Source organism: Geopseudomonas aromaticivorans (assembly GCF_019097855.1).
Classification (GTDB): domain Bacteria; phylum Pseudomonadota; class Gammaproteobacteria; order Pseudomonadales; family Pseudomonadaceae; genus Geopseudomonas; species Geopseudomonas aromaticivorans.
Genome location: NZ_JAHRGL010000002.1, coordinates 115,343 through 206,818, shown reverse-complemented (window position 1 = coordinate 206,818; position 91,476 = coordinate 115,343). Strand labels below are relative to the sequence as shown.

Here is a 91,476-nt window from a genome sequence, read left to right as displayed (position 1 = left end):
GGCGGGTCTGTTTGCGTTTGCCGGCGTACTCCGCATCGGCGAAGGACAGTTGCTTCATGCAAGGGGGGCTCCAGAGGGACTGGCGGCTATTTCACCAGATCGGGAAGTGTTTTTCAGACCTTCCCTAAAGGAGCTCCAATGATCAGGGATTTCGCCATTACCGCCGCGCTGGCCAGCTGCCTGCTTCTTACCGGCTGCGCCGGTGGCGGTGCCACGGTACAGACGAGCAGCGCCACCTATGGCCAACAGTTGATCGACCTCAAGGCGGCGCTCGACAAAGGCATCATCAGCCAGGGTGAATACGACGATGCCCGCAAAGCCATTCTCGACAAGATGGAAGACTGATCGGACCGTATCAGTGGAACTCCAAACGGCTTGCAATTATGCGAGCCGTTTTTATTCCCTGTTGAATTGTCTATTGAATTGGTCAGGGATAGCTATTCAGGAGTCCCGGCCTGTTGGCGCTGTTGCCATCATCCCGAAATGGATGAACCAGAGATATCCGGATCCGGAATCTCATGCCCAGTTCTCCGCCGTCAGCGCGCGACTCGGCCACCATCCATGAACTCTCAGGCGAGGGTAAACCGTGACTATCGAGAAGACTCGCTACCGGCACCTGGTGCCAGGCACATCCACCCCGCAAGGCCAGACACGCATGGCCGTCATGCTGCGGGCAGGCTTGATGCTGAGCGCCAGCATCCTGGCAGCCAATCCCGCGTGGGCAGAATCGAATGCGGCGCCCTCCAGCCAAGCAGCCACGGCACCCGCGCAGGTCGAAACGGAAGCGCAGCAGTTCGCGCGGGCACGCCTGATGGAAATGGCTGGCCTGCTGGGCAAGACCGAGAAATTCAGCGTTTCACTGCAAATCGCTTATGACGTGGTTCAGGAGAACGGCCAGAAGATCGAGTTCGGGGAAATCCGTGAGCTTGCGGTCCAGCGGCCTGATCGCCTTCGCGTGCTGGAAACCACCAGCAATGGTGGTCGTGACCTGATGCTGTTCGACGGCAAGCTGATCACCACCCTCAATAGCGAAGCGAATGTGTATGCCCAGGCGCCCCAGCCCGGGAATATCGATGCCTCGGTCATCCATTTCGTGCGTGATTTGCAAATGCGCCTGCCCCTCGCTCCGCTGCTGATGGAGAAATCCGCTGACGAGCTTCAGCGCCGCGTGCAAAGCATCGACTACGTCGAGCACACCAACATTCTCGGCAAGCCAGCCCATCACATCGCCGCGCGCACCGCGAGCGTGGACTTCCAGGTGTGGATTGCGGACGGCAAGCAGCCGTTGCCACTGCGCATCGTACTGAATTACCCCGCGGCTGAAGGTCAGCCACAGTTCCGGGCTGACTTTTCCAATTGGAATCTTGCGCCGCGCTTCGACAAGAGCACCTTCAAATTCACCCCACCGGCCGCGGCGAAGCAGATCGTTTTCGCCGCTCAGCTGCCCCCTGCATCTGGCACCCCACTACCGGAGAAGAGCGCGATTGAAGGAGTCAAGCCATGACGGTGAGAAGACAGACAGCCCTTGTTTCTATGGCAGCCCTGGCGGCGCTGCTCTCGGGAGTATGGACGGCGCCTGATGTGGAGGCACGAGAGCCACGGTTTTCCGGTGGGGCCTCACGCGGAGCCGGCGTATCGACTGCCAACAGGTCATTCTCACGGCAGGGCGCCGCTTCAGCGGGCAGCTTGTCCGCTGGCCGGCGACAGACCGCAGCGGCACCCGCCAGCCGCCCCCAGGCGAGCGGCAGCGCCGCCAGCAACCAGGCTGCGCGGCGGGAGTCTGCCGGGAGCACGTCCTCGGCCAACCAGGAAGCGCGGCAGAGCGCGGCGAGCGCCAACCAGGATGCCCGCCAGAGTTCCGCGGCTGCCAACCAGGAGGCACGCCAGAGCACCAGTTCCACCAACCAGGCGCAACGTCAGAGCGCAGCGAACCAGAACGTGGAGACGCGCCAGGAAAACTACTACTACAACGACCACCATGATGATGACGATGACTGGGACAGTGGCTCGGCAGCTGTGGGCTTCGTCGCCGGTGCCGTGGTGGGATCGGTCGTGACTTCCGCTGCCAGCCAGAGCGCGCCTGCGCCATCGTCCACCACGGTGGTCTACGCCCCGCCGCCCCCGACAGCCACCCTGCCCTGTGCACCTGAAGTCCTGAACGTCAAGGGCGTCACCTATTACCGTTGCGGGCAAGCCTATTACATCCAGGCCTATGGATCTTCCGGGCCGATCTACACGCCGGTGCAGCCACCGGCGATGTGACACAGAACCGGCGCCAAAGACGCCGGTTTCTTTTTTGCCCGGTTGGTCCGTGAGGAAGGTCGGGTTCGCATCTGACGACCAAGGCTATAGCCCGACTTTTCCCCGTCGCCAGCGCCATCAACAAATCAAGATGCTTCCCAGGCACCCAACGAGAAATCGGGCAAGCCTGTGTGGCGAATTATTCCGGATGTATTGCCATGAAGATGAAACCCAGCCGCCTGACTACCCTGATGAGCATTGCTCTTGCCCTTGGAGGATGTAGTGGCCCAGGATATTTTGAGCCTCAACAGCCAGGGGGAAACACCAGCGTCGTTTATCTGTACCGTCCTAAAGCCAGCAATCCTGGCATGCAGCCATTGCGCCATTCCTACCCGGATATTCAAATCGATGGATTCAGTGTCGGGCAGCTGAAGTTCAATACCCACTTTCCGATCACCCTCCAGCCCGGCAAGCATGAAATCCGCGTGACCGGCTTGACAGAGAACTCCAAATGGGAGCCGAGGGATATCAAGCAGAACTTCACCGTTGGCGCAGGGGAAGTGCGGTATCTCAAGCTGAATGTGCAGTACAACCTCAGCGAAATGAACCTGGGACAGCCAGCACCGAGCTACCTTGTAAACCTTGTGCCGATGCGCAGCGAAGATGCCATCTATGAGATTCGCAACACGACCCGGGCGGAGTGAGCGCTGCAGTTGATCAGGCAGGTATGCTTGGTGCGCGAGCAACAATCCGCCTTTGCGACGCCGCTCGACTTTTACTCGCCAGCCAGGGCCAACCAGCATGGAACGGGGCTGGCTGGCGATTGCCGGAAGCTTGAAACAGCATCCGGCGCTACTCCTCCTCGACGAGGGCCTCCAGCCGTCCGGAGTTCACGGCCTCCACCAGGGCGGCATGATCCTGCTCGGTCTGGTCCGCGTAAGCGAGAGCAAAGTCTCCCATCGCCTCGTCGAAGTTGTCGCCCTTGCCCAGATAACCGCTGATGGTGGCGGCATCGCCCGACTTGGCATGGGCGCGGGCCAGGGCCCAGCCACACAGCCCGGCATAGCGCTGAAGGTCCACCGAGCTGAACCCCTCGGCAGGCGGCGTGAACTTCATGTCGCGCAACTGGCGCACGAAGAAGTCGTAACCGCGCCGGCTGCGCGCCCAGCCGAGGAAGATGTCACTGGAAGACTGCATCAGCCGCTGGCCCATCACGACCCGCTGCCCCTGATAGTCATACTGGCTTTTCCCTGCATAGGGTTCGAGCACCGAACGACGGGCTTCCTTGAACTGCAGGATCAGGGGATGGTTTTCCTCCGAGAAGAACAGCCCGATGAGGCAGCGGGTGCCGACGCTGCCGATCCCCACCACCTTCACGGCGAAGTCTTCCAGACGATAGCGATCCAGCAGGGTGCGACGCTCATCGGAGAGCGAACTACGGTAGTGCTCCAATCCCTCGCGCAGCAGCCCCTCTGCGTCCGGGTCAGCAGGGTGGTAGAGGAACGGCGGCTGGTCGACCAGGCGATGGCGGCCGGCTACCTGCGCCACGATCTTGGGAAAGAGGCTTTCGATGACCCGCGTGCGCGCCTTTTCGGCGGACCGCTCGCGCAGTTTCCGGGCCTTCTCGTCGGGCGCCAGGTCGATCAGGGTGTCCACATCCAGCCGCGAGTACCAGACCTCAAGCGGGTTCATCTTGGAGTATTCGCGCAGGTTTTCCCGATAGGCGCGCACACAGGTCACTGCGGCGTCTCGCGACTCGCCATCGGAGAATCGGGCATCGCGGCCGGCGACCGCGAAACTGGCCGCCAGCCGCTTGATGTCCCACTCCCAGGGGGCCGGCAGGGTTTCGTCGAAGTCGTTGAGGTCGAAGACCAGGTTGCGCTCCGGGGTGGCGAACAGGCCGAAATTCAGCAGGTGGCAGTCGCCGCAGGCCTGCACGCGGATCCCCGTGCTCGGGGCACTGGCGAGGTCGTGCGCCATCAGCGCCGCCGAGCCACGCAGGAAGGCGAAGGGACTGCGCAGCATGCGACCGTAGCGGATCGGCACCAGCTCGGGCACCCGGTCCTCGTTCGACTTCTCGAGGATGGCGATGGGGTCGCGCCCCCGGGACGAGGGCTGCCAGGCGCCGTGACTGCTGCGCGGTACGCTCTCACGCAGCAGCCGCCCCGCCGCGATACGCTCTTCCCGGGAGCGGAATACCGGGGTTGCCGGTACCGCCGGGCTGGTGGTTCTTTTCCTGGTATTCATCCTTGCCCCCTGCATGTCGTTGCTACTGCGCGGCAACCGTCTTCAGATGCGGTCGTTCACCCGCCGACTCTAGAACGGCCGTCCCAGATAGAAGTAGAAGCTGCTGTTGCCGTCCTCCGCGCGGCCGTAGCCGAGGTACATGGGCCCGATCGGGCTGTCCGTGGCGAGGAACACGCTGGCGGACCTCAGCCAGTCCTCGGAGTTGCCCGGCACCAGCGGATCGCCGATCCGGCTGGCTTCCAGCGAGAAGCCGCTGTAGGCCCCCTCGAAGATACTGCTACGCAGGATGCGGTGGTAGTACATCGCCCGACCGAACTGCAGGCTCTCGCCCGCCAGCTGGCCGGTGGCGTAGCCCGATCCGGTCAGGAAGCCGCCCCACTGGAACTGGTCATAGCGCGGCAGGGGGTTGCTGCCGGCCTTGTCGCCAGCCTTCACGGCGAAGTTGAAGGTGTTGTTGCCGAACGAGAACACGGCGTTGGCGTCGGCATCCCACTTGGTGTACTCGTCGTCCGCACCGAGGCTGCTGTTGGAGTTGAAGGTATTCATGCTGGCGCGCCAGCCCGAGCGCGGAAAGTGCACGCTGTCGAGCTGGTCGAGGATCAGCCGGCTGGTGAACGCCCCCTGCGTGATGCTGTCTCCCCCAGGCGAAAGAATTTCCGGCCCGGTGTCCAGTTCAGGGGTGAGCTTGCCGCCCAGCACGCCCAGGCGCAGCTCGCCGTAGCGGTTGAAGTGGCTGCCGATGTCGATGCCCGCGAGCATGGACGTCATCTCGTAACTGGCGACGCGATCGTCATCGCGGTACAGGTCGGCGGTGCGCCGTTCAATTGCGGCGCGCGGCGCGACGAAGAAGGGGCCATCGGCGCTGAGTGGCTGGTAGAACTCGGTATACACACCGCTGGTGTGGCCGAGCTGCGCATCGGTCCGCCACTCGGCGCCCAGTTCATTGAGCCAGGTCTTGCGATAGCTGCCGAGCAGGTTGAAGAAGGCATCGCCACTGAAGTCGCTGGACAGACCGAGGCCGAAGCGCAGGTAGTCCGGCCCCCAGGACTTCTCCGCGGCGTCCACCGCCAGGATGCGTTTGCCCGGCTCCTCGATGAAGCGGTAGTTGACGTGCTCGAAGTCGCCGATGCCGTAGATGCGGCGCATGTCGCGGTCGAGGGTCTCCTGCTCGATCGGCTGGCCTGCCTTGGTATCCATCGCCGCCTGCGCGGTCTCGGGGTTGACCCGCTTGAGGTTGACGAAGCGGATCTCGTCGACCGGCCGCAGGTCGGCGACCACGGTGGCCTGCTGGCGCTGGCGCAGCGCCGCGTATTCGCCGGCCGGCAGGGACAACTGGGCGAGACGGTCGGCCACCTTGCGCGCAGCCGCTTCGCCCAGCGGAGCGATCTGTTGCAGGTTGTCGAAGTCGCCCGTGGAAAAGTCGCCCAGCTCCGGAGTGATCAGAATGTCGGTCGGCTGCAGCGCGGCCAGCGAGGCCTGCACGTTCTGCTCGGTGAGGATGCTGAGCATCTGTCCGGTCACACCGAAGATGCCGCTGAGCTGCTCGCGGGTGAGCAGCGGGGTGCCGACGTTGACGGCAATGATGATATCGGCGCCCATCTCCTCGCGGGCGGTCTGCACCGGCAGGTTGCTAGTGAGCATGCCGTCGACCAGCATCATGCCGTCGAACTCGGCCGGCGCCACCGCGCCGGGTACCGACATGCTGGCGCGCATGACGTTGGCCAGCTCGCCCTGCTTGAACACCACGGCCTTGCCGGTCACCAGGTCGGTGGCCACGGCGCGATAGGGAATCGGCAGGCTGTCAAACTGGTAGTGGCCCTTGGCCTTGGACAGCTGGCGCAACACGGTTTCCAGCTGCACGCCGGTCACCACGCCCTTGCCGACCTTCACCGTGCCATCGCTGAGGCCGACCTCGGGGGTGAACAGGATGCCGTAGTCATCCTGCTTGCGGCGCATGGCCATTTCCTGGCGCGGCGGGTTCTCCTTGAACAGCAGCTCGGTCGAGATGGTCTTGAGGATCTTGTCCATCTCCGGCGTGCTGGTGCCGGTTGCATAGGAAGCGCCAACCAGCGCCCCCATGCTGGTGCCGGCAATGCAGTCGATCGGTACGCGGTACTCCTCGAGCACCTTGATCACGCCGACATGCGCCGCGCCGCGAGCGCCGCCGCCGGAGAGGACCAGGCAGATCCTGGGGCGCTTTGGGTTGTCCGCCGCTGGGGAGGGATCGCTTGGCTTTGCCGGTTGGGCCATCGCCGGCAGGGTGGCCATGGCCAGGCACAGAGCGGCAAGGCTGATTCGATCACGCAGTTGCATCCGCATTACTCCCTATTGATGCGCGAGTCCTGAATTGAGGTACTGCTTACAGAGCGGCTTCGCTGCCGTCGATTACGCCCGCAGGCTGCTCGCGGATACGCTTGGAAAAATCCGCGGCCGCGTCGGCGGCCTGGGCGCGGGCGTTGACATGGACGCGCCGTTGCAATTCGGCAAACGGCAGCCCCTGGCTGTCCAGCCGCCCCTGTTCATACAAGTATTCCGGAACGTAGCCGCTGGCGAGGATCTTCCAGTCCAACGGGAGGTGGCCCGGATTGACCCGGGTATTCATCCAGATGCTGGTGGTGCAGTTGGATGTCAGGGTGTTGTAGAACTCGGGCCGCTCACGCAGCGAGTTGATGCGCTTCATGTACTCGAGGAACAGGCGCCGGCCGTTCTCGATGTCGCCCTGCATCCGATACAGATAGACGTCTTCCGGCGGGTCGCGACGGTAGTTGGTGCGCAAGCGGATCAGGTCGCGCTCGTCGGCCACCACGTAGTAGAGCTCGTACTCGCGGAAGAAGCCCTTGAGGGTGGAGTAGCCCTCGCCCTCCTCCTTGCGCGTCTCGATGGAGACGGCCAGGTGGTCCCCCCCGCCAAAGTCGAAGCTGAGGAATACATGGGCAATGGCCGGCCCCATCCAGTAGACGGCGCCCAGGTCCACTCCTTGCAGTTTTCGTAGGTCATAACGCTTGTCGTACCAGGCCGGCGTGTAGTCGGTTTCGCTGCGGTACGCGAAGTTGCGGATGTTGTGCACCGTGATGATGTCGCCTTCGATGGTGGCATGGGGCAAGGCCGCCACGTCGGCCTGCCAGACGCGGTCGTTGGAAGGCTCGATACCACTCCACCAGACGCCCAGCACTACCAGCACAGCGAGATAGCTGCCGAAGGCGCGCCAGCGCCAGCGCCGCGAGGCCAGGGCGATCAGGGTCGCCAGTGAGGCGAAGATAAAGACCGTTGCCAAGGCGTTGCGCAGCGTTTCGTCATGCGGCCCCCTCAGCACGATGGCGAGCGCGCCCCAGCCGGCCGCCATGCTGACCAGCAAACCAAGGAGCGCCAGGCCAACGACGGCTGCGATGCTGAGCGGGGCTTTATTCATGAGGGCTCGCCGTAACGGTAGGCACATCTTGAGCCTGAGCGCAGGACGAAAGGCGCGGGCCAGAAGACAGGGTTATAGGGTGAATTACAACGCGGCAGCGTATCGTCAATTAGACAGCGCCACTCTAGCAGGGGAACTTTATATCACTTCCAGCGACGAAGTCGTGGCGCAAAATGTCAAGTCCACCTTCATAAGGCCAGCATCCAGCAGTTACCATTCATTAATTGAATTTTATGAATCTGCATCGGATGAGTCCGATCACCGCTAAATGCCTGAAAAACCAAATCAATCAGGTATTTACTCTGAAATACTCATTCGATACCGCCTTGCAACCCGCCTCGCAACAGCTCAGGGAGTGAACTGCATGACCATCCGTACAAGAACCGATTTAAAACTTGTTGCCCTGCTCGGCGCAGCCTTTACCGCAGGCTGCACCTTCAATAATGCCGGGCAAGAGCCGGCGAGCCCGCAGGGGCATGCGAGCGTGATTTATGAGCAGGGCGTACCGGGGCGAATAGAAAACACCCATCTGAGCTTCGACGCCAAGGTTGTTCAGGTCGATCGGGCGAACCGCAAGGTGGTGCTGGCTGACGATCAGGGCAATCAACGAACCATCACCATCAGCCCGACGGCCACCTATTTCGACAAGGTCAAGCCCGGTGACAAGGTCAACGTCATCATCGAGGAAGAACTGATCATATCCGTACTTGACCAGACCACGGATCCAGCCGATCTGGATGACAGCGTGATGGTACAGACCAGCCAGGATGATGAAGGTGATTCGCAGACCGTGGCGGCCACCAAGGTTGCCGAAGTGAATGCGGTGGTCAAGGCCATCGACGTCAAGAAGCGCACCGCCACCCTGCAGTTCACCGATGGTTCAACCAGGACGGTTCCGGTTCGCGAAGACATCAAGCTCAATGAGTCCTATCTCGGCAAGCAAGTCATGTTTCACATCACCGAAGCAGTCGCTGTATCTCTGACCCCGCGTTAACGCTCCCGGCTCTTGATCGAAAGTCCTGCCCTGTTCCATGCAGGACAGGCAGGCCGGTGGCGGAATGCACCATTTTGCCTAGCATGAAGTTACTGGTCGCCAGCATCGCCAGGCCAGATGTCTCGAAAGGAGTTCGCACATGCCCTTCCCTCGCAAATGGCCGTTACCGATCGCCACCGCCTGCTTCGCCCTAGGTCTGCATGCCCCGGCCATGGCTGGCGGCCTGATGCTCTATGAAGTCGGCACCGATAACGTCGGCCTCGCCAACGCGGGTGCTGCGGCACGCGCCCAGGACCCCGGCACCATGCTCAGCAACGTCGCCGGCCTGAGCTACCTGGCAGGTACCCAGGTCACCCTCGGCGCGCAGTTCCTGTATGGCGATCTCGAATTCTCGCCGGACGCCAACACCAACGTTCCCGGTGACGACAGCGGCAACGTCATTGGCTGGCTTCCCGGCGGCAGCCTATTCGTCAGCCGTCAGCTGGATGAGCACTGGACGGTCGGCTTCGCCTCCTATGGCGACTTCGGCCTCAGCATCGACTACGACGATGAGTGGTCCGGGCGCTACTACATGCAGAACGGCACGCTGATGGGCATGACCTTCATGCCATCCGTGGCCTATCGCTTCAACGACAACTGGTCGGTGGGCGTCGGGCTGCGGGTGATGTATGCCCTGCTCGACAACGAGCTGGCGGTGGACAACAACCCGGCCGGCAGTCTCAGCGCCCCCGATGGCGAGATGACCTATAAGGATGACGACCTTGGCTACGGCTCCAGCCTGGGGCTGATCTACCAGCCGCGCGAAGGCACCCGCATCGGCCTGAGCTATACCAGCGCGATCGACCTCGAGTTCGAGGACCACTTCGATCCGGAGGGATTGAGACCAGGCGTGGCCGACACGCTGGCATCGCGTGGCATTCTCGGCGCCGCCACCAAGATCAGCATGGAAGTGCCGCAGACCCTGACCCTCAGCCTGTACCACCAGCTCGACCCGGCATGGGCCATTCTGGCCAGCGCCGGCTGGCAGGACTGGTCGAGCTTCGGCGAAGTCGGTATCGAGCTGGACAGTGGCGATCCCGTCGATACCACGCTCGATGCCAATTATGACGACACCTGGCATCTGTCGCTGGGCGCCCAATACCGCGCATCCCCGCAACTGCTGTGGAACATGGGGGTTGGCTATGACAGTTCCCCCGTCAGCGACAGCGATCGCACGCTGAGCATGCCCATCGGGGAAACCTGGCGCCTGGGCACCGGGGTCACCTATGCGCTGGATCGCAACAGTGAGCTCAACCTGAGCTACGCGCTGGCCTGGATGGGCGACATGGAGGTCAGCCAGTCCAAGCATCTGCCTCTGGACGACCCCAAGACGGTTTCCGGCACGTTCGAGAACTCGGTGATCCACGCCATCAGCGGCAGCATGACCTGGCGCTTCTAAACATTCGAGAATGGAGTCGCTCCCATGAAGGGATTCAATCTACTGCTTTGCAGCACACTGACCTCGTTGCTGCTGATCAGCGGCTGCACCACCAAGACCACCAGCGCCGATCGGTATTCGGGGTTCCTGGGCAGCTACGAGGGGCTCACCAAAACCACTACGCCAAGCGGCAATAGCGTGATGCGCTGGGTAGACCCCGACTTCAAGGTCAGTAACTACGACAACCTGATCTACTACCCTGTCGGCTTCCTCCCTCAGCCGACCCCCAGCGAGCGCGTCAGCCAGCAGACCCTGCAGGGGGTGCTCGACTACACCAATGCCCGGATCAGCTCCTCGATGGGCCAACGCCTGCGTCTGGTCGGCAAGCCCGCTGCGCGGACCCTGGCATTTCGCGGGGCGATAACCGCGGTGGGTGCCAGCACGCAGGGCCTCAAGCCCTACGAGGCCATTCCGTTCGCCCTGGTCGCGGCGGGCGCCATGACCGCCGCCGGCCAGCGCGACCAGAACACGGAGCTGTACTTCGAGGCCGAACTGATCGACACCGCCACCGACAAGCCCGTCCTGCGCGTGGCACGCAAGGGCTTCGGCAAGACGCTGGAGAACGACAAGCAGGCCATCACCGTCAGCGACCTGAAGAGCGTCATCGACGACATGACCCAGGATGTCCTGCGCTTCCCCTGAGCAAACATGTGATCCATTGTCCACCGTGCTTTGCCGGTAGCGGCAAGGCACTCAAGCCAGCCCATGTGATGCCTCGAAGCCATCACATGGGCTGGCTTTTTTTCCTGCAGCATCGGCACACTCTCCAGACCGGAAAAAACTCCGCCACCGGAAAGGCAGACGTAGAAAAATGAATTCCGACAAGAACGATAAACCTTATGCAGTGCTACCGGCCGGGCACGTTCGGGCGATCCAATTCCAGCCAGTTCCCCAGCTCATTCGCAAGCTGGGAGGGAGCCCGGAGTCGGTCTTCCGCGATGTGAATATGGCCGAGGCAGTGATACAAAATCCGGAAACCGTGCTGCCACTGACCCTGGCGGGTGAGTTGCTGGTGCGCTCGGCCAAGGAGACTGGCTGCGAGCACTTCGGCCTCCTGCTCGGCAGCCTCAACGGGCTGGACCAGTTGGGCCCCATAGCGAAAATGATGGCCCAGCAGCCCACGATTGGCAGCGCGCTTGATCAGCTCATCCAAATCCACCACATGACCAACCGCGCGGGATTACCCTTTGTTCGCCAGGATGGCGATCACGCTTATTTTGGCTTCGCCGCCATGGAAAGCAATTTCCCCGGCTTTCAACACTTTCACGAAGGCGTAATGGCTATTGCCTTCAATATCATGCGAAAGATATCGCATGTCGAATGGACGCCTGATGCCGTATATTTTTCTCATCGCCCGCCAAAGGACCCACAAGCACATTCACGATTCTTTGGCGCACCCTGCCACTTCAACTCGCCAAGAGCCGAATTTCAATTTCCGCTAGCCACGCTCTCGGCACCCAACGCCTCCATGTGCGCCGACTCGATATGTGTCAGTGATATCGCACAAGTAACCATGAGCGAACTCGATTGGCTAGAGAAGGCTCGGCGATTCGCCCACAGCCTGGTTGCCAGCGGAAACTGCGGTCAGAACCATATTGCTGCCGCGCTGGGCATCAGCGTGCGAACCATGAATCGCCGACTGGAACAGGCCGGAGTGTCCTATTTCGAGATTCTTGACAATGCTCGTTACTCGGTAAGCCGCAAGCTGATCAGGGAAACGGACATGACACTCAAGGAGATAGCCAAGGCGCTGTCCTATACCGACGCCAGCTCATTCACTCGGGCGTTCCGGCGCTGGTCGGGCGTGTCGCCGGAGCAGTGGCGGAAGACCAGATGCGCATGACTGCCAGCCGAGTCTGCACCGTTCAGTGCAGGAAATCCTGGTAGTTGACCATCAAATTCCACCATGAACTCGAGCTAGCCTGATACAAGGAAGCACCATGCGCCCAATACTCATTTCTGCAGCACTGCTCGTCATGACCTCCCCGGCCTTCGCTCAGGAAAGACTGGAAGCCATTGCCCCCTACCCGAAGGCCGACGCCGGCTTCACCCGCCAGGTGATTTACTTGCCTAAGCAGGCCGATGATGATCGCTTCAAGATTGAAATACTGGCCGGCAAGGTCCTCCTTGTCGACTGCAACTCCCAGCGACTGATCGGCAGCCTCGAGGAAAAGACACTCGAGGGATGGGGCTATTTCTATTATCGAATAGAGAAAGTCACCGGTCCGATCTCGACACTGATGGCCTGCCCGGATGCCAAGCGCACAGAAGCATTCGTGCCGGTGACCGGCGACGGCTTCCTCCTGCGTTACAACAGCAAGCTGCCCATCGTCGTGTATGCCCCCGAGGACGTCGAGATCCGCTACAGGATCTGGTCAGCGGCCGAAGCCGCTCAGCAGGCAATAACCGAGTAACGTCCGACTTGGCCACGCACGAAAGCTCCATGCCCGTGTTTGACGGCAATCAAATAAATCCTGGCCTCGCGAAAAGCAACCAAAGTTAGCGCATGCGCGTAACAAATTCTGGCGCAAGATATCAACGCGAGTTTCTTCGCATCATATTGCTGCGCATAGAATCTCTTATGGCCAACTGCGTACCTGATAGTCAGCTGCTAAAAATCTTCTCACTAGGAATTTGGCAGAGGAAACTGAAAAATACCTTGTTACGGCGAGTCCCGTCCGGTAGCCGACAACGCTACCGACGCGGGTCGCGCCGTGAACCGTCGAGTGGAAGCGGAAGTGGAAGCTCAGGTCTAGCAGTAACCCTTCTGGCCGAGTGTGAAAATCCGGCTTCGGCTGGATTTTCACAGGCCACTAATGGGCCAGCCAGAACAGAGCCAGAACATAAAGCGCCGAAATCGCCAGCTGCACCAGGGTGATCGGCACGCCGTAGCGTGAGAACCGCGCGAAGGTTACCTTCTCGCCCTGTCCGGCACAGATGCCGACCGTGACGATGTTGGCCGACGCGCCGATCAGCGTGGCGTTGCCGCCCAGCGTGGCACCGAACATCAGGGCGATGAACACCGGCAGGCTGGCGGCCGGCCAGTCGGTGAAGCCCGCGCCCAGGGCGATTTCCGGCACCACCTCGGCGGCCACCAGATAGCCCTTGGTCATCACCAGCGCGGCGGCGACCACCGGGATATTGGCGAGCAGGCTCGACAACACCCCGATACCGGCCAAGAGGGCAAGCGCCACCAAGGTGAAATCGGCGCCGAACCACGCGTAGAGCTTGAGTGACAGCCCCTGCAACAGTCCCGTCTCGGTGAACGCCTGCACCAGACAGAAGATCGCGCCGAGAAATAGCAGCGTCTTCCAGTCGATATCGCGCAGGACCGCCTCCACCGGCTCGACATGCACCGTATAGACCACGAGCAGCGCCAGGCTGGCGGCGATGATCGCCACCGCCGGCGGCACGATGTTGACCGGCAGCTGTTCGCCGAACAGGAACAGCAGCACCATCAGCAGCAGCACGGCCAGCGCCAGCAGCGCGAAGCCCGGCCGCTCCAGGGGCTTGGCCGGCTCCGGCGGCGGCAGCGCCACCCTCACCCGCCACACCTGCGGCATCAACCAGGGCAGCAGCGGGATGATCACCAGCACGGCGAGCAGGCCGGCGAGGCTGACCGTCTGCAGGTACTGGACGAAGCCCATGCCGATCGAGCTGCCGACCAGGAAGGTCGCCGGATCGCCGACCAGGGTGAGCATGCCGGCGGCGTTGCTGACAATCGCCGTCACCACCAGGGGACCGACGATATCCACCCCGAGCGCGCGGGCGACGCGGATGATCACCGGGGCGAGCAGGATCACCGTGGTGGCATTGGGCAGGAAGGCGCACACCGGGGCGACCAGCAGCACCAGCAGAATCAGGAAGCGCCGGCCGCTGCCGCGCGTGGCACGCAGGTAGATGCCCCCCACCCGCTCGAAGATGCCTGTGCTGCCCAGCACGCGCGCCACCACCATGCCGCCGAACAGCAGGGACAGCGGTCCGCCGGCCATGCGCATGGCCGCCACCAGGCCGTCGTCGGTGAGGATGCCGGCCACCAGCAGCACGCCGACGCCCAGCAGCGTGGCGACTGCCATGTCGATCACATCGAAGGCGATGGCCAGGATCACCGCGGAGAAGACGGCCAGGGTCAGGTAGATCTGCAGATCGGTCATGAGGCATCCCTTCCGTCAGTCGATCGGCGGGGCGTACATCAGCCCGCCGTCCTTCCACAGCCGATTCAGGCCCCGCTCGATGCGCAGCGGGCTGCCGGTACCGAGATTGCGCTCGTACAGCTCACCGTAGTTGCCCACCGCGCGCACCGCGCGGACCACCCAGTCGTCCCGGGCACCCAGGGCACGCGCCAGCCGGGTGTCCTGTCCACTAAGCAGGCGCCCGGTCGCGCCGCCCAGCTCGCCCACCCGAGCCTCGACATTGGCCTGGGTCATGCCGTGCTCTTCGGCCAGCACCAGGGCGAACAGCACCCAGCGCACAAGACTGCCCCACTGCACATCCTCGCCCAGCACCACCGGGGCGAGCGGTTCGCGGGAAATGCGCTCGGGCAGGATGACGAACGCCTCGGGGCCAGCCGGGGCGCGCAGACGCATGGCGGCGAGTTGCGCTGCGTCGGCGGTCCAGGCCTGGCAGCGACCAGCATAGAAGGCCTCGGCGACAGCCAGCGAGGAGTCGATCACCAGCGGCTCCCAGGCCAGGTCGTGCAGGCGGGCATGGTCGGCCAGGTTGTCGACGTGGGTGGTGCCCTTGGCCACGCACACCTTGCCCGCGCGCAGCTCCGCCAGCCGGGTGATGCCGCTGGACCGCGGCACCATGAAGGCCTGGCCGTCGTAGAACAGCACCGCCGGGAACTGCACCTGCAGCAAGGCCTCGCGGGTCAGCGTCCAGGTGGTGTTGCGCGCCAGCAGGTCGATCTGCTTCGCCTGCAGCGCCGGGAAGCGCGTAGAGGCCCTGAGCGGCTTGAAGGCCACCTTCTCCGGGTCGCCGAACAGCGCTGCCGCCACCGCGCGACAGAAGTCGGCGTCGAGGCCCTGCCAGCGCCCGTTGGCATCCTGTTCGGAAAAGCCCGGGATGCCCTCGCTCACCCCGCAGCGCAATTCGCCGCGCGCCTTGACGCTGTCGAGCACCTGTCCCGCCTGTGCGGAAGCCGCCAGCCATATGGCCAGCAGCAGGAGCAAGGCCGGCAGATCCCCCCGTCGCATGGATTCAGTCCTCGGGCTAGTCATCGGCCGGCGACCAGCCGCCGCCCAGCGCCCGGTACAGGCTGACCGCCGCGCTCAGCTGCTGCTGGCGGGTCTGCGACTCCAGCAGTTCGGCCTGGAACAGGCTGCGCTCCGAATCCAGCACCTCCAGGTAGCTGACCAGGCCGCCGTCGTAGCGCGCCCGCGACAGGCGCGCCGCGGTGCGCGCCGCGGCGAGCTGGCGCTGGCGGGCGACGTGCTCGTCGCGCGCGGTGCGCAGGCCGGAAAGCGAGTCGTCGACGTCGCGCAGGCCGTTGAGCACCGCCTGCTCGTAGCCCAGCCGCGCCTGCTCGGCGCTCTGGCGCTGGGCTTCCTCGACGGCCTTGAGCTGCCCGGCGTTGAAGATCGGCGCGAACAGGTTGCCGAGCACGTTCCAGCTCTCGCTGTCGCCCTCGACCAGATCGCTGAGGTCGCGGCTGGCGTAGCCGAAGCTGGCGGTCAGCGACAGCGACGGCAGACGCTGGGCGCGGGCCACGCCGATGCGCGCGGTCTCGGCGGCCATCTGCTGCTCGGCGGCGCGGATGTCCGGGCGGCGCTCCAGCAGGTTCAGCGGCAGGCCAGCCGGCACCTCGACCGGCAGGCTCTGCTGCGCCAGTTCGCTACCGCGTTCGATGTCCCGCGGCCGCGAGCCGAGCAGCACGCTGAGGGCGTTTTCGGTCTGGCGCACCGCGCGGTCGAAGCTCGCCACCGAGGCCTGCGCATCGGCGGCCTCGATCTCGGCCTGGTTGACGTCCAGCTCCGGCACCGTGCCCTTCTCGAAACGCGCGCGGATGATCGCCAGGGCGTCCTCGCGCGACTTCAGGGTGCGCTCGGAGATGCGCAGGCGGTCGTCGAGGTCGAGCAGCTGGAAGTAGGTGGTGGCCACCGCGGCGACCAGCGAGATGGTCACGCTGCGCGCGCTCTCCTCGCTGCTCAGCAGGTCGGCACGCGCCGCCTCGGTCGCGCGGCGCAGCTTGCCCCACAGGTCGACCTCGAAGAAGGCGGCGCCGTTGAAGAAGTAGCTGCTCTCGGTCTCGGCCCCCGGCAGGATGTTGCGGCTTTGCGAGGAGCGCCCGGCACCGGCCTCGGCATTGAGGACCGGATACTGGTTGGCCCGCTCGATGCGCAGCAGCGCCGCCGCCTCCTCGATGCGCGAGACCGCCACGCCAAGGTCGCGGTTATTGTCCAGCGCCTCGCGGATCAGCGCATCGAGCCTCTCGTCGGCGAACACATCCCACCAGTCGAGATTGGCGAACGAGGCATCGGTGGCGGCCGGCTCCTTCCAGGCGACAGGCATGTCGAGCGGCGGACGCTGGTAGTCGGGGCCGACCATGCAGCCGCCGACCAGCAGCAAGCCGGACAACAGCAAGGCCGTCACCAGCGGTCGCCTGGAGAATCCCTTCATGGCTTGGCCTCCTCGCTGCTGGCCGCTGCAGCCGCTTTTTTCTTCTTGCCACTCAGATACTTCTCAACGACCACGAACAGCCCCGGCACCAGCACCACCCCCACCACGGTGGCGGTCAGCATGCCGGCGAACGAGGTCATCCCCATGATCTTGCGCGCCTCGGCACCGGCACCGCTGGCGAGGATCAGCGGGATCACGCCGAGGATGAAGGCGAACGAGGTCATCAGGATCGGCCGGAAGCGCAGCCGCGCCGCCGCCAGCGCCGCCTCCACCGGCCCCTTGCCCTTCTCGATCTCGGTGCGGGCGAACTCGACGATCAGGATGGCGTTCTTCGCCGCCAGGCCGATGAGCATCACCAGGCCGATCTGGGCGAACACGTTGTTCTCGTAGCTGGCACTGAAGTGCCGCGCCACCCACAGACCGAACATGGCCCCGCAGATGGCGATGGGTGTGCCGAACAGTACGCCGAACGGCAGCGACCAGCTCTCGTACTGGGCGGCGAGAATCAGGAACACGAACACCAGTGCCATGACGAACACCATGCTGCCGGAGCCTTCGGCGGCCTTCTCCTGGTAGGACATGGCGTTCCAGGCGTAGGACATGTCGCTGGGCAGCACCTGCGCCGCCACCTCCTCCAACGCCTTGAGCGCCTGCGCCGAGCTGTAACCCGGCGCCGGGCGGCCGGTAACCTCGGCGGCGCGGAACATGTTGAAGCGATAGGTGAACTCGGGGCCGTTGGTGGACTCGTCGGTGAGCAGCGTGTTCATCGGCACCATCGCACCGGCGCTGTTGCGCACGTAGAACAGCGAGGCGTCGGCGAGGTCCTTGCGGTAGTCGGTCTCCGCCTGCACGTAGACCTTGTACAGCCGGCCGAAGCGGTTGAAGTCGTTGACATAAGCGCCGCCGAGGAAGGAGCCCAGGGTCTGGTTGACGTCCGCCGGGGCGACGCCGAGCTTCATGGTCTTCTGGGTATCCACGTCCAGGTAGATCTGCGGCACCGTGGCCCGGTAGGTGGTGTACAGCCCGGCGATCTCCGGACGCTTGGCGGCGGCCTGGATGAACGCCTGGGTCTGCTCGGCCAGGTAGTCGGGGCTGTTGCCGACACGGTCCTGCAGCATGATCGAGAAGCCCGAACCGGTGCCGAGGCCGGGAATGGCCGGCGGGCCGAAGGCGATGGCGATGCCCTCGTTGATCGCCGCCAGTTTGCCGGTGAGGCGATGCGCCACGTTGGTCGCCTTGTCCTCCGCCGCGGGGCGCTCCGCCCAGTCCTTGAGCTGGATGAAGAAGAACGCGTTGTTGGTGGAGGAGGCGCCGGAGAGGAAGCTGTAGCCGGTCACCGTGGTGTAGGACTCGATGGCCGGATCGGCGGCGAGGATCGCCTCGACCTTGGCCGCGGCGGCGTGGGTGCGCTCCAGCGAGGCGGCGTCGGGCAGCTGCAGGTTGGCCATCAGATAGGCCTGGTCCTCCTCCGGCACGAAGCCACCGGGGACGGTGCGAAACAGCAGCACCAGCGCCACCACCAGCACGCCGAGCACGCCCAGCGCGCGCAGCGGCCGGTGGGTGAAGCGGCTGGTGAGTCCGATATACCTGTCGGTCACCTTCTCCAGGAGGCGGTTGAAGCGGGCGAAGAAGCCCGACAGCAGCCCCTTCTTGCCGTGCTCGTGGGGTTGCAGCAGCATGCTGGACAACGCCGGGCTCAGGGTCAGCGCGACTATCGCCGACAGACTCACCGAAATGGCGATGGTGATCGCGAACTGCTGGTAGAGGCGGCCGGTAATGCCCGACATGGCGGCCACCGGCACGAACACTGCGGTGAGCGACAGCGCCGTGGCAATCACCGGGCCGCTGACCTCCTTCATGGTCGCGACGGTAGCCTCGCGACGCGGCATGCCCCGCTCCATCTTCTCCGACACCCCCTCCACCACCACGATGGCGTCGTCCACCACGATGCCGATGGCCAGCACCAGGCCGAGCAGCGAGAAGGTGTTGATCGAGAAGCCGAGCAGCGGAAATACCGCGAAGGTGCCGATCAGCGCCACCGGTACCGCCAGGGTGGGGATCAGGGTGGCGCGGAAGTTCTGCAGGAAAATGAACACCACCACGGTCACGATGGCGGTGGCTTCGAACAGCGTATGGACGATCTCCTCGATGCCGGCGGAAACCGGCTTGGTGGTATCCAGCGAGATCACGTACTCGACGTCCTGTGGGAAGCGCTCCTTCATCCGCTCCATCCCGGCACGGATGTTCTCCGCCACCTCCAGGCCGTTGGCATCGGGCAACTGGTAGACCGCCAGCACTGCCGCTGGCTTGGAGCCGAAGGCGCCGATCTGGTTGTAGGTTTCGGCACCCAGCTCGATACGCGCCACGTCGCGCAGCAGCACCTGCGAGCCGTCGGGATTGGAGCGCACCACCACCTGGCCGAACTGCTCCGGGGTTTCCAGACGGCCGCGGGTCTGCACCGCGTAGGCGAACTCGGTACCCGGCGCGGCCGGCGGGCCGCCGAGCTTGCCGGCCGGGGTCAGCACGTTCTGCTGCTGCACGGCGCTGACGATGTCCGGCACGGTGAGTCCCAGGCGGCTGAGCTGGTCCGGCTTGATCCAGATGCGCATGGCGTAGTCGGCGCCACCGAAGATGGTCACCTGGCCGACGCCCTGGATGCGGGCGATCTCGTCGAGCACGTTGATCGACATGTAGTTGGTGAGAAAGTCGGCGTCGAAGCTGCCGTTCGGCGAGCGCAGGGTCACCAGCATCAGCGGGAAGGCCAGCGCCTTCTTGACCTTCACCCCCTTGCGCTTGACATCCTCGGGGAGTTGCGCGGAACCCTCGGACACGCGGTTCTGCACCAGCACGTTGGAGATGTCGAGATCGGAGCCGACCTCGAAGGCCACCGACAGGGTCATCTGCCCGTTACCGGCGTTGGTCGACTTCATGTACAGCATGTTCTCGACGCCGTTGACCTTCTGCTCCAGCGGCGTGGCCACCGACTGCTCGACGTTCACCGCGTTGGCGCCGTCGTAGGTGGCCTCGACCTTGATCTCCGGCGGGGTGATGTCGGGGTACTGGGCGATAGGCAGACTGCCCATCGCCACCAGGCCGACGATGACGATGATGATCGCGATCACCATCGCGAAGATGGGGCGACGGACGAAGAAATCACCCATTCTTGCCACCCTCGGCCACTGGCGGCAGCTCGCTGGCGTTGGCCTCGCGTGGCTTGACGGTCATGCCCGGGCGCAGGCGCAACAGCCCGGCCACCGCGACCCGCTCCCCCGCCTGCAGTCCGGACTGGATCACCCAGTCGCTGCCGAGCCTTTGCCCCACCTGCACCTGGCGCACCTCCACCGTGTCGTCCGGCTTGATGACGAACACCCGGTGCACCGACTGCAATTCGCTGACCGCCCGTTGCGGCAGCAGGAGCGCGCCCTTGATCTCGTCGGCATCGAAGCGTATGCGCGCGAACATCCCCGGACGCAGCAGGCCCTGCGGATTGGGGAACTCGGCCTCGATGGTCAGCGCGCCAGTGGTGGGATCGATGTTGCGATCAACCTTGGTCGGCACCCCGCGCTGCTCGTAGAGGCTGCCGTCGGCGAGGATCAGCGACAACGGGCGCTGGTTCGCGGTCGCGATGCTGCCATCGGCCGTTCGCCCCCCCTGCTGCTGGTCGGCCAGCCGCCGTGCTGCTTCGAGGTAGCCGCGCTCGGTGATGGACACCCGTACCGCGATGGGATCGATGCGCGAGATCACGTTCAGCAACCCGCCATTGGTGCGCTGGCTGACGAAATCGCCCACCTCGGCCTCGGACAGCCCGATCAGGCCGCGCTCGGGGGCGTGGATGCGGGTGTAGCCCAGCTCGATCTGCGCCAGCTTGACCTGGGCGCTGGCCGCGTCCACGTAGCTCTTCGCCGCCGCGTAGTTGGCCACCGCGGCATCCAGGTCCAGCTTGCTGACCGCGTTCATCTCCGCCAGCGGGCGGATGCGGTCCAGATCCGAGCGGGTCTTGACTAGGCTGGTATGCGCCTGCGCCAGCATCGCCTGGGCCTGGGCGAGCTTGGCCTGGAGCGGCTGCGGGTCGATGGTGTAGAGCAGCGCGCCCTTGTCGACGAAGGTGCCCTCCTTGAAATGCATGCCGTCGAGGAAACCGTCGACCCGCGCACGGATGGTCACGTCGGTGGAGCCGATGGTCTCGCCGATCAGATCGAGCGGAATGCGCACATCTCGCGCGGCGACGGTGACGAATGGCACTTCCAGAACGGCGGCCGCCGGCGGCGCCTTGCTGTCGCAGCCACCGAGCAATACCTGCATGAGCACGAACGCCATGCCAAGAAACAGGCGCTGGTTGTTGTTCTTTGTCACGAGACTTCCCCCTTCAACGCTCGGTGCGGCCACGACTTTCTCGCACGACTCACACAGCCGGCCTGCATCCCGAGCCAATGGCACTTGCCGATGCGCGGTGAATGTTGCTTGCAGTTCTTGTGACTCAGGCAGGCTTTATCCTTGCTTTTAAAAGGTAGCCCACTGCCACCAGGCGAGACGACTTTTGGCGGGGGTTCTTTCCGCCGCTGCGACCGGGACGTCCAAGCCGCACGAGGACCAGGGGATGGCTGCACACGAGCAGGGCAACGCCGTCCGACCAACTTCAGTGGCAGCCTGTCGTTTTCTTCCCATACTCGCTATGAATGCCACTACAGACTGACCAGGAAGGACTGCCATGGCGACGAGAGAGCAGGACGGCAACAACCCCCCACGGCAGCAGGTGCTCGATCCGGTATCGCGCATGTCGGAAATTCTGTTTGGCCTGCTCATGGTGCTGACCTTCACCGGCACCTTCAGCGTAGCCAACGCCGGGGAAAGCTCGGTGCGCGAGCTGCTGATCGCCAGCCTGGGCTGCAACCTGGCCTGGGGCCTGGTGGATGGCTGCATGCTGCTGCTGAACCGCCTTGCCGAGCGTGGCCATACCTGGCGCATGTTGCAGCACCTGAAGAACATCCCGCCCGGCTCCGCACAAGCCTTCGACGTGCTGGCCGATGCCCTGCCGATCCTGGTCACCAAGGTGATGAAAGCCGAAGATGTGCACACGCTGCACCGGCGCGTGCTGGAGCAGCCAATAGAGCGGACCCGCCTGAGTCTCGGCATGAGCGACCTGCTGGCGGCAGTCTCGGTGTTCCTGCTGGTTTTTTTCTCCACCCTGCCGGTGGTGCTGCCGTTCGTGCTGCTCAGTGAGCCGATGCATGCCCTGCGCGCCTCCAATGCGATTGCCCTGGGCATGCTGTTTCTCATCGGCATGGGCTACGGCCGCTTTGCCGGCGCCCGTCGCCCCTGGCTCACCGCGTTGGTGTTCACCGTGCTGGGCATTGCCCTGGTGGCCGCGACCATCGCTCTTGGCGGCTAGCTGCGCTCAAGCCGGCGGCCGAGCCAGGAACACGCGAGTTGCCCCAGGGGCACTCTCAACAGCTCTTGTCTCGGTCGTCGTGCCCCTGTGCCGGCGCTACTCGAACTTCTCGATATCGCGCACGATGCCGTCGACCACGCCCTTGAGGGTATTCAGGGTGACCTGCTCCTTGGTGTTTTCCAGCTCCTTGCCATAGCCCTTGCGGACCACCTGCAACACCGGCTTGCCGGTGCTGGCGTCGAGCAGTTCGGCCTCGACGAACAGCTCGGTGGTGCGGTCGCGTGCGCCGCTGGCGGTGGTGGTGGCCGCCGCAACCAGGGCGATGGGGATTATCTCGTAGGGCTTGAGGCCTTCGGCCTTGGTATCCACGCCGGTAATCGCGGCACGCAGGATCAGGGTTTGCGGGCCTGGCAGGGAGCCCTTCGGTGTGTTGCTCGGCTCATGCACCTGGAAGCGCTTGCCGAATGCGGCCTTGACCTGCTCGGAGGTGTACGCCTGCAGGTCGGCCAAGGCCGGCGCGCCGATCTGCTCGGACGGACTCGGCGCGGGATAGAAGCCGATCGACTGCACCATCACGTGCTTGTAGCTGTCCAGCTTGACGCCGGGCGCCATCCAGCGCATGACCGGTTGACCGCTGGGGGACTTGGCTGGCTGCAAGCGCGAGTAGTCGGGGAGGAAACCGGAATACTGCTCCGGCTTGGTGACTTGCGACGCGCAGCCACCGAGCAGCAGTGCGGAAAACAGTAGCCCGGTGACGGCGATGCTGGAACGCTTCATGGTATTGCTCCTGTGTCGTGTCGTTCAGTAACGCCAGAGTCATGGCGCCGCCAATGACGTGGATGGCGGCATTTGACCCGTGGGCAAGTCGCCTCTGGCGCCATTAACCCCACCGGTGTCCGGACTTCCTGGGCACAACGGTTGTTTCCCCCTATGGCAAGGCATAGACATGAAACAGCAGCTTTGCCATATCGCCGGGCGCGCCGAAGTACTCCGCGTATTGCCTTTCGTATTCCGGCGAGCGGTACAGGTCGCTGAGCACGGTATCCACCAGCAGGCGGAAGTCCTCGTCGCCACGTTCGAAGGCCATGGACACCGGGGCAATTTCAAAGATGCGATCCAGCACCATCATCTGCGCGGCGGCCTGATGCTCCTTCAGGTCGCTCTCCAGCAGCATGCGTTCGGCGAAGAACGCAGCGGCCTTGCCTTCGGCCACCATCTGCATGCCCTGCTTGTGGTCGTCGACCGTGACCAGGGTGGCGATCACCCCGAGCCTGCGCAGCTTGTCGCGCAACCACTCTTCGGTGACACCGCCCTTGAGCGCCGCGAAAGTGTGGCTGGCCAGCCCCTGGTTGATGGTGGCCCGCCAGGTCGGGCCGGCATGCACCGCTTCACCATTGAGCGCCTTCACCAGCGACGGCGGGGCATCCTTGCGCACCACCACTGAGAGACCGGCGGTGTACACCGGCAGCGAGTAGCTCACCCACTTGCGCCGTTCCAGGGTTTCCGGCGTCGGGGTGCAGAAGATGTCGATCTTCGCCGAGGTGATGGCGTCGATGGCCTGGTCGGCGCTGAGCGCCTGGTAGCGCACCTGCATGTCGCTCAGACCCAGCCCGGTTTTCACCCTGTCGGCGATCTTCAGACACAGGTCGATGGCGTAGCCGCTGACCTTGCCGCCCTCCTCGCCGCTGAACGGCTCAAGGCCGGGCACATAGCCCAGGGTGATCGCATTGTTGCTGCGCACGCGCTCGAGGGTGTCGGCACCGGCCAGCATCGGCAGCAGCGCGAACAGGCCGGCGAGCAGCAGACTGACGGGTTTGTGTGGCTTCATGTTCATATCCTGGTCCCTACATTCAGATTTCTTGGCAATCCGGGAGACAACGCCTAGGCCCTGGCGGCCGCGACGGCGGGTCGCTGATCGACAAAGTTCTTGGCAATGAAGCCGTAGAGCAGGTAACCGATCGCCAGCACGATGGTGGCGCCGAACACCGCGTCCTTGCCGGAGGCGTAGATGGCGTAGTACGAGTAGGCCATCGCGATCAACAGCGCCACCACGTTGCGGCTGTAGATCGCGGCACTGACGTTGGCCTTGTGCATGATCACCAGCAGGCCGGTGAGCGCGGTCACGTAGGGAATCAGGTTGGTCACCGCCGCCAGGCTGACTAGCTTGCCGAACTGCTCGCTGGCGTTGGGCGAGATGGTCGACACCGCCAGCAGGGTCTGCAGCACGCCGCAGACGATCATGCCGATGATCGGCGCATTCGCCGCGGTCACCTTGGAGAACAGTTTGGGGAACAGGCCCTGGTCGGCGGTCATCTTGGCGGTCTGCGCCAGGGTGAACTGCCAGCCCAGCAGCGAGCCGACGCAGGCCATCACCGCCAGCGCCATGATGATGTTGCCGACCAGGGGGTTGAACATCTGCGCATAGACGTAGGCGAACGGCGCCGAGGAGTTGGCCAGCTCGGCGTTGGGGATGATGCCCTGGATCACCGTAGTCGACAGCACGTACACCACCGCGGCGCCGAGGGTGCCGAACAAGCAGGCCAGCGGCACGTTGCGCTTGGGATTCTCCACCGCATCAGAGCTCTGCGCTGCCGACTCCATGCCGAGGAAGGCCCACAGAGTCAGCGGGATACTCTGGGTGATGGCATCGTTGACGGCGATGTTGTTGGGGTTCCAGGCGGCGCTGAACACCTGCGGATCGAACCAGAACCAGCCGATCACGCTGAGGCCGGCCACCGGGATGATCACGCCCCACACGGTGACCGTGCCGATCTTGCCGGTGATGCTCGGGCCGCCGAAGTTGGCCAGCGTGGTGATCCACAGCAGGCCGACGGTGCCGATGAACAGCGGAATGGCGCCACTGCCCAGCCAGGGGAAGAACGAGGTGAGGTAGCCCACCGCAGAAATGCCGATGGCCACGTTGCCGATCGCCAGCGACAGGAAGTAGAGGAACGAGCAGAGGAAAAACTCCGACTTGCCGTGCGCCTCTTCGCTGTAGGCCGACATGCCGCCCGACTTGTTGCAGTAGATGCCGCACTGGGCGAAACAGTAGGCGATGGCCATCGAGCCGATCGCGGTGATGATCCACGACAGCAACGACACGGCGCCCAGTTGCGCCATGTTCGATGGCAGCATGATGATGCCCGAGCCCATCATGTTGACCGCCACCAAGGTGGTGAGGCCGAAGAGGCTCATCTTCTTGCTTGACTCAGCCATACAAGACTCCTTGCGCTGCTCGCAGCGTTGGCCCTGCACCCGGCGACCTGCAGCACGCCGCCGGGCGGGGCTGATCAGGTGTTACTGCTTGACCACATAGACCCTGTAGGTGAGACGACCCTGGGCATCGCGTTCGACCTCGATGCCGTGGTTGTCATGTCCGAAGCCGGGGAAACGGCCGTCGAACAACTCCATCGCCAGCAGGTAGTCGATGATCGCGCGCTTGTCGGCGCCGGCCTTTTCGCCCGGCATCATCAGCGGGATGCCCGGCGGATAGGGCACGATCTGCACGGCGACGGTACGGTCCTGCATGTCGCGTACCGCGATCTGCTCGATCTCGCCCTTCACCAGCCTGGCGTAGGTCTCACGCGGCGAGGCCACTGGATCGGGCAGCAGGCTGAAGGCCGCATCCATGTTGTGCAGCAGCTGCGAAGCCAGCATCTCCTGGTGCATCGCCTCGGCCAGGTCGCGCAGCCCCATGCCGGCGTAGCGCTCGGCATGGCTGGCCACCAGCTCGGGCATCACCTGCCCGAGCGACGTGTTGGCGTCGTAGTGGTTCTTGAATTCCATCAGGCCGGCGACCAGCGAACCCCACTTGCCACGGGTCACGCCGACGCTGAACAGCAGCAGGATCGAGTACGGCTCGGTCTTCTCCACCACGATGCCGCGACTGGAGAGGAAGGAGGACACCAGCGGCGCCGGAATGCCGCTGCCCTGCATCTCCCCTTCCAGAGTCTGCCCGGGCGTCAGCACCGTTACCTTGATCGGGTCGAGCATGCAGTAGTCGGCGCCCAGGTCGCCGAAGCCGTGCCAGGTGGCGCCGGGCTTGAGCACCCAGGCATCGCCGTGATGGAGGCGTTGCGGGTCGATGTCGCCGAACGGCACGCCGTCCACCACATCGGGCTGCCAGACGCCGAACCACCAGTCCGTGGCATCGCGCATGCGCATCTCGTTGCCGAGGCGGACCATGGCCTGGCGGAAGGCGATGGCCTCGCCGATCGATTCCTCGGTGAGGTACTCGCCGGCATCGTCCATCATCTTCGCCGAAACATCGATGGAGGCGATGATGCTGTACTGCGGCGAAGTCGAGGTGTGCATCATGAAGGCTTCGTTGAACAACGCCGGCTTGACCGGCACCTTGCCGGAGCGGATGTGGATCATCGAGGCTTGCGACAGCGCGGCGAGCAGCTTGTGGGTCGAGTGGGTGACGGTCACCGTGGCGTCGTCGGCATGTCGCTCGCCGCGGTGCATGCCGTAGCGCCCCTCGTACAGCGCATTGAAGCGCGCGTAGGCGTACCAGGCTTCGTCGTAGTGGATGCGATCCACCGTCTTGCTCAGCTCGCGGGTGGTGGTCTGCACGTTGTAGCAGAGGCCGTCGTAGGTCGAATTGGTCAGCACCGCCAGCACCGGACGGGCCTGCTTGTCGCGCGCCAGCGGGCTCTCGGCGAGCTTCTTCGCCACCGCTTCGGGGGTCAGCTCGCTTTGCGGCACCGGGCCGATCAGCCCGCGCGCGTTGCGCCGCGGGCGCAGGTACAGCGGCACTGCGCCGGACATGTTCAGCGCGTAGTTCAGCGACTTGTGGCAGTTGCGGTCGACCAGCACGGCGTCGCCGTCGGTCACTGCCGAGTGCAGGACCATCTGGTTGCTGGCCGAACTGCCGCCGACCGAGAAGAAGGTGTAGTCGGCGCCGAACACCCGCGCCGCGTAGCTTTCCGCCGCGGCCACCGGGCCGGAGTGGTCGTTCAGCGAGCCCAGTTCGCCGACCGACACGCTGAGGTCGGAGCGCAGCATCTGCTCGCCGTAGAAGTCGAGGAAACTGCGCCCCACAGCAGTCTTCATGAACGCGGTGCCACCGGTGTGGCCGGGGGTGTGCCAGGAGTATTCGCAGGTGTCGGCGAAGTTGACCAGGGCGCCGAAGAACGGCGGCAGGATGGTGTCGAGGTAACGGCTGGCAGCCGCCGCAATGCGCCCGGCGATGAATTCGGGGCTGTCTTCCGGCAGCCAGATGAAGCCGTCGATGTTCTCGACGAACTCCAGCGGCACCCGGCTCTGATGCGCCTGGCTCATGCCCAGCATGATCGGCAGCTGGGGTGCGCCGGCGGATCAGCCGGATAACCTGCATCGCCTTGTCGAGATCCTGCTCGCACAGGCCCCAGCCGAGAATCACGCAGGAGTAGGCAGGACCGGCGCGGAAGGCGATTTCCGCATCATCCAGTGAAGCGGTCAGCTCCACGTCCAGCTCATGGTCATGCAGGGCACGCACGACATCCTGGGCGCTGTGGGTGACGATGCTGCCCTCCTGGCCCAGGGTGCTGGCCACGATCAGCACCGGGTAGCGCTGCGCGAGAGAGGGAGGCAACGGCGTTGGCGAGTGACTCATTGAGGAACTCCTCTGTGAAGACTGACCGCAGCTGTCGCCAAGGACATACGCGCGGCAGGGACAGCACGTGTTTTTCTTCAGGCACCCGAAGTGGCAGTCGCCATTCTTGTGCTCGGTGGCAGCAGGTATTCGAGGCAACCTCGCGCCCGTCCATTTGCACAAACGCAGCACACCCCCAGAGATGGCGGCAGTCGAACGACTGCCGCAGAGATGGCAAGCGACATCCCAATGCTCCGTTTTTACGCCCGTGTATTGCAGGGTAGTTGTGAACGGCCAATCGACAACCGGACCGCAGCCAATAAATCGCCACCCGCCATGATCAAAATCAGGCCATGGAGATTTCCGCCACAGAACCACCACACAAGACGCAACCGCTTAGGCATCACCCGGACATCCGCGCTGTCATCGCGAACAACAACTTCGGACCCTGTTGCCACCCTCCTCCGCCCGAGGAGTAACTATGCTGGGCTTACCGATTTCGCATCGTTGCAGCGACCTGCAAGGAGATAAGCGATGCTGCACACGCCCCCTGTCGAGAAGACGCCGCTAGCCAGCCAACCGCTCATAGGCCAGGTGACTCCTACGATCGGTCACCGGCTGTTCTGGCACTGGGTCAGGGATCGACCAGCCGTTGGCGGGTCTGACCGCCGGCAGCAGACCTGACGCTCCCAGGCCTGCCCCATGTCGCCCTCGCTTCGCCCAGGCCGCCTGCTCCTGCTCGGCGCACTCGGCCTGAGCGGTTGCGTGCGCCTGGGGCCGGACTTCTCGCCGCCCGGCGAGGCCTGGGTCGAGCAGTGGCACAGCCCGGCCATCGAGCAGGCCAGCCAGCAGCGGGCCGGCCCCGATATCCGCGAATGGTGGCGGGTGTTCGACGATCCGCTGCTGGACCGGCTGATCGCCGAAGCCGATGCCCACAACGCCAGCCTGAAGATCGCCGGCCTGCGGGTGATGGAAGCGCGCGCCCAGCTGGGCATCGCCCAGAGCGGCCGCTACCCGCAGCTGCAGCAGGCCACGGCCGACAGCGTCTACCTCGACCGCAACCAGTCCGGTGGGCGCAGCCCGCAGGACAGTCACTTCTGGCAGCACAGCCTGGGCTTCGACGTCGGCTGGGAGCTGGATTTCTGGGGCCGCTTCAGCCGCGCCATCGAGTCGGCCGATGCCGCCTACTTCGCCGCCGAGGCCAACTACGAGGACGTGCTGGTGCTGCTGCGCGCCCAGGTGGCGGAAACCTACTTCGCCCTGCGCACCACCGAGGCGCGGCTGCGCGTCGCCCGCCGCAACGCCGAGCAGCAGAAGCGCAGCTACGAGATCACCGAGCGGCTGTTCAGCAGCGGCGAGAGCGACGAGCTCGACCTGCAACAGGCCAAGACCCAGTACCTGGGCACCCTGAGCAGCCTCCCCGAATTCGAGGACCAGGTGGCGCGCACCCGCAACGCCCTGGCCGTGCTGGTCGGCCGGCCGCCCGGCCCGCTGACGGAGCTGGCCGAGCGGGAAGGGCTGATCCCGCTGATCGACCGCGCCGTGCTGCAGGATGTGCCGGCCGACTTGCTGCGCCGCCGCCCGGACATCCGCGCCGCCGAACTCAACGTCGCCGCCCAGTCGGCGCTGATCGGCGTGGCCGAGGCCGATCTCTACCCCTCGCTGAGCCTGCTCGGCAGCATCGTCTGGTCCACCAGTTCGCTGGACGGCGCACCCGATACCCTCGATCTGGTCGGCGGCCCCAGCCTGCGCTGGAACCTGTTCGACTACGGTCGCACCCGCAACAACGTGCGCGTACAGGACGCCCGCCTGCAGCAGCTGATCGAGGTCTACCGCGACAGCGTGCGCCAGGCGGCGCGCGAGGCCGACGATGCCGCCCGCGGCCTGAGCAAGGCGCTGGAGCGCGAGCGCATCCTCGGCGAGGCGGCGATCTCCGCCGAGCGCTCGCTGACCCTGGCCAGCGCCCAGTACCGCGAAGGCTACGCCGACTTCCAGCGCGTGCTGGATGCCCAGCGGGCGCTGCTGGTGCAACAGGACAACTACCTGGTGACGCGCAACAGTGCGGTGAGCAACCTGATCGCCCTGTACAAGGCCCTCGGCGGCGGCTGGCACAGCGCCCGGCCGCGGGTCGATCCGGCCAGCCGCGCGCAGATGCAGCGACGCACCGACTGGGGCGAGCTGCTCGACGCCCCTACGCCCGGCGCCGCGCCGGCGCCCACCGAGGAAAGCCAAGATGAGTGACGCAGCCCAGCCCGCTCCCGCGGTTCCTGCCCCCCCTGCGGAAAAGCCGCCGGCCGACCCGGTCAACACGGGGGTGAAGTGGGTGGTCGGGCTGATCGCCCTGAGCCTGCTGTGGTACCTGCTGGCCGACCGCTTCACCCCCTACACCCAGCAGGCACGGGTGCAGGCCTTCGTCGTGCCGGTGGCTGCCGAAGTGGCCGGCCGGGTGACCCGGGTGCTGGTGCGCGACAACCAGATGGTCGAGGCAGGCGCAGTCCTGTTCGAGGTGGACCCCGAGCAGTACCAGATCGCCGTCGAGCGGGCCCGCGCCGACCTCGAGTCGACCCGCCGGCAGATCGCCGCCAGTACCGCCGGCATCGAGTCGGCGCAGGCCTCCCTGCGCGCCGCCGAAGCCAACGAGCTCAAGTCGCAGCAGGACCGCGATCGTCTCGAGCGGCTGTACCGCGAGGACCCGGGCACCATTTCCCTGCGCCGCCTCGAGGTGTCGCGGGCGACCCATGTGCAGTCCATCAGTCAGGTCGCCGCGGCCCGCGCCGAAGTGCAGCGGGCACGCGAACAGCAAGGCGGCAGCGACGAGCAGAACGCCCTGTTGCGCAGCGCCGCCACCGCATTGTCAAAAGCCGAACTGGATCTGGCCAATACCAAAGTGCGCGCACTCTCGGCCGGGCTGATCACCGATCTGCGCACCGACGTTGGCCATTTCGCCGTGGCAGGCAATCCGGTGATGACCCTGATCACCATCCAGGACGTGTGGATCAATGCGGAAATGACCGAGAACAACCTGGGCCGAATCGAGCCCGACACGCCGGTGGCCATCGTGCTGGACGTCCTGCCCGGCGAGGTGTTCGCAGGACGGGTGCGCAGCGTCGGCTACGGCGTCAGCGTCGGCCAGAGCACCGCTCCCGGCACCCTGCCCAACGTGGAGAACAGCCGCGACTGGCTGCGCCCGGCGCAGCGCTTCCCGGTGATCGTCGAGTTCGCCGCGGGCGAGGCGGCCAGGTTGGCCAAGCTGCGCGGCATCCGCGTGGGTGGCCAGGCCGATGTCATGGCGTTCCCCACCGAGGGCAATCCGCTCAACCCACTCGGTCGCCTGTTCCTGTTCCTGATGAGCTGGCTGTCCTATGCCTACTGAGCACGTCCATGGCTAACCGGCGTGAACCCCGCGCCCAGCGCGCGCTGCGCCTGGCCAGCGGCACCGCGCTGGGCCTGGCGGTCAGCTTCGGCCTGGGGCTGCCGTTGCCCTTCATTGCCCCGCTGTTCGCCCTGTTCCTGCTCGCCAAGCTCGACCGCCCGCTGTCGCCCAAGGCGGGGCTGGGCCTGACCCTGGTGGTGCTGCTGACCACCGGCAGCGGCCTGCTGCTGATCCCGCTGCTGCGCTACGCCGCATTGAGCGGCGTATTGCTGGTGGGCCTGTGCCTGTTCCTGGCCTTCCGCCACGGCCTGACGGGGGGCAACGGCCTGGTCACCACCTTCCTGGTGATCGGCCTGACCATGATTTCGGCCGCCGGCACCGCCGACTTCGCCCTGGCGCTGATGGTCATCAACGCCCTGGTGCAGAACCTGCTGCTCGCCGTGCTGATGCTGCCCGTCAGCCACTGGCTGTTTCCCGAACCGGCTGGCGCGCAGGCGTTGCCCGCCGAGCTGGCCCTGCCCGCGGCGGAAGCCAGCTGGGTGGCACTGCGCGCCGCTCTGGTGGTGCTGCCGGCCTGGCTGCTGGCGCTGATCGATCCGGCCACCTACATGGCGATCATCCTCAAGTCGGTCGGCCTCGGCCAGCAGAGCTGTACCGCCACGGTGCGCACTGCCGCGCGCGAGCTGATCGGCTCGACCCTGCTCGGTGGCCTGCTGGCCGTGCTGTTCTGGTGGGCCCTCGGCCTGTTCGTGCACCTGTGGATGTTCTTCCTGTGGATGCTGCTGTTCGGCCTGCTGGTGGCGCGCAAGCTCTACGGCTTCAGCCCGAGCCGGCAAAGCCCGGGCTTCTGGCTGAACAGCCTGGTGACCATGATCATCCTGCTCGGCCTGTCGGTGGAGGACAGCGCCAACGGCAAGGATGTCTACAGCGCCTTCGCCTTGCGCATGGGGCTGTTCATCGCCATCAGCCTGTATGCCTGGCTGATGGTCTACCTGCTCGACCACTACCGCCAACGTCGCCACCTGCGGCAACCCGGCTGCTAAGGAGATTCCCCCATGCTGCTCAACCTGCTGGTCGGCCTTCCGGTGATGCTGCTCTGCCTGGTCATGGAGGCGTTCATCGTGGCCCAGTGCCTGCGTTACTACGTGCGCTACGACACCCGTGCCGGCGAGACCGTGGAGCCACGCAAGGGATTCCTCTGGGACTTCCTGGTGCTGGGCCTGGTGATGCTGCTGATGATGCTCGGCTACTTCGTGCAGATCGGCATGTGGGCCGGCCTGTTCATGCTGCTCGGCGAGTTCGAGGAGTTCGCCACGTCGGCGTACTACTCGGGGGTGACCTTCGCCACCCTGGGCTATGGCGACATCGTGCTGTCCACCCGCTGGCGCCTGCTCGGTGCACTGGAGGCCGGCAACGGCGTGCTGATGCTGGGGATCTCCACCGGGGTGATGACCGCTGCGGTGAAGGAAGTCATCAAGCACAACATGGCGAGGCCGCAACGCGGAATGAACGGTTAAACTCTGCAGCCTGTCCTGACCGTGGAGGCGGCATGAAGCTCTATCTGTACGACCACTGCCCGTTCTGCGTGCGCGCCGAGATGGTCGCCCACTACAAGCAGGTGCCGGTGGAGCAGGTCTACCTGCTCAACGACGACGAGGCGAGCTGCTTCGCGCTGATCGGTGCCAAGCAGGTGCCGATCCTGCAGTTCGACGATGGCCGCGCCATGGGCGAGAGCCTGGACATCGCCCGCAAGCTGGACGAACTGGGCAACCCGGCACAGGTGATCCGCCCGCACGGCGACTACCTGCCGATCCAGGAGCACATCAACCAGGTGCGCCTGGCGAACTGGTGCCTGCTGTTCCCCCGCGACATCGCCCTCGGCCTGCCGGAGTTCGCCACCCAGTCCGCCCGCGATTACTTCCAGGCCAAGAAGGAGCAGATCATCCAGCGCCCCTTCGCCCAGGCCCTGGCTGAAACTGCCGAGCACCGGGCCGTGGTCGAAGAGATGCTGGCCAGCCTGCCGCCACTCCCGCTGCCCAGCGCCCACGGCGACACCCTGGGCTGGGACGACGTGCTGCTCTACCCGGGGCTGCGCAACCTGAGCATGGTCAAGGGCCTGGCCTTCCCGCCGGCGGTGCGCGCCTATGTCGAGGAAGTGGCGCGCATCACCGCCACGCAAACCTACTTCGAGCGGGCAGTCTGAATATCGCCATGCATACTCTCGAACAACTGCGCCGCGGCGAACTGGCCGGTATTCGACGCCTGGATCTGTCCGCCGGGCTGACGGAATTCCCCGACGAGATCTTCGCTCTCGCCGACAGCCTGGAGGTGCTCAACCTCTCCGGCAACCAGCTGAGCCAGCTGCCGGCCGAGCTGCCGCGCCTGCACAAGCTGCGCGTGCTGTTCTGCTCGGACAATCCGTTCACCACGGTGCCGGAAGTGCTCGGCGACTGCGCGAAGCTGGAGATGGTCGGCTTCAAGTCCTGCCAGTTGCAGCAGGTGCCAGCCGCGGCCCTGCCCTCGCGGCTGCGCTGGCTGATCCTGACCGACAACCGGCTGGAGAGCCTGCCCGCCGAGCTGGGCGCCTGCACCCGCCTGCAGAAGATGGCGCTGGCCGGCAACCGCCTGCGCGCCCTGCCGGCCAGCCTGGCGGACTGCCAGAACCTGGAGCTGCTGCGCATCGCCGCCAACCGCCTCGACACCCTACCCGGCTGGCTGACGGAACTGCCGCGCCTGGCCTGGCTGGCCTTTGCCGGCAACCCGTTCAGCGACACCCGCGAGGCGCAGGTGCTGGCCGAGCATCCGCTGCCGCCCATTGCGCGCAGAAGCATCGCCCTGCAGGAAGTGCTGGGCCAGGGCGCCTCCGGGATCATCCACCGCGCCGAGTGGCATCTTGACGGCCAGCCGGCCCAGGCCATGGCGGCCAAGCTGTTCAAAGGCAGCGTGACCAGCGACGGCCTGCCGCACAGCGAAATGGCCGCCTGCATCGCTGCTGGCGAGCATGTCAACCTGATCCGCGTGGCCGGGCCGCTCGCCGCGCAGGCAGATGCGCCGCCGGGGCTGTTGCTGGAGCTGATCGACCCGACCTTCCAGCCCTTGGCCGGGCCGCCGTCGCTGGCCAGTTGCACCCGCGACTGCTATTCGAGCGAACGACGCTTCGGCGTCGACGAGGCACAGCGCATCGCCCGCGGCGTAGCGTCGGCGGTGGCGCACCTGCACCAGCGCGGCATCCTGCATGGCGACCTGTATGCCCACAACCTGCTGGTCAATGCGGCGGGCGACTGCCTGCTCGGCGACTTCGGCGCCGCCTCGTTCTTCGACCCCGGCAGTGCCCGCGGCCAAGTCCTGCAGCGCATCGAGGCGCGCGCCTTCGGCTATCTGCTGGAGGAGCTGCTGCAACGCTGCCCGGCGGACGAACAGGTCGGGCGACAGCAGCGTCTGCGCCAGCTGCAGGAGCAGTGCGTGGCCGAATCTGTCGAGCAGCGCCCGGACTTCGCCAGCCTCGACGCCTGCCTTGCGGCTATCTGACGGCGGCAACCTGGCGAGAGCCCCCTACACTGATGAAGTCTGCAAACGTCGAGGTGCCCGCCATGAATCCCCTCTCGCAAGCCCACTGCGAAGCCTGCCGCGCCGGCGCGCCGCAGGTCTCCGACGCCGAACTGGCCGAGCTGATCCGACAGATTCCGGACTGGAACATCGAGGTGCGCGATGGGGTGATGCAGCTGGAAAAGCTGTTCGGATTCCCCGACTTCCAGCACGCCCTGGCCTTCACCAATGCCGTCGGCGCCATCGCCGAAGCACAGGGCCATCACCCGGCGCTACTCACCGAGTGGGGCAAGGTCACGGTGACCTGGTGGACGCACAAGATCGGCGGGCTGCACCGCAACGACTTCATCATGGCGGCGCGCACCGATCAGCTGGCGAAGACGGCGTAGCAAGCGTCCGGGCTGGCCCTGGCGAGCCGCGCGGCCGCTCTCAGCGGGCTGTGCGAGGGCTCGGGGCTGCGCCGAACGCGCATTTGAGCCGGTAGCACAGGCCGATCACCAGCAGCCACACCGGGATCGCGTACACCGACAGGCGAATGCCCTCGAGCTGCCACATCACGCCGAGGATCAGCAGCAGGAAGGCCAGGCACAGGTAGTTGCCGAACGGATGCCACAGCGCCTTGAACTCCGGCTGCACGCCCTCGCTCTGCTTGGCGGCGCGAAACTTCAGGTGGATCAGGCTGATCATCGCCCAGTTGATCACCAGCGCCGCCACCACCAGCGACATCAGCAGCTCCAGCGCGCCCTTGGGCAGGGTGTAGTTGATCAGCACGCACAGCAGGGTCACCAGCGCCGAGGCGCCGATGGCGATCACCGGCACGCCGCGCTGGTCGATCCTGAGGAACGCGCGCGGCGCATTGCCCTGCTCGGCCAGGCCGTAGAGCATGCGGCTGTTGCAATAGACGCCGCTGTTGTACACCGACAGCGCCGCGGTCAGCACCACGAAGTTGAGGATGTTGGCCGCCACCTCACTGCCGAGCAGCGAGAAGATCTGCACGAACGGGCTGCTGCTGTAGGGGTCGCCGGAGGCGTTGAGGGCGGCCAGCAGCGCATCCCAGGGGTACAGGCAGAGCAGCACGCCCAGGGCGCCGACGTAGAAGATCAGGATGCGGTAGACCACCTGGTTGATCGCCTTGGGGATCACCTTCTTGGGCTCGGCCGCTTCGGCCGCGGTGATGCCGACCAGCTCCAGGCCGCCGAACGAGAACATGATGAACGCCAGCGCCATCACCAGCCCGCCGACGCCGTGGGGGAAGAAGCCACCGTGGCGCCACAGGTTGCTGACCTGCGCCTGCTCGCCGCCGGTGCCGCTCAGCAGCAGCCACAGGCCGAGCACGATCATGCCGACCACCGCCACCACCTTGATGATCGCGAACCAGAACTCGGCCTCGCCGAAGAACTTCACGTTGGTCAGGTTGATCGCGTTGATCAGCACGAAGAACGCCGCCGCCGTGGCCCAGGTCGGCACGTCCGGCCACCAGAACTGGATGTACTTGCCCACCGCGGTCAGCTCGGCCATACCCACCAGGATGTACAGCGCCCAGTAATTCCAGCCGGAGAGAAAGCCGGCGAAGCCGCCCCAGTACTTGTGCGCGAAGTGGCTGAACGAGCCGGCCACCGGTTCCTCGACGATCATCTCGCCGAGCTGGCGCATGATCAGAAAGGCAATCCAGCCGGCAATGGCATAGCCGAGGACCATCGACGGCCCGGCGCTCTGCAGCACCCCGGCCGAGCCGAGGAACAGGCCGGTGCCGATGGCGCCACCGAGGGCGATCAGCTGGATGTGGCGGTTCTTCAGGCTGCGCTGGAGTTCGCCCGGGTGTCGGGGTTCGTGGGTCATCGATCACCTGTCGGCATGCTCTTTGCTGCCGTATCGTACAGTCGCCACGCGCATGACACGGCGAGGTAAACCACGGCCGGTCCCTTGGTCCAGCCCTATAGCAGGCATTGTACACCGGCATCCTGGGGCGGCCTGCAGCTCCGGTTTTCCGGGTTAGAATGCCCGCGCCACTGCCCGAGACTCCCTGCCAATGCCCGAGCGCCTGCGCCAGATCCTGATCCTCGGCCTGCCCATCATCGGCGGCATGCTCAGCCAGAGCCTGATCAATCTGCTGGACGCGGCCATGGTCGGCCATCTGGGCGAAACCGCACTGGCCGGTGTGGGCATCGGCAGTTACGCGAACTTCATGGCCATCGCCCTGGTCATGGGTCTCGGCTCCGGGGTACAGGCGCTGGTGGCGCGGCGCCGCGGCGAAGGACGCCCGGCGGAAACCGGCGCGCCCTTGCATGCAGGGCTGCTGATGGCCGTGCTGGTCGGTCTGCCGCTGGGGCTGGGCTGCTGGCTGGCGGCGCCGTGGATCATCGGCCTGCTCAGCAGCGATCCAGCCGTTGCCGCCATCGGCCACGACTATTTCCAGTGGCGGGTGCTGGCGGTGGCCGCGGTGGGGATGAATTTCGCCTTTCGCGGCTACTGGAACGGCAGCCACCGCTCCGGTTTGTACATGCGCCTCCTGCTGGGCATTCACCTGTTCAATGCCGCACTCAGCTACTGCCTGATCCACGGCCTGCTCGGCCTGCCAGCCATGGGGGCGCAAGGCGCGGGACTGGGCACCTGCATCGCCCAGTACGCCGGCTCGCTGATCTTCGCCAGCCAGACCTGGCGGGTGGCACCGGATGCCGGCTTCCGCTGGCGGCGCCCGCCGCCGCTCGAAATCCACCGCTTGGCGCGCCTGTCACTGCCCAACTCGCTGCAGCAACTGTTCTTCGCCACCGGCATCACCCTGCTGTTCTGGATCATCGCCCAGGTCGGCACCGCCGAGCTGGCGGTGGCGCATGTGCTGGTGAATCTGGCGCTGCTGCTGATCCTGCCGGCGGTCGGCCTGGGCATGGCCGCCACCACCCTGGTCAGCCACAGCCTCGGCGCCGGCGATGTCGACGCCGCCCACCGCTGGGGCTGGGACGTGGTGCGGGTCGCCATCGGCGGTCTGGCCCTGCTGGGGATGCCCTTCTGGCTGTTTCCCGAGGCGATTCTCGGCCTGTTCGTCAACGCCGCGCAGTTGATCGAACTGGGCATCTGGCCGCTGCGCCTGACCGGGCTGGGCATGGTGCTGGATGCCGGCGCGCTGGTGCTGGCCCAGGCCCTGCTCGGCGCCGGCGCCAGCCGCACGGTGATGCTGGTGACCCTCGGCAACCAGTGGCTGGTGGTGCTGCCGCTGACCTATCTGCTCGGCCCCGTGCTGGGCTATGGCCTGCTGGCGATCTGGAGCCTGTACATCCTGCAGCGCGGCCTGGCCTCGGCGATATTCGCCCTCATGTGGCAACGCCGCGCCTGGGCACGCATCGAAATCTAGCCGGCCGCGGCTTGCGCAATGCCGGTCTGCGGACAAAGCTTGCAGCATCCCCTCAGCGGAGCCGGCCATGAGCGAGCAGCAGCCTCAGCGCAACGACGACCAGGACAAGCCCCCTCTCACCCTCAGGCAAATGCTGCAGAGCGTGCTGGCCGCGGCCTTCGGCGTGCAGAGCGGTAAAAACCGGGCGCGCGACTTCTCCCGTGGCAAGCCCAGCCATTTCATCCTGCTCGGCCTGCTGTTCACCGGGATCTTCGTCCTGCTGCTGTACAGCGTGGTCCGCCTGGTGCTGCAACTGAGCGGCGCGAAGTAGCCACCGGACAGTCAGGCTGTGGGTAGGCGCAGCGCTTGCCCCCCGCCAGTCATTGCTGACTCACCCACAGGATGACCGTCGCCACCCCGATCATGATCAGGCTCAGGGCAGCCCAGGCATCCGCCCGACTGTCCGCAATGCTGGCTGCTTGCGTCTTGACCTGCTGGTTCATCGCGAATCTCCGCTGCTGTGCCTATCTGCAGTCAAGCCCAGCCCCCGGGCAAACTCAAGGCGACCCGGTATGGTTCGCGCATCTGCTTTTTTGCGGATGCTTCGACCCTGCGCAAAGCGCCAAGAGTTTGTTATATAGTTCACATAACTGAATTTTTTGGCGTCGCAACATGCGCTTCTCTCCCATGTTCAGAGTCGATCTGCGCCGCCTGATCCTGCTGCTGAGCATCACCGCCGCCCTGCTCACCCTGATCAACAGCTTCTACGTCAGCTATCAGGTGCAGCGCGACTTGCTGATCCAGCAGACCTTGGAAGCCAACCGCGTGTATGCGGCCAAACTGGCGGAAAGCACCGAGGGCCTGCTCGCCTCCGCGCGCCAGCAACTGGCCTATAGCGCAGCGCGGCTGCCCGCCCTCCTCGAGCAGCCGCAACAGCTGGCCGCGGAAACGGAACGCCTCAAGCAGCAAACCGACACCTTCAACTCCGCCTACATCGTGCGTGACGACCTCACGCTGCTGGCCATTTCCCCGGCGATGCTGCTTCCTGCCGGGAGCCTGCTCAACTCCGCGGGGGCCAGGGAGTCCCTGGAAAAGCGCCAGCCACTGGTTAGCGCACCGTTCATTTCCACCGCAGGCAAGCTGGTCGTGATGATCTCGCAGCCGATCATCGCCGCCGACGGGCGTTACCTCGGCTATGTCGGCGGCAGCATCTATCTGCGCGAAAAGAGCATCCTCAACAGCCTGCTCGGCGAGCACTTCTACCGCGACGGCTCCTATATCTATGTCGTCGACCGGCGCGGACAACTGCTCTATCACCGGGATGCCGAGCGGGTGGGCGAGCCCATCCACAACAACCCTGCCGTCGCAGCCGTCATCGCCGGCCAGGCGGGCAGCCAGCGGATCGTCAACTCGCGCGACACCGACATGCTCGCCGGCTATGCCCCCGTCGCCAGCACCGGCTGGGGCATCATCGCCCAGCGCCCGACGGCCAACACCCTGGCGGAGCTGGATGGCCTGATGCTGGACATCCTGCGCAATGCGCTGCCGTTCTCGTTGCTCTCCCTGCTGGGTATCTGGTGGCTGGCCCGCCTGATCGCCCTGCCGCTATGGCAACTGGCCAGCAGCGCGCGGCAGATGGACTCGCAGGACGCCTGCGGAGAAATCCGCCGGGTGGGCGCCTGGTACTTCGAGGCGGCCGAACTCAAGCGCGCGCTGATCGCCGGCCTGGCACAGTTCGACCAGAAGATCGGCAAGCTCAACCTCGACACCCTCACCGACCCCCTCACCGGCCTCTACAACCGCCGCGGCCTGCAGCTGACCCTGGAGCAGTGGCAAGCCCGCGCCCAACCCTTTGCAGCCGTTGCCCTCGATATAGACCACTTCAAGCAAGTCAACGACAACCATGGTCACGCGGTCGGCGACCTGCAGCTCCAGCATCTGGCCCGCCTGATGCGCGAAGGCTCGCGCGGCGGTGACGTGCTCTGCCGCGTCGGCGGCGAGGAGTTCCTCATCCTGCTTCCGGATGTCGACCTCGCGGTCGCAACCCAGGTGGCCGAGCGCCTGCGCCTGCGCATGGAAAACTGCACGGCACTGCCCTGCGGACGTGTCACCCTGTCGATCGGCGTTGCCCACTGGCCGGACAGCGCCACCGCCATCGAACGCGTGCTGGAAATGGCCGATCAGGCGCTGTATGCCGCCAAGCGCAGCGGCCGCAACCGCGTCGTGGTCGCCCAGACCGAGCGCCAGCCAAGCGAAGCGTCGCTCAGCTGAACCACCGCCGCCGCCGGGCAGGGGTGCAGCGCTGCATTGAATTATCTATTTTAGTTATGTACATATAGTTATTCTTCACTTTCTTGCATATATGTGAGCTGCTATCGTTCCCGACACTCCACCGGAGTGCGCAGCCGTGCGCGCCGCAGATGCACCATGCGGACCGGCCACCAGCCGCCGGGGTTCGCTGACAGCCTGAGAGCAGAGAATTACATGTACGTATACGACGAGTACGATCAACGGATCATCGAGGAGCGCGTCGCGCAGTTCCGCGACCAGACCCGCCGCTTCCTCGCCGGCGAACTGGCCGAAGAGGAATTCCGCCCACTGCGCCTGCAGAACGGCCTCTACGTCCAGCGCCACGCGCCCATGCTGCGCGTCTGCGTGCCCTACGGCCTGCTGTCCGCGCCGCAGCTGCGCATGCTGGCCAAGCTGGCCCGCGACTACGACAAGAACTACGCGCACATCAGCACCCGCCAGAACGTCCAGTACAACTGGCCGAAGCTGGAGGACGTGCCGGACATGCTCGCCGAGCTGGCCAGCGTGCAGATGCACGCCATCCAGACCAGCGGCAACTGCATCCGCAACGTCACCACCGACCAGTTCGCCGGCGTCGCCGCCGACGAGGTGATCGACCCGCGTCCGTGGTGCGAGATCATCCGCCAGTGGGCCACCTTCCACCCGGAATTCGCCCACCTGCCGCGCAAGTTCAAGATCGCGGTGAACGGCTCGGCCGCCGACCGCGCCGCCATCGAAGTGCACGACATCGGCCTGGAGCCGGTGCGCAACGCTGCCGGCGAACTGGGCTTTCGCGTGCTGGTCGGCGGCGGCCTCGGCCGGACCCCGATCGTCGGCAGCTTCATCAACGAATTCCTGCCTTGGCAGCACCTGATCACCTACCTGGAAGCCATCCTGCGCGTGTACAACCGTTACGGTCGCCGTGACAACAAGTACAAGGCGCGGATCAAGATCCTGGTCAAGGCACTGACCCCGGAAGTGTTCGCCGAGCGCGTGGCCGCCGAGTGGGCCCACCTCAAGGACGGCCCGAGCACCCTGACCGACGCCGAGCTGCAGCGTGTCGCCCAGCACTTCGTCGATCCGGCCTACCAGGCCCTGCAGGACCAGAGCGCCGCCCTCGCCGCGCTGGACGCCGAGCATCCGGGCTTCGCCCGCTGGCGCTCGCGCAACGTGGTCGCCCACAAGAAGGCGGGCTACGCAGCGGTGACCCTGTCGCTCAAGCCGACCGGCATCGCCCCCGGCGACGTCACCGATAAGCAGTTCGACGCCATCGCCGACCTGGCCGAGCGCTACAGCTTCGGCGAGGCGCGCACCAGCCACGAGCAGAACATCATCCTCGCCGACGTCGAGCAGTCCAAGCTGTTCGCCCTGTGGAACGAGCTGCGCGAGCTGGGCCTGGCCACGCCGAACATCGGCCTGCTGACCGACATCATCTGCTGCCCGGGCGGCGACTTCTGCTCGCTGGCCAACGCCAAGTCGATCCCGATCGCCGAAGCCATCCAGCGCCGCTTCGACGACCTCGACTACGTGTTCGACCTTGGCGAGATCGACCTGAACATTTCCGGCTGCATGAACGCCTGTGGTCACCACCACATCGGCAACATCGGCATCCTCGGCGTCGACAAGAAGGGCGCGGAGTTCTACCAGGTGTCGCTGGGCGGCGAAGCCGGCCGCAACGCCAGCCTCGGCCAGATCCTCGGCCCGTCCTTCGCCCAGGATGACATGGCCGACGTGATCGCCAAGGTCATCGAGGTTTATGTGGAGAAGCGCAATGAAGAAGAGCGTTTCATCGATACCTTCCGCCGTATCGGCATCGATTCCTTCAAGGAGCGCGTCTATGCAAAGAATCATTAAGAACGGCGAGGTCATCGACGAGCGCTGGCACCTGCTGCCGGTCGACGCCAGCCTCGACGGCATTTCCAACAGCGACGACCTGATCGTGCCGCTGGCTCTGTGGCTACAATCCAGCCACGCCCTCAAGGTGCGCGACGGCGGTCTGGGCGTGTGGCTGCAGAGCCACGAGCAGATCGAGGACATCGTCGACGACCTCAAGCACTTCCAGGTCATCGCCCTCGACTTCCCCGCGTTCACCGACGGCCGTCACTTCTCCAGCGCCCGCCTGCTGCGCGAGCGCTACGGCTACCAGGGCGAGATCCGCGCCATCGGCGACGTGCTGCGCGACCAGCTGTTCTTCATGCAGCGCTGCGGTTTCGACGCCTTCGCGGTGCGTCCGGACCGCGACCCGTACGACGCGCTCAAGGGCCTGTCGGACTTCTCGGTGACCTACCAGACCGGGGTCGACCAGCCGCTGCCGCTGTTCCGCCGCCGCTGAGGTCGGATCGCTGTCAGCCAAAAGCCCCGCAAATGCGGGGCTTTTGGCTGTGTGCAGCTGGTGAATGGGCGGTAGGGTGCGCCATGCGCACCAAGCAGTCGGCAAATGGTGCGTCAGTCGATGCGCACCAGCATGCGCCCCACCATCCGCCCGGCGAGAATCTGGCTGATCGCCTCGGGCAGCTCCTCCAGGGTGATCTCCCGCGCCAGCTGCTCCAGGGTCTCGAGCTTCCACGGCCCGGCCAGCTTCTCCCACATGGCCGCCTTGACCGCACGCGGCAGCTCCACCGAGTCGACGCCGAGCAGGTTGACGCCACGCAGGATGAACGGCAGCACCGAGGCCGTGGCCATGTCCGCCCCGGCAGTCAGACCGCAGCAGGCTACGCTGGCGCCGTACTGCAGCGACTTGACCACGTTGAACAGCAGATCGCCGCCCACCGAATCCACCGCCCCGGCCCACTGCATCTTCAGCAGCGGCTTCTCGGTACCTTCGCGCAGTACCGCGCGGTCGATGATCTGCTGCGCCCCCAGGCGATGGAGGAACTCGACCTGCTGCAGCTTGCCGGTGGAGGCCGCCACCGTATAGCCAAGGTGGGTCAACAGCAGTACCGCGACGCTGCCCACCCCGCCGCAGGCGCCGGTGACCAGCACCGAGCCGGCGGTGGCATCGAGCCCCACGTGCATCAGCTTTTCCACACACAGGCCGGCGGTGAGTCCGGCGGTGCCGAGCAGCATGGCCTCGCGTGGCGTCATGCCGGCCGGGCAGCGCACCACCCAGGCGGCCGGCACGCGGATGTACTGGGCAAAGCCACCTGGGCTATTCACTCCCAGATCGTAGCCGGTGACGATCACCTGATCGCCCGGCTGGAACTCGCCGGTCGCACACTCCACCACCTCGCCGGCAGCGTCGATGCCGGGGGTATGCGGATACGCACGGGTCACCCCGCGGTTGCCGGTGGCGGACAGCGCGTCCTTGTAGTTGAGCGAGGAGTAGCGCACACGAATGAGCACCTCGCCCGCTGGCAGCTCGGCAAGCTCACGCTCGACGACCGCCTGGTCGAATAGCCCTGGTCTGCTTTCGGTGACTAGCAGGGCCTTGAAACGGCTCATGCTGTGCTCCTCTCGTTGATGATCGTCATTGCCAGAAGCGCGGCTGGGACAGGCGGCTCCACCAGCGCAGCAGGACGCCGTCGAGCACCTGGGCAGTGGCCAGGCCGACGCGTTCCTGCAGACTCTTCTTCTCGTGGTAGCGCAGCTGGAACAGCTCGGCGTGCTGGGCACGCTCGGACAGGTACTCGTCGCTGGTCTTCAGCTCGTCGACCAGCTGCTTGCCCAGTGCGGCCTGGCCGAGCCAGACCTCGCCGGTGGCCACCTCGTCGATGGCCAGCTGCGGGCGATAGCGGGCGACGAAGTTCTTGAACAGCTCGTGGGTGATGTCCAGGTCTTCCTGGAACTTCTCCCGGCCCTTGTCGGTATTCTCGCCGAACACGGTCAGGGTGCGCTTGTACTCGCCGGCGGTGAGCACCTCGAAGTCGATGGCGTGCTTCTTCAGCAGGCGGTGGAAGTTGGGCAACTGCGCCACCACGCCGATGGAGCCGAGGATGGCGAAGGGTGCGGCGAGGATCTTCTCGCCGATGCAGGCCATCATGTAGCCGCCGCTGGCCGCCACCTTGTCCACGCACACGGTCAGCGGCACGCCGGCCTGGCGGATGCGCGCCAGCTGCGAGGAGGCCAGGCCGTAGCTGTGGACCATGCCGCCGCCGCTTTCCAGGCGCACCACCACCTCGTCCTGCGGGGTGGCCAGGCTGAGCAGCGCGGTGACCTCGTGGCGCAGATGCTCGCCGGCCGACGCCTTGATGTCGCCGTCGAAGTCCACCACGTAGACCCGCGGCTTGGCGCTGCCAGCCTTCTTCTCGGCCTTTTCGGCCTTGGTTTCTTCCTTGCGCAGCGCCTTCAGCTGCTCCTTGTCCAGCACGCTGTCCTGCAGGCGCTCGCGCAGTTGCTTGTAGAAATCGTTGAGCTTGTGCACGTCGAGCTGCCCGCCGGTGCGACGCTCGCGGGTGCGCAGCGCGGCAATGCAGGCCAGAACGACGAGGATGGCAGCCAGGATGGTCACTGTCCTGGCCAGAAAACCGGCGTAATCGGTAAAAAACTCCACGGTGACTCCTTGTTTGCAAGGTCGCTGCATCGCAATCCGCGACCGCTCAAGCATACCGGCGCGGACCGATGGCGACCACCCGCCAGCACGGCCGCCCTGCTCACCATGACGGGGTCGAATGTGCGCATGCTCCGCCGTTGACAGCATTTGGGCTACCCCATACCCTCGCCTGCAGCCAGTCGCCTGCCAGCGGCACGACTATCGCCGAGAGAAGGACCAGATAATGAGCACCGTCGCCAAAGTCATCGAAACCATGCAGGCCCGCTTCAATCCCGGCGCCGCTACCGGACTGGACCTTGTGTTCCAGTTCAAGATCGAGGACGCGGAAAACTACTACCTGAGCATCAAGAACGGTGCCTGCACCCTCACCCCTGGCGATGCCCCGTCGCCCAGCGTCAGCCTGATCATGGACAGCGCCACCCTCAAGGGTGTCCTGAAAGGTGAGATCAGCGGTATGGAAGCCTTCATGAGCGGTCGGCTGCGTACCGAAGGCGACATGATGCTGGCCCTGAAGCTGGGCGAACTCTTCCCCTCCTGATTCACGCCAGCCCCAGCAAAGCCGGAGCCCCTGCTCCGGCTTTTTCATTTCCGCCGCACAGTTTCCCCCGCCACCGACTCCGAGCAACGCCAGCATGGTCCATGCTGGGGAGCGGATGATGGCCAACATCTCATATAAGATTTTATTCTATGCATAGAACAAAAAATCGCAGTAGGCTGTGCCCACACCATACCCCCATGGGTATCTGAACTGCCGCGGAGGACCGTCCCATGAACGCCCATGTCGAAGCCTTCTTCGATCCCGCCACCTTCACCTACAGCTACGTGGTGAGCGACCCGGAGAGCCGCCAGTGCGCGCTGATCGACCCGGTGCTGGACTACGATCCCGCCGCCGGGCGTACCTCGCACCACAACGCCGACAAGTTGATTGCCTACGTGCGCGAGCACGGCCTGACCGTGCAGTGGATCCTGGAAACCCACGTGCATGCCGACCACATGAGCGCCGGCCACTACCTCAAGGAGCAGCTCGGCGGCCAGCTGGGCATCGGCGACCAGATCCCGGTGATCCAGCAGACCTTCGGCAAGCTGTTCCACGTCGAACCCGGCTTCGCCACCGATGGCCGCCAGTTCGACCACCAGTTCCACGACGGCGAGACCTTCCGGGTTGGCGGCGTCGAGTCCCGCGCCATCCACACCCCCGGCCACACGCCGGCGTGCATGACCTATCTGATCGGCGATGCCGCCTTCGTCGGCGACACCCTGTTCATGCCCGACTACGGCACCGCCCGCTGTGACTTCCCCGGCGGTGACGCCCGCACCCTGTACCACTCGATCCACGCCAAGCTGTTCAGCCTGCCGGACGACACCCGGGTGTTCATGTGCCACGACTACAAGGCGCCGGGCCGCGAGGAATACCTCTACGAAACGACCATCGGCGCCGAGCGCGAACACAACGTGCACATCCACCAGGGCATCGACGAAGAAGCCTTCGTGGCCATGCGTACCGCCCGCGACGCCACCCTCGGCATGCCGACGCTGATCCTGCCCTCGGTGCAGATCAACATGCGCGCCGGCGAGCTGCCGCCGGCCGAGGACAACGGCACCCGCTACCTGAAGATCCCGCTCGACCTGCTCTGATTCGACCCAGGCAACCCTGAGGAGAACAACAAGATGCAACCGATCAAGCGTCTCACCCCGTTCATTGCCGTGGCTGGCCAGCTGGAACCCGCGGACATGGGCACCCTGGCTGCCAGCGGCTTTCGCTGCGTGATCAACAACCGCCCGGAAAACGAAGGCGAAGGCCAGCCGAGCAGCGCCGAGATGCGCACCGCTGCCGAAGCCTCCGGCCTCGAGTACCACGACCTGCCGGTGATTTCCGGCCAGATCACCGACCAGGACGTCACGACCTTTCGCGAGTTGCTCGACCAGGTCAAGGGCCCGGTGCTGGCCTTCTGCCGCACCGGCACCCGCTCCACCACCCTGTGGGCGCTGGCCGAGGCCCATCACCTCGATCCCGAGGCGCTGCTGGCGACGGCCAAGGAGGCCGGCTACGACCTTGCCGCCCTGCAGCCGCGCCTCGAGCAACGCTGGCAGACCCTGCCCAACCAGCCCCAGCCGGCGGCCGCCTACGCGCATACCCCGCGCTACGACGTGCTGGTGATCGGTGGCGGCGCCGCCGGCTGCGCGGTCACCGCCAGCCTGCTCAAGCGCGACCCGGGCCTGCGCATCGCCATCGTCGAGCCGCGCGAGCAGCACTACTACCAGCCGGGCTGGACCCTGGTCGGCGCCGGGGTGTTCGACCGCGCGCGCACCGAGCGCGCCATGGCCCGCTGCATCCCGAGCAAGGCGCAGTGGATCCGCGCCGCCGCCAGCGCCTTCGAGCCGGAGCAGCAGCAGGTGGTGCTGGAAGACGGCAGCCGCCTGGGCTATCGCACCCTGATCGTCTGCCCCGGGCTGACCCTCAACTGGGATGCCATCGAGGGCGCTCGGGAAACCCTCGGCAAGCACGGCGTGACCAGCAACTACGTGTTCGAGCTGGCGCCCTACACCTGGAATCAGGTGCAGGGCCTGCGCGGCGGGCGGGCGCTGTTCACCCAGCCGCCGATGCCGATCAAGTGCGCCGGCGCGCCGCAGAAGGCCATGTACCTGTCCTGCGACCACTGGCTGAAACAGGGCGTGCTGTCCAACATCCAGGTGGACTTCTGCTCGGCCGGCGCGGTGCTGTTCGGCGTCGCCGACTTCGTGCCGCCGCTGATGAAGTACGTCGAGCGCTACGGCGCCCACCTCAACTTCAACGAGACGCTGATCAAGGTCGACGGCGAGGCGCACAAGGCCTGGTTCAAGGTCACCGGCGCCGACGGCGCGACCAGCACGGTGGAACGCGAGTTCGACTTCCTGCACATGGTGCCGCCGCAACGCGCCCCGGACTTCATCCGCCACAGCCCGCTGGCCAATGCCGACGGCTGGGTCGAGGCCGACCACGAAACCCTGCGTCACCCACGTTACGGCAACATCTTCAGCCTCGGCGACGTGTGCGCCGCGCCCAACGCCAAGACCGCCGCGGCGGTGCGCAAGCAGGCGCCGGTGGTGGCCGAGAACGTGCTCAGCGTGCTCGCCGGCCGCGGTCCGCGGGCGATCTACGACGGCTACGGCTCCTGCCCGCTGACCGTCGAGCGCGGCAAGGTGATCCTCGCCGAGTTCGGCTATGGCGGCAAACTGCTGCCCACCTTCCCCCTCGATCCGCGGGTGCCGCGCCGCCTGGCCTGGGAGCTGAAGACCAAGTGGATGCCGGGCATCTACTTCGACCTGATGCTCAAGGGCCACGAATGGATGGCCGAACCCAAGCACCTGGACTTCGAACCGCGCCCGGCGGAATCGCCGGCCGCCTGTGACTTCACCCAGGAGAAGAAGTGATGAGAGAGCGGCTCGCCCGCTACCTGCCGTGTCTGGAATGGGCGCGGCACTACGACCGCGAGGCCGCCGGCAAGGACGGCCTGGCGGCGGTGATCGTGACCCTGATGCTGATCCCGCAGAGCCTGGCCTACGCCATGCTCGCCGGCCTGCCGCCGGTCACCGGCCTGTACGCCAGCATCCTGCCGCTGCTGGCCTACACCCTGTTCGGCACCAGTCGCGCCCTAGCGGTCGGCCCGGTGGCGGTGGTCTCGCTGATGACCGCCGCCGCGCTCGGCCCGCTGTTCCCCACCGGCAGCGCCGCCTACGCTGGCGCCGCCCTGCTGCTGGCGCTGCTCTCCGGCCTGCTGCTGCTGCTGATGGCGGTGCTGCGCCTGGGCTTTCTTGCCAGCTTCCTCAGCCACCCGGTGATCTCCGGCTTCATCAGCGCCTCGGGCATCCTCATCGCCCTCGGCCAGCTCAAGCACATCCTCGGCATCCAGGTCACCGGCGAGCACGCCTTCGAGCTGCTCCACGGCCTGCTCACCGGCCTGCCCGCCACCCACCTGCCAACCCTGGCCATCGGGGGCTCCAGCCTGGTGTTCCTGTTCCTGGTGCGCAACAAGCTGAGTGGTTGGCTGCAGGCCATCGGCTTCACCCCGCGCCTGGCCGGCAACCTGGCCAAGGCCGGCCCGGTGGTCGCCCTGCTGCTGTCCATCCTGGCCGTCAGTCTGCTTGGCCTGGCCGACGCCGGCGTGCGCGTGGTCGGCAGCGTGCCCACCGGCCTGCCGGCACTCAGTCTGCCGCCCCTGGACCTGGTGCTGGCCGGCAAGCTGCTGCCCGCCGCCCTGCTGATCAGCCTGGTCGGCTTCGTCGAGTCGGTGTCGGTGGCACAGACCCTGGCCGCCAAGCGCCGCCAGCGCATCGATCCCAACCAGGAGCTGGTCGCCCTGTCGGGCGCCAACATCGCCGCGGCCCTCAGCGGCGGTTTCCCGGTCACCGGCGGCTTCGCCCGCTCGGTGGTCAACTACGATGCCGGCGCACAGACGCCGCTGGCCGGGGCGCTGACCGCCGCGGGCATCGCCATCACCGTGCTGTTCTTCGCCCCACTGTTCCACAACCTGCCGCAGGCGGTGCTCGCCGCCACCATCATCGTCGCCGTGCTCAGCCTGGTCGACCTCGGCGCCTTGAAGCGCACCTGGCGTTACTCCCGGCAGGATGCCGCGGCCATGGCCGCCACCATGCTCGGCGTGCTGCTGGTCGGCGTCGAGGCCGGCATCCTGCTCGGCGTCGGCCTGTCGCTGCTGCTGTTCCTCTGGCGCACCAGCCAGCCGCACATCGCGGTGGTCGGCCAGCTGCCGGGCAGCGAGCACTTTCGCAACGTCGCGCGCTTCGCCGTGGTGGAAAGCCCGCGGGTGCTGTCGGTGCGCGTCGACGAGAGCCTGTACTTCCCCAACGCCCGCTACCTGGAAGACCGCATCGCCGAACTGGTCGGCCAGCACCCGCAGGTCGAGCATCTGGTGCTGATGTGTTCCGGCGTCAACCTGATCGACGCCAGCGCCCTGGAAAGCCTCGAGGCGATCAGCGAGCGCCTGCACGCGGCCGGCATCCAGCTGCATCTTTCCGAGGTGAAGGGGCCGGTGATGGATCGGCTCAAGCACTCCGACTTACTCAAGCACTTCGGCGGCCGGGTGTTCATCAGCCAGTTCGAGGCCCTGGCCGAGCTCGACCCGCAGACTACCCAGCGCGCCATCGGCGAGCGCCACCACGAGTACAGCACCTCTACCCTCAGTCAATCCGCACGCAAGGAAATCGACAGTGAAAAGCGCCCATGATCTGGTGGCCGAAGCCAAGGCCCGCATCCACGAAATCGACCTCGATGCCGCCGACGCCGCGATCCGCGCCGCCGACGTGCTGCTCGACGTACGCGAAGCCGACGAGTTCCACGCCGGCCATATTCCCGGCGCCGTGAACATCCCGCGCGGCCTGCTCGAGTTCAAGCTCAGCGCCAGCCCGGAGCTGTCGTTGCGCGACCTCAACATTGTGCTGTACTGCAAGACAAGCGGTCGCGCCGCCCTCGCCGCCTGTGCGCTGCAGGAGATGGGTTACCTGCAGGTGCAGTCGATTGCCGGCGGCTTCGACGCCTGGCAAGCCGCCGGCAAAACGGTGTTCACACCGAGCCTGCCGGTCTTCGAGTAACCCGTCGCGCACGCCACGGCCTGCAGACCCGCGAAGAGGCAGCACAGCATGCACAGGAACGTTGGCAGCATCGACAGGATCGGCCGCATCCTGATTGGCCTCGGCCTGCTCGCCTGGGCCATCTCCGGCGGCCCGCTCTGGGCCTGGATCGGCATCCTGCCGCTGGCCACCGGCCTGCTCGGCTGGTGCCCGGCCTACAGCCTGCTCGGCATCCGCACCTGCCCGCTGAAGCACAAGTAGGTTCGCCTGCCCCGCCTCGCAGCCAAGCCCCGAGTGACGCGGTCATGCGGCGGCGTCCCGAGGGGGGCGGCACGGTTGCGTCCCGCCAGGATGGTCTATGGTTGCATTGGCAAACCGGCGACAGATCCCAGGGAGTTTTCAGCAAATGAACGAGCAACTGGTGGAACTGATTACCTTGATCAGCTCGGGCAGCATGGGTGACGAAGATATCCGGCGCATTGCCGACGAGGCCAGCCGTGCCTATGCCGATCCGCAGGCCTTCCTCGCGGCCCATCCGGAGGTCGACTACGACGACAGCCTGCCCATCCCGCTGGGCGAGTGGGTGCTGGTCGGCAGCCTGCCCGACACCGTGCTGTTCCAGGCCAAGCAGGCCGACGAGCTGTTCCAGCAGGTGGTCGACTCATTTGGTCCGCAGAGTCCCCTCACCCTCAAGGCCGCCGACCTAGCCAGGGACGACCTGCTGACCGCCCTGCAGCGCATCCAGGTGCAACTGAGCAGCCTGTATCCACAGACGGAGGGTTACGAGCTGGTCGACTTCAGCGAGCCGCTGGACCAGGAGCTGCAGGTGGTGCTGATCTATACCCGCGATCTGCCCCGGCTGCTGGAGCTGTCGACGACGCTCGGCATCTACGCGGCACCGGCCTACGAGTGTCGACTGGAGGCCCTCGGTGACGGCGAGGATGGCTGAGCCGGCGGCCCGCCAGAATGTCCGCGTGCAGGCCAGCTTGCCGACACCGTAGCGCCTGACACCCCCTAGGCCAGAAGCAGCCCAACGGGAGATTCGCGCCAGCGTGCGCAAGACCACCCGCCCCCGTCGAGCGCAGGCGGGCGGGAAGCACGCGGCAATCAATACCCGTAGTCAGTCGCCATGGTCCGCTCGCGGAACTCGCCGTAGTGCACCGCATCGCTGAACAGCAGGCCACCGCTCCCCTCGGTGGGCAGTTCATCGGCCGGGCAGAAGCCATCGTTGCAGGCCGAATCCACCACCCAGCATCCCCGAATGAAGGTCACCTCAAAGCCGTCCAGCTGCAACGCGGTTTCGACGCGCGCCAGGGCATCGCGCAGATCGTTGGCACCGACATAGACATTCACCTCGGCACCCATGAACTCCCTGGCCGGCGACGGCCCGACCTCGGCACCAACACAGAACAGATGGTTCTTCATTTGGACTCTCCTGCAGGTTCTCTTGGATGACTTCGCCTGTCACCAGCCTGTGGTGGCGACGCCGCGGCTGGGAAGAACACCTGAGAAAGCATGGCACAGGCCCTGACAACCGGCGCCACTTCCGCACGCTGCTGCGCCCGCCCGGCCTGCGAGCCGTCCGCGTCCACAGGCACGACCTTTGGCCGATAACTTCGCTGGCCAGATATGGTAAAACTCAGCGGTCCGTGCCTTCCGGCAGCGCTTCCGGTCCATCCGCGCACGCAGGAAAGATCATCTGCGCGCCGTCCTGTCGACCGCCCCGGAAGGTACGTCGGACAAGATTTCTCACCAGGAGAGTTACGACATGGCGACCAAGAAAAGCAAGACACCTGCCATCGATATCGGCATCGACGCCGGCGACCGCGAGAAAATTGTCAAGGGCCTGTCCGTCCTGCTGGCCGACAGCTACACGCTGTATCTGATGACCCACAACTTCCACTGGAACGTGACCGGCCCGCAGTTCAACGCGCTGCACCAGATGTTCATGACTCAATACACCGAGCAGTGGACTGCCCTGGACCTGATCGCCGAGCGCATTCGCGCCCTCGGCCACCCAGCGCCGGGCACCTACAAGGAGTTCGTCAAGCTGGCCACCATCGCGGAAGTGGAAGGCGTCCCCAAGGCGAACGACATGATTCGCCACCTGGTCAGCGCCCAGGAAGCGACGGCACGCACCGCACGCAAGCTGTTCCCGGTGGCCGATGCAGCCAACGACCAGCCGACCGCCGACCTGCTCACCCAGCGTCTGGAAGTGCATGAAAAGACCGCCTGGATGCTGCGCAGCCTGCTGGAAGAGTAACCCTCGCTTGCGCAGCAGAGCGTTGCTGACGCTCGCGCTGCGCCCTGCCGGCACCGCCGGCTGGCCCTGAGCCCCCTGCGGTTGCTGTCCCTGGGCAAGCGTCCGCTGGGGCCGCGGGGTACAGGCCGACCGGATCGCGCATGCCCTGGCGATCAGTGCACGCCCGGTCTCGGCAGGCGCACCCGCGCGCACAGCCCGCCCAGCTCGGCGCTGTCCTCCAGGACCAGCGAGCCGCCGCAGGCCTGGGCGATGTCGCGGACGATGGCCAGGCCGAGGCCGTGGCCAGCCACCTGCTCGTCGAGACGGTTGCCGCGCGCGACCGCCGACTCCCGTTGCACCGGCTCGATACCGGGGCCGTCATCCTCCACGCACAACCAGTAGCCCTCGCCGTCCTCGCCGACGCTGACCTTGACCGTGCTGTCGGCCCACTTGCAGGCGTTGTCCAGCAGGTTGCCGAGCGCCTCCAGCAGGTCCTCGCGGTCCCACGGCAGGCGCAGGGCGGCCGGCGCCTGCCAGCCGATGTCGACATGCGGGTGGATCTGCTCGAGGGTGGCGCACAACGCCGGCAGCTCGACGGAGCAGTCGAAGTGCGCGCCGGGCAGCGCTTCGCCGGCCAGCCGCGCGCGGCCCAGCTCGCGGGCCAGGCGCTGCTCGATCTGCGCCAGCTGCTCGGCGAGGGTGGCGCGCAGGGCCGGATGGCCGCGCAGTTCCTCGCGGTTGGCCACGCTGACCAGCACGGCCAGCGGCGTCTTCAGCGCATGGCCGAGGTTGCCGAGGGCATGCCGCGAGCGCTTGAGAGTGTCTTCGGTGTGCTTGAGCAGGTGGTTGATCTGCCCGACCAGCGGCTCCAGCTCGCTCGGCACCCGACTGTCCAGCTCGCCGAGGCGGCCGGCCTGCAGCTCGGCGATCTGCCGGCGCACCCGCTCCAGCGGCGCCAGCGCGCGGCGCACAGTCAGCCATTGCAGCAGCAGCACCAGCAGCAGGCCGCCAGCGCCGAGGCCCAGCCCCAGCCAGCGGATGCGCGCCAGACTGGTCAGCACCGGGGTGTAGTCCTGCGCGACGCTGATGCTGAGCCGCTGGCCGAAGCGCCGGTAGTCGCCGCGATAGAGCAGCAGTTGCTGGCCGGCGACGCCCGCCACCAGCTCCGGCGCCAGGCCCTTGCGGGCGGGGCGCGGCAGCTCGCTGTCCCACAGCGAGCGCGAGCGCCAGACTTCGTCGGCGAAGTCGATGCGAAAATAGCGCCCGGAAAAGGCCCGCTGGTAGGCCGGATGCAGACGCCGCTCGTCCAGCTCCACGCCCTGCTCGCCGCGCGCCAGGGCGGTGAGCAGGGTTTCCGCCTCATCCTGCAGATTGCTTTCGTGGTAGCGGCGCAGACCGTTGTCGAACAGCCACAGGCTGCTCTGCAGCAGCACCAGCCCGACCAGCAGCAGGGTCGCGGCCAGACCGAGGCCGAGACGGCTCTGGATCGACCTCACCCGCCCTGCTCCGCGTCGCCGGCGTAACGGTAGCCCTGACCGCGGCGGGTTTCGATCACCTCGCGGCCAAGCTTGCGGCGCAGGTGGTTGACGTGCACCTCGATGACGTTCGACTCGCGCTCGCTCTCGCCGTCGTAGAGGTGGTCGTTGAGCTGGGTTTTCGAGAGGATCTGCCCGGGATGCAGCATGAAATAGCGCAACAGGCGGAATTCGCCGGCGGTAAGCATGATTTCCTCGTCGCCGCGGCGCACGCACTGGCGCGCCTCGTCCAGCACCAGGCCAGCGGCCTTGAGTTCGCTCTGGTTGGCCAGCCCATGGGCGCGACGCAGCAGCGCCTGGATGCGCAAGGCCAGCTCCTCGGGGTGGAAGGGCTTGCTCAGGTAGTCGTCGGCGCCGGCCTTGAGGCCGTCGATACGCTCGGCCCAGCTACCGCGCGCGGTGAGGATCAGCACCGGGGTGGCCAGGGCGTCGCCGCGCCACCGGCGCAACACGTCCAGCCCCGGCATGCCGGGCAGGCCGAGGTCGAGGACGATCAGGTCGTAGGGCTCGGTGGCGCCCTGCACCAGGGCGTCGCGACCATCGGCCAGCCAGTCGACGGCGTAGCCCTGGCGGCTCAGGTCGGCGAGCAGTTCGTCGGCGAGGGCGACGTTGTCTTCCACCAGCAACAAGCGCATCAGTCGTCTTCCTCGTCCTTCAGCAGGCGGCCGCTGACCGCGTCCAGATCCACCTCGCGTACTTCGCCAGCGGCGGTCAGCAGCTCGATCTCGTACACGTAGACATTGTCCTCCTGCTCCAGCTCGGCCTCCAACATTCGCGCGCCGGGGTAGCGGTCGAACACCGGTTGCAGCAGTTGCTGCAGCGGCTGGATCACGCCCTCCTGGCGCAGGCGCAGGGCCTCGTCCTGATCGAGATCGCGGGCCTGGGCCGAGGCGATCATGAACAGTGCCATGACGGCGATGAAGGGCGTGAGTTTGGGCATCAGTCGTCCTGGTGATCCTTGAGGATCTGCGCGTTGCTGGCATCCAGCTCTACATCCCACTGTACGCCCTGGGCATCCAGCAGATCGACCTGATAGATGTAGCGGCCGAACTCCTCGTCCAGCTCGGTCTCGCCGAGCGTTGCGCCCGGATGCTTGGCGATGGCGGCGGCATTGAGCTTGTCGAACGACAGGATGGTGCCGGCGTCACGCAGTTTCAGCGCCTCGTCGGGGCCAAGGTCGCGGGCCTGGGCCACACCGGCGGTGGCGGCGATCAGGGCGGTGGCAAGCAGGGCAGTCAGTTTTTTCATCTTCATTCTCCTGGGGAGCGAGTGGCTTTGTATGGATTCACCTTACCCAAGGCAACTTAATCGAAACTGAATCGACCGCATTCAGGATCGCTGCGGCGGATCATAGCCGGCCGGCCAACAGGCTCCTGTCGCCGCGGTGACCCAGGCCTTTTCCTCGCGAGGGGCTTGTTGAGCCTGCGGCGGGAACTTACAGCCAGCCCATGCGCTTGAAGTTGGCATACAGCCCGCAGCAACCGAGGCCGATGACGCCGAGGATACCGAAGTAGCCGTACTGCCAGGTCAGCTCCGGCATGTGCTCGAAATTCATCCCGTAGATGCCGGCGACCGCGGTGGGAAAGGCCAGGATCGCGGCCCAGGCGGCGAACTTGCGCTGCACCACGCTCTGTCGCGACGACTCCAACAGCAGGCCGATTTCGATGGCGTGGTCGGCCATCTCACGCTGGCCGGTGAGGTCTTCCTGCAGGCGGCTGACGTGGATCGCGATGTCGCGAAAATACGGGCGCATGGGCTTGTCGATGAACGGGAATTCCAGCTGCTGCAGCTCGCGGCAGATCTCCGCCATGGGCGCGATCTGCCGGCGCAGACGCAGCAGGTCGCGGCGCAGGCTGGAAATGCGCTCGACGTCGACCGGACCCAGCGGGCGGCTGTGGACGGTCTGGTCGATCTCCTCCAGTTCGCCGAACATGCCGTCCAGCAGCGGCCGGTAGTTCTCGATGACGAAGCTGAGCAAGGCGTAGAGCACGAAATCCTCGCCATTAGCCAGCAGCACCGGACGCGCCTCGCAACGCTGGCGCACGCTGGAGTAAGGCGCCGAGTCGCCGTAGCGGGCACTGATCACGTATCCCTTGCCGGCGAACAACTGGGTTTCAACGAACTCCAGGCGGCCGTCGACCCGAATCGGCGAGTACACCACCATGAACAGCGCATCGCCGAAGGTTTCCAGCTTCGGCCGGGTGTGCCGGGCGATGGCGTCTTCCATGGCCAGTTCATGCAGGTTGAATTGCTGCTGCAGGCAGCTCAGCTGGCTGCTGTCGGGGTCGCGCAGGCCGATCCAGACCACATGCCCGGGCTTGGCGGCCCAATGGCGACCTTCCTCGAGGCTGATATCGGCAACTTTACGGCCCTGGTGATAGACCGCGGCGGCAACGACCTGACCCATGGATGCTCCTCGCGTGGGGATGAATGACGCAGCTTATAACAGCCCTTCCCGCGCAGCGTCCCTTGCTGTGCGCAAAGACGCCAGCACCGGCGGCCATCTCCTGCCACGCTCGGCTTGAATAGGGAGAAACTACCCAGGGCTGCTTTCTACCCGATTCCGCCCATTGTTCTTGGCCAGATAAAGCGCGCCATCGGCCCGCCCAACGAGGACATTTACCGTGTCGCCGGGTTGATAGGCTGACACCCCCAAACTTGCCGTCACTCGGCCGGCCTCCGGAAACTCGTATTGCTCGATGGCATGCCGCAATTTCTGGGCGAGGTGCGTCGCGCCGGCCAAATCGCCATCCGGACAGATGATCATGAACTCTTCGCCGCCCCAACGACCCAGTACATCGGCTTTCCGTATGCACTGCGACAGCAGGTTGACCACTGCAACCAGAACCCGATCTCCTCCCTGATGCCCGAAGGTGTCGTTTACCCTCTTGAAATAATCCAGATCCAAGATAATCACCGCGAACTCTTTGCCGCTGCGCACGGCCTCACTCAGGGAGTCAGCCAGGACCTGATCCAGTCGCACACGGTTGAACACCCCCGTGAGGTGATCGGTCACCGATACCCTGGCAAGTTGCTGGTTCTGTTTTTCCAGCTGCCCTTGCGCATGGTGCAGCTGCGCCAGCGCATACTGGGTGCGCTTGCGCGAGGCATGGATGGTCAAGCTCCAGGCCAGGGTCAAGGCGAGCAGGACGGCAGCCCCCAAGCCGATCCGCCAGACGAGGGAGTAGTCGATGCCAATCTCCGAGCGCACGGACATCCACTGATTCATCACCCCGCGTTGCGCAGCATCGGGCACGGCATCGATGGACTTTTGCATCACCGCATGCAGCAGCACATCGTCACGTTTGGCAGCCAGTGCAACATTCAGGTCGTAGGGCGCTTTTCCCACAATCTTCACATTGCCCACCATGGCTTTCTGAATGGCTGAAGCAACGGCCAGCGAGGTGTCGATGTATCCAAATACCTCGCCTGAACGCAACAGCTCGATGCCCTCGTCGGCACTGTCCACCAGACGCATGTCGAGGTGTGGGTACAAGAGACGGAGCCGCATCAGCAGGGCCTCATCGCGTATCACTGCAAAGCTCTGGTCCTCCACCTCCTTCAGGCTCGACACGAACAACTGGCCGCTCCGCGCAGCCAGCACATAGGGCAAAGACAGCAACGGCTTGGTCCAGGTCAGTTGGTCGGCGCTCTCGGTCTGCCCTTGCGGCAACACCGCCAGGTCACACTGCCCCGCCCCCAGCAACTGCTTGGCCTGGTGTTCGTTGGCGGCGCCACGGAAAACCAGTGGCAGCTTGAGATTCCCGTTCAACAACCCAAGGAGATCGATCAGTACGCCCTCGTGTACACCAGCCGGGCTCATCGAGGTCAGTGGCGACCAGTTGGGCAATACGCAGACCGATAGCGCACTCTTGCTGCGCACGAAATCCTGCTCGTCTGGCGTCAGCTGCCAGGCTGTTTGCGCAGGATCCACCTCCAGGCCCAGCGACTTGCCAAACCATTTCAGGTAGAGCCTGTTGCGCTCCTCCATAGACAGGCCGATCAAGGCCTTGTTGATCAGCGCCCGCAATATCGGCAGGTCATGTTGCACGCCAAAATGGCAGTTATAGAAGTTCTCGTACTCTTGACCAAAAACCCGGTACACCATCTCCAGGTCCGTGTACCCCTGGGTCGTGATGATGTGCTGCAGCACCAACTCGGCTTCCATGGTCGCATCCGCCTTGCCTCGGGCCACGGCATCGACGGCCTCCTGCATGTTTGCCACCACCAGATGCTGGAAATCCACATCGCGATTGCGCAGCACATTCAGATAGTCGTAGCCACGCGGCATGGCCACTATCTTGCCCTGCAGGTCATTGGCGCTGTGGATCGACTGGTCCCCACTGCGCTTGAGAATGACCTCTCGCGCCCGGAGATACGGATTGCTGAAGAGCAGATATTGGGAGTCGGTTTCCGTAAGCTGCACGGAGGTCAGTACATCGATACGGCCAGCCTGGATATCGCGGATGCTATCGTTCCATTCGTCATGGCTGACAAACTCCACCTTGAACCCCATTTTCGTCAGCAGGAGTTCGATCAACTCCACGCTGTAGCCTTGGGGTTTGCCATTTTCATAGAAGTCAAAGGGCGCGTAGTGTTTGTCATTGGCCACCCGGATGGTCGGATGGCTGCTGACAAAGGCCTGCTCTTCATCGGTCAGCTCTAACGCCTGCCCCCAGGCCAGACCGAATACCGAAAGCAGTCCCAATAAAAGTATCGCGTGGCATTGCCATAATCGCTTCATCCGACTGCTCTTCAGATCCTGTACGAACACCTGCAACTACATTTCATCATCATGGCTGGCTCGATCACGGCATGGCAATACGCCATGCGCTTGGCAAGGACCGATTTCTTGCGCGCGGATTGACCCTGCTTGCGTGGAAAACCCGACCGTCTGCTCCCTGAGGTTGTCTGGCCAGCGCACCAAGACTGTACACACATACAGACAAACCTTGCCCGCACGTCCATTTCTCCCCATCCTGTGCAGCATCACCCCTCCGGATCACGGCAAGCATGCGCCTCTTCCTCTGCGAAAAACCCTCCCAGGCCAAGGACATCGCCAAGGTGCTCGGCGCCAGCCGGCGCGGCGACTGCTGCTGGCTGGGCACCGACGTGACGGTGACCTGGTGCATCGGCCACCTGCTGGAAACCGCGCCGCCGGACGCCTACGACGCCCGCTACAAGCGCTGGGACCTCAAGGATCTGCCCATCGTCCCCGCGCAGTGGAAGATGCTGGTCAAGCCGAAGACCGCCAGCCAGTTCAAGGCGGTCAAGCGCCTGCTCGGCGAGTGCCGCGAGCTGGTGATCGCCACCGACGCCGACCGCGAGGGCGAGATGATCGCCCGCGAGCTGGTGGAGCATTGCCGCTATCGCGGGCCGATCCGCCGGCTGTGGCTGTCGGCGCTGGACGATGCGTCGATTCGCAAGGCACTGGCGGCGCTCAAGCCGGGCGCCGAGACCTTCAATCTCTACCACGCCGCGCTGGGCCGCTCGCGCGCCGACTGGCTGATCGGCATGAACATGAGCCGGCTGTTCACCCTGCTCGGCCGCCAGTCCGGCTATCAGGGCGTGCTGCCGGTGGGTCGTGTGCAGACGCCGACCCTGCGCCTGGTGGTGGACCGCGACCGCAGCATCGCCGACTTCGTGCCGGTGCCGTTCTGGGCCATCGACGTGCAGCTGCTAGCCGACGGCACGGCCTTCAGCGCCCAGTGGCGCGCCCCGGAGGACGCCTGCGACGAGCAGGGCCGCTGCCTGAAGCCGGAGCTGGCGCGTGACGCCGCCGAGGCCATGCGCCGTGCCGCCAGCGCGCGGCTGGTCAAGCTGCAGACCGAGCGCATGCGCGAGGCGGCGCCGCTGCCGTTCGATCTCGGTACCCTGCAGGAAGTCTGCTCGAAGAAGCTCGGCCTCGGCGCCCAGGAAACCCTCGACATCGCCCAGGCGCTGTACGAAACGCACAAGGTCATCACCTACCCGCGCAGCGACTGCGGCTACCTGCCGCTCAGCCAGCACGGCGAGGCGTCAGGAATCCTCGCCGCACTGGCCAAGGCCGATCCGGCGCTGGCCGCATTGATGCCGCACCTCGACGCCCAGCGCCGCTCGCGGGCCTGGAGCGACGCCAAGGTCAGTGCCCACCACGGCATCATCCCCACCGTCGCCGCCAAGGAGCTCGACCGTCTGGTCGGCAAGCAGCGCGCCGTCTACACCCTGATCCGCGCCCGCTACCTGGCGCAGTTCCTGCCCAACCACGAGTACGACCGCACCCAGGCCGACTTCGCCTGCGCCGGCCAGGCGCTGCGCGCGGTGGGCAAGGTGATCGTCGAGCCCGGCTGGCGCCGTGCGCTGCCGGAAGCACTGACGCCGACCAGGGGCCGCGAGGCGCCCGAGCCGCAGGCGCTGCCGGCATTGCGCGAGGGCGAGGACTGTGCAGTGCACGAGGTGACCCTCAAGGACCTGCAGACCCAGCCGCCCAAACCGTTCACCGAGGGCGACCTGATCAAGGCGATGAAGAACGTCGCCAAGCTGGTCGACGATCCGCGCCTCAAGCAGAAGCTCAAGGACACCACCGGCATCGGCACCGAGGCGACCCGCGCCGGGATCATCCAGGGTCTGCTTGATCGCGGCTATCTCACCAAGCAGGGCAAGGCGCTGGCCGCCACCCCCGCGGCGTTCAGCCTAATCGACGCCGTGCCCAGGCCGATCGCCGATCCCGGTACCACGGCGATCTGGGAGCAGGCGCTGGATATGGTGCAGAGCGGCGAGATGCCGCTGGAGGAGTTCGTCGCCAAGCAGTCGGCGTGGATGAGCAAACTGGTCGAGCGCTGCGCCGGCCTGCGCCTGACCATCAGCGGCGCCCCGGCCGGTGCGACGGGGGGCAAACCGGCCTGGAAGGGCAAGCCGCGCAAGAACGCTCCGCGCAAGGCCGGCGGCAAGACGGCGAGGCGAACTGCCACCTCAAGGTCGGAGCGGACCTAGAAAAAATCCACCCCGTTGCTCCCGCAAAGGTGCACACCCAGGGGCTTCGGAGCTGCGGTTCCCCAGCGGCCTGAGCGGTTGCAGACGGCACCGGCCAATTGCGTCTGCTGCGACCATGTCCGCGGATTTGGCCCACGAACTTTCGGGGGCCGACGTTGCCCAAAAAGATGTGCGTTACCAGCTAGCATGGTTTCATGAACCTCTGATGGCGTGACGGTTTCCTCGTGAACATCATCCCGCGCTGCCTGCACCATCCGCACGCCCCCCTCGCCAGCCTGTCCGGTCTGGTGCTCGCAGTTCCGTTGTGCATGCGCCCTGCCCTCGGCTGGTCCGACCCTCTCGGTTACCTGTCGGACCTCTGCATTGCCAGCCTGATGATCGTGCTGCTGTACCGCCGCCCCTGGTGGCTGGCCTTGCCGGTGCTGGTGGCGTGGGCCCTGCTCACGGTGGCGGCCGTCGAACTGGTCAGCGCCGTAGGCCGGCTGCCGGATGCGGCAGACCTGCAGTACCTCGGCGATCCGCAGTTCATGGCCAGCTCCGCCGCCGGCAGCCTTGCCCACCCGTGGGTTGTCGCAGCCCTGTCGATCGGGCTGACCCTCTGGCTGGCCAGCCAATGGACCGGCCGCTCGCAACCGTCGCCACGCCTGCATCGCCATGCCTGGTTGCTCCCGCTAGCGCTGCTGTTGGCACACGCCGGCATGCAGCAGCTGCGGTCCGGCACGGCGGAGCCGTGGCAGCTGTTCAACCTCCCGCACCAATGGCTGGCGGCGGGCGTTGGCAATGCCCAGCTGCGTCTCGAGGAGTGGCTGGTGGGCGATAGCGCGGATATCCCCCCGCCGACGGAGGGGCTTACCCGCCTCGACCTGAACGGACAAAAACTGCTGCCAGCCCCGGGACGCTCGCGCAACGTACTGATCGTCGTCCTCGAAGGCATTCCGGGCGCCTACATCGGCGCGAACCGCCAGGCCCTGAACAGCAGCTACCGTGAAAACCTGATGCCCCACCTGAGCGCCTGGGCCGAGCGCGGCATGAACACCCCTGACTACGTGCTGCACAGCCACCAGACCATTCGCGGCCTGTACGCGATGCTCTGCGGCGACTACGACAAGCTCGACAACGGCACGCCCAAGGGCATCGAGATTCTGACCCAGAGCCAGCGCAACCGGGCCTGCCTGCCAGCCCAGTTGCGCAGCCGCGGGTTCGCCACGCACTATCTGCAGGGCGCGGGCCTCAGGTTCATGGCCAAGGACCGGATCATGCCGCACATCGGCTTCGACTCCACCCGCGGCCTGGAGTGGTTCAAGAAGCCTGGCTACCTGGATTTCCCGTGGGGCAAGGACGACAGGTCCTTCTTCGAAGGTGCGCTGGATTACATCGGGCAGCTGCGCCGCAAGGAGCAACCCTGGATGCTCACCCTGCTGACGGTTGGCACCCACCAACCCTACTCGGCGCCCGCGGAGTATCTGCAACGCCACAAGAGTCGCAAGCAGGCCGCGGTGAGCTACCTAGACGATGCACTGGGGCGCTTCCTGACCGAGCTGGAACGCCAGGGCGTATTGAAGGACACCTTGGTCATCATTACCTCGGACGAGTCCCACGGCATCGACGGCGTACGCCTCGCCTCGGCCTGGGGCTTCAGCCTGGTGCTGGCCCCCGAGCAGGACCAGTTGCCCAGGATCAAATCCGGGGTCTACGGACACGTCGACCTGAGCGCATCGGTACTCGACTATTTCGGTTTCCCGGCACCCAAGGCCCTGAGCGGGCGCTCGCTGTTCCGCGACTATCCGCAGGGCCGGGAAATCATGTCCTACACCAACGGCATGCTGCGCCATCACGATGGCCGGGGAACCCTGACCGAGTGCGACTTCCAGCAGCGCTGTCGGTATTACGCCAGTGAAGGCTTCATCGCCGAGCGTGCGCCCCTTCTCGGCCAATATGGCGGCCGGCGCGCGCGCCAGATGCTGGCGCAGGCAACTGCGCTCGATCACTCGTTGCTGCGCACCTCGCTGAACCAGTTCTACCAGTTCGGCAGCCCGACCATCATCCGGCTCAAGGCACAGGTCCAGGATGACTGGACGGACAACCTGATCGGTGCCCAGTACCTGGAACTGCCCAAGGGCTCACTGACCCGCGTGCGCCTGACCGTGCGCGCGACTGGCCCGAAACAGAAAGTCTACATCCTGCTCAAGGCCAAGGAGTTCGAGCAGGATGTGCCGCTGGACATCCCGGCGAAGATGCTGGTCACCCCCGAAAAGCCGCTGCAGATGGACTTCACCTTCCATAACCCCGAGTCACGCAAGGCGTTCTCCTTCCACCTGCTCGGCTACGGACGGGGCGCCATCGAAGTAAGCGATTTCAGCGTCATCACCGAGTCGGCGGCGGAGCCACAGGGAGCCATAAACAAGCTGCCGCTCTCGGAAAATGGCGACAAGTCCCGCGCGATCTGATGGGTGGTTTCCGCTTGGCGGCGATAGCGAGAACGATGCCAGCAGCCCGGCAGCCGGCGACTCATAGCAGCACCTAGACGCTCACGACGGACGCCCGCAGCATGAACAGGAACGGACCGGGCCTGCAGTGCAGGCCCGGCTCGATGGGGGATTACGCCAGATCGAAGCGGTCGGCGTTCATCACCTTGGTCCAGGCGGCCACGAAGTCCTTGACGAACTTCTCCTGGTTGTCGTTCTGGGCGTAGACCTCGGCGTAGGAGCGCAGCACCGAGTTGGAGCCGAACACCAGATCCACCCGGGTCGCCGTCCACTTGACCTGGTCGGTCTTGCGATCGCGGATTTCGTACAGGTTGTTGCCGGCCGGCTTCCAGGTGTTGGCCATGTCGGTCAGGTTGACGAAGAAGTCGTTGCTCAGCGCACCGACCCGGTCGGTGAACACGCCATGCTTGCTGCCACCGTGGTTGGTGCCCAGCACGCGCATGCCGCCAACCAGCACGGTCATCTCGGGCGCGGTCAGGCCCATCAGCTGGGTGCGGTCGAGCATCAACTCCTCGGCGCTGACCTTGTAGTCCTTCTTCAGCCAGTTGCGGAAGCCGTCATGCAGCGGCTCCAGCACCTCGAAGGACTCCACGTCGGTCATCTCCTGGCGGGCATCGCCACGGCCGGGAGCGAACGGCACGCTGATGGCGAAGCCGGCCGCCTTGGCCGCCTGCTCGACGCCGACGTTGCCGGCCAGCACGATGACGTCAGCCACGCTGGCACCAGTTTCCGCAGCGATCTTCTCGTATACCGCGAGCACCTTGGCCAGACGCACCGGCTCGTTGCCTTCCCAGTCCTTCTGCGGAGCCAGGCGGATGCGCGCGCCGTTGGCGCCACCACGCATGTCCGAACCGCGGAAGGTCCGCGCACTGTCCCACGCGGTGCTGACCATCTCGCTGACGCTCAGGCCGCTGGCGGCGATCTTCGCCTTCACCGCGGCGACGTCGTAGTCGCTGCGGCCGGCTGGTACCGGGTCCTGCCAGATCAGGTCTTCCTGCGGCACTTCCGGGCCGATGTAGCGGGCTTTCGGACCCATGTCGCGATGGGTCAGCTTGAACCAGGCACGCGCGAACACCTCCGAGAAGTAGGCCGGGTCCTTGTGGAAACGCTCGGAGATCTTGCGGTATTCCGGGTCCATCTTCATGGCCATGTCGGCGTCGGTCATGATCGGGTTGTAGCGGATCGACGGATCCTCGACATCGACCGGCTTGTCTTCGTCCTTGATGGCGACCGGTTCCCACTGCCAGGCGCCGGCCGGGCTCTTCTTCAGCTCCCACTCGTGGTTGAGCAGCATGTCGAAGTAGCCGTTGTCCCACTGGGTCGGATGGGTGGTCCAGGCGCCTTCCAGGCCGCTGGTCACGGCGTCGCGACCGACACCGCGCTTGGTCTTGTTGATCCAGCCCAGGCCCTGCTCCTCGACGTCCGCCGCTTCCGGCTCCGGGCCGAGTAGTGCGGCGTCGCCATTGCCGTGGCACTTGCCGACGGTGTGGCCGCCGGCGGTCAGGGCGACGGTTTCCTCGTCGTTCATCGCCATGCGCGCGAAAGTCTCACGCACGTCCTTGGCGGTGCGCAGCGGGTCGGGATTGGCGTCGACGCCCTGCGGGTTGACGTAGATCAGCCCCATCATCACCGCAGCCAGCGGATTTTCCAGGTCGCGCTCGCCGGAGTAGCGGCTGTTGGGGTTATTGGTGGGCGCCAGCCATTCCTTCTCCGAGCCCCAGTAGATGTCCTTTTCCGGATGCCAGATGTCTTCGCGACCAAAGCCGAAACCGAAGGTCTTCAGGCCCATCGATTCGTAGGCCACGTTGCCGGCCAAGACGATCAGGTCGGCCCAGCTGAGCTTGTTGCCGTATTTGCGCTTGATCGGCCAGAGCAGACGACGCGCCTTGTCCAGGTTGGTGTTGTCCGGCCAGGAGTTCAGCGGGGCGAAGCGCTGGTTGCCAGTACCGGCACCACCACGGCCGTCGGCCACACGATAGGAGCCGGCAGCGTGCCAGGCCATGCGGATCATCAGGCCGCCGTAGTGGCCCCAGTCGGCCGGCCACCAGTCCTGGCTGTCGGTCATCAGCGCCTGCAGGTCGCGCTTGAGCGCGGCGACATCGAGCTGCTTGACCGCTTCGCGGTAGTCGAAGTCGCCCAGCGGATTGGTCTTGGTGTCGTGCTGATGGAGGATGTCCAGGTTGAGGGCATTCGGCCACCAAGCCATGACCGAGCTTTCGGTAGCCGTGTTGGCGCCATGCATCACCGGGCACTTGCCTGCAGTTTTCATGTTATTTCCGCTCATGCTCATCTCCGTTCGATTTCTTGGACCAAGTTTCACCAACCATGGCAATTCGTCCGCCGAGCTTCCATCCGACCACCCTGCCGCCGCACAGATACGGCTGCTATACGCCAGGGTAGCCTTGCGAGTTCGTGGCCATGCGAGGACAGCGCGATCAACTTCGAGTCGCCCCGCCTCATGGTGCCTTGGATCGAGCTTGGCAGTCTCAAGCCGGCCAGGCCAATAGGTTTTGGAAATGGAATTGATAGTAGACGGAGAACTTGAAAGCCGATGGGCGAAGCACCGTCGTGCCGACTTGCGCAGCATGCTTAGCGTGGGAGGCGGCCCGCACGGCCCGCTGGGTGTCGTAGCGCCTCCTGCGCTCCTGCGGCAGGAGCGCCGCCGCAGCCTGATCTAACCTGTGGGACAACGGCTCGCTTATCGCGGCACAGCGGCCGCCAGGCAGCCATGCGGGAACCACTCCGCCCTTCCTTACGCGGGAAAGAACATGAAAAAACGACAGATCGCGGTGATCGGCATGGGCAACCTGGGGCGCCGCTGCGCCGAGCTGCTGCTCAGCGACGCCACTCTGACGCTGGCCGGCGTGGTGCGGCGCACCCCGGCGCCGCTCGACTGGCTGGGCGACATCCCGGTGGTCGGCCATGTCAGCGAGCTGAGCGCGGTCGACGCCGCGCTGGTCTGCGTGCCAGCCAACATGGTGCGCGGCCAGGCCCAGGAACTACTGCAGCACAGGATCCCGCTGGTCGAGTGCGCCCGCCTGCACGGCGACGCCTTCGCGGCGCACAAGACGGACATGCAGCGCATGGCGCACCTCTACCGGGCAACCGCCATCGTCGGTGCGGGCTGCGATCCGGGGCTTCTCTCGCTGTTTCGCAGCCAGTTCGCCTTGCTGATTCCCCATGGCCACACCCAGACCAGCCTGCATGCTGCCAGCAGCCTGCACCACACTCTGGCGGCGCAAGGCATCCAGGGCGTGCGCAAGGCGCTGGCCACCGAAGTGAAGAGCGCGGACGGCCAGTTGCAGCGCTACGTGTACGTCGAGCTGGAAGCCGGCGCCGATGCGGCCGCGGTGGAGCTGGAGATCAGCCTCGACCCGCTCTATCTCGACGAGCAGACGCTGGTGTTTCCGGTGGACAGCATCGCCGAGCTGGAGGAAACCAACCGCGGAGTGCTGGTAGAACGCCATGCCGCCTCCGGTAACGCCAGCCATGCCGGTCTGCTGCTGGAAGCGCGCTTCAACGAGATCGAACTGGCCGCGCGCATGATGCTGGCCGCTGCGCGGGCGCTACCGCTGCTGCATCCCGGCGCCTGGTCGTTGCTCGATATCCCGCCGCAGCAACTGTGGGACGAGCAAGGCACGACGGTGGAGCGGGAATGGATATGAGGGGGACGCCCGGTTGTCTGCGGATGACACAAGGCAACGCAGGAGCCCGGCCGGTGGGCAGGCTGGAATGAGGGAGGCCTGAAGCGGCCCTGCAGATAGCACAAGGGGGAGCCATTGGCTCCCCCTTCAAATCGGTCGTGCTTTTAATATCAACAACTTAAAGAAACACAACCCTGTATCCACAAGCCCAAGGCGCGGTTTTTCCGTTACAGCTCACCCCATGCGGAGTTACTCCTTAGTGGCGCGGTCACACCCACTACCCAGCCCGGATGGCCACCCCACACAATTTGCCCGGCCCCGACCACCCGGCCGCACTCCACCTGACCAGATATTCGCCAGGGTTGCGTCCAGATGGGGAATGAGGGCGGCCAGGGGCCCGATTGATCGAATGCTGCCGACCTCGATGTGCCTGGCGGTGATGCACCGGGCGCCCGGTGCGCCTCAGGCGTTGTCGAAGGCCGAGACGGCGTCGAAGACGCGTGAGCTGTAGATCAGGGCGGCACCGGCATTCAGCGCGATGGCCACGCCGAGGGCTTCGGCGATTTCCTCGCGGGTGGCGCCGTGTTTCAGGGCGGCCTGGACGTGCGCGGCGATGCAGCCATCGCAACGGGTGGTGACGGCTACCGACAAGGCGATCAGCTCATGGATCTTCGGGTCCAGATGCCTGGCGGGCGCGCTGCCGATCGTGTTCAGGCCCCGCATGGTTTCAGGGGCGAGCCTGGCGAACTCGCCAACACGGCCCATCAGGCTCGCGAAGTATTGGTTCCAGTTCATCATCTGTTCTTTCTCCAGTATCAGATTCGTCCGGCGGTGACGTCGCCATCGACCGGCAGCACTGCGCCGGTAATCCGCGCAGCTTTGCCACCATCGGCGATGATGGCCACCTTGTTAGAAAAACTATTCATGCAACGGGCACCGCAGCAAGGCCTCCCAGAGTGGAGCCTTGGTCATCGAGGCTTTTGCGCCGCCCCAAAATCCATGTATCTTCCAGGGATTGCGCGTTTGCCTGGGGTGCATTCTTGATTTGGAGGCATCCCCTCGCAACGCATATGTTTTTGCCTCGCGACAAAGAATTTCTTTCCATGACGACACCCGCCTATCTCAATGCGCTCCGTGCTTTCGAGGCCGCTGCCCGGCATCAAAGCTTTTCCGCTGCGGCCGCCGAACTGAACGTCACACCCGCCGCCGTGGGACAGCAGGTGCGCAACCTGGAGTCCTGGCTGGGCATCGCGCTGTTCACCCGTGCCGGCAGCGGTTCGTCGCGATTGATGCCTACCGAGGCGGCGCGCGCGGCACTTGCGGATATCCGCGAAGGCTTCGATCGACTGAGCGTAGGCCTGGCGCGGCTGAAGGACGCCAGTGTGCATGCCGGGCTGACCATCACCGTCTGTCCGGCCTTTGCGGCCAAGTGGTTGCTGCCGCGTCTCGAGCGCTTCCAGCTGGCTCACCCGCAGATGGATGTGCTGCTGGACACCAATGCCCGCACGGTGGATTTCCTCGTCGAACGCATTGACGTAGGCGTGCGCTATGGCGCCGGCCAGTGGCCCGGCCTTGCCGCCGTGCATCTGATGGACGAGAGCATGTTCCCGGTGTGTGCGCCGGACTTTCCCCTGCTGGTGGATGGCCTGCTGCCGCCCGAGGCGTTGAGCCGCTGCACGCTGGTCCATGACATGTCCATGGCCAGCGACCCGGACTATCCCACCTGGCGGCGCTGGCTGGATGCTGCCGGCTATCCGGGGATCAATGCGCACCGTGGGCTGAGCATCAACAATTCCGCGGCGGTGCTCCAGGCTGCGATCGAAGGCCGCGGCCTGGCTCTGGCACGCAGCGTGATGGTGCAGGACGACCTCGCAGCAAGGCGCCTGATCCGTCCCTTCGGTGAACCAAGGCTGGACTGCCCGCTGATGCAGGCCTACTACATCGTCTACCGCCCGGAGTGCAGCGAGCTGGCCAGGGTGCAGGCATTCCGCGACTGGTTGCTGGCGGAAGCGGCGCGCTAGGGCCTGTACGAAAAGTCAGCCGAGCGAAGGTCAGGCAAGGCGAAAAGCGGCGAGGAAGCGGAGTTTACTGGTCGTAAATGAGCATTCCGAGCCGCTTTTCAACGCAGCATGACCGAGCGCAGGCACTTTTCGTACAGAGCCTAACCCTCGAAGGCCCGGGTTGGCGCAGCCAGCTCAGGGGCTGCAGTCCCAACAAGTTGGCAGTGAGATCACTCTGCTGTACCGGCAGCTTCCGGGTTTTGCCCCTGCGACTGCGGCGAGGAACTCTGTCTTGTAACGCTAAAATATGACTGCGGCGGCCGGTCGACTGCTGTCTCCAGTCTTCGAAATGATCTTCAGCCAATGCATGGATGTCTTCTTGCCAACCGGTTGACATGGCCAACTGCATTGACACTAGTTCCTGCGAAAGGATGCTGGAGCATGCACACGACGACACTCTTTCAATGTGCATTCAGGCGCATCCAGTCAATGCGCGGTGATAATCGGATGATTCACCAAACTGGTGAAGGAGTTTTTCTTCTTCGCCACGAAAGGAAATCTTTCTTGCCGACTTGCACCGACCCGGGCATCCTCACCTTGAACTGATCAACCGCTTCTCCCGGTAGCGATAAAAAATCCAATAACCCACGCACGAACAAATCATGCGCAGCAATGAAAGTTCCATTCCTTCACCTACCACCCAACTCAGGCTGATCGCCTATATCGCCATCAGCATGCTGGCATTCGCTGCAAATTCTATTTTTTGTCGCGTTGCGTTAATGCAAGGCAAGATCGATCCGGAGTCATTCACGACTGTGCGATTGCTCAGTGGCGGCCTATTCCTGTGGTGCGTTGTGAAGTTCGGATCACCGTCCAGACCTCTGCGGGGAAGTTGGAGTGGCGGTCTTGGCTTGTTCCTCTATGCCTACGCATTTTCCATTGCCTATGTGAGTCTGGGGGCCGGCATCGGCGCGCTCATCCTGTTCGGCGCCGTGCAGGTAACGATGTTCGCGTATGGCTGGATTCGCGGGGAGCGCGCGGGCTCCCGCGGCGTCGTCGGCATGCTGATTGCGTTCATGGGGCTGGTGGCACTGCTGCTGCCGGGAGCGAACTCGCCGCAGCTGGGCAGCGCCCTCGTGATGATCTCCTCGGGAGTGGCCTGGGGCGTCTACTCGCTGCTCGGTAGAGGTGCGGCGGACCCGCTGGCCGCTACCACGGGCAACTTCGTCCGCGCGCTGCCGGGTGCAGCTCTGCTCGCGGCATACGCCATCTGGAGGGATGAAGCTTTCATAACCGGGACCGGCCTGGCCTATGCGCTGGCCTCAGGAGTACTGGCTTCCGGCCTGGGCTATGCGATCTGGTACCACGTGGTGAAGTGCCTTGCCGCGTATCAGGCCGCCACTCTCCAGTTGACCGTTCCCATCATGGCCTCGATTGGCGGCGTGATGTTGCTGGGTGAAAACCTGACCACCCGCCTAGTGGTCATTTCGCTTGTCGTCCTGGGTGGCGTGGCGATAGCCATTCTCCCGTCTGGAAAAGCAGCATAATCATTCCGCTTATATTCCTTTCCCCGACAAATACCCCACAGGCTCAGCAAGTGCGCACAGCACTTGCGCCTACATTTATCCGGCTGTCTAGCGCCACCTAAGCTGACAAGTCTGCCGCGTAATTTTCAGCACCCAAAATCACCACCCAGAAGTAGCAGGCATACCTGTCAGTCATAAGCGTCATGTCTGGGCCATCCGATACAACCATTAAATCACCCCTACCGTCCCCTTGAATTCCGCTTTTAATCGACGCCAGCAAACATCCCGCCACCGCAGAAATCAATAAATAGCTCGAAAGTAGCAGAGCGATCAGGCCTATCGACCCTTAGTCACAACTTCATCTTGGTGTCAGGATTAATCGAAATATAACAACAAGACGAGGTAAACGGAATGCTCACGTCACTCAGGACGCCATTACTGGCATTGTTGTTGATGGTGCTGGCCATCACCCGCGCCGGGGCCAGCGAAAGCGAGGATGGCGTACAGGATCTTCCGAAACTGATTCAGGCGATCTTCCCGGAAGCGACCGAGATCATGCCGCGACTCGAACAGCCGCGCGTGTGGCCGGTGTATCAGGTCACGGAGCTGATCGGTTATGCCTTCCTGTCCGGCGATTATGTGCAACTGCCTGGCTTCTCCGGCGCCCCGTTCCAGCTGCTGATCGGCATCGACCGTGACGGTCGGTACCGCGGCGTGCAGGTGCTCGAACAGCATGAGCCGATCTTCCTGCATGGCCTGGGTACCGGGCCGATACATGAGTTCACGCGCCAGTACATGGGGCTGGACCTGCGCCATCCGATCAAGATCACCAGCGCCACCGTGCGCGACAAGCATAGCGGCAGCAATGTCTACATCGATGGCATCAGCAAGGCCACGGTATCGGCGGTGGTGCTGAACGAGACGGTCATCCAGTCCGCCCTGCAGGTGGCGCAGGAGACCGGGATCATTGCGAAACGCAAACCCGCGTCACGCGTGCGCGAGGATCTGGTCGAGACGACCGACTGGCAGCAGCTGCTCGGGCAGCGCTGGACAGGGTCCTTGCAGGTGCCCGAATCGACGGTGGAAACGGCTTTCGGCAGCGCCAACATCGAGACGCCCGTGCCCTATCGCTACGAAGCCGGCCCGCTGTTCGCCAATCTGCAGTTCGCTTATCTGAATGTGCCGACCATCGGCCGCTACCTGCTGGGCGACACGCTCTACAAGCGCCTGATGGAGGAGAGCCTGGAGCCGGGCGATCATGTGATCGCGGTGATGAACCAGGGCCCCTACTCCGTCCTCGGCGACGACTTCACCCGGGGGACGCCTTCCGATCGGCTCGCACTGGATCAGAACGGGGTGCAGATCGAGTTGCGCGACATGGACTTCTTCAATGCGCTGGAAGAGGAACAGCTCGAATCGCTGCACCATGCCGACATGCCCCGTTTCAACGAGTTCGTGCTGTTCCGGGTCAAGGCCGGTGCCGGCTTCGATCCGGCGTCGAGCTGGAAGCTGTCGCTGGTCGTCAACCGTCCGCAAGGCTATCTGCAGCCCGACGAGATTCGTCGCTTCGGGCAGGATTACCAGCTGCCCGAGCGTCTGTTCAGCATCGAGGCGATCCACGTCGAGCCGCAGGACCCGCTCTGGTTGAAGATCTGGCAGCAGCACCTCAGCCGCATCGCGGTTCTGCTGCTTGGCCTCGGGATTCTGACAGCCATCATCTTCGGACACCGCTGGGTCACCCGGGACGCCCGCCGCTTCCGGCTGATCCGCTGGGGATACCTGCTCTACACGCTGGTGTTCATCGGCTACATCACCCAGGGACAGTTATCGATCACCAATGTCTTCACCATCCTGCAGGTGATCGGCGGCGATGCCAGCGCCTCGGTGCTGCTGCTCGATCCGGTGATCTTCATCCTCTGGTGCTATGTGCTGCTGACGCTGGTGCTCTGGGGACGCGGCTACTTCTGTGGCTGGCTCTGCCCGTTCGGTGTGCTGCAGGAGATGGCGGCGGAACTGGCCCGACTATTGAAGATTCGCCAGCGCCGCATCCCGTTCAGCCTGCACCGCCGGCTCTGGGCCCTCAAATACCTGATCCTGGCCGGGTTGGTCGCGGTCAGCTTCTGGTCGATCAGCGGCGCCGAACGTGCCGCCGAGGTGGAGCCATTCAAGACCGCGATCACCCTCGGCTTCGTGCGGGAGTGGCCGTTCGTGCTCTATGCGTTGGCCCTGCTGCTCGCCGGGCTCTTCGTGCACAAGTTCTTCTGTCGCTATCTCTGTCCGCTTGGCGCCTGCTTCGCGGTGCTGGGCCGCTTTCATTTGCTGCGCTGGCTGCCCCGTCGCAGCGAATGCGGCAGCCCCTGCCAACTCTGCGCGCGCCGCTGCGGCATCGGGGCGATCGAGCCGGACGGGCGGATCAACTACCGCGAGTGCATCCAGTGCTACGAGTGCGAGGTGATCTTCCGGGACGACCACCAGTGCGTACCGCTGATCAACGCACGCAAGGGCAAGAAGCGGCCGGCCGCCGTGATCGCGCGCGACTGAATCCGCGGCGAAACATACGTCGATAGAGCCCGCCTGGCGCAGAGCGTCGAGCGAATGCCTGGCGGCGGACCGCCGAGTGGGCTCTCGCTGCATTCGGTGGGGCTCGACATCCCCGCTGCGCGATGCCCAGTTGCCGGTGCTTGCCATCCCCATGTTGCCTTGTAAAACAGCGACTACGCTGCAGATGGAGTGCGCCGGAAACCGCGCACAACGATCTCAAGGAGAGCCAGATGTCTGTGATTCGCAACCTTCCCCTGCTGGTCGGCATAGCCCTGCTCGGCGCCTGCGCCAGCCAATCCGACAACCAGCAACTGACCAGCACGGTCAGCCAAAGCGCCGTCGTTGCCCAAGGCGTACCTGGCGGCATCCTCATCGAGGAGGAGCAAGTCCGGGCCACCGTGGTCGCCCTCGACCGCAGCAAGCGCACTTTCACCCTGCAGGATGAACAGGGCAATCGGCGAACCGTGCAGGCCCCGCCGGAAATGCGCAACTACCCGCAGCTGGCGGTCGGCGACCAGCTGACGGCGACGGTGCGGGTGGAAAGCTCCCTCTATCTGCGCGAGCCGGGCAAAGCCGACGAGGAGTCCCGGGAGGGCGCAGCGATGGTGTTGACCCCGCCGCAAGGCAGCAAGCCGGGTCTGCTGGTTGCCAGCACCCAGACGGCCACCGCCGTGGTCAAGGCCATCGATACCCGCGCGCATACCGCCACGCTGCAGTTTGCCGATGGCAGCAGCCGTACCTACCAGGTCCGTCCGGATGTCGAGGTCAAGCCGGAGTATCTCAATCGCGAGGTGGTGATTCGCCAGGACTCGGAAGTTTCGGTGAGCGTGGAGACTCCGTAAGTCCCTCTCCCCGGCGGGCCCCGCCCGCCGGATGGCTGAGCCCCGCAGACGTGGTGCCAAAACGCCTGCCGACGTGGCACCTGCGCGCATGCGCTCTGCGACCGTGGCGACAGCAAGTACAAAACGCAGAAAGCACAAGGGGGAGCCTAGGCTCCCCCTTCAAATCGGTCATGCTTTGTTGTTCTTGTACTGACAGGCCTGTTGTTTTTATTGGCAGCCCGCCCGGGCCTGTAACCCGGTAGCAGTCCCAAGACGGGACCAGGAACAAGCGGATTATTTTGGACGCTGATGTTGCCGCTACCCTTGCGGGTTCAACCGGTTTTGGACGCTGCCTCGGGGCAGTTTTATTGTTCTCGGTCCGGTCGAGGGAGAACCCCATCGGGCAACTCCTCTCCAAAAGAATCAGTTTGCTGCGCCTCCACCCTGTTGTTTTTGTTGTGTTGGAGCCGTTACGTCTTGTTTTTATTGTGTTGGTTCAGCGTTCTTGTTTTTGTTGTACGAATACTAAAGCAGGCACCGTGCCAACTTTTTAGAATCCTTTAAAATCAATGACTTACAATTAATTACGGGGCCGGCGGGCAGAAAAAAGCCGCAGCCACGTTACCGGCAACCCCAGATGCCGTTACGCCATCATGCCGGGGTAACACCTCGGGGGCCTGCCGCGTAACCGCGGCTGGCTCCTCGCTTACGCGCGTTCAAGTCAGCCCGCACGCGTTCCCCACACCGGCGCGTCCGCTTCCAGCCTGAGCGAAGTCCGCGCCAGGCCCGGCGTGCGCGACAGCCGCGGCGCCGGGGCCGCCTGCTGCATGCCGTCGAGTTCCTGGTACACCCCGCGCGCCTGCAGGTGCGCATGCTGCGGTACCTCGTCCAGCGTCAGCACCGGGGCGAAGCAGGCGTCGCTGCCTTCCAGCAGCGCGCACCACTCGGCCTGGGTGCGGGTGGCGAACAGCTCGGCCAGACACTGGCCGTGCGCCGCCCAGTTGGCCGGATCGTCACGTCCCTCGTACAGACTGGCCGGCGCCTCGATGCGCTCGAGAAACTCGCGGTAGAACTGCGGCTCCAGCGGGCCGATAGCGATCTCGCGACCGTCGGCGCAGGTGTAGCAGCGGTAATGCGGCGCCGCGCCGCCGAGCAGGTTGCGCTCGCGATCCAGCGACAGGCGACCGCCGGCGAAGAAGCTCATCAGCGAGGACACCCCGTCGACGATGGCGGCGTCGACCACCTGGCCCTGGCCCGAGCGCTCGCGCTCCCACAGCGCGGTCATGATGCCAAAGGCGAGGAACATCGAGCCGCCGCCGAAATCGCCGACCAGATTGAGCGGCGGGATCGCCCCGCCCTCGCGCCCGCCGATGGCGGCCAGCGCGCCGGTGAGGGCGATGTAGTTGATGTCGTGGCCGGCGGCCCTGGCCAGCGGGCCGTCCTGCCCCCAGCCAGTCATGCGCCCGTAGACCAGCCGCGGGTTGCGCACCCGCAGCACCTCCGGCCCCAGGCCGAGGCGCTCCATCACCCCGGGACGGAAGCCCTCGATCAGCACGTCGGCCTGCTCGGCCAGCTCCAGACAGCGCGCGCGCCCCGCCTCGCTGCGGATGTCCAGCACCAGCACCGAGCGCCCGCGGTCGGCCACCGGGTTGGGCCAGCCGTTGCCACCCTCGCGCTCGATGCGCACCACGTCGGCGCCCATGTCGGCGAGCAGCATGGCGCAGTGCGGCCCGGGGCCGATGCTGGCGAACTCGAGCACGCGCAGGCCGGCCAGCGGCCCCGGGTTGGTCGTCATTCAGAAACCCTCCGCGCGCAAGCCATTGACCAGGTGGTCGCGGTAACGCTCGCGCAGCACCTTCTTGTTGATCTTGCCGGTGGCGGTGAGCGGCACCTGGTCGATGACCACCGCATCGGGCATCCACCACTTGACGATGTTCGGTTCGAGGTGGGCCAGCACCCGCTTCACGCAGATCTCGACATCATCGTGCGGCTCGATCACCAGCAGCGGGCGCTCCTCCCATTTCGGGTGGAACACGCCGACCACCGCGGCGATCTTCACCCCCGGGCAGGCCGCGGCGACGTTCTCGATGTCGATCGAGCTGACCCACTCGCCGCCCGACTTGATCACGTCCTTGCTGCGGTCGGTGATGCGCATGAAGCCGTCGCCATCCAGGGTAGCGATGTCGCCGGTGTCGAACCAGCCGTCGGCGTCGAGGGCGCTCTGCTCGCTGCGGAAGTAACGCTCGATGGTCCAGGGGCCGCGCACCAGCAGCTTGCCGGCGCTCTCGCCGTCGCGCGGCAGCTCACTGCCGTCCTCGTCGACGATTTTCAGCTCGATGCCGAACTGCAGGCGGCCCTGACGGGTCCAGATCACCTCGTCGGTGGCCTGCTGACCACGGGCGGCCAGCTTCGGAGTCGGCGTCGAAATCACCCCCAGCGGGCTGGTCTCGGTCATCCCCCACAGCTGGCGGATGGTCACCCCGTACTTGCCCTGGAACTTCTCGGCCATCGCCCGCGGCACCGCCGAGCCGCCGATCACCAGCCGATCCAGGCTGCCGGCGTCCTCGCCGCTGCGCTCGAGGTGGTCGAGATACATGGTCCAGATGGTCGGCACGCCTCCGGAGAAGGTCACGCCTTCGCTCTTGATCAGCTCCTGCAGGCTGCGACCGTCCATCTTGTCGCACGGCAGGACGAACTTGCAGCCGTTGATCGCTGCGGCGAACGGCAGGCCCCAGGCGGTGCCGTGGTACAGCGACGAGCACGGCATCACGCAGTCGAAGGCCGACAGACCGAACGCGCCGCTCAACCCTGCCGCCATGGCATGCAGCACCACCGAACGATGGCTGTACAGCACCCCCTTGGGATCGCCGGTGGTGCCCGAGGTGTAGCAGAGGATGGCACCGGCGTTCTCGTCGAAGCTCGGCCAGTCGAGCGGCTGCTCAGCGGCGATCAATGTTTCGTAGCTGGGCGCCGGCACGCCGGCATCCGGGCAGTCGCGGTCCGCCAGCGCGATGAAATGACGGATGTTGCCGAGCTGCGGGCGCAGCCGCGCCACGATGGGCGCGAAGCTGCGGTCGAACAGCAGCACGCTGCTGCCGGCGTGGTTGAGGGTGTAGGCGATCTGCTCGTCGGACAGCCGCGGGTTGGCGGTGTGCAGCACTGCACCGATGCCCGGCACGGCGAAGAACAGCTCGTAGTGACGATGGGTGTTCCAGGCCAGCGAGGACACGCAATCGCCGGCGCCGATCCCCAGGCGCTGCAGCATCGCCGCCGCCTGGCCGGCGCGGCTCGCCAGGCCCTGATAGTCGTAGCGCCACAGCGGCTCGTCGATCAGCCGCGAAACCACTTCCTGATCGCCATGCGCGCTGGCGGCATGCTTGAGGATGCTGCTGATCAGCAGCGGGGCCTTTTGCATCAGACCTTCTAGCATTTTGACTACCTCTTGTTGTTCTTGTTTTTAAGAGACATCGTCGGCCATTGGCCGTGAAACGCTGGAAAAACTCCGTCCTACCTCTGGATCACTGCTTATTACTGAAGGCTGCCGAGCGTACCGATCTCGAGCAGCCCGCCTTGTCGGTCCCTGCTCACTCCCCGAGGTTGCGCGCGATCACCAGGCGCTGGATGTCGCTGGTGCCTTCGTAGATCTGGCAGACGCGCACGTCGCGGTAGATGCGTTCCACCGGAAAGTCGCGCAGGTAGCCGTAGCCGCCGAGGGTCTGGATCGCCGCGGAGCAGACCTTCTCGGCCATTTCCGAGGCAAACAGCTTGGCCATCGACGCCTCGACCAGCGCCGGCCGGCCGGCGTCGCGCAGCGCGGCGGCGTGGTGCACCATCTGCCGCGCCACGGCGATCTGGGTCGCCATGTCGGCCAGGCGGAAGGCCACCGCCTGGTGCTCGAGCAGCGGCTTGCCGAACGCCTCGCGCTCGCGGGCATAGTCGCGCGCCACCTCGAAGGCCGCGCGGGCCATGCCCACCGCCTGCGCGGCGATGCCGATGCGCCCGCCCTCCAGGTTGGCCAGGGCGATGCGGTAGCCGTCGCCCTCCTCGCCGAGGCGCTGGGCAGCCGGCACGCGCAGGTCCTCGAAGGCGATCTGGCAGGTGTCGGAGGCATGCTGGCCGAGCTTGTCCTCGACGCGCACCACCTGGTAGCCGGGGCTGTCGGTGGACACGATGAAGGCGCTGATGCCGCGCTTGCCGGCCGCCGGATCGGTGACGGCGAAGACGATCACCGTGCCGGCGTGCTGCCCGGAGGTGATGAACTGCTTGGCGCCGTTGAGCAGGTAGCTGTCGCCGTCGCGCCGCGCACGGGTGCGCAGGTTGCTGGCGTCCGAGCCGGCCTGCGGCTCGGTGAGGGCGAAGGCGCCGATCTGCTCGCCGCGCGCCAGCGGGACGAGGAAACGGCGCTGCTGCTCGGCGTTGCCGAAGCGCAGGATCGGCACGCAGCCCACCGAGTTGTGCACGCTCATGATGGTCGAGCAGGCGCCGTCGCCGGCAGCGATCTCTTCCAGCGCCAGGGCGTAGGCCAGGTAGCCGGTATCGCTGCCGCCCAGCGCTTCCGGCACCAGCATGCCGAAGAAGCCGAGCTCGCCCATCTCGCGGATCGCCTCGAGCGGATAGCGATGCTCGCGATCCCACTGTTCGGCGAACGGGCGCAGACGCTCCTGGGCGAACTGGCGAGCCATCTCGCCGATACTGAGTTGATCGTCGGTCAGCAGCATGGCCAGGCCCCTCAATCCAGGCGTTCGATGGCGACGGCTGTGGCCTCGCCACCGCCGATGCAGATGGCCGCCACACCGCGGCGCAGGCCGTGGCTGCGCAGCGCCGCCAACAGGGTGACCAGGATGCGCGCGCCGGAGGCGCCAATCGGATGGCCGAGGGCGCAGGCGCCGCCGTGGACGTTGACCTTGGCGTGCTCCAGGCCCAGTTCGCGCATGGTGACCATGCTGACCACGGCGAAGGCTTCGTTGATCTCGAACAGGTCGACCTGGTCCAGGCGCCAGCCGGTGCGCTGCATCAGCTGGCGGATCGCACCGATGGGCGCGGTGGGGAACAGGTTCGGCGCATCGGCGAAGGCGGCATGGCCGCGGATCACTGCATGCGGACGCAGGCCGCGGCGCTCGGCCTCGGACTGGCGCATCAGCAGCAGTGCGGCGGCGCCATCGGAGATCGAGCTGGAGTTGGCCGCGGTCACCGTGCCGCCTTCGCGGAACGCCGGGCGCAGGCTGGGGATCTTCTCCGGGCTGGCCTTGGGCGGCTGCTCGTCCTCGGCGACCAGGCGCTGCTCGCGGCCCTGGGGCACCGTCAGCGGGACGATCTCCTCGGCGAAGTAGCCGTCGGTCATGGCGTCGCGGGCGCGCTGCAGGGAGGCCAGTGCGTAGGCATCCTGCGCCTCGCGGCTGAAGCCGTGGGCCTGGGCGCAGTCCTCGGCGAAGGTGCCCATCAGGCGGCCCTTGTCGTAGGCGTCCTCCAGGCCGTCGAGGAACATGTGGTCGAGCACCTTGCCGTGGCCCATGCGGTAGCCGCCGCGCGCCTTGTCCAGCAGGTAGGGGGCGTTGGACATGCTTTCCATGCCGCCGGCGACCACGATGTCGGCGCTGCCGGCACGCAGCAGGTCGTGGGCGAGGATGGCCGCCTGCATACCCGAGCCGCACATCTTGTTCAGGGTGGTGCATACGGTCGACTGGGCCAGCCCGGCGCCCAGCGCCGCCTGGCGGGCCGGCGCCTGGCCGAGGCCGGCGGGCAGCACGCAGCCCATCAGCACTTCTTGCACCGCCTCGACCGGCAGGCCGCTGCGCTCGACCACCGCGCGGATGGCGGCAGCGCCCAGTTCGGGGGCGGTCAGGCCCCTGAGATCGCCCTGGAAGCCACCCATCGGCGTGCGGGCGCTGCTGACGATGACGATCGGATCTTCGTGGATCATGGTTTTTTCCCCCCTCACTTGGCGGCCATGCGCAGGGCGCCGTCGAGACGGATCACCTCGCCGTTGAGCATGGGATTCTCGACGATGTGCCGCACCAGCGCGGCGTATTCCTCGGGGCGGCCCAGGCGCGGCGGGAACGGCACGCCCGCCGCCAGCGCAGCGCGCACCTCCTCCGTCATGCCGGCCATCATCGGCGTCTCGAAGATCCCCGGCGCGATGGTCATCACGCGGATGCCATGGCGCGCCAGTTCGCGCGCCGCCGGCAGGGTCATGGCGACCACCCCACCCTTGGAGGCAGCGTAGGCCACCTGGCCGATCTGCCCGTCATAGGCGGCGATGGAGGCGGTGTTGATGATCACCCCGCGTTCGCCGCCCTCGTCCGGCGCGCTCTCGGCCATCGCCTCGGCAGCCAGGCGCAGCATGTTGAAGGTGCCGATCAGGTTGATGGCGACGGTGCGGCTGAAGCTGTCCAGCCCGTGCGGGCCGTTGCGGCCGAGCACCTTCTCGCCGCCGACCACGCCGGCGCAGTTGACCAGCCCGTGCAGCGCGCCGAAAGTCTCGCACGCCGCTGCCACTGCCTGGCGGGCGGCGGCTTCATCGGTGATGTCGGCGACCACGCCGCGGGCGTTGGCGCCCAGCTCGGCGGCGCGGGCCTCGACGGCGGCGGTGATGTCCACCAGCAGCACCCTGGCGCCCGCCTCGATCAGGCCCCTGGCGGTGGCCGCGCCCAGCCCGGAGGCCGCGCCGGTGACTAGAAAAACCTTGTTGTGGATTTGCATGGCGAATCTCTCTCGAACAGCCGCGAAGCGGCCTTGCTGCGTGCAGCCGGGTGTCTGCGCACGGGCGGCGCAACGTCTTGATCTGGATTTTCGGGAGGTGTCGGACGACTAGTCGGGCAGGCCCGCGGGGGGATGCACGATCGGGAAGCAAGGCGGCATGGCGGTTTCCTTTCTTGTTATAGGCCCGACGCAAACTCAGCGAGCGCTGGCAGTTGTCGTCTCGAGCCATGGAAGCACGGCAAGCGTGTTGAGTTCATATTGGTCAGGCATAGGCGGCCCGACAATGGCCGTTCTTCTCAATCTGCATGACCGTTTTGGCCAATCGCCGGCGCCAGGATCAGGCTGCGATAGTGGCCGGGATTGGTCCCCGTCCACTTGCGGAAGGCCCGGTAGAACGCGCTGACCTCGGCAAAGCCGAGCCGCGCGGCGATCTCGCCGAAGCTCACCTCGGCATCGGCCAGCCAGGCCGTGGCCATTTCCTCGCGCACGGCATCCTTGATCGCCTGGTAGGACTGGCCGACCTCCGCCAGGCGCCGGCGCAGCGTCGACGGGGACATGCACAGCGCCTGGGCCAGCACCTCGCTGGTCGGCCACTGCTCGGCCGGCAGGCGGCGCAGATGGACCTTGATGCGATGGGCCAGGCTATCGGTGTCGCGATACTTGACCAGGATGTTCGACGGCGCCCGGGCGAGGAAGTCCGCCAGTTCGGCCTCGCTGCGCCGCACCGGCAGGTCCAGCATCTCGGCGGCGAAGATGATCCGTGTCGAAGGCCGTCCGAAGCGCAGGTTGTCGGAGAACATCACCCGATAGTCGTCGGTGTACTCCGGCTCGGCGCAGCGCAGCTCGACCGCCAGCAACGGGATGCGCCGCCCAACGAGCCAGCAGGCCAGGCCGTGCAGCAGCATCCAGAAAGTGAAATAGGTGAAGGGGCGGCCGGGCTCGACACTGCGCTCGTGCAGCACCACCTCGGCCAGGCTCTGGCTGCGAGCGAGGCTGCCGCGGAAGCCCTCGAAGGTCAGGGCGAAGAAGTCCAGGGCGGTGTGCAGCGCCTCCTCCAAGGTGGCCTGGGTCCGACAGGTGCGACAGAGGAAGGCGAAGCTGCCCGAGCGCATGCGCCGCGGGTCCATGGCGAAGAATTCGTCGTCGAAATGCCGGGCCAGCCGCAGCCACAGGCGGCTGTACACGCTCACTTCCACCCGCGCCGCGGGATCGGCCAGCAGGGCCGGCTCCAGGCCCACCTCGCGCAGCAGCGCATCCAGCGGCTCACCGCGCTGGGCGAAGGCCTGCAGGGCCTCCGCGACCAAGCGGATGGAAATGGTGTCCTTGTGTATCGGTGCTGCGCGCTGAATCACTGTGCCAATTTCCGCTGAGCGGGTTTCCCGCAACCGCGCGCAGCCTCCCAGAAAACGCAGTCACCCTTCAAGCGTCAGAGCAGCAGGATGCCAAAGCGGCGGACAATCACGGCCAGCAGGCCGAAGCGGTGCACGGCCAGGATCGTGCAGGCCAGCAACTTCAGCCAGCGCCGACGGACTGGCCCGCGTCTTCAGAGCACCTGCTCGATGGTGATGTAGTCACCCTCGGTGCGCAGGGTCAGCTTCACCGTCTGGTTGCTGCGGTTGCGCCAGAACCAGCCGTGCTTGCCGTCGAACGCGGCGACCAGCACGCCCTGCTGCTCTGGCGTCTGCTTGCCCTTGCCATAGCCATGGTAGAAGCCCTTGGGCGCCTTGTAGGGATCGCCATGGGTGTCGTAGTTGAGCTGGCCGCCATTGGCCGTCCAGTGGAAGCGCGCCTCGGCACCCTGCTTCATCTCCAGCTTGATCTCGGTGGCCTGGTTGGGCTTCAGGGTGAGGTTCACCTCATGCTTCTGCCCGGCGACCTGCGGCTGCTGTGGATCCGGGGCCGACGCAGCGACCGGAGCCGGAGCAGCAGCAGGGGCCGGCTGCGGCTCGGCGGCAGGCTCTTCGGCAGCGGCCTCCGCAGCCGGGGTGGCCTTCAGCTCGCCCATCTGGGTCAAGCCCAGCAGGCGACCGACACCGGTCGGGTCGATGGCGTACTCCGCCGGCATGACCACGGTCACCAGCAAGGCGACGGCAGCGATCAGGGCGAGAACGGTGGAGCGCAGCAGCTGGGCGGTGCTGGGCAGCTCGTTGAGGTCGGGACGACTGTTGTGCATGGCGAGAATTCCTTACTGGGACACGATCAGACCGGTGAGCTGGTAACCCATCAGCAGGAAACCGGCGCTCAGCATGGCGACGTTGGCGGTGTAGGCATGGCGCCAGAAACCGGCGCTGCGCCGCCAGTAGTCCATGGCGATCAGGATGGCGCTCAGCGCCAGCAACTGGCCGATCTCGACGCCGACGTTGAAGGCGATCAGGTTGGGGATCAGGCCATCGGCGGCGATCTGGTAGTCGAGGATCTTGGTGGCCAGGCCGAAACCGTGGATCAGGCCGAACACCAGGGTGGCCGCGCGGGTATCCGGCTGGTAACCGAACCAGCGCTGGAAGGCGCCCAGGTTGTCGAGTGCCTTGTACACCACCGAGAAACCGATGATGGCGTCGATCAGGCAGGCACTGACGCTGATCTCCAGCAGCACGCCGAGCAGCAGGGTGACCGAGTGGCCGACCGCGAACAGGGTGACGTACAGGCCGACGTCCTTGAGCCGGTAGAGGAAGAAGATCACCCCGAAGAGGAACAGCAGGTGATCGTAGCCGGTGATCATGTGCTTGGCGCCCAGGTAGATGAACGGCAGCAGCATCACCCCCAAGCTTTCCCGGATGAAGCCCTTGTCACCCTCGGCCACGCCGTGGGCCAGGGCCTCGGGGGCGGCGATGAACAGCAGGGCGCTGAGCAGCGGCAACAGTAACGAGCGGCGCAGCCGTGCGACGAGCGCACCTGCCCCGTACAGGGAATGCGAATGCATGGAATGCTCCTGTTGGTGGTGGTTGCGAGGTCGCCGCACAGGCGAGCGCCGGCAGAGCACGAACCAGCCGTGCGGGGGCGCTCGATCAGGAAGACCGGCGCCTCGGGTAGGGAGTGACGCCGGGGGAGCGGAGGCTGAGTTCAAGCAGATCACCCGCTACCTGAGCGGTCGCAGCCCATTGTCGGGCTGCGACCGCTCAGCGCGGAATAGAACTTGGGAGGGGGTTGCCTACTGCCATGGTGCGGCCTTTGCGGACGCAGGCACGCCGCGAGGTGCGCCCATGGCCGCAGGGGTCAGCCCGGCTGACCGTCCAGCCGCGGCTTGCACAGCATCGGTGCGTAGTGCCAGACGAACAGGCCGAAGGCGGCGGTCCAGGCAGCGCCGGCCAGCAGCAGGCTGCCCAGCGGCCAGAATGGCGGCAGCAGCACCCGCCCGGCGGCGCCGAGATTGACCAGGGAAAACGCCCAGGCCAGCGCCTTGGGTGGCTGCAGCGGCCGACCGGTATGGCCGAGGCTGACCCGCGCGGTCATCGCCAAGATCAGGCCGCCGATGCCACCGACGCCCAGGGCGTGCAGCGCCAGGCTGGCATTGGCCAGCACGCCGAAGTGCCACAGAGCCTGCCCGGCCAGGGCGATCACCAGCCAGGCGTAGGCCAGGTGCAGCGACCACAGCAGCGGCACCCGCCACAGGCCGGCGTCGTGCCAGCGCGCCAGGCGCACGCCATGCAGCAACGCGACCAGGGCGAACAGCGCGCCCAGCCAGGCCTGCGGCTGCAGGGCCGGCCCCATGGCGGTGAGCACGGCAATCAGCAGCAGACCGCCCTGGGCGCTCCACTCCAGCCACGGCAGCGCCGGCACCTGCGCCGGACGGCCGAGGCCGCGCTGGGTGAAGAACGGGATCACCCGCCCGCCGATCAGCCCCATCATCGCCGCGACCAGCCACAGCGCGGCGATCACGCCCTGGCGCTGCCAGGTCTCGTTGCCCTGGGCGAGGCCAACCAGCACCAGCAGATCGGCCAGGGTCAGCAGCACCAGCACGCCAACGGTGGGGTAGTTGCGCACCTGGCGCACCGCCCAGAGCATGCGCCCGAGCACCAGCGCCACGGCCGGCAGGAAGGCCAGCTCCAGGGGGATCAGCAGCCACAGCGGCGCGCCCAGCAGCCAGGCCAGGCGCGCGGCCAGCCACAGCAGCGCCAGCGCCGCCAGCGGCCGACCGCTCGGCCCCGGGCGGCCGCTCCAGTTCTGCGCCGCGGTGAGCAGGAAGCCGGCGATGATCGCCGCGCCAAAGCCGAACAGCATCTCGTGACGATGCCAGCCCAGCGCGCCGCCGGCCGGTTGCCAGGCGGGCCACCAACCGGCCAGCACGCCGAGCCAGAGGGGAATGGCCAGCGCGGCGAAGACCGTACCGGCGAGGAAGAAGGGACGAAAAGCGAGGCGCCACAGCGGCGCGATCTGCAACAGGGCCTTGCGGTCGACCAACTGCATGGGGAGTTCCTTGCACGAAATCCGGGTGGCTGGCCTAGGGTGGGAAACGGCCGCAGGCCTTTCCCACCATCTCACTCGGAGTCTGGTGGAAAAACGCTACGCGTGTTTTCCACCCTACGGAAGCCTTTACCGATGGTGCCCACGCTCCGGCGTGGGTACCGGCCTGCGGGCGCTCCGCGCCCCAACCCACGGCGGTGTCCGGACGCGGAGCGTCCATACGCGGCATTCCCACGCCGGAGCGTGGGAACGATCACGCCTTACCCGCTGAGCCTAGCTCAAGCCTCCAGCGCCGCCGCCGGGCCGAAGAACTCGTAGCGGCACTGATCTTCCGGCACGCCCAGCTCGGCGAGCTGCTTCTTCACCTGGGCCATGAACGGCTTCGGACCGAGGAAGTAGGCGTCCAGGTCGCGCTGCTCCGGCAGCCAGTCGTTGAGCAGCGCCGCGCTGCTGAAGCCCTCGGCGTCGGCGGCATCGCCTTCGCGCGGCTCGCTGTAGCAGTAGAAGCGGCTCAGCTGCGGATGCTGCTCGCTCTTGGCGTCCAGCCACTCGCGGAAGGCATGCACGCCGCCGTGGCGGGCGAAGTGGATGAAGCGCACTTCCCGGCCAGTCTCCAGCGCCTGCTCGAGCATGGCCACCGCCGGGGTGATGCCGACGCCAGCGGTGATCAGCGCCAGCGGCTTGTCGCTGTCCTGCAGGACGAAGTCGCCGGCCGGCGGGAACACTTCCAGCTCGTCGCCGACCTGCACCTGATCGTGCAGGAAGTTGGAGATCTTGCCGCCCTCCTCGCGCTTGACGCTGATGCGCAGCTCGCGGCCGTTCGGCGCGGCGGACAGCGAGTAGTTGCGGCGGGTTTCCTCGCCGTCGATGACGAAGCGCAGGCCCAGGTACTGGCCGGGCACGAATTCCGGCACCGCGCCGCCGTCCACCGGCACCAGGTAGAAGGAGGTGATCTCCTCGCTCTCGGCTTCCTTGCGCGCCACCCGGAACTGACGCGAGCCGCGCCAGCCGCCTTCCTTGCTCTCGTTGGCGGCGTACACCGCTTCCTCGGCGCCGATCAGGATGTCGGCCAGTTGCCCGTAGGCGGCAGCCCAGGCGGCGATCACCTCGTCGGTGGCGATTTCCTCGCCGAGCACCTCGCGGATGGCGCGCAGCAGGCAGGCGCCGACGATCGGGTAGTGCTCCGGCAGGATCTGCAGCGACACGTGCTTGTGCACGATCTGCCCGACCAGCGGGCCGAGCGCCTCGAGGCGGTCGATGTGGCGGGCGTACATCAGCACGCTGTTGGCCAGCGCGCGCGGCTGGTCGCCGCTGGCCTGGTGGGCCTGGTTGAACAGCACCTTCACCTGCGGGTACTCGCCAAGCATGATCTTGTAGAAATGCTTGGTCAGCGCTTCGCCGCCGGTTTCCAGCAGCGGGACGGTGGCTTTGATGATGGCGCGGTGTTGATCGGACAGCATGGGCAACTCCTGAACAGGACCAAGGGGTGAGCGGCCATCGACAGGCCGCATGAACTGCAAGCACAATGGTCTTATCAGTTTCCGTGCCAGATTTTTTGTCCTTAAAAAACAATAACTTATCAAGATAGCGAGTCGGCATGACAACAGTTTTTCGCTGTCAAATCGACAGCACGGTATCAAAATGACAACGCATCCCCTGCTGCGCGCCCTCATCCCTCTGGTGGCCGATCTGTCCCGCGAGCTGCCCGAGGAGGAGCGCTACCGCCGTCTGCTCGGCGCGCTGCGCGCGCTGCTGCCGGCCGACGCCGCCGCCCTGCTGCGCCTGGATGGCGACACACTGGTGCCGCTGGCGGTCGACGGCCTGAGCGCCGATACCCTCGGCCGGCGCTTTCGCGTCAGCGAGCATCCGCGTCTCGCGGCGCTGCTGGAGCATCGCGGGCTGACCCGTTTCGCCGCCGACTGCGCCCTGCCCGATCCCTACGACGGGCTGGTCGAGGGGCTGCACGGTCACCTGGAGGTGCACGACTGCATGGGCTGTCCGCTGTACCTGGACGAGCAGCCCTGGGGCCTGCTGACCCTCGACTCCCTCGACCCGTCGCGCTTCGACCACATCGACTTGGACAACCTGGAAGCCTTCGCCAGCCTGGCCGCCGCCACCGTGCGCGCTGCCGAGCGGATCAGCGACCTGACCCGCCGTGCCGAGCACGACGAGCAGCTGGTAGAGGTCTATCGCCAGGCCGCCGGGCAGCAGGCCGACCGCGAGCTGATCGGCCAGAGCCGCGAGCACCGGCGCCTGCTCGAGGAAATCGCCCTGGTCGCCGGCAGCGACCTCAGCGTGCTGATCAGCGGCGAGACCGGGGTCGGCAAGGAACTGGTGGCCCAGGCCATCCACAGCGCCTCGCCGCGCGCGCGCAAGCCGCTGATCAGCCTCAACTGCGCGGCGCTGCCGGACACCCTGGTGGAGAGCGAGCTGTTCGGTCACGTCCGCGGCGCGTTCTCCGGCGCGGTCAGCGAGCGCCACGGCAAGTTCGAGCTGGCCGACGGCGGCAGCCTGTTCCTCGACGAAGTCGGCGAGCTGCCGCTGGCGATGCAGGCCAAGCTGCTGCGCGTGCTGCAGAGCGGCCAGCTGCAGCGGGTCGGCTCCGACCGCGAACACCGGGTGGACGTCCGGGTGATCGCCGCCACCAACCGCGACCTGGCCGAGGAAGTGCGCGCCGGGCGCTTCCGCGCCGACCTCTACCACCGCCTCAGCGTCTATCCGCTGCCGGTGCCGCCGCTGCGCGAGCGCGGCCACGACGTGCTGCTGCTGGCCGGCTACTTCCTCGAGGAGAACCGCGCCCGCCTCGGCCTGCGCAGCCTGCGCCTGACCAGCGAGGCCCAGGCCGCGCTGCTGACCTACGACTGGCCGGGCAACGTTCGCGAACTGGAGCACCTGATCGGCCGCGCCGCGCTCAAGGCCATGGCCGCCGGCGAACGGCGACGAATTCTCAGCATCGGTGCCGAACTGCTGGATCTGCAGGGCAAATACATCGCCGCGCCACCGCCCGACAGCCCAGTCAGCAGCCCGCCCCAAGCGGTCGGCGACCTGCGCGAGGCGGTCGAGCAGTTCCAGCGCCAGCAGGTCGGCGCTGCGCTGGAGCAGCATCAGCACAACTGGGCCGCCGCCGCCCGCGCGCTGGGCATGGACCGCGCCAACCTGCATCGGCTCGCCAAGCGCCTCGGGCTGCGCTAGCAGCCTGTTGAAATCGATGGCTCCCACGCTCCTGCGTGGGAGCCATGCCCGGACGCTCCGCGTCCCATACCGCGAGGAAATGACGCGGAGCGTCAAGGGCCGCATTCCCACGCGGGAGCGTGGGAACGATCAAGGATGCCAGACGTCCACTGCCGCGTTCCCACGCCAGAGCGTGGGAACGATCAGCATGTTTTTCCGCGATAAGGGCGTCGCTCCTGCGGTTGCCGGCGATCACCATCGTCCTCGCCAAGCGCCCTTTCGCCCGATAGTCGAACACTTTATTGCCCCTCAAAGCACCCCGCAACGGAGCGCCGCGCCTCACCGAAGTACATCCTTCCCCCTCCTCCGGCCCCCGTAAATCGCCAGCTTGCGGCGCCTTGCCGCAGTTCGACGGCAGCTCCCGCCGTCCTCTTGCAACGCTCCCACCCGCCTTTTCGCGCTATTGACTGGATTAACCGGTTAGTACATTTTTCCGCTCACTACCGGCATCCGCCCGGTGACAAAAACAACAACGGAGAACGCGCGCATGTCGCACCTGATCCTCGTCCTCAACGGGCCCAACCTGAACATGCTGGGCACCCGCGAACCCGACACCTACGGCCATGAAACCCTCGCCGACGTCGAAGTCCTCTGCCAGCGCACCGCCAGCGAGTGCGGCCTGGAAGTCGAGTTCCGCCAGACCAACCACGAAGGCCAGCTGATCGACTGGATCCATCAGGCACGCAGCCGCTGCGCCGGCATCCTGATCAATCCCGGCGCCTGGACCCACACCTCCGTGGCCATCCGCGACGCCCTGGTCGCCGCCGAACTGCCGGTGATCGAAGTGCACATCTCCAACGTGCACAAGCGCGAGGAATTCCGTCACCACTCGTTCGTCTCCGGCGTCGCCGTCGGCGTGCTCTGCGGTTTCGGCACCCACGGCTACCGCATGGGCCTGACCCACTTCGCCCACCTGCTCAACGGTTGAGATCAATCATGACCCAGACTTCCAGCATCCTCGCCGGCCTGATCGGCGCCGGCATCCAGGCCTCGCGCACCCCGGCCATGCACGAGCACGAGGGCGACGCCCAGGGCATCCGCACCCTGTACCGCCTGATCGACCTGGACCAGCTCGGCCTCGACACCCAGGCCCTGCCGGACCTGCTGAGCGCCGCCCAGCGCATGGGCTTCACCGGCCTGAACATCACCTTCCCGTGCAAGCAGGCGATCATCCCGCTGCTCGACGAGCTGTCGCCGGAAGCCCGCGGCATCGGCGCGGTGAACACCGTGGTGTTCCAGGACGGCAAGCGCATCGGCCACAACACCGACTGCCTGGGCTTCGCCGAAGGCTTCCGCCGCGGCCTGTCCGACGTGGCGCGCGAGCGCGTGGTGCAGATGGGCGCCGGTGGCGCCGGCGCCGCGGTGGCCCACGCCCTGCTGCAGGCAGGCGTGCAGCAGCTGACCATCTTCGACGTCGAGCCGGCGCGCGCCGCCGAGCTGGCCGCCAACCTCAGCGCCAGTTTCGGTGCCGGCCGCGCCCAGGCCGGCAGCAACCTGCCGGCGTCGATGACCGAAGCCCAGGGCCTGGTCAACACCACCCCGGTCGGCATGGCCAAGCTGCCGGGCATGCCGCTGCCGGCCGAGCTGCTGCGCGCCGAGCTGTGGGTGGCGGAGATCATCTACTTCCCGCTGGAAACCGAACTGCTGCGCACTGCCCGCGCGCTGGGCTGCCAGACCCTCGATGGCAGCAACATGGCGGTGTTCCAGGCGGTCAAGGCCTTCGAGCTGTTCAGCGGCCGCGCGGCCGACGCCGGGCGGATGATGGCGCACTTCGCCAGCATGGGCTGAGGCATGCCAGGAGTGGCCGTTTCGGCGGCCACATAAGCCGGGGCCGACATTCCCCAACAGACAGCACCGCCAAGCCGGTGCCCATGCCTGCAGGAGTGTCGGCCAGGCTCGCCGCGGGCCAGCAAAGCCCCGGTGCACATCGAAGAGGTCAATCATGAAAACAATAGCCGACCTTTACTTCCGCCTGCTCAAGCTGCTCATCGTGCTGTGCATGCTCGGCATGGTGGTACTCGTCTTCGGCAACGTGGTCCTGCGTTACGCCTTCAACTCCGGAATCAGCGTGTCGGAAGAGCTGTCGCGCTGGTTCTTCGTCTGGATGGTGTTCCTCGGTGCGCTGGTCGCCCTCAAGGAACGCGCCCACCTTGGTCTGGACAGCCTGGTCAAGCGTCTGCCACCCATCGGCAAGCGCTTCTGCCTGGTCATCGGCCACCTGCTGATGCTGTTCATCACCTGGCTGATCCTCAGCGGCAGCTGGCAGCAGGCGCAGATCAACCTCGACGTGGTGGCCCCCGCCTCCGGCCTGTCGATGGCCTGGTTCTACGGCGTCGGCGTGGTGTTCGGCATCAATGCCGGCCTGATCCTGCTGTATGAGCTGTTCCTCGCCGTTACCGGCCGCCTCTCCGCCGACGAGTTGGTGACCATCAAGGACAGCGAGGCCGCCGACGAGATCGAACACCTGCAGCACAGCCAGCAAGCCCGCGCCGGGAGGAAAGCCTGATGACCCTGACCATTTTCCTCGGCACCCTGCTGGGCGGCATGGCCCTGGGGATTCCGATCGCCTTCGCCCTGCTGCTGGTCGCCGTGGCGCTGATGCTGCACCTCGACCTGTTTGACGCGCAGATCATCGCGCAGAACCTGCTCAACGGCGCCGACAGCTTCCCGCTGATGGCCGTGCCCTTCTTCATGCTGGCCGGCGAAATCATGAACGCCGGCGGCCTGTCCAAGCGCATCGTCAACATCGCCATGGCCCTGGTCGGCCACAAGCGCGGCGGACTCGGCTACGTGGCGATCATCGCCTCCTGCCTGCTCGCCTCGCTGTCCGGCTCGGCG

General features: G+C 65.8%; 78 protein-coding genes (1 of these 78 running past the window's edge). 43 read left to right on the top strand and 35 right to left on the bottom strand.

Annotated elements, in window-relative coordinates:
- Nucleotides 1–138: 138 nt before the first annotated feature.
- The 4 genes from KRX52_RS02945 to KRX52_RS02930 all read left to right on the top strand — a co-directional run bounded on the left by KRX52_RS02945 (nt 139) and on the right by KRX52_RS02930 (nt 2,945).
- The gene (locus KRX52_RS02945) at nt 139–345 is read left to right on the top strand and encodes an SHOCT domain-containing protein (RefSeq protein WP_217679658.1); all 207 of its coding nucleotides are present in this window, start codon (nt 139–141) and stop codon (nt 343–345) included.
- 241 nt (nt 346–586) lie between these two features.
- Nucleotides 587–1,504: a DUF2092 domain-containing protein gene (locus tag KRX52_RS02940; RefSeq protein WP_217679657.1), complete on the top strand. Its 918-nt coding sequence runs from the start codon at nt 587–589 to the stop codon at nt 1,502–1,504.
- A 182-nt stretch (nt 1,505–1,686) separates the two neighbouring features.
- Nucleotides 1,687–2,262, top strand: a complete 576-nt coding sequence (locus KRX52_RS02935; protein ID WP_217679656.1) for a hypothetical protein — start codon at nt 1,687–1,689, stop codon at nt 2,260–2,262.
- Nucleotides 2,263–2,459: 197 nt separating this feature from the next.
- Nucleotides 2,460–2,945: a DUF2846 domain-containing protein gene (locus tag KRX52_RS02930; protein ID WP_217679655.1), complete on the top strand. Its 486-nt coding sequence runs from the start codon at nt 2,460–2,462 to the stop codon at nt 2,943–2,945.
- A 148-nt stretch (nt 2,946–3,093) separates the two neighbouring features.
- On the opposite strand, the gene KRX52_RS02925 is transcribed toward KRX52_RS02930, so the two are convergent.
- From KRX52_RS02925 to KRX52_RS02915, 3 genes are all read right to left on the bottom strand, one after another.
- A complete protein-coding gene (locus KRX52_RS02925; RefSeq protein WP_217679654.1) occupies nt 3,094–4,488 on the bottom strand; it encodes a DUF2252 domain-containing protein in 1,395 nt (464 codons plus the stop codon).
- Nucleotides 4,489–4,557: 69 nt separating this feature from the next.
- On the bottom strand, nt 4,558–6,801 hold the full coding sequence (locus KRX52_RS02920) for a patatin-like phospholipase family protein (protein ID WP_217679653.1): 2,244 nt from the start codon (nt 6,799–6,801) through the stop codon (nt 4,558–4,560).
- 46 nt (nt 6,802–6,847) lie between these two features.
- The gene (locus KRX52_RS02915; protein WP_217679652.1) at nt 6,848–7,897 is read right to left on the bottom strand and encodes an Lnb N-terminal periplasmic domain-containing protein; all 1,050 of its coding nucleotides are present in this window, start codon (nt 7,895–7,897) and stop codon (nt 6,848–6,850) included.
- Between the two features lie 364 nt (nt 7,898–8,261).
- On the opposite strand from KRX52_RS02915, the gene KRX52_RS02910 reads away from it, so the two are divergent.
- The 5 genes from KRX52_RS02910 (at nt 8,262) to eco (ending at nt 12,782) form a co-directional block, all read left to right on the top strand.
- The gene (locus KRX52_RS02910) at nt 8,262–8,891 is read left to right on the top strand and encodes a hypothetical protein (protein ID WP_217679651.1); all 630 of its coding nucleotides are present in this window, start codon (nt 8,262–8,264) and stop codon (nt 8,889–8,891) included.
- A gap of 139 nt (nt 8,892–9,030) precedes the next feature.
- Entirely contained in the window at nt 9,031–10,329 is a 1,299-nt protein-coding gene (locus tag KRX52_RS02905) for an OmpP1/FadL family transporter (RefSeq protein ID WP_217679650.1), read from the top strand.
- A gap of 24 nt (nt 10,330–10,353) precedes the next feature.
- A complete protein-coding gene (locus tag KRX52_RS02900; RefSeq protein ID WP_217679649.1) occupies nt 10,354–11,010 on the top strand; it encodes a DUF3313 domain-containing protein in 657 nt (218 codons plus the stop codon).
- Between the two features lie 169 nt (nt 11,011–11,179).
- Nucleotides 11,180–12,211 carry an AraC family transcriptional regulator gene (locus tag KRX52_RS02895; protein ID WP_217679648.1) on the top strand — a complete coding sequence of 344 codons (1,032 nt, stop codon included), beginning with the start codon at nt 11,180–11,182 and terminating at the stop codon, nt 12,209–12,211.
- A 97-nt stretch (nt 12,212–12,308) separates the two neighbouring features.
- Nucleotides 12,309–12,782, top strand: a complete 474-nt coding sequence (eco, locus tag KRX52_RS02890) for a serine protease inhibitor ecotin (RefSeq protein WP_217679647.1) — start codon at nt 12,309–12,311, stop codon at nt 12,780–12,782.
- Nucleotides 12,783–13,181: 399 nt separating this feature from the next.
- Here eco and KRX52_RS02885 read toward each other — a convergent pair whose 3' ends face one another.
- The 5 genes from KRX52_RS02885 to KRX52_RS02865 are packed head-to-tail and all read right to left on the bottom strand — an operon-like array spanning nt 13,182 to nt 21,339.
- Nucleotides 13,182–14,522: an ArsB/NhaD family transporter gene (locus tag KRX52_RS02885; RefSeq protein ID WP_217679646.1), complete on the bottom strand. Its 1,341-nt coding sequence runs from the start codon at nt 14,520–14,522 to the stop codon at nt 13,182–13,184.
- A gap of 15 nt (nt 14,523–14,537) precedes the next feature.
- Nucleotides 14,538–15,563: an amino acid ABC transporter substrate-binding protein gene (locus KRX52_RS02880; protein ID WP_217679645.1), complete on the bottom strand. Its 1,026-nt coding sequence runs from the start codon at nt 15,561–15,563 to the stop codon at nt 14,538–14,540.
- Between the two features lie 16 nt (nt 15,564–15,579).
- Nucleotides 15,580–16,986, bottom strand: a complete 1,407-nt coding sequence (locus tag KRX52_RS02875; RefSeq protein WP_217679644.1) for an efflux transporter outer membrane subunit — start codon at nt 16,984–16,986, stop codon at nt 15,580–15,582.
- A complete protein-coding gene (locus KRX52_RS02870; RefSeq protein ID WP_217679643.1) occupies nt 16,983–20,147 on the bottom strand; it encodes an efflux RND transporter permease subunit in 3,165 nt (1,054 codons plus the stop codon). Before KRX52_RS02870 ends, KRX52_RS02875 begins: the two co-directional genes overlap by 4 nt.
- Nucleotides 20,140–21,339 carry an efflux RND transporter periplasmic adaptor subunit gene (locus KRX52_RS02865; protein WP_217679642.1) on the bottom strand — a complete coding sequence of 400 codons (1,200 nt, stop codon included), beginning with the start codon at nt 21,337–21,339 and terminating at the stop codon, nt 20,140–20,142. The genes KRX52_RS02870 and KRX52_RS02865 overlap by 8 nt, the downstream gene beginning before the upstream one ends.
- A 355-nt stretch (nt 21,340–21,694) precedes the next feature.
- Here KRX52_RS02865 and KRX52_RS02860 point away from each other — a divergent pair, with 355 nt between their 5' ends.
- On the top strand, nt 21,695–22,375 hold the full coding sequence (locus tag KRX52_RS02860) for a VIT1/CCC1 transporter family protein (protein WP_217679641.1): 681 nt from the start codon (nt 21,695–21,697) through the stop codon (nt 22,373–22,375).
- A gap of 96 nt (nt 22,376–22,471) precedes the next feature.
- Here the strand turns inward: KRX52_RS02860 and KRX52_RS02855 are convergent, their stop codons facing one another.
- From KRX52_RS02855 to KRX52_RS02840, 4 genes are all read right to left on the bottom strand, one after another.
- Nucleotides 22,472–23,152 carry a DUF3313 domain-containing protein gene (locus tag KRX52_RS02855; protein WP_217679640.1) on the bottom strand — a complete coding sequence of 227 codons (681 nt, stop codon included), beginning with the start codon at nt 23,150–23,152 and terminating at the stop codon, nt 22,472–22,474.
- Between the two features lie 151 nt (nt 23,153–23,303).
- Nucleotides 23,304–24,209: an amino acid ABC transporter substrate-binding protein gene (locus KRX52_RS02850; RefSeq protein WP_217679639.1), complete on the bottom strand. Its 906-nt coding sequence runs from the start codon at nt 24,207–24,209 to the stop codon at nt 23,304–23,306.
- A gap of 47 nt (nt 24,210–24,256) precedes the next feature.
- On the bottom strand, nt 24,257–25,591 hold the full coding sequence (gene potE / locus KRX52_RS02845; protein ID WP_217679638.1) for a putrescine-ornithine antiporter: 1,335 nt from the start codon (nt 25,589–25,591) through the stop codon (nt 24,257–24,259).
- Between the two features lie 81 nt (nt 25,592–25,672).
- Nucleotides 25,673–27,658: an Orn/Lys/Arg family decarboxylase gene (locus tag KRX52_RS02840; protein WP_254797342.1), complete on the bottom strand. Its 1,986-nt coding sequence runs from the start codon at nt 27,656–27,658 to the stop codon at nt 25,673–25,675.
- Between KRX52_RS02840 and KRX52_RS20605 the strand changes: the two genes are divergently transcribed.
- The 8 genes from KRX52_RS20605 to KRX52_RS02805 all read left to right on the top strand — a co-directional run bounded on the left by KRX52_RS20605 (nt 27,657) and on the right by KRX52_RS02805 (nt 35,258).
- Nucleotides 27,657–27,809, top strand: coding sequence for a hypothetical protein (locus KRX52_RS20605; RefSeq protein WP_254797341.1), 153 nt, complete (start codon nt 27,657–27,659; stop codon nt 27,807–27,809). The two genes, KRX52_RS02840 and KRX52_RS20605, sit on opposite strands and share 2 nt — an antisense overlap.
- An 843-nt stretch (nt 27,810–28,652) precedes the next feature.
- Nucleotides 28,653–30,191: an efflux transporter outer membrane subunit gene (locus tag KRX52_RS02835; RefSeq protein WP_217679637.1), complete on the top strand. Its 1,539-nt coding sequence runs from the start codon at nt 28,653–28,655 to the stop codon at nt 30,189–30,191.
- Nucleotides 30,184–31,323 carry an HlyD family secretion protein gene (locus tag KRX52_RS02830; protein ID WP_217679636.1) on the top strand — a complete coding sequence of 380 codons (1,140 nt, stop codon included), beginning with the start codon at nt 30,184–30,186 and terminating at the stop codon, nt 31,321–31,323. Before KRX52_RS02835 ends, KRX52_RS02830 begins: the two co-directional genes overlap by 8 nt.
- Nucleotides 31,324–31,331: 8 nt before the next feature.
- Entirely contained in the window at nt 31,332–32,366 is a 1,035-nt protein-coding gene (locus tag KRX52_RS02825; RefSeq protein ID WP_217679635.1) for a DUF2955 domain-containing protein, read from the top strand.
- Between the two features lie 12 nt (nt 32,367–32,378).
- Nucleotides 32,379–32,840 (top strand): potassium channel family protein, encoded by a 462-nt coding sequence (locus KRX52_RS02820; RefSeq protein WP_217679634.1) that lies wholly within the window; start codon nt 32,379–32,381, stop codon nt 32,838–32,840.
- A gap of 32 nt (nt 32,841–32,872) precedes the next feature.
- Nucleotides 32,873–33,526, top strand: a complete 654-nt coding sequence (gene grxB / locus KRX52_RS02815; protein WP_217679633.1) for a glutaredoxin 2 — start codon at nt 32,873–32,875, stop codon at nt 33,524–33,526.
- Nucleotides 33,527–33,534: 8 nt separating this feature from the next.
- The gene (locus KRX52_RS02810; RefSeq protein ID WP_217679632.1) at nt 33,535–34,851 is read left to right on the top strand and encodes a leucine-rich repeat-containing protein kinase family protein; all 1,317 of its coding nucleotides are present in this window, start codon (nt 33,535–33,537) and stop codon (nt 34,849–34,851) included.
- Between the two features lie 62 nt (nt 34,852–34,913).
- Nucleotides 34,914–35,258 carry a 4a-hydroxytetrahydrobiopterin dehydratase gene (locus tag KRX52_RS02805; protein WP_217679631.1) on the top strand — a complete coding sequence of 115 codons (345 nt, stop codon included), beginning with the start codon at nt 34,914–34,916 and terminating at the stop codon, nt 35,256–35,258.
- A 40-nt stretch (nt 35,259–35,298) separates the two neighbouring features.
- Here the strand turns inward: KRX52_RS02805 and KRX52_RS02800 are convergent, their stop codons facing one another.
- Nucleotides 35,299–36,708 (bottom strand): amino acid permease, encoded by a 1,410-nt coding sequence (locus KRX52_RS02800; RefSeq protein WP_217679630.1) that lies wholly within the window; start codon nt 36,706–36,708, stop codon nt 35,299–35,301.
- Between the two features lie 190 nt (nt 36,709–36,898).
- Here KRX52_RS02800 and KRX52_RS02795 point away from each other — a divergent pair, with 190 nt between their 5' ends.
- A complete protein-coding gene (locus tag KRX52_RS02795) occupies nt 36,899–38,218 on the top strand; it encodes an MATE family efflux transporter (protein ID WP_254797340.1) in 1,320 nt (439 codons plus the stop codon).
- 67 nt (nt 38,219–38,285) lie between these two features.
- Complete coding sequence (locus KRX52_RS02790; RefSeq protein ID WP_217679629.1) at nt 38,286–38,528, top strand: DUF2970 domain-containing protein; 243 nt, start codon at nt 38,286–38,288, stop codon at nt 38,526–38,528.
- A gap of 49 nt (nt 38,529–38,577) precedes the next feature.
- Here KRX52_RS02790 and KRX52_RS20900 read toward each other — a convergent pair whose 3' ends face one another.
- Nucleotides 38,578–38,700 (bottom strand): hypothetical protein, encoded by a 123-nt coding sequence (locus KRX52_RS20900; protein ID WP_302850314.1) that lies wholly within the window; start codon nt 38,698–38,700, stop codon nt 38,578–38,580.
- A gap of 184 nt (nt 38,701–38,884) precedes the next feature.
- On the opposite strand from KRX52_RS20900, the gene KRX52_RS02785 reads away from it, so the two are divergent.
- The 3 genes from KRX52_RS02785 (at nt 38,885) to KRX52_RS02775 (ending at nt 42,818) form a co-directional block, all read left to right on the top strand.
- Entirely contained in the window at nt 38,885–40,468 is a 1,584-nt protein-coding gene (locus KRX52_RS02785) for a GGDEF domain-containing protein (RefSeq protein WP_217679628.1), read from the top strand.
- A gap of 213 nt (nt 40,469–40,681) precedes the next feature.
- Nucleotides 40,682–42,340 carry a nitrite/sulfite reductase gene (locus KRX52_RS02780; RefSeq protein ID WP_217679627.1) on the top strand — a complete coding sequence of 553 codons (1,659 nt, stop codon included), beginning with the start codon at nt 40,682–40,684 and terminating at the stop codon, nt 42,338–42,340.
- Nucleotides 42,324–42,818 (top strand): DUF934 domain-containing protein, encoded by a 495-nt coding sequence (locus tag KRX52_RS02775; protein ID WP_217679626.1) that lies wholly within the window; start codon nt 42,324–42,326, stop codon nt 42,816–42,818. The genes KRX52_RS02780 and KRX52_RS02775 overlap by 17 nt, the downstream gene beginning before the upstream one ends.
- 113 nt (nt 42,819–42,931) lie before the next feature.
- Here the strand turns inward: KRX52_RS02775 and KRX52_RS02770 are convergent, their stop codons facing one another.
- Both KRX52_RS02770 and sohB read right to left on the bottom strand, forming a co-directional pair.
- Complete coding sequence (locus tag KRX52_RS02770) at nt 42,932–43,927, bottom strand: YhdH/YhfP family quinone oxidoreductase (protein WP_217679625.1); 996 nt, start codon at nt 43,925–43,927, stop codon at nt 42,932–42,934.
- Between the two features lie 25 nt (nt 43,928–43,952).
- Nucleotides 43,953–44,975: a protease SohB gene (sohB, locus tag KRX52_RS02765; protein ID WP_217679624.1), complete on the bottom strand. Its 1,023-nt coding sequence runs from the start codon at nt 44,973–44,975 to the stop codon at nt 43,953–43,955.
- 223 nt (nt 44,976–45,198) lie between these two features.
- On the opposite strand from sohB, the gene KRX52_RS02760 reads away from it, so the two are divergent.
- The 7 genes from KRX52_RS02760 (at nt 45,199) to KRX52_RS02730 (ending at nt 51,489) form a co-directional block, all read left to right on the top strand.
- Nucleotides 45,199–45,513, top strand: coding sequence for an SCP2 sterol-binding domain-containing protein (locus tag KRX52_RS02760; RefSeq protein ID WP_217679623.1), 315 nt, complete (start codon nt 45,199–45,201; stop codon nt 45,511–45,513).
- Between the two features lie 230 nt (nt 45,514–45,743).
- Nucleotides 45,744–46,610 (top strand): MBL fold metallo-hydrolase, encoded by an 867-nt coding sequence (locus KRX52_RS02755; protein ID WP_217679622.1) that lies wholly within the window; start codon nt 45,744–45,746, stop codon nt 46,608–46,610.
- A 33-nt stretch (nt 46,611–46,643) separates the two neighbouring features.
- Complete coding sequence (locus KRX52_RS02750; protein ID WP_217679621.1) at nt 46,644–48,386, top strand: bifunctional protein tyrosine phosphatase family protein/NAD(P)/FAD-dependent oxidoreductase; 1,743 nt, start codon at nt 46,644–46,646, stop codon at nt 48,384–48,386.
- Nucleotides 48,386–50,197 carry a SulP family inorganic anion transporter gene (locus tag KRX52_RS02745; RefSeq protein ID WP_217679620.1) on the top strand — a complete coding sequence of 604 codons (1,812 nt, stop codon included), beginning with the start codon at nt 48,386–48,388 and terminating at the stop codon, nt 50,195–50,197. Before KRX52_RS02750 ends, KRX52_RS02745 begins: the two co-directional genes overlap by 1 nt.
- Nucleotides 50,181–50,561, top strand: a complete 381-nt coding sequence (locus KRX52_RS02740) for a rhodanese-like domain-containing protein (RefSeq protein ID WP_217679619.1) — start codon at nt 50,181–50,183, stop codon at nt 50,559–50,561. Before KRX52_RS02745 ends, KRX52_RS02740 begins: the two co-directional genes overlap by 17 nt.
- A 48-nt stretch (nt 50,562–50,609) precedes the next feature.
- On the top strand, nt 50,610–50,801 hold the full coding sequence (locus tag KRX52_RS02735; protein WP_217679618.1) for a YgaP family membrane protein: 192 nt from the start codon (nt 50,610–50,612) through the stop codon (nt 50,799–50,801).
- Nucleotides 50,802–50,946: 145 nt separating this feature from the next.
- Nucleotides 50,947–51,489 (top strand): hypothetical protein, encoded by a 543-nt coding sequence (locus tag KRX52_RS02730; RefSeq protein ID WP_217679617.1) that lies wholly within the window; start codon nt 50,947–50,949, stop codon nt 51,487–51,489.
- Between the two features lie 158 nt (nt 51,490–51,647).
- On the opposite strand, the gene KRX52_RS02725 is transcribed toward KRX52_RS02730, so the two are convergent.
- Nucleotides 51,648–51,965, bottom strand: a complete 318-nt coding sequence (locus KRX52_RS02725) for a hypothetical protein (protein ID WP_217679616.1) — start codon at nt 51,963–51,965, stop codon at nt 51,648–51,650.
- 343 nt (nt 51,966–52,308) lie between these two features.
- Here KRX52_RS02725 and KRX52_RS02720 point away from each other — a divergent pair, with 343 nt between their 5' ends.
- A complete protein-coding gene (locus tag KRX52_RS02720) occupies nt 52,309–52,803 on the top strand; it encodes a Dps family protein (protein WP_217679615.1) in 495 nt (164 codons plus the stop codon).
- Nucleotides 52,804–52,955: 152 nt separating this feature from the next.
- On the opposite strand, the gene KRX52_RS02715 is transcribed toward KRX52_RS02720, so the two are convergent.
- The 6 genes from KRX52_RS02715 to KRX52_RS02690 form a co-directional block, all read right to left on the bottom strand.
- Nucleotides 52,956–54,278, bottom strand: a complete 1,323-nt coding sequence (locus KRX52_RS02715) for an ATP-binding protein (RefSeq protein ID WP_217679614.1) — start codon at nt 54,276–54,278, stop codon at nt 52,956–52,958.
- A complete protein-coding gene (locus KRX52_RS02710; protein ID WP_217679613.1) occupies nt 54,275–54,952 on the bottom strand; it encodes a response regulator transcription factor in 678 nt (225 codons plus the stop codon). Before KRX52_RS02710 ends, KRX52_RS02715 begins: the two co-directional genes overlap by 4 nt.
- Complete coding sequence (locus tag KRX52_RS02705; protein ID WP_217679612.1) at nt 54,952–55,257, bottom strand: PepSY domain-containing protein; 306 nt, start codon at nt 55,255–55,257, stop codon at nt 54,952–54,954. Before KRX52_RS02705 ends, KRX52_RS02710 begins: the two co-directional genes overlap by 1 nt.
- On the bottom strand, nt 55,257–55,565 hold the full coding sequence (locus tag KRX52_RS02700; RefSeq protein ID WP_217679611.1) for a PepSY domain-containing protein: 309 nt from the start codon (nt 55,563–55,565) through the stop codon (nt 55,257–55,259). The genes KRX52_RS02705 and KRX52_RS02700 overlap by 1 nt, the downstream gene beginning before the upstream one ends.
- A 187-nt stretch (nt 55,566–55,752) precedes the next feature.
- The gene (locus KRX52_RS02695) at nt 55,753–56,724 is read right to left on the bottom strand and encodes a magnesium and cobalt transport protein CorA (protein WP_217679610.1); all 972 of its coding nucleotides are present in this window, start codon (nt 56,722–56,724) and stop codon (nt 55,753–55,755) included.
- A 129-nt stretch (nt 56,725–56,853) separates the two neighbouring features.
- Nucleotides 56,854–59,061 carry a diguanylate cyclase gene (locus KRX52_RS02690; RefSeq protein WP_217679609.1) on the bottom strand — a complete coding sequence of 736 codons (2,208 nt, stop codon included), beginning with the start codon at nt 59,059–59,061 and terminating at the stop codon, nt 56,854–56,856.
- 269 nt (nt 59,062–59,330) lie between these two features.
- Between KRX52_RS02690 and KRX52_RS02685 the strand changes: the two genes are divergently transcribed.
- Nucleotides 59,331–61,289: a DNA topoisomerase III gene (locus KRX52_RS02685; RefSeq protein WP_217679608.1), complete on the top strand. Its 1,959-nt coding sequence runs from the start codon at nt 59,331–59,333 to the stop codon at nt 61,287–61,289.
- A 224-nt stretch (nt 61,290–61,513) separates the two neighbouring features.
- Entirely contained in the window at nt 61,514–63,736 is a 2,223-nt protein-coding gene (locus tag KRX52_RS02680) for an LTA synthase family protein (RefSeq protein WP_367890517.1), read from the top strand.
- A gap of 151 nt (nt 63,737–63,887) precedes the next feature.
- On the opposite strand, the gene katG is transcribed toward KRX52_RS02680, so the two are convergent.
- On the bottom strand, nt 63,888–66,059 hold the full coding sequence (gene katG, locus KRX52_RS02675; RefSeq protein WP_217679607.1) for a catalase/peroxidase HPI: 2,172 nt from the start codon (nt 66,057–66,059) through the stop codon (nt 63,888–63,890).
- 484 nt (nt 66,060–66,543) lie between these two features.
- Between katG and KRX52_RS02670 the strand changes: the two genes are divergently transcribed.
- Entirely contained in the window at nt 66,544–67,440 is an 897-nt protein-coding gene (locus KRX52_RS02670) for a Rossmann-fold NAD(P)-binding domain-containing protein (RefSeq protein WP_217679606.1), read from the top strand.
- Nucleotides 67,441–67,881: 441 nt separating this feature from the next.
- On the opposite strand, the gene KRX52_RS02665 is transcribed toward KRX52_RS02670, so the two are convergent.
- The gene (locus tag KRX52_RS02665; protein WP_217679605.1) at nt 67,882–68,217 is read right to left on the bottom strand and encodes a carboxymuconolactone decarboxylase family protein; all 336 of its coding nucleotides are present in this window, start codon (nt 68,215–68,217) and stop codon (nt 67,882–67,884) included.
- A gap of 305 nt (nt 68,218–68,522) precedes the next feature.
- On the opposite strand from KRX52_RS02665, the gene gcvA reads away from it, so the two are divergent.
- From gcvA to KRX52_RS02645, 4 genes are all read left to right on the top strand, one after another.
- Entirely contained in the window at nt 68,523–69,440 is a 918-nt protein-coding gene (gene gcvA, locus KRX52_RS02660; protein ID WP_217679604.1) for a transcriptional regulator GcvA, read from the top strand.
- Nucleotides 69,441–70,081: 641 nt separating this feature from the next.
- Complete coding sequence (locus tag KRX52_RS02655; RefSeq protein ID WP_217679603.1) at nt 70,082–70,966, top strand: DMT family transporter; 885 nt, start codon at nt 70,082–70,084, stop codon at nt 70,964–70,966.
- Nucleotides 70,967–71,356: 390 nt separating this feature from the next.
- Complete coding sequence (locus KRX52_RS02650; RefSeq protein WP_217679602.1) at nt 71,357–73,486, top strand: NosR/NirI family protein; 2,130 nt, start codon at nt 71,357–71,359, stop codon at nt 73,484–73,486.
- A gap of 230 nt (nt 73,487–73,716) precedes the next feature.
- Entirely contained in the window at nt 73,717–74,328 is a 612-nt protein-coding gene (locus KRX52_RS02645) for a hypothetical protein (RefSeq protein ID WP_217679601.1), read from the top strand.
- Between the two features lie 700 nt (nt 74,329–75,028).
- Here the strand turns inward: KRX52_RS02645 and KRX52_RS02640 are convergent.
- The 10 genes from KRX52_RS02640 to hmpA form a co-directional block, all read right to left on the bottom strand.
- The gene (locus tag KRX52_RS02640; RefSeq protein WP_217679600.1) at nt 75,029–76,102 is read right to left on the bottom strand and encodes a CaiB/BaiF CoA transferase family protein; all 1,074 of its coding nucleotides are present in this window, start codon (nt 76,100–76,102) and stop codon (nt 75,029–75,031) included.
- Nucleotides 76,103–77,722 carry a long-chain fatty acid--CoA ligase gene (locus tag KRX52_RS02635; protein WP_217679599.1) on the bottom strand — a complete coding sequence of 540 codons (1,620 nt, stop codon included), beginning with the start codon at nt 77,720–77,722 and terminating at the stop codon, nt 76,103–76,105.
- 169 nt (nt 77,723–77,891) lie between these two features.
- Nucleotides 77,892–79,025, bottom strand: coding sequence for an acyl-CoA dehydrogenase (locus KRX52_RS02630; protein WP_217679598.1), 1,134 nt, complete (start codon nt 79,023–79,025; stop codon nt 77,892–77,894).
- Nucleotides 79,026–79,036: 11 nt separating this feature from the next.
- Complete coding sequence (locus tag KRX52_RS02625) at nt 79,037–80,227, bottom strand: acetyl-CoA C-acyltransferase (protein WP_217679597.1); 1,191 nt, start codon at nt 80,225–80,227, stop codon at nt 79,037–79,039.
- Between the two features lie 14 nt (nt 80,228–80,241).
- Nucleotides 80,242–81,006: a 3-hydroxyacyl-CoA dehydrogenase gene (locus tag KRX52_RS02620; protein ID WP_217679596.1), complete on the bottom strand. Its 765-nt coding sequence runs from the start codon at nt 81,004–81,006 to the stop codon at nt 80,242–80,244.
- A gap of 296 nt (nt 81,007–81,302) precedes the next feature.
- Nucleotides 81,303–82,358 (bottom strand): AraC family transcriptional regulator, encoded by a 1,056-nt coding sequence (locus KRX52_RS02615; RefSeq protein WP_367890516.1) that lies wholly within the window; start codon nt 82,356–82,358, stop codon nt 81,303–81,305.
- Nucleotides 82,359–82,549: 191 nt separating this feature from the next.
- Nucleotides 82,550–83,179, bottom strand: a complete 630-nt coding sequence (locus tag KRX52_RS02610; RefSeq protein WP_217679595.1) for a transmembrane anchor protein — start codon at nt 83,177–83,179, stop codon at nt 82,550–82,552.
- A 12-nt stretch (nt 83,180–83,191) separates the two neighbouring features.
- Entirely contained in the window at nt 83,192–83,863 is a 672-nt protein-coding gene (locus KRX52_RS02605; protein ID WP_437439683.1) for a HupE/UreJ family protein, read from the bottom strand.
- A gap of 356 nt (nt 83,864–84,219) precedes the next feature.
- Nucleotides 84,220–85,410, bottom strand: a complete 1,191-nt coding sequence (locus tag KRX52_RS02600; RefSeq protein WP_217679593.1) for an NnrS family protein — start codon at nt 85,408–85,410, stop codon at nt 84,220–84,222.
- Between the two features lie 275 nt (nt 85,411–85,685).
- Nucleotides 85,686–86,867, bottom strand: a complete 1,182-nt coding sequence (gene hmpA, locus KRX52_RS02595; protein ID WP_217679592.1) for an NO-inducible flavohemoprotein — start codon at nt 86,865–86,867, stop codon at nt 85,686–85,688.
- 181 nt (nt 86,868–87,048) lie between these two features.
- Between hmpA and norR the strand changes: the two genes are divergently transcribed.
- From norR to KRX52_RS02570, 5 genes are all read left to right on the top strand, one after another.
- Nucleotides 87,049–88,599 (top strand): nitric oxide reductase transcriptional regulator NorR, encoded by a 1,551-nt coding sequence (gene norR, locus KRX52_RS02590; protein ID WP_217679591.1) that lies wholly within the window; start codon nt 87,049–87,051, stop codon nt 88,597–88,599.
- A 526-nt stretch (nt 88,600–89,125) separates the two neighbouring features.
- Nucleotides 89,126–89,566: a type II 3-dehydroquinate dehydratase gene (gene aroQ / locus KRX52_RS02585; protein WP_217679590.1), complete on the top strand. Its 441-nt coding sequence runs from the start codon at nt 89,126–89,128 to the stop codon at nt 89,564–89,566.
- A gap of 8 nt (nt 89,567–89,574) precedes the next feature.
- Nucleotides 89,575–90,426 (top strand): shikimate dehydrogenase, encoded by an 852-nt coding sequence (locus KRX52_RS02580; protein WP_217679589.1) that lies wholly within the window; start codon nt 89,575–89,577, stop codon nt 90,424–90,426.
- Nucleotides 90,427–90,580: 154 nt separating this feature from the next.
- Nucleotides 90,581–91,144, top strand: a complete 564-nt coding sequence (locus tag KRX52_RS02575; protein WP_217679588.1) for a TRAP transporter small permease — start codon at nt 90,581–90,583, stop codon at nt 91,142–91,144.
- Nucleotides 91,144–91,476, top strand: partial view of a TRAP transporter large permease subunit gene (locus KRX52_RS02570; RefSeq protein WP_217679587.1) — the start only. It continues 948 nt past the right edge of the window; the window shows 333 of its 1,281 coding nt (coding positions 1–333); the start codon lies at nt 91,144–91,146; its stop codon lies beyond the right edge, outside the window. Before KRX52_RS02575 ends, KRX52_RS02570 begins: the two co-directional genes overlap by 1 nt.

Excerpts from the sequence above, each read along its gene's own strand:
- KRX52_RS02720 (WP_217679615.1), top strand. The coding sequence starts at position 52,309 with ATGGCGACCAAGAAAAGCAAGACACCTGCCATCGATATCGGCATCGAC.
- KRX52_RS02840 (WP_254797342.1), bottom strand. The coding sequence starts at position 27,658 with ATGAGCCAGGCGCATCAGAGCCGGGTGCCGCTGGAGTTCGTCGAGAAC.
- KRX52_RS02850 (WP_217679639.1), bottom strand. The coding sequence starts at position 24,209 with ATGAACATGAAGCCACACAAACCCGTCAGTCTGCTGCTCGCCGGCCTG.
- KRX52_RS02810 (WP_217679632.1), top strand. The coding sequence starts at position 33,535 with ATGCATACTCTCGAACAACTGCGCCGCGGCGAACTGGCCGGTATTCGA.
- KRX52_RS02785 (WP_217679628.1), top strand. The coding sequence starts at position 38,885 with ATGTTCAGAGTCGATCTGCGCCGCCTGATCCTGCTGCTGAGCATCACC.
- KRX52_RS02900 (WP_217679649.1), top strand. The coding sequence starts at position 10,354 with ATGAAGGGATTCAATCTACTGCTTTGCAGCACACTGACCTCGTTGCTG.
- KRX52_RS02575 (WP_217679588.1), top strand. The coding sequence starts at position 90,581 with ATGAAAACAATAGCCGACCTTTACTTCCGCCTGCTCAAGCTGCTCATC.
- KRX52_RS02705 (WP_217679612.1), bottom strand. The coding sequence starts at position 55,257 with ATGCCCAAACTCACGCCCTTCATCGCCGTCATGGCACTGTTCATGATC.
- KRX52_RS02930 (WP_217679655.1), top strand. The coding sequence starts at position 2,460 with ATGAAGATGAAACCCAGCCGCCTGACTACCCTGATGAGCATTGCTCTT.
- KRX52_RS02690 (WP_217679609.1), bottom strand. The coding sequence starts at position 59,061 with ATGAAGCGATTATGGCAATGCCACGCGATACTTTTATTGGGACTGCTT.
- KRX52_RS02855 (WP_217679640.1), bottom strand. The coding sequence starts at position 23,152 with ATGAAGCGTTCCAGCATCGCCGTCACCGGGCTACTGTTTTCCGCACTG.
- KRX52_RS02895 (WP_217679648.1), top strand. The coding sequence starts at position 11,180 with ATGAATTCCGACAAGAACGATAAACCTTATGCAGTGCTACCGGCCGGG.
- KRX52_RS02730 (WP_217679617.1), top strand. The coding sequence starts at position 50,947 with ATGAACGAGCAACTGGTGGAACTGATTACCTTGATCAGCTCGGGCAGC.
- KRX52_RS02635 (WP_217679599.1), bottom strand. The coding sequence starts at position 77,722 with ATGCAAAAGGCCCCGCTGCTGATCAGCAGCATCCTCAAGCATGCCGCC.
- KRX52_RS02670 (WP_217679606.1), top strand. The coding sequence starts at position 66,544 with ATGAAAAAACGACAGATCGCGGTGATCGGCATGGGCAACCTGGGGCGC.
- KRX52_RS02745 (WP_217679620.1), top strand. The coding sequence starts at position 48,386 with ATGAGAGAGCGGCTCGCCCGCTACCTGCCGTGTCTGGAATGGGCGCGG.
- KRX52_RS02820 (WP_217679634.1), top strand. The coding sequence starts at position 32,379 with ATGCTGCTCAACCTGCTGGTCGGCCTTCCGGTGATGCTGCTCTGCCTG.
- KRX52_RS02580 (WP_217679589.1), top strand. The coding sequence starts at position 89,575 with ATGACCCAGACTTCCAGCATCCTCGCCGGCCTGATCGGCGCCGGCATC.
- norR (WP_217679591.1), top strand. The coding sequence starts at position 87,049 with ATGACAACGCATCCCCTGCTGCGCGCCCTCATCCCTCTGGTGGCCGAT.
- KRX52_RS02695 (WP_217679610.1), bottom strand. The coding sequence starts at position 56,724 with ATGGGTCAGGTCGTTGCCGCCGCGGTCTATCACCAGGGCCGTAAAGTT.
- KRX52_RS02775 (WP_217679626.1), top strand. The coding sequence starts at position 42,324 with ATGCAAAGAATCATTAAGAACGGCGAGGTCATCGACGAGCGCTGGCAC.
- KRX52_RS02655 (WP_217679603.1), top strand. The coding sequence starts at position 70,082 with ATGCGCAGCAATGAAAGTTCCATTCCTTCACCTACCACCCAACTCAGG.
- KRX52_RS02640 (WP_217679600.1), bottom strand. The coding sequence starts at position 76,102 with ATGACGACCAACCCGGGGCCGCTGGCCGGCCTGCGCGTGCTCGAGTTC.
- KRX52_RS02860 (WP_217679641.1), top strand. The coding sequence starts at position 21,695 with ATGGCGACGAGAGAGCAGGACGGCAACAACCCCCCACGGCAGCAGGTG.
- KRX52_RS02700 (WP_217679611.1), bottom strand. The coding sequence starts at position 55,565 with ATGAAAAAACTGACTGCCCTGCTTGCCACCGCCCTGATCGCCGCCACC.
- KRX52_RS02770 (WP_217679625.1), bottom strand. The coding sequence starts at position 43,927 with ATGAGCCGTTTCAAGGCCCTGCTAGTCACCGAAAGCAGACCAGGGCTA.
- KRX52_RS02925 (WP_217679654.1), bottom strand. The coding sequence starts at position 4,488 with ATGAATACCAGGAAAAGAACCACCAGCCCGGCGGTACCGGCAACCCCG.
- potE (WP_217679638.1), bottom strand. The coding sequence starts at position 25,591 with ATGGCTGAGTCAAGCAAGAAGATGAGCCTCTTCGGCCTCACCACCTTG.
- KRX52_RS02685 (WP_217679608.1), top strand. The coding sequence starts at position 59,331 with ATGCGCCTCTTCCTCTGCGAAAAACCCTCCCAGGCCAAGGACATCGCC.
- grxB (WP_217679633.1), top strand. The coding sequence starts at position 32,873 with ATGAAGCTCTATCTGTACGACCACTGCCCGTTCTGCGTGCGCGCCGAG.
- KRX52_RS02760 (WP_217679623.1), top strand. The coding sequence starts at position 45,199 with ATGAGCACCGTCGCCAAAGTCATCGAAACCATGCAGGCCCGCTTCAAT.
- KRX52_RS02825 (WP_217679635.1), top strand. The coding sequence starts at position 31,332 with ATGGCTAACCGGCGTGAACCCCGCGCCCAGCGCGCGCTGCGCCTGGCC.
- KRX52_RS02645 (WP_217679601.1), top strand. The coding sequence starts at position 73,717 with ATGTCTGTGATTCGCAACCTTCCCCTGCTGGTCGGCATAGCCCTGCTC.
- hmpA (WP_217679592.1), bottom strand. The coding sequence starts at position 86,867 with ATGCTGTCCGATCAACACCGCGCCATCATCAAAGCCACCGTCCCGCTG.
- KRX52_RS02600 (WP_217679593.1), bottom strand. The coding sequence starts at position 85,410 with ATGCAGTTGGTCGACCGCAAGGCCCTGTTGCAGATCGCGCCGCTGTGG.
- KRX52_RS02650 (WP_217679602.1), top strand. The coding sequence starts at position 71,357 with ATGCTCACGTCACTCAGGACGCCATTACTGGCATTGTTGTTGATGGTG.
- KRX52_RS02665 (WP_217679605.1), bottom strand. The coding sequence starts at position 68,217 with ATGATGAACTGGAACCAATACTTCGCGAGCCTGATGGGCCGTGTTGGC.
- KRX52_RS02910 (WP_217679651.1), top strand. The coding sequence starts at position 8,262 with ATGACCATCCGTACAAGAACCGATTTAAAACTTGTTGCCCTGCTCGGC.
- KRX52_RS02620 (WP_217679596.1), bottom strand. The coding sequence starts at position 81,006 with ATGCAAATCCACAACAAGGTTTTTCTAGTCACCGGCGCGGCCTCCGGG.
- aroQ (WP_217679590.1), top strand. The coding sequence starts at position 89,126 with ATGTCGCACCTGATCCTCGTCCTCAACGGGCCCAACCTGAACATGCTG.
- KRX52_RS02780 (WP_217679627.1), top strand. The coding sequence starts at position 40,682 with ATGTACGTATACGACGAGTACGATCAACGGATCATCGAGGAGCGCGTC.
- KRX52_RS02790 (WP_217679629.1), top strand. The coding sequence starts at position 38,286 with ATGAGCGAGCAGCAGCCTCAGCGCAACGACGACCAGGACAAGCCCCCT.
- KRX52_RS20605 (WP_254797341.1), top strand. The coding sequence starts at position 27,657 with ATGCCCAGCATGATCGGCAGCTGGGGTGCGCCGGCGGATCAGCCGGAT.
- KRX52_RS20900 (WP_302850314.1), bottom strand. The coding sequence starts at position 38,700 with ATGAACCAGCAGGTCAAGACGCAAGCAGCCAGCATTGCGGACAGTCGG.
- KRX52_RS02800 (WP_217679630.1), bottom strand. The coding sequence starts at position 36,708 with ATGACCCACGAACCCCGACACCCGGGCGAACTCCAGCGCAGCCTGAAG.
- KRX52_RS02920 (WP_217679653.1), bottom strand. The coding sequence starts at position 6,801 with ATGCAACTGCGTGATCGAATCAGCCTTGCCGCTCTGTGCCTGGCCATG.
- KRX52_RS02710 (WP_217679613.1), bottom strand. The coding sequence starts at position 54,952 with ATGCGCTTGTTGCTGGTGGAAGACAACGTCGCCCTCGCCGACGAACTG.
- KRX52_RS02755 (WP_217679622.1), top strand. The coding sequence starts at position 45,744 with ATGAACGCCCATGTCGAAGCCTTCTTCGATCCCGCCACCTTCACCTAC.
- KRX52_RS02805 (WP_217679631.1), top strand. The coding sequence starts at position 34,914 with ATGAATCCCCTCTCGCAAGCCCACTGCGAAGCCTGCCGCGCCGGCGCG.
- gcvA (WP_217679604.1), top strand. The coding sequence starts at position 68,523 with ATGACGACACCCGCCTATCTCAATGCGCTCCGTGCTTTCGAGGCCGCT.
- KRX52_RS02750 (WP_217679621.1), top strand. The coding sequence starts at position 46,644 with ATGCAACCGATCAAGCGTCTCACCCCGTTCATTGCCGTGGCTGGCCAG.
- katG (WP_217679607.1), bottom strand. The coding sequence starts at position 66,059 with ATGAGCGGAAATAACATGAAAACTGCAGGCAAGTGCCCGGTGATGCAT.
- KRX52_RS02630 (WP_217679598.1), bottom strand. The coding sequence starts at position 79,025 with ATGCTGCTGACCGACGATCAACTCAGTATCGGCGAGATGGCTCGCCAG.
- KRX52_RS02905 (WP_217679650.1), top strand. The coding sequence starts at position 9,031 with ATGCCCTTCCCTCGCAAATGGCCGTTACCGATCGCCACCGCCTGCTTC.
- KRX52_RS02945 (WP_217679658.1), top strand. The coding sequence starts at position 139 with ATGATCAGGGATTTCGCCATTACCGCCGCGCTGGCCAGCTGCCTGCTT.
- eco (WP_217679647.1), top strand. The coding sequence starts at position 12,309 with ATGCGCCCAATACTCATTTCTGCAGCACTGCTCGTCATGACCTCCCCG.
- KRX52_RS02880 (WP_217679645.1), bottom strand. The coding sequence starts at position 15,563 with ATGCGACGGGGGGATCTGCCGGCCTTGCTCCTGCTGCTGGCCATATGG.
- KRX52_RS02915 (WP_217679652.1), bottom strand. The coding sequence starts at position 7,897 with ATGAATAAAGCCCCGCTCAGCATCGCAGCCGTCGTTGGCCTGGCGCTC.
- KRX52_RS02725 (WP_217679616.1), bottom strand. The coding sequence starts at position 51,965 with ATGAAGAACCATCTGTTCTGTGTTGGTGCCGAGGTCGGGCCGTCGCCG.
- KRX52_RS02870 (WP_217679643.1), bottom strand. The coding sequence starts at position 20,147 with ATGGGTGATTTCTTCGTCCGTCGCCCCATCTTCGCGATGGTGATCGCG.
- KRX52_RS02795 (WP_254797340.1), top strand. The coding sequence starts at position 36,899 with ATGCCCGAGCGCCTGCGCCAGATCCTGATCCTCGGCCTGCCCATCATC.
- KRX52_RS02835 (WP_217679637.1), top strand. The coding sequence starts at position 28,653 with ATGTCGCCCTCGCTTCGCCCAGGCCGCCTGCTCCTGCTCGGCGCACTC.
- KRX52_RS02625 (WP_217679597.1), bottom strand. The coding sequence starts at position 80,227 with ATGATCCACGAAGATCCGATCGTCATCGTCAGCAGCGCCCGCACGCCG.
- KRX52_RS02610 (WP_217679595.1), bottom strand. The coding sequence starts at position 83,179 with ATGCACAACAGTCGTCCCGACCTCAACGAGCTGCCCAGCACCGCCCAG.
- KRX52_RS02830 (WP_217679636.1), top strand. The coding sequence starts at position 30,184 with ATGAGTGACGCAGCCCAGCCCGCTCCCGCGGTTCCTGCCCCCCCTGCG.
- KRX52_RS02735 (WP_217679618.1), top strand. The coding sequence starts at position 50,610 with ATGCACAGGAACGTTGGCAGCATCGACAGGATCGGCCGCATCCTGATT.
- KRX52_RS02885 (WP_217679646.1), bottom strand. The coding sequence starts at position 14,522 with ATGACCGATCTGCAGATCTACCTGACCCTGGCCGTCTTCTCCGCGGTG.
- KRX52_RS02875 (WP_217679644.1), bottom strand. The coding sequence starts at position 16,986 with ATGAAGGGATTCTCCAGGCGACCGCTGGTGACGGCCTTGCTGTTGTCC.